The sequence below is a fragment of the Chromobacterium haemolyticum genome, assembly GCF_009936155.1.
Taxonomy (GTDB): domain Bacteria; phylum Pseudomonadota; class Gammaproteobacteria; order Burkholderiales; family Chromobacteriaceae; genus Chromobacterium; species Chromobacterium haemolyticum.
Window position 1 is genome coordinate 2,095,088 of the sequence record NZ_AP019312.1, and the last position, 108,649, is coordinate 2,203,736.

The 108,649-nt window shown below is 64.0% G+C and carries 113 protein-coding genes, 1 tRNA gene and 2 pseudogenes (2 of these 116 cut by a window edge); 59 read left to right on the forward strand and 57 right to left on the reverse strand.

From position 1 onward, the window contains the following. The 5 genes in view from ureC to GYH29_RS09460 are tightly spaced (at most 30 nt apart) and all read left to right on the forward strand, a layout consistent with a single transcriptional unit that may run on beyond the window. Positions 1–734 carry the 3' end of an urease subunit alpha gene (gene ureC / locus GYH29_RS09440; protein WP_161523595.1) on the forward strand. It extends 967 nt beyond the left edge of the window, so 734 of the gene's 1,701 nt are visible here — the last part of the coding sequence; the start codon falls outside the window, past its left edge; it ends in the stop codon at positions 732–734. A 9-nt stretch (positions 735–743) separates the two neighbouring features. Continuing rightward, positions 744–1,238: an urease accessory protein UreE gene (gene ureE, locus GYH29_RS09445; RefSeq protein ID WP_161523596.1), complete on the forward strand. Its 495-nt coding sequence runs from the start codon at positions 744–746 to the stop codon at positions 1,236–1,238. Beyond that, positions 1,235–1,915, forward strand: a complete 681-nt coding sequence (locus GYH29_RS09450; protein WP_019101198.1) for an urease accessory protein UreF — start codon at positions 1,235–1,237, stop codon at positions 1,913–1,915. The genes ureE and GYH29_RS09450 overlap by 4 nt, the downstream gene beginning before the upstream one ends. Before the next feature lie 30 nt (positions 1,916–1,945). Beyond that, on the forward strand, positions 1,946–2,611 hold the full coding sequence (ureG, locus tag GYH29_RS09455; RefSeq protein ID WP_019101197.1) for an urease accessory protein UreG: 666 nt from the start codon (positions 1,946–1,948) through the stop codon (positions 2,609–2,611). After that, positions 2,595–3,185, forward strand: coding sequence for a HupE/UreJ family protein (locus GYH29_RS09460; protein WP_019101196.1), 591 nt, complete (start codon positions 2,595–2,597; stop codon positions 3,183–3,185). The genes ureG and GYH29_RS09460 overlap by 17 nt, the downstream gene beginning before the upstream one ends. A gap of 99 nt (positions 3,186–3,284) precedes the next feature. Here the strand turns inward: GYH29_RS09460 and GYH29_RS09465 are convergent, their stop codons facing one another. Continuing rightward, on the reverse strand, positions 3,285–3,806 hold the full coding sequence (locus tag GYH29_RS09465; RefSeq protein ID WP_019101195.1) for an AAA family ATPase: 522 nt from the start codon (positions 3,804–3,806) through the stop codon (positions 3,285–3,287). A 223-nt stretch (positions 3,807–4,029) separates the two neighbouring features. Between GYH29_RS09465 and GYH29_RS09470 the strand changes: the two genes are divergently transcribed. Then, positions 4,030–4,719 (forward strand): SOS response-associated peptidase, encoded by a 690-nt coding sequence (locus GYH29_RS09470; protein WP_019101194.1) that lies wholly within the window; start codon positions 4,030–4,032, stop codon positions 4,717–4,719. A gap of 162 nt (positions 4,720–4,881) precedes the next feature. Here the strand turns inward: GYH29_RS09470 and dapA are convergent, their stop codons facing one another. Together dapA and GYH29_RS09480 are read right to left on the reverse strand one after the other, a co-directional pair. Beyond that, positions 4,882–5,784 carry a 4-hydroxy-tetrahydrodipicolinate synthase gene (gene dapA / locus GYH29_RS09475; RefSeq protein ID WP_019101193.1) on the reverse strand — a complete coding sequence of 301 codons (903 nt, stop codon included), beginning with the start codon at positions 5,782–5,784 and terminating at the stop codon, positions 4,882–4,884. 82 nt (positions 5,785–5,866) lie between these two features. Then, on the reverse strand, positions 5,867–6,511 hold the full coding sequence (locus tag GYH29_RS09480) for a TetR family transcriptional regulator (protein WP_019101192.1): 645 nt from the start codon (positions 6,509–6,511) through the stop codon (positions 5,867–5,869). A gap of 57 nt (positions 6,512–6,568) precedes the next feature. Here GYH29_RS09480 and GYH29_RS09485 point away from each other — a divergent pair, with 57 nt between their 5' ends. After that, on the forward strand, positions 6,569–8,206 hold the full coding sequence (locus GYH29_RS09485; RefSeq protein WP_161523597.1) for an acyl-CoA dehydrogenase family protein: 1,638 nt from the start codon (positions 6,569–6,571) through the stop codon (positions 8,204–8,206). Positions 8,207–8,254: 48 nt separating this feature from the next. Here the strand turns inward: GYH29_RS09485 and prpF are convergent, their stop codons facing one another. From prpF to prpB, 6 genes are all read right to left on the reverse strand, one after another. Beyond that, entirely contained in the window at positions 8,255–9,445 is a 1,191-nt protein-coding gene (gene prpF / locus GYH29_RS09490; protein ID WP_081574040.1) for a 2-methylaconitate cis-trans isomerase PrpF, read from the reverse strand. 30 nt (positions 9,446–9,475) lie between these two features. Continuing rightward, entirely contained in the window at positions 9,476–9,769 is a 294-nt protein-coding gene (locus tag GYH29_RS09495; protein ID WP_373454758.1) for a DUF559 domain-containing protein, read from the reverse strand. 227 nt (positions 9,770–9,996) lie between these two features. Next, on the reverse strand, positions 9,997–12,603 hold the full coding sequence (gene acnD / locus GYH29_RS09500; RefSeq protein WP_161524575.1) for a Fe/S-dependent 2-methylisocitrate dehydratase AcnD: 2,607 nt from the start codon (positions 12,601–12,603) through the stop codon (positions 9,997–9,999). A 55-nt stretch (positions 12,604–12,658) separates the two neighbouring features. Then, complete coding sequence (gene prpC, locus GYH29_RS09505; protein WP_107732358.1) at positions 12,659–13,807, reverse strand: bifunctional 2-methylcitrate synthase/citrate synthase; 1,149 nt, start codon at positions 13,805–13,807, stop codon at positions 12,659–12,661. A 32-nt stretch (positions 13,808–13,839) separates the two neighbouring features. Next, positions 13,840–14,166, reverse strand: a complete 327-nt coding sequence (locus GYH29_RS09510; RefSeq protein ID WP_161523598.1) for a cupin domain-containing protein — start codon at positions 14,164–14,166, stop codon at positions 13,840–13,842. Beyond that, positions 14,156–15,040: a methylisocitrate lyase gene (prpB, locus tag GYH29_RS09515; protein ID WP_161523599.1), complete on the reverse strand. Its 885-nt coding sequence runs from the start codon at positions 15,038–15,040 to the stop codon at positions 14,156–14,158. The genes GYH29_RS09510 and prpB overlap by 11 nt, the downstream gene beginning before the upstream one ends. 314 nt (positions 15,041–15,354) lie before the next feature. On the opposite strand from prpB, the gene rpoE reads away from it, so the two are divergent. From rpoE to nagZ, 16 genes are all read left to right on the forward strand, one after another. After that, positions 15,355–15,954 (forward strand): RNA polymerase sigma factor RpoE, encoded by a 600-nt coding sequence (rpoE, locus tag GYH29_RS09520; protein ID WP_043592241.1) that lies wholly within the window; start codon positions 15,355–15,357, stop codon positions 15,952–15,954. A 2-nt stretch (positions 15,955–15,956) separates the two neighbouring features. Next, entirely contained in the window at positions 15,957–16,445 is a 489-nt protein-coding gene (locus GYH29_RS09525) for a sigma-E factor negative regulatory protein (RefSeq protein WP_019103365.1), read from the forward strand. After that, positions 16,446–17,405 carry a MucB/RseB C-terminal domain-containing protein gene (locus tag GYH29_RS09530; RefSeq protein ID WP_043592242.1) on the forward strand — a complete coding sequence of 320 codons (960 nt, stop codon included), beginning with the start codon at positions 16,446–16,448 and terminating at the stop codon, positions 17,403–17,405. 235 nt (positions 17,406–17,640) lie between these two features. Then, entirely contained in the window at positions 17,641–19,059 is a 1,419-nt protein-coding gene (locus tag GYH29_RS09535; RefSeq protein ID WP_043592245.1) for a DegQ family serine endoprotease, read from the forward strand. After that, a complete protein-coding gene (locus GYH29_RS09540; RefSeq protein ID WP_019103640.1) occupies positions 19,056–19,295 on the forward strand; it encodes a glutaredoxin family protein in 240 nt (79 codons plus the stop codon). The genes GYH29_RS09535 and GYH29_RS09540 overlap by 4 nt, the downstream gene beginning before the upstream one ends. 173 nt (positions 19,296–19,468) lie before the next feature. After that, complete coding sequence (lepA, locus tag GYH29_RS09545; protein WP_019103641.1) at positions 19,469–21,262, forward strand: translation elongation factor 4; 1,794 nt, start codon at positions 19,469–19,471, stop codon at positions 21,260–21,262. After that, entirely contained in the window at positions 21,263–22,231 is a 969-nt protein-coding gene (gene lepB, locus GYH29_RS09550) for a signal peptidase I (protein ID WP_043641598.1), read from the forward strand. Positions 22,232–22,262: 31 nt separating this feature from the next. Beyond that, positions 22,263–22,625: a DUF4845 domain-containing protein gene (locus GYH29_RS09555; protein WP_019103643.1), complete on the forward strand. Its 363-nt coding sequence runs from the start codon at positions 22,263–22,265 to the stop codon at positions 22,623–22,625. Beyond that, complete coding sequence (rnc, locus tag GYH29_RS09560; RefSeq protein WP_370551764.1) at positions 22,622–23,341, forward strand: ribonuclease III; 720 nt, start codon at positions 22,622–22,624, stop codon at positions 23,339–23,341. Before GYH29_RS09555 ends, rnc begins: the two co-directional genes overlap by 4 nt. After that, a complete protein-coding gene (gene era, locus GYH29_RS09565) occupies positions 23,338–24,228 on the forward strand; it encodes a GTPase Era (RefSeq protein ID WP_019103645.1) in 891 nt (296 codons plus the stop codon). The genes rnc and era overlap by 4 nt, the downstream gene beginning before the upstream one ends. A gap of 7 nt (positions 24,229–24,235) precedes the next feature. Next, on the forward strand, positions 24,236–24,556 hold the full coding sequence (locus GYH29_RS09570) for an antibiotic biosynthesis monooxygenase family protein (protein WP_019103646.1): 321 nt from the start codon (positions 24,236–24,238) through the stop codon (positions 24,554–24,556). Beyond that, the gene (gene recO / locus GYH29_RS09575) at positions 24,556–25,284 is read left to right on the forward strand and encodes a DNA repair protein RecO (protein ID WP_043592270.1); all 729 of its coding nucleotides are present in this window, start codon (positions 24,556–24,558) and stop codon (positions 25,282–25,284) included. Before GYH29_RS09570 ends, recO begins: the two co-directional genes overlap by 1 nt. A 23-nt stretch (positions 25,285–25,307) precedes the next feature. Further along, complete coding sequence (pdxJ, locus tag GYH29_RS09580) at positions 25,308–26,033, forward strand: pyridoxine 5'-phosphate synthase (RefSeq protein ID WP_019103648.1); 726 nt, start codon at positions 25,308–25,310, stop codon at positions 26,031–26,033. 5 nt (positions 26,034–26,038) lie between these two features. Further along, positions 26,039–26,602, forward strand: a complete 564-nt coding sequence (locus GYH29_RS09585; RefSeq protein ID WP_174243636.1) for a metal-dependent hydrolase — start codon at positions 26,039–26,041, stop codon at positions 26,600–26,602. After that, positions 26,599–26,988 (forward strand): holo-ACP synthase, encoded by a 390-nt coding sequence (gene acpS / locus GYH29_RS09590; protein WP_043592248.1) that lies wholly within the window; start codon positions 26,599–26,601, stop codon positions 26,986–26,988. Before GYH29_RS09585 ends, acpS begins: the two co-directional genes overlap by 4 nt. 15 nt (positions 26,989–27,003) lie before the next feature. Next, complete coding sequence (nagZ, locus tag GYH29_RS09595; RefSeq protein ID WP_043592249.1) at positions 27,004–28,092, forward strand: beta-N-acetylhexosaminidase; 1,089 nt, start codon at positions 27,004–27,006, stop codon at positions 28,090–28,092. Between the two features lie 75 nt (positions 28,093–28,167). On the opposite strand, the gene GYH29_RS24600 is transcribed toward nagZ, so the two are convergent. From GYH29_RS24600 to GYH29_RS09615, 5 genes are all read right to left on the reverse strand, one after another. Next, the gene (locus tag GYH29_RS24600; protein WP_019102595.1) at positions 28,168–28,323 is read right to left on the reverse strand and encodes a hypothetical protein; all 156 of its coding nucleotides are present in this window, start codon (positions 28,321–28,323) and stop codon (positions 28,168–28,170) included. Positions 28,324–28,340: 17 nt separating this feature from the next. After that, entirely contained in the window at positions 28,341–28,919 is a 579-nt protein-coding gene (locus GYH29_RS09600; RefSeq protein WP_019102594.1) for a LexA family protein, read from the reverse strand. A 137-nt stretch (positions 28,920–29,056) separates the two neighbouring features. Beyond that, entirely contained in the window at positions 29,057–29,611 is a 555-nt protein-coding gene (locus GYH29_RS09605) for a thymidine kinase (protein ID WP_043592251.1), read from the reverse strand. 20 nt (positions 29,612–29,631) lie between these two features. Beyond that, positions 29,632–30,480 (reverse strand): 23S rRNA (adenine(2030)-N(6))-methyltransferase RlmJ, encoded by an 849-nt coding sequence (locus tag GYH29_RS09610; protein WP_019102592.1) that lies wholly within the window; start codon positions 30,478–30,480, stop codon positions 29,632–29,634. 21 nt (positions 30,481–30,501) lie between these two features. Further along, positions 30,502–31,269, reverse strand: a complete 768-nt coding sequence (locus tag GYH29_RS09615; protein WP_019102591.1) for a tRNA pseudouridine(65) synthase TruC — start codon at positions 31,267–31,269, stop codon at positions 30,502–30,504. A gap of 459 nt (positions 31,270–31,728) precedes the next feature. Here GYH29_RS09615 and GYH29_RS09620 point away from each other — a divergent pair, with 459 nt between their 5' ends. From GYH29_RS09620 to GYH29_RS09650, 7 genes are all read left to right on the forward strand, one after another. Continuing rightward, positions 31,729–32,733 carry a BMP family lipoprotein gene (locus GYH29_RS09620; protein ID WP_107732355.1) on the forward strand — a complete coding sequence of 335 codons (1,005 nt, stop codon included), beginning with the start codon at positions 31,729–31,731 and terminating at the stop codon, positions 32,731–32,733. Positions 32,734–32,851: 118 nt separating this feature from the next. Continuing rightward, positions 32,852–34,381, forward strand: coding sequence for an ABC transporter ATP-binding protein (locus GYH29_RS09625; RefSeq protein ID WP_019102589.1), 1,530 nt, complete (start codon positions 32,852–32,854; stop codon positions 34,379–34,381). Further along, on the forward strand, positions 34,378–35,484 hold the full coding sequence (locus GYH29_RS09630; RefSeq protein WP_043592253.1) for an ABC transporter permease: 1,107 nt from the start codon (positions 34,378–34,380) through the stop codon (positions 35,482–35,484). The genes GYH29_RS09625 and GYH29_RS09630 overlap by 4 nt, the downstream gene beginning before the upstream one ends. Beyond that, positions 35,484–36,449, forward strand: a complete 966-nt coding sequence (locus GYH29_RS09635) for an ABC transporter permease (protein WP_019102587.1) — start codon at positions 35,484–35,486, stop codon at positions 36,447–36,449. Before GYH29_RS09630 ends, GYH29_RS09635 begins: the two co-directional genes overlap by 1 nt. A 260-nt stretch (positions 36,450–36,709) precedes the next feature. Continuing rightward, a complete protein-coding gene (locus GYH29_RS09640) occupies positions 36,710–37,273 on the forward strand; it encodes a cytochrome b (RefSeq protein WP_019102586.1) in 564 nt (187 codons plus the stop codon). Beyond that, a complete protein-coding gene (locus tag GYH29_RS09645; protein ID WP_019102585.1) occupies positions 37,270–37,827 on the forward strand; it encodes a YceI family protein in 558 nt (185 codons plus the stop codon). Before GYH29_RS09640 ends, GYH29_RS09645 begins: the two co-directional genes overlap by 4 nt. Before the next feature lie 44 nt (positions 37,828–37,871). Further along, on the forward strand, positions 37,872–38,441 hold the full coding sequence (locus GYH29_RS09650; RefSeq protein ID WP_043592255.1) for a YceI family protein: 570 nt from the start codon (positions 37,872–37,874) through the stop codon (positions 38,439–38,441). A 90-nt stretch (positions 38,442–38,531) separates the two neighbouring features. On the opposite strand, the gene GYH29_RS09655 is transcribed toward GYH29_RS09650, so the two are convergent. The 5 genes from GYH29_RS09655 to GYH29_RS09675 all read right to left on the reverse strand — a co-directional run bounded on the left by GYH29_RS09655 (position 38,532) and on the right by GYH29_RS09675 (position 41,938). Further along, positions 38,532–39,101, reverse strand: a complete 570-nt coding sequence (locus tag GYH29_RS09655) for a hypothetical protein (RefSeq protein WP_043592257.1) — start codon at positions 39,099–39,101, stop codon at positions 38,532–38,534. Beyond that, on the reverse strand, positions 39,098–39,751 hold the full coding sequence (locus tag GYH29_RS09660) for a DUF484 family protein (protein WP_019102582.1): 654 nt from the start codon (positions 39,749–39,751) through the stop codon (positions 39,098–39,100). The genes GYH29_RS09655 and GYH29_RS09660 overlap by 4 nt, the downstream gene beginning before the upstream one ends. A 69-nt stretch (positions 39,752–39,820) precedes the next feature. Continuing rightward, positions 39,821–40,651 (reverse strand): diaminopimelate epimerase, encoded by an 831-nt coding sequence (gene dapF / locus GYH29_RS09665; protein ID WP_161523600.1) that lies wholly within the window; start codon positions 40,649–40,651, stop codon positions 39,821–39,823. A gap of 145 nt (positions 40,652–40,796) precedes the next feature. Beyond that, positions 40,797–41,231, reverse strand: a complete 435-nt coding sequence (locus tag GYH29_RS09670) for a hypothetical protein (RefSeq protein ID WP_161523601.1) — start codon at positions 41,229–41,231, stop codon at positions 40,797–40,799. Between the two features lie 65 nt (positions 41,232–41,296). Further along, positions 41,297–41,938: a hypothetical protein gene (locus tag GYH29_RS09675; protein WP_081574044.1), complete on the reverse strand. Its 642-nt coding sequence runs from the start codon at positions 41,936–41,938 to the stop codon at positions 41,297–41,299. Between the two features lie 312 nt (positions 41,939–42,250). Here GYH29_RS09675 and GYH29_RS09680 point away from each other — a divergent pair, with 312 nt between their 5' ends. Further along, positions 42,251–43,111 (forward strand): methionyl-tRNA formyltransferase, encoded by an 861-nt coding sequence (locus GYH29_RS09680; protein ID WP_043592264.1) that lies wholly within the window; start codon positions 42,251–42,253, stop codon positions 43,109–43,111. A gap of 32 nt (positions 43,112–43,143) precedes the next feature. On the opposite strand, the gene GYH29_RS09685 is transcribed toward GYH29_RS09680, so the two are convergent. Continuing rightward, on the reverse strand, positions 43,144–44,016 hold the full coding sequence (locus tag GYH29_RS09685; protein WP_043592266.1) for a carbapenem-hydrolyzing class A beta-lactamase CRH-1: 873 nt from the start codon (positions 44,014–44,016) through the stop codon (positions 43,144–43,146). 273 nt (positions 44,017–44,289) lie between these two features. Here GYH29_RS09685 and GYH29_RS09690 point away from each other — a divergent pair, with 273 nt between their 5' ends. Further along, entirely contained in the window at positions 44,290–44,700 is a 411-nt protein-coding gene (locus GYH29_RS09690) for a CesT family type III secretion system chaperone (RefSeq protein ID WP_161523602.1), read from the forward strand. Between the two features lie 247 nt (positions 44,701–44,947). Next, positions 44,948–45,067: pseudogene (locus GYH29_RS09695) on the forward strand (IS5/IS1182 family transposase); the annotation flags it as partial. Between the two features lie 8 nt (positions 45,068–45,075). Here GYH29_RS09695 and fumC read toward each other — a convergent pair. After that, on the reverse strand, positions 45,076–46,455 hold the full coding sequence (gene fumC / locus GYH29_RS09700; RefSeq protein WP_019100390.1) for a class II fumarate hydratase: 1,380 nt from the start codon (positions 46,453–46,455) through the stop codon (positions 45,076–45,078). Between the two features lie 327 nt (positions 46,456–46,782). Here fumC and acnA point away from each other — a divergent pair, with 327 nt between their 5' ends. Next, positions 46,783–49,455 carry an aconitate hydratase AcnA gene (gene acnA / locus GYH29_RS09705; protein WP_161523603.1) on the forward strand — a complete coding sequence of 891 codons (2,673 nt, stop codon included), beginning with the start codon at positions 46,783–46,785 and terminating at the stop codon, positions 49,453–49,455. Between the two features lie 77 nt (positions 49,456–49,532). Here acnA and GYH29_RS09710 read toward each other — a convergent pair whose 3' ends face one another. Further along, complete coding sequence (locus GYH29_RS09710) at positions 49,533–50,621, reverse strand: polyamine ABC transporter substrate-binding protein (protein WP_019100388.1); 1,089 nt, start codon at positions 50,619–50,621, stop codon at positions 49,533–49,535. A gap of 483 nt (positions 50,622–51,104) precedes the next feature. Between GYH29_RS09710 and GYH29_RS09715 the strand changes: the two genes are divergently transcribed. Further along, entirely contained in the window at positions 51,105–52,655 is a 1,551-nt protein-coding gene (locus GYH29_RS09715) for an APC family permease (protein WP_052052228.1), read from the forward strand. A 175-nt stretch (positions 52,656–52,830) separates the two neighbouring features. On the opposite strand, the gene GYH29_RS09720 is transcribed toward GYH29_RS09715, so the two are convergent. The 9 genes from GYH29_RS09720 to GYH29_RS25025 all read right to left on the reverse strand — a co-directional run bounded on the left by GYH29_RS09720 (position 52,831) and on the right by GYH29_RS25025 (position 59,222). Further along, positions 52,831–54,462 carry a methyl-accepting chemotaxis protein gene (locus tag GYH29_RS09720; protein ID WP_052370947.1) on the reverse strand — a complete coding sequence of 544 codons (1,632 nt, stop codon included), beginning with the start codon at positions 54,460–54,462 and terminating at the stop codon, positions 52,831–52,833. Between the two features lie 254 nt (positions 54,463–54,716). Further along, on the reverse strand, positions 54,717–55,499 hold the full coding sequence (locus GYH29_RS09725) for a peptidylprolyl isomerase (RefSeq protein ID WP_114153528.1): 783 nt from the start codon (positions 55,497–55,499) through the stop codon (positions 54,717–54,719). Positions 55,500–55,525: 26 nt separating this feature from the next. After that, on the reverse strand, positions 55,526–56,314 hold the full coding sequence (locus tag GYH29_RS09730; protein ID WP_019100384.1) for a peptidylprolyl isomerase: 789 nt from the start codon (positions 56,312–56,314) through the stop codon (positions 55,526–55,528). A 25-nt stretch (positions 56,315–56,339) separates the two neighbouring features. Next, positions 56,340–56,606, reverse strand: a complete 267-nt coding sequence (locus tag GYH29_RS09735) for a BolA family protein (protein ID WP_043641717.1) — start codon at positions 56,604–56,606, stop codon at positions 56,340–56,342. Then, complete coding sequence (locus GYH29_RS09740; RefSeq protein ID WP_161523604.1) at positions 56,603–56,905, reverse strand: YciI family protein; 303 nt, start codon at positions 56,903–56,905, stop codon at positions 56,603–56,605. The genes GYH29_RS09735 and GYH29_RS09740 overlap by 4 nt, the downstream gene beginning before the upstream one ends. Continuing rightward, the gene (locus tag GYH29_RS09745) at positions 56,905–57,438 is read right to left on the reverse strand and encodes a septation protein A (RefSeq protein ID WP_114153524.1); all 534 of its coding nucleotides are present in this window, start codon (positions 57,436–57,438) and stop codon (positions 56,905–56,907) included. The genes GYH29_RS09740 and GYH29_RS09745 overlap by 1 nt, the downstream gene beginning before the upstream one ends. Positions 57,439–57,557: 119 nt before the next feature. Next, on the reverse strand, positions 57,558–58,502 hold the full coding sequence (locus GYH29_RS09750) for an SPFH domain-containing protein (RefSeq protein ID WP_043641720.1): 945 nt from the start codon (positions 58,500–58,502) through the stop codon (positions 57,558–57,560). Between the two features lie 5 nt (positions 58,503–58,507). Beyond that, positions 58,508–58,942, reverse strand: coding sequence for an NfeD family protein (locus tag GYH29_RS09755; RefSeq protein WP_161523605.1), 435 nt, complete (start codon positions 58,940–58,942; stop codon positions 58,508–58,510). Between the two features lie 151 nt (positions 58,943–59,093). Further along, complete coding sequence (locus tag GYH29_RS25025; RefSeq protein ID WP_019100378.1) at positions 59,094–59,222, reverse strand: hypothetical protein; 129 nt, start codon at positions 59,220–59,222, stop codon at positions 59,094–59,096. Between the two features lie 117 nt (positions 59,223–59,339). Between GYH29_RS25025 and GYH29_RS09760 the strand changes: the two genes are divergently transcribed. Both GYH29_RS09760 and GYH29_RS09765 read left to right on the forward strand, forming a co-directional pair. Continuing rightward, positions 59,340–59,927 carry an IMPACT family protein gene (locus tag GYH29_RS09760; RefSeq protein WP_043641726.1) on the forward strand — a complete coding sequence of 196 codons (588 nt, stop codon included), beginning with the start codon at positions 59,340–59,342 and terminating at the stop codon, positions 59,925–59,927. A gap of 58 nt (positions 59,928–59,985) precedes the next feature. After that, positions 59,986–60,915 carry a DHH family phosphoesterase gene (locus tag GYH29_RS09765; protein ID WP_019100376.1) on the forward strand — a complete coding sequence of 310 codons (930 nt, stop codon included), beginning with the start codon at positions 59,986–59,988 and terminating at the stop codon, positions 60,913–60,915. A gap of 80 nt (positions 60,916–60,995) precedes the next feature. Here the strand turns inward: GYH29_RS09765 and GYH29_RS09770 are convergent, their stop codons facing one another. Beyond that, a complete protein-coding gene (locus tag GYH29_RS09770) occupies positions 60,996–61,658 on the reverse strand; it encodes an HAD family hydrolase (protein WP_161523606.1) in 663 nt (220 codons plus the stop codon). A 103-nt stretch (positions 61,659–61,761) separates the two neighbouring features. Here GYH29_RS09770 and GYH29_RS09775 point away from each other — a divergent pair, with 103 nt between their 5' ends. Then, positions 61,762–62,409, forward strand: a complete 648-nt coding sequence (locus GYH29_RS09775; RefSeq protein ID WP_232060562.1) for a ParA family protein — start codon at positions 61,762–61,764, stop codon at positions 62,407–62,409. 188 nt (positions 62,410–62,597) lie between these two features. Then, the gene (locus GYH29_RS09780; RefSeq protein WP_043641733.1) at positions 62,598–63,548 is read left to right on the forward strand and encodes a GMP reductase; all 951 of its coding nucleotides are present in this window, start codon (positions 62,598–62,600) and stop codon (positions 63,546–63,548) included. A 15-nt stretch (positions 63,549–63,563) separates the two neighbouring features. Here the strand turns inward: GYH29_RS09780 and GYH29_RS09785 are convergent, their stop codons facing one another. Then, positions 63,564–64,049: a MaoC family dehydratase gene (locus tag GYH29_RS09785; RefSeq protein WP_019100372.1), complete on the reverse strand. Its 486-nt coding sequence runs from the start codon at positions 64,047–64,049 to the stop codon at positions 63,564–63,566. Positions 64,050–64,146: 97 nt separating this feature from the next. Between GYH29_RS09785 and GYH29_RS09790 the strand changes: the two genes are divergently transcribed. From GYH29_RS09790 to GYH29_RS09810, 5 genes are all read left to right on the forward strand, one after another. Next, the gene (locus GYH29_RS09790) at positions 64,147–64,899 is read left to right on the forward strand and encodes a copper homeostasis protein CutC (RefSeq protein WP_161523608.1); all 753 of its coding nucleotides are present in this window, start codon (positions 64,147–64,149) and stop codon (positions 64,897–64,899) included. Between the two features lie 326 nt (positions 64,900–65,225). Next, positions 65,226–65,747, forward strand: a complete 522-nt coding sequence (locus tag GYH29_RS09795) for a cupin domain-containing protein (protein ID WP_052052229.1) — start codon at positions 65,226–65,228, stop codon at positions 65,745–65,747. A gap of 64 nt (positions 65,748–65,811) precedes the next feature. After that, positions 65,812–66,618, forward strand: a complete 807-nt coding sequence (locus GYH29_RS09800; protein WP_161523609.1) for a type 2 periplasmic-binding domain-containing protein — start codon at positions 65,812–65,814, stop codon at positions 66,616–66,618. An 86-nt stretch (positions 66,619–66,704) separates the two neighbouring features. After that, on the forward strand, positions 66,705–67,382 hold the full coding sequence (locus GYH29_RS09805; RefSeq protein ID WP_043593544.1) for a hypothetical protein: 678 nt from the start codon (positions 66,705–66,707) through the stop codon (positions 67,380–67,382). Between the two features lie 91 nt (positions 67,383–67,473). Continuing rightward, on the forward strand, positions 67,474–68,250 hold the full coding sequence (locus GYH29_RS09810; protein WP_161523610.1) for a transporter substrate-binding domain-containing protein: 777 nt from the start codon (positions 67,474–67,476) through the stop codon (positions 68,248–68,250). A gap of 153 nt (positions 68,251–68,403) precedes the next feature. On the opposite strand, the gene GYH29_RS09815 is transcribed toward GYH29_RS09810, so the two are convergent. Continuing rightward, positions 68,404–69,195, reverse strand: a complete 792-nt coding sequence (locus tag GYH29_RS09815) for a helix-turn-helix transcriptional regulator (RefSeq protein WP_081554687.1) — start codon at positions 69,193–69,195, stop codon at positions 68,404–68,406. 114 nt (positions 69,196–69,309) lie between these two features. On the opposite strand from GYH29_RS09815, the gene GYH29_RS09820 reads away from it, so the two are divergent. The 3 genes and pseudogenes from GYH29_RS09820 to GYH29_RS09830 all read left to right on the forward strand — a co-directional run bounded on the left by GYH29_RS09820 (position 69,310) and on the right by GYH29_RS09830 (position 72,979). Continuing rightward, the gene (locus GYH29_RS09820; protein ID WP_161523611.1) at positions 69,310–70,680 is read left to right on the forward strand and encodes an APC family permease; all 1,371 of its coding nucleotides are present in this window, start codon (positions 69,310–69,312) and stop codon (positions 70,678–70,680) included. Positions 70,681–70,682: 2 nt separating this feature from the next. Next, a complete protein-coding gene (locus tag GYH29_RS09825; RefSeq protein ID WP_161523612.1) occupies positions 70,683–71,804 on the forward strand; it encodes a DmpA family aminopeptidase in 1,122 nt (373 codons plus the stop codon). Between the two features lie 215 nt (positions 71,805–72,019). After that, positions 72,020–72,979 (forward strand): annotated as a pseudogene (locus GYH29_RS09830) (diguanylate cyclase domain-containing protein). A 579-nt stretch (positions 72,980–73,558) separates the two neighbouring features. Here GYH29_RS09830 and GYH29_RS09835 read toward each other — a convergent pair. The 10 genes from GYH29_RS09835 to GYH29_RS09880 form a co-directional block, all read right to left on the reverse strand. Next, positions 73,559–73,646 (reverse strand) — tRNA-Ser (locus tag GYH29_RS09835). A gap of 114 nt (positions 73,647–73,760) precedes the next feature. Next, on the reverse strand, positions 73,761–75,431 hold the full coding sequence (recN, locus tag GYH29_RS09840; protein WP_161523613.1) for a DNA repair protein RecN: 1,671 nt from the start codon (positions 75,429–75,431) through the stop codon (positions 73,761–73,763). 18 nt (positions 75,432–75,449) lie between these two features. After that, the gene (locus tag GYH29_RS09845) at positions 75,450–76,325 is read right to left on the reverse strand and encodes an NAD kinase (protein ID WP_019103054.1); all 876 of its coding nucleotides are present in this window, start codon (positions 76,323–76,325) and stop codon (positions 75,450–75,452) included. A 9-nt stretch (positions 76,326–76,334) separates the two neighbouring features. Beyond that, positions 76,335–77,003: a response regulator transcription factor gene (locus GYH29_RS09850; RefSeq protein WP_019103053.1), complete on the reverse strand. Its 669-nt coding sequence runs from the start codon at positions 77,001–77,003 to the stop codon at positions 76,335–76,337. 21 nt (positions 77,004–77,024) lie between these two features. After that, entirely contained in the window at positions 77,025–79,301 is a 2,277-nt protein-coding gene (locus tag GYH29_RS09855) for an ATP-binding protein (RefSeq protein ID WP_161523614.1), read from the reverse strand. Positions 79,302–79,428: 127 nt separating this feature from the next. Then, a complete protein-coding gene (gene msrA / locus GYH29_RS09860; RefSeq protein WP_019103052.1) occupies positions 79,429–79,953 on the reverse strand; it encodes a peptide-methionine (S)-S-oxide reductase MsrA in 525 nt (174 codons plus the stop codon). After that, the gene (locus tag GYH29_RS09865; protein WP_161523615.1) at positions 79,950–80,903 is read right to left on the reverse strand and encodes a histone deacetylase family protein; all 954 of its coding nucleotides are present in this window, start codon (positions 80,901–80,903) and stop codon (positions 79,950–79,952) included. Before GYH29_RS09865 ends, msrA begins: the two co-directional genes overlap by 4 nt. An 8-nt stretch (positions 80,904–80,911) precedes the next feature. After that, positions 80,912–81,127: a DUF1653 domain-containing protein gene (locus GYH29_RS09870; RefSeq protein WP_019103050.1), complete on the reverse strand. Its 216-nt coding sequence runs from the start codon at positions 81,125–81,127 to the stop codon at positions 80,912–80,914. A gap of 15 nt (positions 81,128–81,142) precedes the next feature. Further along, positions 81,143–82,087 carry a nucleoside hydrolase gene (locus GYH29_RS09875; RefSeq protein WP_107732241.1) on the reverse strand — a complete coding sequence of 315 codons (945 nt, stop codon included), beginning with the start codon at positions 82,085–82,087 and terminating at the stop codon, positions 81,143–81,145. Between the two features lie 61 nt (positions 82,088–82,148). Beyond that, positions 82,149–82,619: a GNAT family N-acetyltransferase gene (locus GYH29_RS09880; RefSeq protein WP_107732242.1), complete on the reverse strand. Its 471-nt coding sequence runs from the start codon at positions 82,617–82,619 to the stop codon at positions 82,149–82,151. A gap of 58 nt (positions 82,620–82,677) precedes the next feature. On the opposite strand from GYH29_RS09880, the gene GYH29_RS09885 reads away from it, so the two are divergent. Both GYH29_RS09885 and GYH29_RS09890 read left to right on the forward strand, forming a co-directional pair. Then, positions 82,678–83,625: a tRNA dihydrouridine synthase gene (locus GYH29_RS09885; protein ID WP_114152797.1), complete on the forward strand. Its 948-nt coding sequence runs from the start codon at positions 82,678–82,680 to the stop codon at positions 83,623–83,625. A 271-nt stretch (positions 83,626–83,896) separates the two neighbouring features. Beyond that, positions 83,897–85,432, forward strand: coding sequence for a mechanosensitive ion channel family protein (locus GYH29_RS09890; protein WP_043593571.1), 1,536 nt, complete (start codon positions 83,897–83,899; stop codon positions 85,430–85,432). A 44-nt stretch (positions 85,433–85,476) separates the two neighbouring features. Here the strand turns inward: GYH29_RS09890 and mmsB are convergent, their stop codons facing one another. The 6 genes from mmsB to GYH29_RS09920 are packed head-to-tail and all read right to left on the reverse strand — an operon-like array spanning position 85,477 to position 91,917. Next, entirely contained in the window at positions 85,477–86,367 is an 891-nt protein-coding gene (gene mmsB, locus GYH29_RS09895) for a 3-hydroxyisobutyrate dehydrogenase (protein ID WP_043593573.1), read from the reverse strand. 18 nt (positions 86,368–86,385) lie between these two features. Beyond that, on the reverse strand, positions 86,386–87,504 hold the full coding sequence (locus GYH29_RS09900) for an enoyl-CoA hydratase/isomerase family protein (RefSeq protein WP_161523616.1): 1,119 nt from the start codon (positions 87,502–87,504) through the stop codon (positions 86,386–86,388). A gap of 24 nt (positions 87,505–87,528) precedes the next feature. Beyond that, positions 87,529–88,311, reverse strand: a complete 783-nt coding sequence (locus GYH29_RS09905) for an enoyl-CoA hydratase (RefSeq protein ID WP_019101371.1) — start codon at positions 88,309–88,311, stop codon at positions 87,529–87,531. Between the two features lie 29 nt (positions 88,312–88,340). Continuing rightward, positions 88,341–89,501, reverse strand: coding sequence for an acyl-CoA dehydrogenase family protein (locus tag GYH29_RS09910; RefSeq protein WP_161523617.1), 1,161 nt, complete (start codon positions 89,499–89,501; stop codon positions 88,341–88,343). A gap of 13 nt (positions 89,502–89,514) precedes the next feature. Continuing rightward, the gene (locus GYH29_RS09915; RefSeq protein ID WP_019101373.1) at positions 89,515–91,017 is read right to left on the reverse strand and encodes a CoA-acylating methylmalonate-semialdehyde dehydrogenase; all 1,503 of its coding nucleotides are present in this window, start codon (positions 91,015–91,017) and stop codon (positions 89,515–89,517) included. Between the two features lie 51 nt (positions 91,018–91,068). Then, the gene (locus tag GYH29_RS09920) at positions 91,069–91,917 is read right to left on the reverse strand and encodes a 3-hydroxybutyryl-CoA dehydrogenase (protein WP_043593583.1); all 849 of its coding nucleotides are present in this window, start codon (positions 91,915–91,917) and stop codon (positions 91,069–91,071) included. A gap of 137 nt (positions 91,918–92,054) precedes the next feature. Here GYH29_RS09920 and GYH29_RS09925 point away from each other — a divergent pair, with 137 nt between their 5' ends. Further along, entirely contained in the window at positions 92,055–92,456 is a 402-nt protein-coding gene (locus GYH29_RS09925) for a MerR family transcriptional regulator (protein WP_019101375.1), read from the forward strand. 10 nt (positions 92,457–92,466) lie between these two features. After that, a complete protein-coding gene (locus GYH29_RS09930) occupies positions 92,467–93,651 on the forward strand; it encodes an acetyl-CoA C-acyltransferase (protein ID WP_019101376.1) in 1,185 nt (394 codons plus the stop codon). Positions 93,652–93,682: 31 nt separating this feature from the next. Here the strand turns inward: GYH29_RS09930 and GYH29_RS09935 are convergent, their stop codons facing one another. Next, positions 93,683–94,912 carry an amidohydrolase family protein gene (locus tag GYH29_RS09935; protein ID WP_161523618.1) on the reverse strand — a complete coding sequence of 410 codons (1,230 nt, stop codon included), beginning with the start codon at positions 94,910–94,912 and terminating at the stop codon, positions 93,683–93,685. A gap of 152 nt (positions 94,913–95,064) precedes the next feature. Between GYH29_RS09935 and GYH29_RS09940 the strand changes: the two genes are divergently transcribed. Next, a complete protein-coding gene (locus tag GYH29_RS09940) occupies positions 95,065–96,600 on the forward strand; it encodes a thioredoxin family protein (RefSeq protein WP_161523619.1) in 1,536 nt (511 codons plus the stop codon). A gap of 1 nt (position 96,601) precedes the next feature. Here GYH29_RS09940 and GYH29_RS09945 read toward each other — a convergent pair whose 3' ends face one another. Then, positions 96,602–97,786, reverse strand: coding sequence for a GGDEF domain-containing protein (locus GYH29_RS09945; protein WP_161523620.1), 1,185 nt, complete (start codon positions 97,784–97,786; stop codon positions 96,602–96,604). A gap of 167 nt (positions 97,787–97,953) precedes the next feature. On the opposite strand from GYH29_RS09945, the gene arfB reads away from it, so the two are divergent. The 4 genes from arfB (at position 97,954) to GYH29_RS09965 (ending at position 100,957) form a co-directional block, all read left to right on the forward strand. Next, positions 97,954–98,361: an alternative ribosome rescue aminoacyl-tRNA hydrolase ArfB gene (gene arfB, locus GYH29_RS09950; protein WP_019101379.1), complete on the forward strand. Its 408-nt coding sequence runs from the start codon at positions 97,954–97,956 to the stop codon at positions 98,359–98,361. 83 nt (positions 98,362–98,444) lie between these two features. Beyond that, positions 98,445–100,067 carry a methyl-accepting chemotaxis protein gene (locus GYH29_RS09955; RefSeq protein WP_019101380.1) on the forward strand — a complete coding sequence of 541 codons (1,623 nt, stop codon included), beginning with the start codon at positions 98,445–98,447 and terminating at the stop codon, positions 100,065–100,067. Between the two features lie 75 nt (positions 100,068–100,142). Continuing rightward, positions 100,143–100,349 carry a hypothetical protein gene (locus tag GYH29_RS09960; protein WP_019101381.1) on the forward strand — a complete coding sequence of 69 codons (207 nt, stop codon included), beginning with the start codon at positions 100,143–100,145 and terminating at the stop codon, positions 100,347–100,349. Continuing rightward, positions 100,346–100,957, forward strand: coding sequence for a 3'-5' exonuclease (locus GYH29_RS09965; protein WP_081574081.1), 612 nt, complete (start codon positions 100,346–100,348; stop codon positions 100,955–100,957). Before GYH29_RS09960 ends, GYH29_RS09965 begins: the two co-directional genes overlap by 4 nt. A gap of 213 nt (positions 100,958–101,170) precedes the next feature. On the opposite strand, the gene GYH29_RS09970 is transcribed toward GYH29_RS09965, so the two are convergent. After that, positions 101,171–102,103: a LysR family transcriptional regulator gene (locus tag GYH29_RS09970; protein ID WP_161523621.1), complete on the reverse strand. Its 933-nt coding sequence runs from the start codon at positions 102,101–102,103 to the stop codon at positions 101,171–101,173. A 230-nt stretch (positions 102,104–102,333) separates the two neighbouring features. On the opposite strand from GYH29_RS09970, the gene GYH29_RS09975 reads away from it, so the two are divergent. Continuing rightward, the gene (locus GYH29_RS09975) at positions 102,334–103,143 is read left to right on the forward strand and encodes a phytanoyl-CoA dioxygenase family protein (RefSeq protein ID WP_161523622.1); all 810 of its coding nucleotides are present in this window, start codon (positions 102,334–102,336) and stop codon (positions 103,141–103,143) included. Between the two features lie 53 nt (positions 103,144–103,196). Here GYH29_RS09975 and trpE read toward each other — a convergent pair whose 3' ends face one another. The 4 genes from trpE to rpe all read right to left on the reverse strand — a co-directional run bounded on the left by trpE (position 103,197) and on the right by rpe (position 107,014). Continuing rightward, complete coding sequence (gene trpE / locus GYH29_RS09980; protein ID WP_161523623.1) at positions 103,197–104,660, reverse strand: anthranilate synthase component I; 1,464 nt, start codon at positions 104,658–104,660, stop codon at positions 103,197–103,199. Between the two features lie 138 nt (positions 104,661–104,798). Further along, complete coding sequence (locus tag GYH29_RS09985) at positions 104,799–105,467, reverse strand: phosphoglycolate phosphatase (RefSeq protein WP_161523624.1); 669 nt, start codon at positions 105,465–105,467, stop codon at positions 104,799–104,801. A gap of 81 nt (positions 105,468–105,548) precedes the next feature. Continuing rightward, positions 105,549–106,304, reverse strand: coding sequence for an SDR family oxidoreductase (locus tag GYH29_RS09990; protein ID WP_019101387.1), 756 nt, complete (start codon positions 106,302–106,304; stop codon positions 105,549–105,551). 29 nt (positions 106,305–106,333) lie between these two features. Beyond that, positions 106,334–107,014, reverse strand: a complete 681-nt coding sequence (gene rpe / locus GYH29_RS09995; RefSeq protein ID WP_019101388.1) for a ribulose-phosphate 3-epimerase — start codon at positions 107,012–107,014, stop codon at positions 106,334–106,336. Positions 107,015–107,121: 107 nt separating this feature from the next. On the opposite strand from rpe, the gene apaG reads away from it, so the two are divergent. After that, positions 107,122–107,502 (forward strand): Co2+/Mg2+ efflux protein ApaG, encoded by a 381-nt coding sequence (apaG, locus tag GYH29_RS10000; RefSeq protein WP_019101389.1) that lies wholly within the window; start codon positions 107,122–107,124, stop codon positions 107,500–107,502. A gap of 337 nt (positions 107,503–107,839) precedes the next feature. Next, positions 107,840–108,649: the 5' portion of an ABCB family ABC transporter ATP-binding protein/permease gene (locus tag GYH29_RS10005; RefSeq protein ID WP_019101390.1), read on the forward strand. The gene runs 984 nt beyond the window's last position; the window shows 810 of its 1,794 coding nt (coding positions 1–810); the start codon lies at positions 107,840–107,842; the stop codon falls past the right edge of the window.

Consider the following 108,649-nt stretch of genomic DNA (forward strand, 5'->3'; position numbering starts at 1 on the left):
CGGGCATCGCGGAGGACGTGGCCTTCGCCGAAAGCCGCATCCGGCGCGAGACCATCGCCGCCGAGGACATCCTGCACGACCTGGGCGCCTTCGCGATGATGTCCTCGGACAGCCAGGCGATGGGGCGGGTGGGGGAAACCATACTGCGCTGCTGGCAGACCGCGGACAAGATGCTGCGCCAGCGCGGCCCCTTGCCGGGCGACGGCCCCGGCCACAGCAACTTCCGGGTCAAGCGCTATCTGGCCAAGTACACCATCAACCCGGCGTTGACCCACGGCATCGCCCATGAGGTGGGCAGCGTCGAGCCCGGCAAGCTGGCGGATTTGGTGCTGTGGCGGCCTGCCTTCTTCGCGGTCAAGCCCAGTCTGATCCTCAAGGGCGGCGTGATCGCCGCCGCCGCGATGGGAGACCCCAACGCCAGCATTCCAACGCCGCAGCCGGTGCACTACCGGCCGATGTTCGGCAGCTGCGGCGCGGCGGTGGCGCGCGGCAGCGTCACCTTTGTATCGCAGGCGGCGCTGCAGGCCGGCATCGGCGCGGAACTGGGCCTGCGCAAGCGCTTGGTGGCGGTGCGCGGCTGCCGCCATCTGCGCAAGACGGACCTGATCCACAACGATTATCTGCCGCATATCGAGGTGGACCCGCAAAACTATCAGGTGCGCGCCGACGGCCAACTGCTGTGGTGCGAACCGGCCGAGCGCCTGCCGCTGGCGCAGCGCTATTTCTTGTTTTGAGAGGATGCCATGTTGCTGCTGACACGCCGCGCCGACGATGCGAGCGCCTGGGATGATGAGCTGCTGATGAGTTGCGAACTGCGCGGCAAGCGCCGGCTCCGCACCCGCAGCGCCGCCGGAGAAGACTGCGGGCTGTTTCTGGAGCCGGGGTCGCCGCTGGCCGACGGCGAAGTGCTGCAGGCAGAGGATGGCCGCCGGGTGCGGGTAGTGGCCGCGCCGGAAGCCTTGCTGCATGTCAGTTGCGCCGACGCCATGGCCTTGACCCGCGCTGCTTACCACCTGGGCAACCGCCATGTGCATCTGCAAGTGGGCGATGGGTGGCTGCGGCTGCTGGACGACGAGGTGCTGGCGCGGATGCTGGAGCAGATGGGCGCGCAGGTGCGAAAAATCGACGCGCCGTTTCAGCCGGAGGCCGGCGCTTACGGTGGCGGCCATCATCACTCCCACGGCAAAGAGGCGGCCTTCCAATATCCGCCGCGGCTGCATCAGTACGGCGCGGCATGAGCGCGCTTTCGCGGCTGCAACTGCTGCGGCTGGCCAGTCCGGGCCTGCCTATCGGCGCGTATAGCTACTCGCAAGGGCTGGAGAGCGCGCTGGAGCTGGGCCTGGTGCATGACGCCGCCAGCGCCGCCGCCTGGCTGGGCGATGTGTTGCAAGGACCGCTGGCCCGTTTTGAAGCCGCTCTGCTGGCTCAGGCCTGGCGCGCGCTGGCCGCCGACGATCAACCGGCGCTGGCGCGGATCAATCAGCAATTGCTGGCCAGCCGAGACAGCCGCGAATTGAGGCAGGAAACCGTGCAGATGGGGTATTCGCTGCGCCGCTTGCTGCAAGCGCTGCCGGAGTGCGCCGCTTTGCCGTGGCCGGCCGGCCTGGAGCAGCCGGAGTTGGCGCTGCCGGCGGTATGGGCGCAGGCGGCGCGCGCCTTGGGCGTGGACGAGGCCGGCGCGGTGGACGCGTATCTATGGGGCTGGCTGGAAAACCAGGTCACGGTTCTGCTCAAGGCGATGCCGATGGGGCAGACGGCCGGCCAGCAATTGTTGTCGGCGCTGTTGCCGGCCGTGGCCGCGGCCGGCGCGGAGGCGAGACGGATGCCGGCGGAACAACTGAGCAATTTCGCCCCTGGCCTCGCCTGGGCGGCGATGAAGCATGAAACCCAGTACAGCAGGCTGTTCCGGTCTTGAGCCGGCGGCCGCGATCTCAAGGAGAAAGCGATGAACACAACAGGACTCGCCAAGGGCCGCGGGCCGTTGCGGGTGGGCATAGGCGGGCCGGTGGGCTCCGGCAAGACCCACCTGACCTGGGCGCTGTGCGCGGCGCTGCGCGATAAATACAATGTCGCCGCCGTGACCAACGACATCTACACCCAAGAAGACGCGCAATTCCTAGTCCAGCATCAAGCGCTGGAGGCGGACCGCATCATCGGCGTGGAAACCGGCGGCTGCCCGCACACCGCCATCCGTGAGGACGCGTCGATCAACCTGGAGGCGGTGGCGCGGCTGAACGCCCGTCATCCCGGCCTGGATATCATCTTCATCGAAAGCGGCGGCGACAACCTGGCCGCCACTTTCAGCCCGGAGTTATCCGATCTGACGCTGTACGTGATCGACGTGTCCGCCGGCGACAAGATTCCGCGCAAGGGGGGGCCGGGCATCTGCAAGTCGGACCTGCTGGTGATCAACAAGATCGATCTGGCGCCGTTGGTGGGGGCCTCGCTGGACGTGATGGCGCGCGACGCCGGCCGCATGCGCGGCGAGCGGCCCTTCGTTTTTTCCAATCTCAAGCTTGGTCAGGGTTTGGCCGACATCATCGCCTTTGTCGAAACCCAGGGCATGCTGCAACTCAACGTCTCAGGAGCCGAAAATGACTCTCTTGCGTAAACCTCTGTCGGCCGCGCTGGCCATATTGCTGGTCAGCGGGCTGGCCCAGGCTCACCCCGGTCACGCCGTCGCCGGTTTCTCCAGCGGCCTGGCGCATCCGCTTGGCGGGCTGGACCACCTCTTGGCCATGCTGGCGGTGGGCTTGTGGTCGTGGCGGCTGGGCGGCGCGGTCCGATGGCAAGGACCGCTGACCTTCATGGCTTTGCTGGCCGTTGGCGGCGTCCTGGGTTGGCTGGGCGTGAGCACGGCGGCGCTGGAAAGCGGCATCGCCGCCAGCGTGATCGCGCTGGGCTTGCTGCTGGCCTTCGCCTTGCAGCCGCGACGGGGGCTGGCCTTGACGGCGATTGCCGGTTTCGCCTTGCTGCATGGCATCGCCCATGGTCAGGAGATGCCGCACGACGCCTCCGGCTTGGCTTACGCCGCCGGTTTCGTGCTGGCTTCCGGCCTGTTGCACGCGGCCGGCTTGTTGTTGGGACAAACGGAAGCGCGCTTTGCGCTGGGCGAACGGCTGGGCCGCGTTGTCGGCGGCGGCATCGCCCTGTGCGGAGCGCTGATGCTGGGCGGCTGGGTCTAATAGCGCGGCAAGGCAGGGCGCCGGCGGGTAAGCGGCCATCTTGTCAATGAAAAAACGCCGGCAAGCCGGCGTTTTCCGCTGAGACGGCCAGGGGCCGGTTCAGGCCTCCGCGTTGCTGTGGGCGACTACGTTGAAGCCTTCCTGCGGGCTGGGCGGCACGAAGTAGCGAGTGATGTGGTCGAACTCCGCTTCGCTGACGCTGAACGGGTGGGCGCCCTTGGCGTTGCGCTGACGCAGCCGCGCTTTGCAGGCTTCGTCGCTGACGTCCAGCAGGTGCAGCTGGTGCGCCGCGCCGCTGGCGTCGATCAGCTCGCGCATCCAGCGGCGGCTGTCCAGTGTATTGGCCGGCATGTCCAGCACCACGGACAGGCCTTGACGCAGCAGGGCGGCGATGTGGGCGGTCAGCGCCTGTTTGAGCGACTGCGAGCGGCGCACGTAGTCGGTCATGGTACGGATCTCGCCAGGGTAAAGCTGGGCCAGCCATTCGTCCTCGCTGATCAGTACGGTGCGAGCTTGTTTGGCCAGGTTGCGGGTCAAGGTGGACTTGCCCGCGGCGATCTTGCCGCAAACCAGATGCAGCGTCGCCGCGGCCGTGTCTTTGGATTGTTCATTGCTTGGCATGGCAGTCTCCTGGTGGTGGCTCATATGAAAAAAACCCGCCGTGTGGGCGGGTTGCCGGGCTTCGTCTGGCCGCGCGCTAACCCGCCCCGAAACGGGCGTTAATCCAATCTTGGCTGGCATAGGGGACGAAACGGCGCATAGTGGGCTTATGGTCGCCGCTTGAGGCTTGCTTGTCAAACCGCGGCGGCGGGCCAGCCGCCGCAATATCCGGTAAACTGCGCCGATGTGCGTCAACTATCTATGTCCCCATCCCGATCAACTGCCGCTGTTCGGCGTGGAGCCTGGCGGGCTGGTTTGGCAGGAAGAGGCCTGGCAGGACTACGCCGCTCCCTTCATCGTGGCCGGCCGCCAGGGTCTGGAGTTGCGGCTGGGCAATTACGGGCTGGTGCCCAAACGCCATCAACCGGACGGCCTGCGGTTGTCCACCACCAACGCGCGCTCGGAAACCGTGGCCGAGCTGAAAAACTTCCGCTACCCGTGGCGGGCCGGTCAGCGTTGCCTGGTGCCGATGCGGGCCTTCTTCGAACCTTCGTATGAAACCGGCCGCGCGGTGCGCTGGCGAATCGGCCTGGCCGACGATGCTCCGTTCGCGGTGGCCGGGTTGTGGCGGGCGTGGTCGGAGCCGGATGGCTCAATCAGCCACGCTTTCACTCAGTTGACGGTAAACGCCGAGGCGCACGCGCTGATGCGCCGCACGCATAAGCCGGAGGACGAAAAGCGTTCGCTGGTGATTGTGCGGCCGGAGGATTACCTGGTCTGGCTGACGGCGCGCCGCCCGGACAACGCGCATCGCTTGCTGCGGCTGTTTCCGGCGGAGGAGATGCGCGCCGAGGACGCGCCGCTGGCGCCGCGCCAGGGCGGGCCTAAGCCGGCGCCTCAGCCGCTGCCGCGTACATTGGGTTTGTTCGACTGAGCGTCGGCGGTCTGTTCTTCGGTGAACTTCGATTTTTTCATGACAAACCTCCCGCCCGGATGCGCTTAAATTCGCCAGAAATCTCTACTTTTCGCCGCTACGTTTTTGCGGGAGGGGGTCATGAAAAAGGAGCCCGTCGGCTCCTTTTTTCATGGCCAGCGCTTAATAGGCGGCGGCGCGACGCAATTGCAGCCGCTCCCATACCAGCCGCGCCTGTTCCTCCTCGGCGGCGCCGGTGGGCGGCAACGGCAGCCGGCATTGCCCTACCGGCAGGCCCTGCACCCGCAGCATGGCTTTCACCGACATCGAAAACACCGAGGCTTCGGTGTTGGAGAAGGCGAAGGACTCCTGCAAGCCGGCGTTGACGCGCCGTGCCAGCGCCGTGTCGCCCTGTTCAAAAGCGGCGATCATGCGCGCGAACTCTGGCCCGGTCCAGTGAGTGGAGGTGCCGACCACACCGACAGCGCCCACGGCTAGCAAAGGCAGGGTCAGGGCGTCGTCGCCGGAATAGAGCGCGAAATGCTCGCCGGCCGCGGCTATTAGCGCGGCGGCCGCGGCCGGGTCGCCGGTGGCGTCCTTGAAGGCGACGATATTGTCCACTTCGCGGAACAGCCGCAGCAGCACGTCGGCGGCGATGCGGCGGCCGGTGCGGCCCGGCACGTCGTAGACCATCAGCGGCAGCCGGGTGGCCGCGGCCACCGCGCGGAAATGAGCTTCGATGCCGGCTTGCGGCGGGCGGTTGTAATAGGGGCCTACCACGAAGACGCCGGCGGCGCCCAGGTCGGAGGCTTCGCGCGTCAGCGCGATCGCGTGTTCGGTGTGGCTGCTGCCGGTGCCGGCCAGCACGGGGATGGTCACGGCTTCGCTGACCGCGCGAACCAAGTCGCGCCGTTCCTGATCGCTCAGCGTCGGCGCTTCGCCGGTAGTGGCCGCCACCACCAGGCCGTCGCAGCCGTTGGCCGCCAGATGTCTGGCCAGTTGCCGCGCCGCGTCCAGGTTTAGCCGGCCGGCCTCGTCGAAGGGCGTGACCATGGCGGTCAGCACCTTGCCCCAATGTTCTGTCATTTTGCTTCCTTTGTTCTTCTTGGCCGCCTTGACGGCGGCTGAGGCCGATTCTACTCCTTATCGCGCAGCCTTTCCCGCGGTTTCAGCCCAGACAGGCGCTGAGCGCCGCCTCCAGCTCCGGGCGTAGCGCCGCGAGATCCGCGGTTGGCCCTTGGGTCAGCAAGGCCTGAGAAATGCTTCCGTAGCAAAGACAGTGGACCATGCGCGCCGCAGCGTCCAGCCGCGGCGGCGGCTCGGCGGCGCTGGCCAAGGCGGCGCGCCAGATGTCCACGTATTGCTGGTAGTGGCGTCGGTAGGCCTCCAGCGGGGACACTCTCCGCTCCAACTGGAACAAGGCGCTCCAGGCCGCAGCCTGGCGCTGCACCGTGTCCAGTTGCAAGGCCAGCAGCGCGACGGCGATATCGCGGCGATCCGCGCCGCGGCGGGCGGCGGCGCATTGGCGCAGCGCGCCGGCTAGCGCGTGCACATGCTGGTGGATGCTCAGCGCGGCCAGGCCGTCCATATTACGCACGTATTGATAAAAGGTGCCGACCGCCACGCCGGCGACGGCGGCCACCTCGCGCACCGTGGTCTTGGCGTAGCCGCGTTCCAGCAAAACCTGAACAAAGGCCTGCTGCAGCGCGATCAGGCTGGCGCGCGAACGCGACTGGCGCGGACGCCTGCGCGTGGCCGGCGCGGCCTGCTCGGCTTGCTGCGCCGCGGTAAGGGAAACCCGAACATGTCGCATCGCCGCTTTCCTTATACTTTCGTCATGGCCGCTGAGCGGCGCGAGGGAGACGGAACGATGATCTGGCAAACCCATGAAGTGAGCAACCAGTACGAAGAACTGGCGGACTACTCGCTGTACGACAGCGATCCGGCCTTGCGCGAGGTTCTGCTGCGCGCCGACGCGGACTGGGCCGAGGCCGGGCTGCGCGCTTACGGCGAGCGCCTGGGGAAGGCGGATAGTTTCGAACTGGCGGAGCAGGCCAACCGCCATGCGCCGGAGTTGCGCGCCTTCGACCGCCGCGTCGACCAAGTGGACTCCCACCCGGCCTGGCACCAGTTGTTGGCGCTGTATCGCGAACAGGGCTTGGTGAGCATGCCTTTCGACAACGAACGGACAGGCCGCTGGAGCGCGACGATGGCCGGAATCTATTTGCATGGCCAAGTGGAGGCCGGCAGTCTATGCCCGGCGACGATGACCCAGGCCGGCATTCCCTTGCTGCGGCGCGAGCCGGCGCTGTGGGCGTTGTTGGGAGACAAGTTGTTCAGCCGTGTTCACGACAGCCGCGATTTGCCGCTGGAACGCAAGGCGTCGGCGTGGATAGGCATGGGCATGACCGAGAAGCAGGGCGGTTCCGACGTGCGCGCCAACACCACGCAGGCGACGCCGCTGGGCGCCGGAGGCCGAGGCGGCGAATACCGGCTGCGCGGCCACAAATGGTTCTGGTCCGCGCCCATGTGCGATGCTCACCTGGTGGTGGCCAAAACCGCCGACGGCGCGCCGTGCTGCTTTTACGTGCCGCGCTGGCGACCGGATGGCGAGCGTAATGCGGTGCGGATCCAGCGCCTGAAGGACAAGGTGGGCAACCGCAGCAACGCCGGCTGCGAGGTGGAATTCCAGGATGCCTGGGGCGTGATGATCGGAGAGGAAGGCCGAGGCATTCCCACCATCATCGAGATGGCCGGCTACACCCGGCTCAACTGCGTGATCGGCAGCGCCGCGCTGTTGCGCCAGGGGGTGGTGCAGTCCTTGGCCTATGCGCGGCGGCGCATGGCCTTCGGCAAGCGCTTGGCCGAGCAGCCGCTGATGCGCGCGGTGCTGGCGGATTTGGCCTTGGAGAGCGAGGCGGCTCTGCAGGTGGCGGCGCGTCTGTCTGAAGCCTTCGAGCGGGATGACGCGCCGGCGCAGCGGGGGTGGAAACGCATCGTCATGCCTGCGGCCAAGTTCTGGGTGTGCAAGCGGGCAGTGGAGTTCAGCGGCGAGGCGATGGAGGTGTTTGGCGGCAACGGCTATGTCGATGGGCCGATGGCGCGCGCGTATCGCGAAGCGCCGCTGAATTCGATCTGGGAGGGCTCGGGCAATGTGATGTGTCTGGATGTGATCCGGGCGCTGCAGCGCGAGCCACAAGCCTGGCAGGCTTTATTGGAGGATTTGGCGGTTCTGTCCGGCGGCGATCCGGCGCTGGCCGCGGCGCTGGCGCAATTGCGAGAGCTGGCCGCCAGGCCGGCCGAGCTGGAGCCCCTGGGCCGGCGCTTTGCACAATTGCTGGCGCTGACCGCGCAGGGCTGCCTGCTGACGCGTCATGCGCCGGCGGCCTTGGCGCAGGGTTTCGTCGCCAGCCGTTTGAGCGATGGGCAGTGGGGGCGGGTGGCCGGCGCGCTGGATGCGAATCGCTTGCAGGTCAACGCGATCTTGCAGCGCGCCTTGCCGGCCTGAGCCGGTCTCAGAACGTGTTTGCGATCCGCGAGCAAGGGCGACGCAATCTCAGAGCGCGTCGCCCGGCACCCGCACCCAGCCTTCCATCAACACCCGAGCGCTGCGGCTCATGACTGCCTTGGTTACTGTCCAGGCCCCGTCTTCCTGGCGGGCTTCTGCGCCGACGCGCAAGGTGCCGGACGGGTGGCCAAAGCGCACCATCCGACGTTTGCCGCCGCCGGCGGCCAGATTGACCAGGGTGCCGGGAATCGCCGCCGCGGTGCCGATGGCCACCGCGGCGGTGCCCATCATTGCGTGGTGCAGTTTGCCCATGGACATTGCCCGCGCCAGGAGGTCGATGTCGGCGGCGCGCACCGGTTTGCCGCTGGAGGAGAGGTAGTCGGCCGGAGGCGCGACGAAGGCGATCTTGGGCGTGTGCTGGCGGCTGGCGATGTCGTCCAGCGTCTTGATCAGGCCCATCTTCAGCGCGCCGTGGGCGCGTATGGTTTCGAAGCGCGCCAGCGCCGCCGGATCGGCATTGATCGCGTCCTGTAGTTCAGTGCCGCTGTAGCCGATGTCGGCGGCGTTGACGAAGATGGTGGGGATGCCGGCGTTGATCAGCGTGGCCGGAAACACGCCGACGCCGGGCACGTCCAGCGTGTCCACCAGCTGGCCGGTGGGGAACATCGCGCCGCCATCGCCGTCGCCCTCATCGGCCGGATCCAGGAATTCCAGCGGCACCTCGGCGGCGGGGAAGGTGACGCCGTCCAGTTCGAAGCCGCCGGTCTCCTGCACTTGACCGTTGACGATGGGGACATGGGCTACGATGGTCTTGCCGATATTGGCTTGCCAGATGCGCACCGCGCATACGCCGTCGGCGGGAATGCGCGCCGGATCGATCAGGCCGCCGGCAATGGCGAAGGGGCCGACCGCCGCGGACAGATTGCCGCAGTTGCCGCTCCAGTCAACGAAGGCCTTGTCTATGCCGACCTGGCCGAACAGGTAGTCGACGTCGTGGCCGGGACGCGAGGAGGAGGACACGATCACGGTCTTGCTGGTGCTGGAAGTGGCGCCGCCCATGCCGTCTATCTGCTTGCCGTAAGGGTCCGGACTGCCAATCACCCGCAGCAGCAGCGCGTCGCGCGCCGCGCCCGGCTGGCGCGCGGCCTCCGGCAGGTCCTGCAGCCGGAAGAACACGCCCTTGCTGGTGCCGCCGCGCATATAGGTGGCGGGGATGCGGATCTGGGCTGGGTGGTTCATGTGTTTGTTTTCCTGTGTTTGCCGCTGTGTTCATTTAGCCCGGGCGTTCAGGGCTTGCCATATGCTTTCAAGAACGGTGTCTCGATTTCGCAGAATATCGTGGTTCCAGAAGCGCATGATTCTGAAGCCCTGCGCTTGCAGCCAAGCGTCGCGCGCGGCGTCGCTGCGGCTTTCATGATTTTGGCCGCCGTCCGCCTCTATGATCAGCCGCGCCCCGAAGTGGTCGAAATCGACGATGTAGGGGGCGATTATTTGTTGGCGGCGGAATTTCTCGCCGTTCAGCCGGTGGGCGTGGAGTTGTTTCCAGAGCAGCTTGTTCGGCATCGGTCATATTGCGGCGCAAGGATTTGGCGAAATCGAGCTGGCGCATCTCCCTCTCCCCAACCCCTCTCCCGCGGGGGGCTTGCTGAGTCGTTGACGCTTGGCCTGCCTACCTTGAGTTTCCTTATTGGCAAACTCAAGTAGTGAGATTGCCTGCCAATGTCAGGAATAAAACAAAATTTAACAATCACCCCTCTCCCCTTGAGGGAGAGGGGCTGGGGGAGAGGGGTTCAGCCTCCCGCCCCCTCCAAAAAGTCCTGGGCGAAACGCTGCAACACGCCGCCGGCTTCGTAGATCGACACTTCTTCCGCGGTGTCCAGCCTACAGGTCACCGGTACTTGCGCGGTGTCGCCGTTCCGGCGGTGGATCAGCAGCGTTAGTTCGGCGAGCGGCTGGCGTCGGCCTGCCACGTCGTAGGTCTCGGTGCCGTCCAGCGCGAGCGTCTTGCGGTTGACGCCGGGCTTGAATTCCAGCGGCAGCACGCCCATGCCGATCAGGTTGGTGCGGTGGATGCGCTCGAAGCCCTCTGCGACGATGGCCTCGACGCCGGCCAGCCGCACGCCCTTGGCCGCCCAGTCGCGCGAGCTGCCCTGGCCGTAGTCGGCGCCGGCGACGATGATCAGCGGCTGCTTGCGCTCCATATAGGTTTCTATCGCCTCCCACATCCGCATGGTCTTGCCTTCCGGCTCGACGCGGGCCAGCGAGCCCTGTCTCACCGAGCCGTCTTCGTTCAACACCATTTCATTGAACAGCTTGGGGTTGGCGAAGGTGGCGCGCTGCGCGGTCAGGTGGTCGCCGCGGTGGGTGGCGTAGGAATTGAAGTCTTCCTCCGGCAGGCCCATCTTCGCCAGATATTCGCCGGCGGCCGAGTCCGGCAGAATGGCGTTGGACGGCGACAAGTGGTCGGTGGTGATGTTGTCAGGCAGCAGGGCCAGAGGGCGCATGCCGCGCAGCGTGCGCTCGCCGGCCAGTGCGCCCTCCCAGTAAGGCGGGCGACGGATATAGGTGGACTGCGGCCGCCAGGCGTACAGCGGGCTGGCCTTGGCGGCGGTGTCGCGGCGGATGGCGAACATCGGTTCGTATACCTGTCGGAAATGCTCGGGCTTGACCGCCTGGCGCAGCACCGCGTCTATCTCCGCGTCGTCCGGCCAGATGTCCTTGAGCCGGATCTCCTTGCCGTCGGCGACGCCGAGCACGTCTTTTTCGATGTCGAAGCGCATGGTGCCGGCGATGGCGTAGGCGATCACCAGCGGCGGCGAAGCCAGGAAGGCTTGCTTGGCGTAGGGGTGGATGCGGCCGTCGAAGTTGCGGTTGCCGGACAGTACCGCCGTCGTGTACAGGTCGCGCTCCACGATCTCCTGCTGGATCTTGGGTTCCAGCGCGCCGGACATGCCGTTGCAGGTGGTGCAGGCGAAGGCGACGATGCCGAAGCCCAATTGCTCCAGCTCGGACAGCAGGCCGGCTTCCTTCAAATAGAGTTCGACCGCCTTGGAACCCGGGGCCAGCGAGGACTTCACCCACGGCTTGCGAATCAGGCCCAGGCGGTTGGCATTGCGCGCCAGCAGGCCGGCGGCGATCACATTGCGGGGGTTGGAGGTATTCGTGCAGCTGGTGATGGCGGCGATGATCACCGCGCCGTCCGGCATCAGGCCCTGGGCCTCTTCTGCGCGCGCTTGCGCCAGGTTCACGGCGATGCCGCGTTCGGCGAGAGCCGACACCGGCAGCCGCTTGTGCGGATTGGACGGGCCGGCCAGATTGCGGCTCACGCTGGACAGGTCGAAGCGCAGCACCCGTTCATACGCGACGTTTTGCAGCGTGTCGGCCCACAGGCCGGCGGTCTTGGCGTAGGTTTCCACTAAGCGCACCTGCTCGTCGCTGCGGCCAGTCAGCTTCAGATAGGCGATGGTCTGTTCGTCGATAAAGAATAGCGCCGCGGTGGCGCCGTACTCCGGGGCCATATTGGAAATGGTGGCGCGGTCGCCCAAGGTCAGCGCCGCCGCGCCCGCGCCGTAGAACTCCAGGTATGCGCCCACCACCTTTTGCTGGCGCAGAAATTCGGTCAGCGCCAGCACCACGTCGGTGGCGGTGATGCCGGGGCCGGGTTTGCCGGACAGTTCCACGCCGACGATGTCCGGCAGCCGCATCCACGATGCGCGCCCCAGCATCACGTTTTCGGCTTCCAGACCGCCGACGCCGACGGCGATCACACCCAGCGCATCCACGTGGGGGGTGTGGCTGTCGGTGCCGACGCAAGTGTCCGGGTAGGCCACGCCGTTGTCGGCGTGGATGACTGGCGACATCTTCTCCAGATTGATCTGATGCATGATGCCGTTGCCGGCCGGGATCACGTCGACATTGTCGAATGCGTTCTTGGTCCATTCAATGAAATGGAAGCGGTCCTCGTTGCGCCGGTCTTCGATCGCTCGGTTTTTTCCGAAAGCCTGCGGGTCGAAGCCGCCGCATTCCACCGCCAGCGAGTGGTCGACGATCAATTGCACCGGAACCACCGGGTTGACCTGGGCAGGATCGCCGCCCTGGTCGGCGATGGCGTCGCGCAGGCCGGCAAGATCCACCAGCGCGGTCTGGCCCAGGATGTCGTGGCAGACCACGCGCGCCGGAAACCAGGGAAAGTCGCGCTCGCGCTTGCGATGGGCGATCTGTTCCAGGCATTCGCCCAGCAGCGCCGGTTCGCAGCGGCGCACCAGGTTTTCGGCGTGGATGCGGCCGGTATAGGGCAATTGCTCCCACGCGCCGGGGAGGATGGCGTTAACGGCGGCGCGGGCGTCGAAGTAGTCGAGTCCGGTGCCGGGCAGGGGAATGCGGTAAGCGGTATTCATCATGTCTTGGCCAATTTGAAAATCAGGGGCGGGGGCGCGGTGGCCCCCGGTCCGGTCAGCGCTGTTCCAGCGGCACGAAGACTTGGTCTTCCGGGCCGATGTAATTGGCGCTGGGGCGGATGATCTTGCCGTCCTGACGTTGCTCGATCACGTGTGCGCTCCAGCCGCTGGTGCGGGCGATCACGAACAAGGGGGTGAACATGGCGGTGGGCACGCCCATCATGTGGTAGCTGACCGCGGAAAACCAGTCCAGATTGGGGAACATTTTCTTAATGTCCCACATCACGGTTTCCAGGCGTTCGGCGATGTCGAACATCTTGCTGTTGCCGGCGGACTTGGACAACTCGCGCGCCACTTCCTTGATCACCTTGTTGCGCGGGTCGGAAATGGTGTAGACCGGGTGGCCGAAGCCGATCACCACTTCCTTGCGTTCCACGCGCTCGCGGATGTCGGCCTCGGCCTCGGCCGGGCTTTCGTAGCGCTGCTGGATGTCGAAGGCCACTTCATTGGCGCCGCCGTGCTTGGGGCCGCGCAGCGCGCCGATGGCGCCGGTGACGGCGCTGTACAGGTCCGAGCCGGTGCCGGCGATGACGCGGGCGGCGAAAGTGGAGGCGTTGAACTCATGCTCGGCGTACAGATTGAGCGAGGTGTGCATCGCGCGCACCCATTCCGGCGACGGTTTTTCGCCATGCAGCAGATGCAGGAAATGGCCGCCTATGCTGTCGTCGTCGGTTTCCACCTCGATGCGCTTGCCGTTGTGGCTGAAATGATGCCAGTACAGCAGCATCGAACCCAGGCTGGCCATCAGCCGGTCGGCGATGTCTCGGGCGCCGGCCAGGTTGTGATCGTCCTTCTCCGGCAAGGCGCAGCCCAGCGCGGACACGCCGCTGCGCATCACGTCCATCGGGTGGGCGCTGGCCGGCAGCGCTTCCAGCGCGGCCTTCACTGCGGCGGGCAGACCGCGCAGCGATTTCAGCTTTTTCTTGTAGCCAACCAGCTCGGCCTTGTTCGGCAGCTTGCCGTGCACCAGCAAATAGGCTACTTCCTCGAACTCGCAGCGGCCGGCGAGGTCGAGGATATCGTAGCCGCGATAGTGCAGGTCGTTGCCGCTGCGGCCTACGGTGCACAGCGCGGTGTTGCCGGCGGCGACGCCGGACAGGGCTACGGATTTCTTGGGTTTGATGCCAACAACGGTTTCGCTCATGGTTTTCTCCTGATCGCAGACCTGCGGAATGATTATTTTTCGTAGAAAACAGCCAGCCAGACGCTGTCCTGCCCCGGCGCGCTCCAGGCCACGCGGTGGCGGCGGCGCGCCGCGATGGCCACGCAATCGCCTGGCGTCAGCCTGAGACGCTGGGGCGGGTCCTGGCATTCCAGTTCGGCCGCGCCGGACAGCAACAGCACCCATTCTTCTTCATCCTGTTCATACCAGAAGCCGTCCGGCGAAGAATGGCCGCGCGACACGATGCGTTCGACGCGGAAGCCTTTCTCGCCGCTGAACAAGGTCTGCAGCAACTCTTCCGGCAGTTGCGCCGGGATGTCGCCGAACAGATTATTCGGCACCGCCCTCCTGGCGGAACAAGGCGTCCAGTTTTTGTTCGTAGGCGTGGTAGTCCAGATGCTCGTACAGCTCGGCGCGCGTCTGCATGGCGTCCAGCACCGCCTGCTGGCCGCCGTCGCGGCGGATCGCACCGTAGACGCCGAGCGCGGCCTGGCTCATCGCGCGGAAGGCGGACAAGGGATAGAGCACCAGGCCGACGCCGTGTTCGCCCAGCTCTCGGGTGTTGAACAGCGGCGTGGCGCCGAATTCGGTGATATTGGCCAGCACCGGCACTTTCACCGCCTCGGCGAAGCGGCGGTACATCGCCAGCTCGGTCATCGCTTCCGGAAAGATCATGTCGGCGCCGGCCTCGACGCAGGCGACGGCGCGCTCGATGGCGGCGTCCAGGCCCTCCACCGCCAGCGCGTCGGTGCGTGCCATGATCACAAAGTCGTCGTCGCGGCGCGCATCCACCGCCGCCTTGACGCGGTCCACCATCTCCTCTTGGCTGACGATGGCTTTGTTGGGGCGGTGGCCGCAGCGCTTCTGCTGTACCTGGTCCTCTATGTGCACCGCGGCGGCGCCGGCTTTTTCCAGGCTGCGGACAGCGCGGGCGATGTTGAAGGCGCCGCCCCAGCCGGTGTCGATGTCCACCAAGAGCGGCAGCTCGGTTACATCGGTGATGCGGCGCACGTCGATCAGCACGTCTTCCAGCGTGGTGATGCCAAGGTCTGGAATGCCGCAGGAGCAGGCGGCCACGCCTCCGCCGGACAGATACAGGGCTTTGAAGCCGGAGTGTTCGGCCAGCCGGGCGGCGTAGGCGTTGACCGCGCCCACCACCTGCAAGGGCTGTTCTTGTGCTACCGCCTGACGGAAGCGTTGGCCGGGAGTGCTCATCGCGTTGGATTCCTTAATTGCGGACAAAGCCAAGGCCAGGAAGGACTTGAGCCGGAAGCGAGAAGGCGATTCCGGGAACTCTTGGCTTTGATTGTTATCTCTATGTCATTCAAGCAAGTGCTTGGTAGGAGTGTAAGGGCTGGTTTGCGCGCTGGCAATACGGTTAAAACAAATGTTCAAGTTTTGTCCGAGGTCTGTTATGTTTCGCAGCTGAATCGCGTGGGGGAACTCATCGCAAGCGCGGTGGTCTAGTCACAGTCCACATAAACGACCACAAACACGACAGTGGGCAAATCAGGGAGCATAACAACGACATGAGTGATCGGGATCTCGATCAACAGTTGGTGGAGCGTGCCCAGCGAGGTGAAAAAAGAGCTTTCGATCTGCTTGTTGCCAAGTATCAGCGACGTCTCGCCAGGTTGTTGTCGCGGTTTATCCGCGACGGCGCTGACATCGAGGATGTGACGCAAGAAGCGTTTATCAAAGCGTATCGTGCCTTGCCGTCGTTTCGTGGCGAGAGCGCGTTTTACACATGGCTGTACAGAATCGGCATCAATACTGCCAAGAATTTCCTTAGCGCCTCCGGACGTCGTCCGGTGGTCAACAGCGAGATAGAGGACGAGGACGGTGAAAGCTTCGACATGGCGTCGCAGCTGCCTGACCTGAACACGCCCGAAACCGAGCTGATGAACAAGGAGATTCTGGCAACGGTCAATGCCGCCGTGGAGGCTTTGCCGGAGGAACTAAGAACCGCAATTTCGCTCAGGGAAATGGACGGTCTATCCTACGATGAAATCGCCAAGGTGATGGATTGCCCGATAGGCACCGTGCGCTCGCGGATTTTCCGGGCGCGCGAGGCGATTGCTGCCGAGCTCAGGCCTTTGCTGGATACGGCCAAGAACAGAAGGTGGTAGGTATGAAAGAAACGATATCCGCGATGATGGATGGCGAACTGGACGACACTGACATAGCCAGAGCCATCGCTTCCATTTCATCTGACAAGCAACTGGATGCCGCCTGGGGCGAGTATCACTTGATTGGCGACGCGATGCGCGCCAACCGCATGGTTGCGCTCAATGTGCGAGAGCAGGTCGCCAGCCGGCTGGCGGACGAGCCCACGGTGCTTGCGCCGCGGCGCTGGTTGCGTCCGGCTCGCGCCCGCACCGCCGGCGCGGTGGCGCTGGCCGCCAGCGTCAGCTTTGCAGCCGTGGTGGGCTGGCAGCAGCTGACGCACCGCGGCGAGCCGGCCTCGTTGGTGGCGGACAAGGGCGTTCCGGTGCAAGTGGTCCAGCCGGCGCAAGCCAGCCAGCCCGAGCGCGACGACCCCTATCTGCTGGCTCATCAGGAAGTGACCTCCGAACAAGGCAATATGAAAGTATCCTACGGAAACGGAGCTCGCCGTTAAATGCGTGTAATTCCTCTGATCAGCTTGATGGTTGTGGCGGCGGCGCCTGCCGCCCATGCAGAGGATGACTGGCAGCTGCTGCGCAATGTGGCGGCTGCCGGACGCCAGCAGGCGCTGAACGGCACCTATCTGCACCAGATGAACGGCACGCTGGAAACCTTCCACATCGTCAGGGAAGGCCAAGGCGACGCCATGCGGGAGAAGCGGACGTCGTTGGACGGGCCTTCTCGCGAAATTGTCCGCAAAGGCAATGAGTTGGCCTGTTTCGCGCCGGACAAGAAGGCCTTGAACGCGGCCAAGATCAGCGCGATGCGTTTGTTTCCCGCCTTGTTGCCGGAAGATATGAGCGAGATCAATCAGTCGTATTCGCTCAAACACGTCGGCAGCGACAGGGTGGCACAACGCGATTGCAATCTGCTGGAACTGCGGCCCAAGGACAGGCAGCGTTATAGCCTGCGCATGTGCGTGGAGCCGCTGACCTCCCTGCCTTTGAAAATGGTCACCTTGTCGCCCAAGGGCGAAGCGGTGGAGCAGTTTACTTTCACCGACATCGACCTGACCGGCCCCAAGGACAAGCGCGCCTATCGGCCCAAGTTCGCGCAGAAATTCCTGCTGCGCTCGGGCGGCGCGTCGATGCCGCCGGCCGGCGCGCAGGTGGACAACGACGTGTCCGGTCTGCCCAACGGCTTCCATCTGCTGCGCTCGGTGCAGCGCAGCCTGCCGGGCCAGGCGGGCAAGTCGGTGCGCCACATGGTGTATTCGGACGGTCTGGTGATGTTGTCGCTGTTCGTCGAGACGCAGCCGGAAGGCGCGCGTCTGGAGCGCAGCAGCAATCTGCACGGCGCTATCAATATGGCCACCGGTCCGCAGGGCAGCTACCAGCTGACCGCGGTGGGCGACATGCCCGAGCCGGCGATGATGGGGCTGTTGAAAGGGTTGAAAGTCAGCCTTAAGCCATGATGGCCAACCCCGTCGACGTTTCCGCGAGCCCGTCCGGAGGCCTGATCTCCGGCGGCGCGCTTGCGCGGAGCGGGCCGGATGGGGCTCGAGCCGGCGTCTTGTCGCTGGCTCGCCTGTTTTTTCTGGCGGCGAATCTTGCGGCTGAGCGCCTGGCGCGCGGCCGCTTCGCCGCCGCAATCCCTCAGCCGGCTCCCGCCGGCGCGTCTTAACCACAACATATCAAGATGGAGCGCTCATGCCGGTTAAAAAACTGATTGTTTCCGCCATGCTGGCGGCCTCTATTATGGCGGGCTCAGCGCCCGCTGCAATGGCCGCGGAACTGCCGGACTTCAGCCAGATCGTCTCTAACGAGGGCAAGGCCGTCGTCAACATCAGCACCAAGTCCACGGTGCGCGAGGTCAGCAATGATCTGCCCGAGGGCATGAGCGGCGACCCCTTCTTTGAATTCTTCCGCCGTTTCGCGCCGCCGCGCGCCCAGGAGCGACAGGAATCGTCGCTGGGTTCCGGCTTCATCATTTCCGCCGACGGTTATATATTGACCAATGCCCACGTGGTGGCCCGCGCCGACGAGATCACCGTCAAGCTGACGGACAAACGCGAGTACAAGGCCAAGGTGATAGGCTCCGACGCTCGCACCGACGTGGCGCTATTGAAGATAGAAGCCGACAAGCTGCCGGTGGTGCGCCGCGGCGACGCCAATGCCTTGAAAGTGGGCGAAGGGGTGTTGGCCATCGGCTCGCCGTTCGGTTTCGAGAACACCGCCACGTCCGGCATCGTCTCCGGCAAGAACCGCATGCTGCCGGATGAAACCTTCGTGCCCTTCATTCAGACCGACGCCGCGATCAACCCCGGCAACTCTGGCGGCCCGCTGTTCAACGCCCGGGGCGAAGTGGTGGGCGTCAACTCCCAGATCTTCAGCCGTTCCGGCGGTTTCATGGGCATTTCCTTCGCCATCCCCATCGACGTGGCGATGGACGTGGTGGCTCAGCTAAAGGCCAAGGGCCATGTCAGCCGCGGCAAGATCGGCGTGGTGATCCAGGAGTTGAGCCAGGATCTGGCCGCCTCCTTCGGTCTGGCCAAGCCGGCCGGCGCGCTGATCAACGCGGTGGAGCCGAACGGCCCTGCGGCCAAGGCCGGTGTCAAGCCCGGCGACATCATCCAGCAGGTGGACGGCAAGCCGGTAGAGTCCGGTTCTGATCTGCAGCGGCTGATCGGCAGCATTCCGCCCGGCAAGCCGGTGACCTTGGGTCTGTGGCGGACTCGCGCCGCCATCTCCGTCAAGGTGGTGCCGGTGGAGCAGCAGGACCAGGATCCGAGGCTAGCGCAGCGTGAATACCGCGGTTCGCAGCAGGAGCGGCCGGCCGAGCAGAGCTTCTCCCAGATCGGCCTGCGGCTGCAGGTGTTGAACCCGGCTCAGTTGCAGCGCGCCGGCATCAAGTACGGCTTGCTGGTGCGCGGCGCCAATAATGTCGCGATGCGCGCCGGCATTCAACCAGGCGACGTGATCGTGGGCATCGGCAGCGAACCGCTGGCCAATGTCGAGCAGCTGAAGTCCGCGTTGTCCGCGGCCAAGAAGGGGTCGTCGATCGCGTTGCAAGTGCTGCGTCAGGGGGTTACCCAGTTCATCCCGTTGCCGGTGGGCGACGGTAAGTGAAGCTGACGCTGTATTTTCGCGAGTACTGCAGCTTGTGCCATCAGATGCTGGCCGAGCTGCAGCCTTGGCGCGAACATTACGGCTTTGAGCTGGATGTGGTCGATGTCGACGCCGACCCGGAGCTTGAGCGGCGCTTTAACGAGCTGGTGCCTGTGCTGATGGAGGATGAGACCGAAATCTGCCATTGGCGTCTGGATCAAGCCGCATTGGCTGCACATTTGGGTGAAATCGGCTAAAATCCGCGCCAGTGTGAGTTTATGTCGGGGGCACTTGGGTGCCCCCGCTTGCTGGATGGGCTGTTAACGGCTTTAGAGGTCGCAATCCTGATGATGGGCCGCTTTCATCAGGCCCGCGGCTTCCATCGGCAGTTCCGGGCACGCTAGCGTGCCCTTATCTTTTGCTGGATATCATGAAAAACATTCGAAATTTCTCGATCATTGCCCATATCGACCATGGCAAATCGACCCTGGCCGACCGCTTCATTCAATTCTGTGGCGGCCTGGAAATGCGCGAAATGAGCGCCCAGGTGCTGGACTCGATGGACATCGAGAAAGAGCGCGGCATCACCATCAAGGCGCAGACCGCGGCCTTGAGCTATAAGGCTCGCGACGGCCAGATCTATAACCTGAACCTGATCGACACCCCGGGGCACGTGGACTTTTCCTATGAAGTGTCGCGCTCGTTGTCCGCCTGCGAGGGCGCTCTGTTGGTGGTGGACGCCTCGCAAGGCGTGGAGGCCCAAACCGTGGCCAACTGCTACACCGCCATTGATCTGGGCGTGGAAGTGGTGCCGGTGCTGAACAAGATCGACCTGCCGGCGGCTGAGCCGGAGCGCGTCAGCCAGGAAATCGAAGACATTATCGGCATCGAGGCGGCGGACGCGGTGCGCGCTTCGGCCAAGTCCGGCATCGGCATCGAGGACATTCTGGAAACCATCGTGACCAAGGTGCCGCCCCCGGTGGGCAAGGCCGAAGGTCCGCTCAAGGCGCTGATCATCGACTCCTGGTTCGACAACTACGTCGGCGTGGTGATGCTGGTGCGCGTGATCGACGGCTCGCTGAAGCCCAAGGACAAGATCAAGTTCATGGCCACCGGCGCTGAACATTTGTGCGAGCAGGTGGGTGTGTTCACGCCTAAATCCGTCCAGCGTCAGAGTCTGAACGCGGGTGAGGTGGGCTTCGTCATCGCCGGTATCAAGGAATTGAAATCGGCCAAGGTCGGCGACACCATCACCCTGGTGTCCAAGCCGGCCACCGAGGCGCTGCCGGGCTTCAAGGAAGTGCAGTCCCAGGTGTTCGCCGGGCTGTATCCGGTGGAAAGTCATGACTACGAATCGCTGCGCGACGCGCTGGAAAAGCTGCAACTGAACGATGCTTCGTTGAAGTATGAGCCGGAAGTGTCGCAGGCGTTGGGCTTTGGCTTCCGCTGCGGCTTCCTCGGTCTCCTGCATCTGGAGATTGTGCAGGAGCGCCTGGAGCGCGAGTTCGACATGGACCTGATCACCACCGCGCCCACGGTGAACTACGAAGTGGTGATGAAGGACGGCACGGTGGAAGTGGTGTCCAACCCGTCGCGGATGCCGGAAGCCGGCAAGTACGACGAGTTGCGCGAACCCATCATCACCTCCACCATCCTGGTGCCTCAAGATTATGTCGGCGCGGTGATGACGCTGTGCAACCAGAAGCGCGGCGTGCAGCGTAATATGCAGTACATGGGCCGCCAGGTGATGCTCACCTACGATCTGCCGATGAACGAAGTGGTGATGGACTTCTTCGACAAACTGAAGTCCACCAGCCGCGGCTACGCCTCGCTGGATTACGAGTTCAAGGAATTCCAGAGCGCTGATCTGGTCAAGCTGGACGTGCTGGTCAATGGCGAGAAGGTCGACGCGCTGTCGCTGATCGTGCACCGCGCCTCCAGCGTTTACCGCGGCCGCGAACTGGTCTCCAAGATGCGCGAACTGATTCCGCGCCAGATGTTCGACATCGCGGTGCAGGCGGCCATCGGCGGCCACATCATCGCCCGCGAGACGGTCAAGGCCTTGCGCAAGAACGTGTTGGCCAAGTGCTACGGCGGCGACATCACCCGTAAGAAAAAGCTGCTGGAGAAGCAGAAAGCGGGCAAGAAGCGCATGAAGCAGGTGGGCAACGTGGAAATTCCGCAGGAAGCATTCCTGGCAATTCTTCAAGTAGGGGACAAATAAGTGGGCGGAAATCTGTTCTGGGTGTTTGTCGTGGCGGTGGCGATCGGCGGCATGCTGATCGCTTTTGGCGGCAAGAAGCAAGAGGGCGCCAAGGATTGGCCGCAGGCGGTGCAGTGGGGCTACCTGGCGGTGCTGATCGGCGGTTTTGGCTTGCTGTCCAACTACATGAGCTTCACCGCGGTGATGCTGGTCTTTGTGCTGATCACCGGCGCGGTATGGCTGGCGGACAAGCTGGTGTTGGCCAAGCGCCGAGCCGCCGAGACCCCGGCCGGTCATTTCGTCGATTATTCGCGCGGTTTCTTTCCCGTGATTCTGGTGGTGTTCCTGCTGCGCTCTTTCATTGCCGAGCCGTTCCAGATCCCCAGTAGTTCGATGCGTCCGGGCCTGGTGGTGGGCGATTTCATTCTGGTGAACAAATTCACCTACGGTCTGCGCGTGCCGGTGTTGAACACGGTGTTCGCCTCGGTAAACAAGGTGGAGCGCGGCGACGTGGTCGTGTTCAATTTCCCGCCGAATCCCAAGGTCAACTACATCAAGCGCGCCATCGGCCTGCCCGGCGACGTGGTCGAGTATCGCGACAAGCGTCTGACCGTCAACGGCAAGCCGCTGCCGGACGCAGACGACGGCAACTACGAGTATCTGGAGCAGGGCCTGATGATGGTCAACGCCAAGCGCTACAAGGAAACCATGGGTCAGCGCACTTACTCGGTGCTGAACAACGAAGGTTCGCCTACAGTAGCCTTGAGCCAAGTGCAGGACTTCCCGTTCCGCGACAACTGCCGCTATGATGACAATGGTTTTGTCTGCAAAGTGCCGGCCGGCCATTACTTCATGCTGGGCGACAACCGCGACAACAGCCTGGACGGCCGCTACTGGGGCTTTGTCGACGACAAGCTGATGGTGGGCAAGGCCTTCATGATCTGGATGAACTTTGGCGACCTGTCGCGCATTGGCAAAACCATTCACTGATAAACGCAAGATCGCAAGCTCGGAGCGCATTATGCATTTCAGCCGTGAGAAGGGCCTGTCGCTGTTTTCCGTGTTGCTGGTGATGATCGTGCTGGGCGCGGTCCTCGTACTGGGCATGAAGGTGATGCCGGTGTACTCGGAGTATGCCGAGGTGCGCCAGGCTATCACCGCCTTGTCCGCACAGAGCAATGTCGGCGAGTCTTCGATTCGCCGGGATTTCAACCAGCGGGCCGGCGTGGCCGGCATCGCCTCGATCAAGGGTGAAAACCTGGTGGTGGTGGCCGGCGGTAATTTTGTGTACATCCGTGCCGCTTATCAGCGCGAAGTGCCTTTGTTCTCCAATATCAGTCTGCTGTTCAAATTCGACACCCAAGCGGGCCAGCCCCCGCAATAAGCCAAGTGATACCAACCGACAATAGATTCCGGCGCCTGTGTCAGGCGCTGGATTACGCATTTCAGAAGCCGGAGTTGCTGCGTCAAGCCTTGACGCACCGCAGCTACGGCGCCGGCAACAACGAGCGTTTTGAATTCGTGGGCGACAGCATCCTCAACTACACGGTCGCCCGCATGCTGTTTGATCAATTTCCCAAACTGACCGAGGGCGAGCTGTCGCGGCTGCGCGCCAATCTGGTCAACCAGAACACCCTGGCCGAGATCGCCCACGAGCTCAAGCTGGGCGATTACCTCTACTTGGGCGAGGGCGAGCTGAAGAGCGGCGGTTTCAACCGGCCATCCATTCTCGCCGACGCGCTGGAAGCCACCTTCGCCGCGGTCAGCTTCGACTCCGATTTCCTGCGCGCGGAGCAGGTTGTGCGCCGGCTCTACGCTGAACGCGTATCGTCCATCGACACCACCCGTCAGGCCAAGGACGCCAAGACCCGCTTGCAGGAAGCGCTGCAGGCGCGCAAGCTGGCCTTGCCCAAATACCGGATACTGTTGCAAAGCGGCGAAGCCCATGAGCAATGGTTTCGCGTGGAGTGCGACTTGGGCGAACTGGCGATAGGCTCCACAGGCGAAGGCGGCAGCCGCCGCGCCGCCGAACAGCAGGCCGCCGAAGCGGCGCTGATCCTGCTGGAACAAAAACTCGCTGCGAGTAAGAAACGTATATGACTGAGATCCAATACCACTGCGGCTTTGTCGCCATCGTCGGCCGTCCCAACGTCGGCAAATCCACGCTGATGAACCATCTGATCGGTCAGAAAGTCAGCATTACCTCGAAAAAGGCGCAAACCACGCGCCACCGCGTCACCGGTATCCACACCGAGAACAATGCTCAGTTCATCTTCGTAGATACCCCTGGCTTCCAGACCTTTCACAAGGGCGCACTCAACGAGACCTTGAACAAGAGCGTCAAGGATTCGTTGGGCAACGTCGATTGCGTGCTGTTTGTGCTGGAGGCGATGCGCTTCACCGGCGCCGACCGCGAAGTGATGGCTTTGCTGCCCAAGCGCAAACCGGTGATCCTGGTGGTGAACAAGCTGGACAAGGCCAAGGACCGCGACGCGTTGCAGGCCTTCATCGCCGAGGTACAGGCGGAATTCGCCTTTGCCGGCGTTGAGGTGGTCAGCGCCAAACACGGCCAGCGTTTGAGCGAGCTGCTGGAACAGGTGCGTCCGCACCTGCCGGAATCGATGCCGCTGTATCCGGAGGACATGGTTACCGACAAGAGCGAACGCTTCTTGGCCGCCGAGATCGTGCGCGAGAAGCTGTTCCGCTATCTGGGTGAAGAGCTGCCCTATGAAATGAACGTGGAAGTGGAGATGTTCGAGATGGACGGCGACTTGCGCCGCATCCATATCGGCGTGCTGGTGGACAAGGAGAACCAGAAGCCCATCGTTATCGGCCGCGGCGGAGAGAAACTGAAGAAGATCTCCACCGAGGCGCGGATGGACATGGAAAAGCTGTTCGACGGCAAGGTTTTCCTGCAAGTCTGGGTCAAGGTCAAGTCCGGCTGGGCCGACGACGTTCGTTTCCTGCGGGAATTCGGCCTGGACTGAAGCTCTCATGCACTATCATTTGGCGCCGTCCTGTTGGACGGTGATTTTTTCTCTGCAGCAAGGCCAGGAGATGCCCGGCAGCCGCGAGCTGCTGGAACGCATCGCCCGACTGGCGGCTTGCCAGGCCGGCTTTCTTGGACTGGAACGCGGCGAGCCGGGGCGGGACACCGTGTCCTACTGGGACAGTGTCGAGGCCATCGCCGCCTGGCGTCAGTGCGCAGAGCGCCTGATTGCGCAGCGTTACGGGCCGGAAGCCTGGTATCGGGTGTTCGCCTTCAACGTGAGTGCGGCTGCCGCATGTCCGCGGCCGTCGACCGGGGGCGCCTGATGAGTCAGCCGGGCAGGGTGGACCGCCAGCCGGCCTATGTGCTGCACGCGCAGCCCTACCGGGAAACCAGCTTGCTGGTGGAGGTCCTCAGCCGCGACCATGGCCGTTTCTCGGTGGTGGCGCGCGGGGCGCGGCGACCTCGGGCTGATCTGCGCGGCCTGCTGCTCCCGTTCCAGCCCCTGACCCTGTCTTGGTTCGGCAAGGGCGAGCTGCGCACCCTGCACAGCGCGGACTGGGACGGCGGCGTGCCGCAGCTCTCCGGCCTGCCGCTGATCTGCGGTTTTTACCTGAACGAATTGATGATGAAGCTGACCGCGCGCGACGACCCCGAACCGCGCGCCTTCGCCGTCTACGACGCCGCGGTGCGCGGCCTGGCGCGCCAAAGCGGCCTGGCGGCGGTGTTGCGCCGTTATGAGCTGAGGCTGACCCAGGTGTTGGGCTACGCGCCCAGCCTGCTGCGCGACGGCGACGGCGCGGAGGTGGACGCGAGCGTCAGCTACTGGTGTCAGGGCAACGCCGCGCCGGAGCGCGACGCCGGCCAGAGCCTGGAGCGCGGGCTGCGGCTCAGCGGCGCCAGCCTGTTGGCGATAGAGGCCGACGACTACGCGGAGGCCTCCACCCGGCTTGAAGCGCGGGCGCTGATGCGGGTATGGTTGACCGCTTTATTGGGCGAGGAGCCGCTGGCTTCGCGCGAGCTATTGCAAGCCGTCAATTCCTTGTCGGATTGAGGCGAACCTAATCGGGAGTGAATATGATTCTGTTGGGCGTAAACATCGATCACGTCGCCACCTTGCGCCAGGCGCGCGGCACCCGTTATCCCAGCCCGGTGGAGGCCGCGCTGGTGGCGGAAACCGCCGGCGCCGACCTGATCACCTTGCATCTGCGCGAAGATCGCCGCCACATCCAGGACGCCGACGTAGTGGCGATGCGCCAGACGGTCAAGACCCGGGTCAACTTGGAAATGGCGATGACCGAGGAAATGCTGGCCAATGCGTTGGCGGTGAAACCGGAGGACGTGTGCCTGGTGCCGGAAAAGCGCGAGGAAGTCACTACTGAGGGCGGCCTGGATGCCATCGGCCACTTTGCCGATGTGAGTCGTTATACCCGCAGCTTGCAGGAAGCCGGCATTCGCGTGTCCATCTTCATCGACCCGGACCGCGCGCAGATTCAACGCGCCTGGGACGCCGGCGCGCGCGTGGTGGAGTTGCACACCGGCGCTTACGCCGACGCCCATGACGCCGCGGCGCGCGACGCCGAACTGGCGCGCATCCGCGATGCCGCCGTTTTCGCCGCCGAGCTGGGCATGGTGGTCAACGCCGGGCACGGTCTCAACTACCATAATGTGCAGCCGATCGCCGCGATTCCGCAGATCGCCGAATTGAACATCGGCCACGCCATCGTCGCCCAGGCGCTGTTTGTCGGCTTCGCCGAGGCGGTGAAGGAGATGAAGGCGCTGATGGCGGCCGCTCGCGGTTAAGCGCTGTGCCCACCGTCGTTACCCACGCCTTGGCCGGCGCCACGCTGGCCGGTCTGTGCGCGCAGCGGCCGCTGAGCGCGCCCGGCATGGCCGGGTGGCTGTTGCTGTGCGGCGCGGCGGCGATGCTGCCGGACCTGGACGTGATCACTTTCAAGCTGGGCATTCCCTACGCCAGCCCCTGGGGGCATCGAGGCATCTCTCATTCGCTGACCCTGGCCTTGATCGCCGGCGGCCTGCTGGCCGTGTTCGGGCGGCGCTGGTGGCGGCGGCTGAGCCTGGGGCCCATGCGCGCCTTCGCGGTGCTCAGCCTGGCGGTGGCTTCACACGCGCTGTTGGACATGTGGACCGACGCCACCCATGGCCCGGCGCTGGCGATGCCCTGGCACCAGGGGCGTTTCTTGTTCGACTGGCGGCCGATCGAGGGCTCGCCGTTGACGCCCAGCCGTTGGCTGGGCGCTAAGGGTCTTCGGGTGTTGAGCTCGGAGTTGCTGTACGTCTGGCTGCCTTGTCTGCTGCTTTGGATGGCCCGCGCGGCTTGGTTGCGCGGACGCGGGGAGGGCGGGCGATGATTTACGGCATTGGCACTGATCTGGTGGAAATCGAACGCATGCACGCGATGTTCCAGCGCTGGGGTTTCAAGCTGGGCCGGCGCATGTTGGCGCCGGCCGAGCAGCAGGCCTTCGTCGACAGCGCCGATCCGGCGCGATTCCTGGCCAAGCGCTTCGCGGTCAAGGAAGCGCTGGCCAAGGCGCTTGGCACCGGCGTGCGCGAGCCGGCGCTGCTGACGGCGATCTGGGTCGAGCATGATGAATGGGGTAAGCCGCTGTTGGCGCTTAGCCCCAAATTGGAAGATTTTTTAAGTCAGCGCGGCGTGGGCGCGCGTCATCTGTCTATCAGCGACGAGCGTGGTCACGCGCTGGCTTTTGTGGTGCTGGAGCGCTCCGCGCCCGGCTAGATAGAAAGCAAACCGATGCAGCAGACTCAACAGAGCGCGGCCTTGCCGCGCGGGCCGGTGATGGCGGGCGTGGCCGGCCTGCGGCTGACGGACGAAGAGAAGCGGCGCTTATCGCATCCGCTGGTGGGCGGGGTGATTCTGTTCCGCCGCAATTTCCAGGACATTGAACAACTGAAGGCGTTGACCGCGGAAATCCGCGCGCTGCGCAGCCCGCACCTGCTGATCGCGGTGGATCACGAAGGTGGCCGGGTGCAGCGCTTCCTCGACGGTTTCACCCGCTTGCCGCCGATGCAAGTCTTGGGCCGGATGTGGGAGCAAGACCGTCCGGCAGCGCTGGCGCAGGCGGAAAATGTCGGCTACGTGCTGGCGGCCGAGTTGTCCGCCTGCGGCGTCGACTTGTCCTTCACTCCGGTGCTAGACCTGGATTGGGGGCGTTGCGCGGTGATTGGCAACCGCAGCTTCCACCGTGATCCGGCCATCGTGGCGGAGCTGGCCGAAGCGCTGCAGCGTGGTCTGGCGCGCGGGGGCATGTCCACCTGCGGCAAGCATTTCCCCGGCCATGGCTTTGTCGAGGGAGACAGCCACCACGTGATGCCGGAAGACGGCCGCAGCCTGGCCGAACTGGAAGCGGACGACTTGGTGCCTTTTGGCCGCTTGGCGGCGGCGGGCATGGGTTCGGTGATGCCCGCCCATGTGTTGTACCCTGCGGTGGATGCGCAGCCAGCCGGTTTCTCGCGGGTCTGGCTGCAGGATGTGCTGCGCGGCCGGCTGGGTTTCGACGGCGTGATCTTCTCCGACGCTTTGGACATGGAGGGGGCGGCCGGCGCCGGCGGCTTCGTGCAGCGCGCCGACGCGGCGCTGGCCGCCGGTTGCGATATGGTGTTGGTTTGCAATGATCCCCGGCAGACCGATCTGATTCTGGCCAATCTGCGGGCGCCGGCGCAGCCGGACTTGGCGCGGCGGCTGGAGCGCATGGCCGGCAAGGCGGCGGATTGGGCGGGGGAACTGGCCGGCCCGGCTTTCGCCGCGGCGCGCGCCCAGGTGGAGCGTTTGAACATGCCGGCGGACGCGATGCGCGGGCCGGATGTGGGCGAGGCGAATTAGAGCCGTCGACAATGATCGGCGGAAAGACGGCCCGGACGCATGGACGCCCGGGCCGTTGTCGTTTGGAAAGGGCGTTTAAACAAACTGCACAGGCACGTAGAAGTCGCGTCCAGGACGGCTGACCAGTACTTGCGGCTGGCCCTGGATCACCGCGCGGAAGGCGCGCGGCAGCCGGCGCCAATCCATGAACTTCATCTTGATGCTGTCGTATTGCGCTTGAGTGTGTCCCATGGTGTTCTCCCGAAGGTTCAGTCCACTTTGTGGATGACGTTGGTGACGACGCCCCAGATATGGAAGGCGGCGTCTTCCGGCACCGGAATCGGCTGAAATTCCGGGTTTTCCGGCAACAGGCGGATGCCCTTGGCGGTTTTTTCCAGCCGCTTCACCGTGAGTTCGCCGTTGAGCGCCGCTACGACAACCTTGCCGTTGCGCGCTTCCGCAGCGCGGTCCACCACCAGCAGGTCGCCGTCGTGAATGCCGGCGCCCAGCATGGACTCCCCCTTGACCGTGACGAGGAAGGTGCTGCCCGGCCGCGGCGCCAGCCGGGCGTTGAGGTCCACGTCGTCTTCCTTGAGGTCGTCCGCCGCCACCGGCGAACCGGCCGGCACGCTGTTGGCGAACAGCGGCAGCGATAGTTCGCTGAGGTGGCGCGCCAGCGTGCGCACGTCGTCGGCTTGGGCGTTGTGGGCGGTGCGCCAGCTGCGGTAATCGTGCAGCCAGTCTTCCAGCACCGGCTTTAGCGGTTCCGGCACGCGGATGGCTACGGTCTTGTCGCCGCCGTAACTGGACTTGCGGCCGGCGCCGCTGCGTTTGCCCCCGTGGCTCATGGCTAATCCTCTGTAATGCAAGCAGATTTGATTGTGTACATTATCAAACGACAGGGCAAGTTTTTTTTGCGAGTGGCGGCGGCGAGCGCAAAAAAAGCCCGCTGACGCGGGCGGGTTTCGGCGAGCGGACGGCGCCTTCAGAGCCGGTAGAAGCAACGGGCGCAAACCGCGCGGTAGCGGGCGTTGCCGCCTATTTCCACCTGAGGGCCTTCCTTGACGCGGCGGCCGTCGGCGTCGATGCGGATGTGCATGGTGGCTTTTTTGCCACATTCGCAAATGGTCTTGATCTCTTCGATTTCGTCGGCCAGGGCCAGCAGCATGCCGGACCCGGGGAAGGGTTCGCCGCGGAAGTCGGTGCGCAGGCCAAAGCAGATCACCGGAATGTTGCGGGTGTGAGCCAGCTCGTGCAGCTGATGCACTTGTTCCGGTGTTATGAACTGGGCTTCGTCTATCAAGATGCAGGCGGTCTGTCCGAAGTCCTCGGCCAGGAAGTTCAGTTCCGGCGAGAAGGTGCGGGCGTCGCGCTGCAGATTAAGGCGCGAGGTGATTTTGCCGAAGCCGTAACGGTCGTCCATGGCGCTGGTGAACAGCGCCACGGTCTTGCCCATGGATTCGTAGTTGTTGGCGATTTGCAGCAACTGGGTGCTTTTGCCGCTGTTCATCGCGGCGTAGCGGAAAAAGAGTTTTGCCATCGATGGATTCTCGGTGGGGCTTAAAGGTCGCCGCCGGTTTCCAGCACATAGCTGGCGCCGGCGTCTTGCGCCAGATGCTGGGCGAGGTAGGGCAGCACTTCGCGCAGCGTCTGCGGCAGCGTCCACGGCGCGTTGAGGATGAACATGCCGCTGCCGTGCATGCCGAAGCCGTCGCTGGACGGCTTTTGCACATGCAATTCGGCGCGCAGCCAGTTCTTGGCGCCCAGCTTCTTCATTTCCTTGGGCAGTTCCTTCATCTCCGCGCGCTGCAGGCAGGGATACCAGACGGCGTAGACCCCGGTGGCGAAGCGCTTGAGGCTTTCTTTCAGAGCGGTGATCACGTGCTGGTAGTCGCGTTTGTCCTCGTAGGGCGGGTCGATCAGCACCAGCGCGCGGCGCGGCGGTGGCGGCAGAATCGCCTTGATCGCCTCGAAGCCGTTGGCCTGCTGGATTTGCACGCGGCGGCCGGCGTCGGCGAAGGTGTCGGCCAGCAACTGGTGGTCGGTGGGGTGCAGCTCGAACAGGCGCAGCTTGTCGCTGGCCGGCATCACTTCCGCCGCGCACCAGGGCGAGCCGGGGTAGAGCTTGAGTTCGCCGTCGGCGTTCAGGCTGCGCACTACCTCGACGTAGTTGGCGACCGCTTCCGGCAGATCGTCGCGCCGCCACAGCCGGGCGATGCCGGATTCGAATTCGGCGTTCTTGGTGGCGTAGCCTTCCACCAGCGAGTAAGCGCCGGCGCCGGCATGGGTGTCGATATACCAATAGGGCTTGGCTTTCTGGCCCAGGTAGTTCAGGAGTTCGATCTGGATCAGATGCTTGAGCACATCGGCGTGGTTGCCGGCGTGAAAGGCGTGGCGGTAACTGAGCATGGCGGCGGGATATGGCGTTTGTCAGCCGCGGATTGTACCGGATTCGGCGTGGCCGCGCAGCGCGTCCTCCAGCGCGGCGCGCCAGCCCAGCTGTTCCGCCAGCTGCATGAAGTCGTCCGCCGGCGGCGCTTGCAGCAAGAGCGGCTGGCCGCTGTCCGGGTGGCTCAGTTGCATGGCGACGCAGGCCAGCAGCAGGCGCCGGCTGCCGAAATGCTCGGCGAACATGCGGTTGTGCCGGCCCTTGCCGTGGGTGGCGTCGCCGATGATGGGGTGGGCGATGTGCTTCAGATGACGGCGCAGCTGGTGGCGGCGGCCGGTGTGAGGCGTCAGCTCCAGCAGGCTGTAGCGGCTGCTGGGGTAGCGTTCCACCTCGATCGGCAGCTCGATGCGCGCCAGCGTGCGGTAGTCGGTGACGGCGGCTTGCGGCGCGGTGTCCACGGTCTCGCCTATCCATTCCAGGTCGTCCGGGCGGCGGCTGAGCGGGTAGTCGATATGGCCGGCGTCGTCGGTGTGGCCGCGGACCACGGCGATATAGCGCTTGTCCACCTGCTGGCGTTCGAATTGCCAGCTCATCTCGCGGCACATGTCCTTGTCCAACGCGAACAGCAGCACGCCGGAAGTCCCCTTGTCCAGCCTGTGCACCGGGTAGACCCGCTGGCCGATCTGGTCGCGCAGCAGCTGTACGGCGAAGCGGGTTTCGTTGCGGTCCAGCGCGGTGCGGTGCACCAGCAGGCCGGAGGGCTTATGGATGGCGATCAGGCGGTCGTCGCGGTAGAGAATGGGCAGCATGGAGCGGGTGGAAACGGGTGGGGAGGCCGGCATTGTAGGCGCTGGCGGGCCGCTTTGGAAGGCGGGCGATGCCGCTGTGCTGTAGTTTTATGTCTTACGCTTCGATTACGCGAAAACAACAAGGTTTTGGCATGCTGTTGGCGTTTTTGTGCGCGGGCTCGGGCTTTGCCGGCTTTCGTTGCGACATGATATTTCAAAGTAGAGAGGAAGTTGTTTACAGTCCATGGGTGCGTCATTACAATTCGGCGCGCTCAAACAAGAATGACAGGGCGGCGTCTGTGCCGATTGCTATCCCGTTTGCCACGGGATTGCGGCAGGACCGCATCCGCGCAACCTGGCGTGTAGTTGCGACGCTACATGACGAGGGGCTGGCGGACGCTTTGCTTCGCTGCACGGCACGGGAACCACAGGGGGTGATCGGCGTGCGGGTTGACCAACAAACTCCATAGAGTCATAGAGATGAAAATCCAGCTGAAACGAATGAGCTTTGCCGTAGCGGCAGCGGTGCTGTCCACCTCCGCCTTCGCCAAAGAGTTCTCGCCCGCCGTGGTTTACGACATGGCAGGCAAGTTTGACAAGAGCTTCAACGAATCCGCGTACAACGGCGCCGAGCGTTTCAAGAAGGAATTCAAGATCAACTACCGCGACGGTCAGATCGCGTCCGAAGCCCAGAAAGAGCAGCTGCTGCGCAATATGGCGCGCCGCGACGCCGACATCGTGGTGGCGATCGGCTTCTCCTTCACCCAGGCGGTGGAAACCGTTGCCAAGGAATTCCCCAAGGTCAAGTTCACTCTGATCGACGCGGTGGCCAAAGGTTCCAACGTGCAGAGCATTGTGTTCAAGGAACAGGAAGGCGCCTTCCTGACCGGCGTGGCCGCGGCGATGGCGTCCAAGAGCGGCAAGGTGGGCTTTGTCGGCGGCATGGACGTGCCGCTGATCCGCGCCTTCGGCTGTGGCTATGTGCAGGGCGTCAAGTTCACCAACAAGAACGCCAGCGTGATCCAGAACATGACCGGCACCACTCCGCAGGCCTTTAACGACCCGGCGCGCGGCACTGAGCTGGCCAAGAGCCAGTTCGACCGCGGCGTGGACGTGGTGTTCGCCGCGGCCGGCGGCACCGGCCTGGGCGTGCTGCAAGCCGCCAAGGCCGCCGGCAAGTACTCCATCGGCGTGGACAGCAACCAGAACCACCTGTACCCGGGTTCGGTGCTGACTTCCATGGTCAAGCGCGTGGATGTGGCGGTGTTCAACACCTTCAAGGACGCCAAGAACGGCTCCTGGAAGCCGGAAGTCAAGATTCTGGGCCTGAAGGAAGCCGGCGTGGATTGGGCGCTGGACGCCAACAACCGCAAAGTGATCACTCCGGCGATGGAGAAGAAGATCAACGCGGCCAAGGCCGACATCATCGGCGGCAAGATCAAGGTGGTGGATTACCGCTCCAACAACAGCTGCCCGGTGCAATAAGCTGAGTTGAGTTTTCCCTGATCCGTTTCGGGGGCGCAGGCACGATGAACTTCATCGTGCCTGTTTGTTCATGCCGGAGCGGAATCAGACTGACCCTAACCAGGGAATATGAATAAGCATGACCGAGTTTGCCATTGAGCTGGCGGGCATCAACAAGAGTTTTGGTGCCGTCAAAGCCAACCGCGACGTCTCGATGAAAATCGCCAAGGGCACTGTCCATGGCGTCATCGGCGAAAACGGGGCCGGTAAATCCACGTTGATGAGCATTCTGTACGGCTATTACCAAGCCGACAGCGGCGCCATCCGGGTGAACGGCAAGGAAGCGCCGATCCGCAACAGCCAGGAAGCCATTGAGCTGGGAATCGGCATGGTGCATCAGCATTTCATGCTGGTGGACACCTTTACCGTGCTGGAGAACATCGTGCTGGGCGCCGAAGGCGGCCTGGTGCTGAAAAAAGGGCTGGACGAGGCCCGCGAGCATCTGAAAGAGCTCAACCGCAATTACTCGCTGGAGGTGGATCCGGACGCGCTGGTGGGCGATCTGGGCGTGGGCCTGCAGCAAAGGGTGGAAATCCTCAAGGCTTTGTACCGCGGCGCCGACGTGCTGATCCTGGACGAGCCCACCGCGGTGCTGACGCCGCAGGAGGCGGACCATCTGTTCCACATCCTGCGTTCGCTGAAGGCGCAGGGCAAGACCGTGATCCTGATCACCCACAAGCTGCGGGAGGTGATGGACATCACCGACGGCGTCAGCGTGATGCGCGCCGGCACCGTGGTGGCCAACGTCGCCACCTGCGACGTGGACAAGGAAAAGCTGGCGGACCTGATGGTGGGCCGCAAGGTCAGCCTGAAAGTGGACAAGGCCGAGCGCGAGCCGGGCGCGGCGGTGCTCAGCGTCAAGAATCTGTGCCTGACCGACGCGCGCGGGGTCAAGCTGCTGGATCAACTGAATTTTGAAGTGCGGGCCGGAGAGATCGTGGGCATTGCCGGCGTGTCCGGCAACGGCCAATCCGAGCTATTGGAAGTGCTGGCCGGCATGCAAGAGCCTAGCGCCGGCGAGATGGCCTACAAGGGCGAGGATTTGCTGCGCCGCCGTTGCGGGGCTCAGCCGCGCGCCGCGCTTTACCGCAGGCTGGGCATTGCCCACGTACCGGAAGACCGCTCGCGCGAAGGCCTGGTCAAGGCTTTCTCCAGCTATGAAAACGCCATCCTCGGCTATCACGGCGAAACCGGCCTGGGCCGCGGGCCGTGGTACTCGCGCAAGCGGCTGTTGGCGCGCACTCGGGACTTCATCCAGCAATTCGATATTCGTCCGGGCAACCCGCTGCTGCGCGTGGGCCTGCTTTCCGGCGGCAACCAGCAGAAAGTGGTGCTGGCGCGTGAAATCCACGCCAACCCCGACCTGCTGCTGATCGGCCAGCCGACGCGCGGCGTGGACATCGGCGCGATTGAATTCATTCACAAGCGGCTGGTGGAACTGCGCGACGAGGGCAAGGCCATTTTGCTGGTCTCGGTTGAACTAGAAGAAATCCTGGCGCTGGCCGACCGCATCCTGGTCATGGCCGGCGGACAGATCACCGGCGAAGTGGCGGCCAAGGACGCCGACACCATTTCGCTGGGCCTGCTGATGGGGGGGCACAAGCATTGAAATTCGGACAACCTTCCACCTTGCCGCGCTGGGCGCAGCTAACGGTGCTGCCGGCGCTTAATCTATTGGCGGCCTTGCTGGTGACGGGCCTGGTCACCTGGTTGATAGGCGAAGACCCTTGGGAATGCCTGAAGCTGCTGATCAACGGCGCTTTCGGCTACGGCGAGGGCATAGGCTACACCCTGTTCTACACCACCGGCTTCATCTTCACCGGCCTGGCGGTGGCCACCGCCTTCCACGCCGGTCTGTTCAACATCGGCGGCGAGGGCCAGACCTACCTGGCCGGCCTGGGCGTCACTCTGGTGGTGCTGGGCTTCGACCACAGCCTGCCGCCGGCGGTGCTGGTGCCGCTGGCCATCCTGGCGGCGATGGGCTTCGGCGCGGCCTGGGCCTTCGTGCCGGGCTGGCTGCAGGCCAAGCGGGGCAGCCACATCGTAGTGACCACCATCATGTTCAACTTCATCGCTTACTCCTTGATGTTGTACCTGATCAGCCATCATTTGATCGAAGCCGGTTCGCAGAACCCGACCACGCGCGAATTCGGCCAGGCGGCATGGATTCCCGCCATCCATGAAATGGCGGCGCGCTTTGGCGTGGAGATTCCCACCTCGCCGCTGAACCTGACTTTCGTGATGTCCTTGCTGGCCGCCGCGCTGTTCTACCTGGTGGTGTGGCATAGCCGCTGGGGCTTCGAACTGCGCACCGTGGGCACCAGCGAACCGGCCGCCCGCTACGCCGGCATGAGCGTCAGCCGCGTCATCATCATCGCCATGTGCGTGTCCGGCGCGCTGTCCGGTCTGGCCGCGGTCAACGAGCTGATGGGCTCCGCCCACCGCATGAACGTGATGTTCACCAACGGCGTCGGTTTCGTCGGCATCGCCGTGGCGCTGATGGGCCGAAACCACCCAGTGGGCATTATCTTGTCCGCGCTGTTGTTTGGCGCCTTGACCCAGGGCGGCTCCGATCTGTCCTTCGAGAAGCCGATGATCACCCGCGAGATGATCATCTTCATTCAGGGCCTGATCATCCTGTTCTGCGGCGCGCTGGAAAACCTGTTCGAGCCGTTCATCGCCGGCCTGTTCAAGCGCAAGGACGACAAATAATGGAAATCTTCTTCAGTCTGCTCGATTCCACGCTGCGCGTGGCCACACCGTTGATCCTGGCCGCGATGGCCGGCATGTTCTCCGAGCGCTCCGGCGTGGTGGATATCAGCCTGGAAGGCAAGATGCTGGTGGCGGCTTTCGCCGCCGCGGCGGCGGCTTTTGCCACCCAGAACCCGTGGATAGGCATGGCCTGCGGCATTGCCGCCTCGGTGGCGATGGCGATGATCCACGCCTTCGTATCCGTCACCTACAACGGCAACCAGCTGATTTCCGGCATGGCGCTCAACACCGTCGCCTCCGGCATCACCCCGGTGTTGGGCCTGGCCTGGTTCCAGCAGGGCGGCAATACCCCGCAGCTGCCGGACGAGGGGCGTTTCCACGAGATCGCGCTGCCGTTCGCCCATGAGCTGCGCGACGTGCCGCTGCTGGGCCAGCTGTACAGCAAGCTGCTGTCCGGCCATAGCATCCTGGTGTATCTGACCTTGTTCTTGATTGTGCCGCTGGTGACCTGGGTGCTGTACAAGAGCCGCTTTGGTCTGCGTCTGCGCGCGGTGGGGGAAAACCCGCACGCGGCGGACACCGCCGGCATCTCCGTGGCCAAGGTGCGCTACACCGCCTTGTTCTGGGGCGGCGTGCTGTGCGGCATCGCCGGCACCTACCTGTCTGTGTACCAGACCGGCAGCTTCATCAAGGAAATGACCGCGGGCAAGGGCTTCCTGGCGCTGGCCGCGCTGATCTTCGGCAAGTGGAAACCGCTGCCGGCGGTGCTGGGCTGCCTGGTGTTCGCTTTTGCCGACGCCATCCAGATCCGCCTGGAAGGCGTGGCGCTGCCAGGCATCGGCCAGATCCCGTCGCAAGCGATCGCGGTCATCCCCTATGTGCTGACTGTGTTGCTGCTGGCGGGGTTCGTTGGCCGGGCGGTGGCGCCCAAAGCGATAGGCATACCTTTCGTCAAGAGCCGTTAACCGGCGTTTGAGACAGGCTAGAAACCGCCGGCGGGCTTTGCCCCTGGCGGTTTTTTGTTTTATATCGCATACGGGAACCTTGCCGTCGTTTGTTATTCATAGTGATTCCCAATATCAACTGCCATTGCGTTGCCTGGCGGTTGTTCAGAAAATTTGAATCTTTTGCGCTAATAATTTCGCTATGACGGCAATGGCCGCGCTTTTATGATTAACAGGCATGACAGGTTTTAATTTGCCGCTCATTTGTAATAAGGAATTCGATGCAACGCTACAGTCCCACACAGATTGCTTTGCACTGGCTGATTGCGCTGTTGATCATTGCCGCCCTGATCATGGGCTGGTACTTCAACAGCATGCAGATCACATCGCCGGCCAGCTTCAAACTGAAAGCCTCTTTGATCGCCTGGCACAAATGGGTGGGCATCAGCGTGCTGGCGCTGGCCGTGCTGCGCCTGATCTGGCGCGCCCGCCGCGGCGCGCCGGCGCCTTTGCCGGGGCAGCCGGCCTGGCAGCTTAAAGCCGCCGGGCTGATTCATTTGTTGTTGTACGCCTTGATGCTGGCGATGCCGCTGGTGGGCTGGCTGATGAGCTCCGCCAAAGGCTACCCGGTCGTGTGGTTCAACCTGGTGCAATTGCCGGACCTGGTGGAAAAGAACGAGGCGCTGGGCCATGTGCTGGGCTGGAGCCACGCGCTGATGGCGTACGCCATCGTCGCCATCGTCGGCCTGCACGCGCTGGCGGCCTTGAAACATCACTTTATCGATCGCGACGCCACGCTGGCGCGGATGCTGCCGTCCTGTCGCAAAGGAGATCCTCAAGCATGAAATTTCTGACTTCTCTCGCCCTGAGCGCCGCCGTGGCGCTGGCCATGGCGCCGGCTCAGGCCGCGCAAACCCTGAACGCGGCCAAGAGCACGTTGGGCTTTACCTTCAAGCAAATGAACGTGCCGACCGAAGGCCGCTTCAAGAGTTTCGCCGCCAACGTCAGCTTTGACGCGGCCAAGCCGGAAGCCACCAAGGCGGTGTTCACCGTGGACCTGGGCAGCGTGGACGTGGGCAGCGCCGACGGCAATACCACTGTGCGCGGCGCGTCCTTCTTCAATATCGCCAGCCTGCCCAAGGCGACTTTCACCGCAAAATCAGTCAAGGCCTTGGGCGGCGGCAAGTTCGAAACCCGAGGCACCTTGAACCTGAAGGGCATTAGCCGCGAGGTGGTGTCCACCTTCACCGCCGCCAGCGCAGGGAATGAGACCACGCTGCAAGGCAGCTTCCCGCTGAACCGTCTGCAATTCAAAGTGGGCGACGGCGCTTGGGACGACACCGAAGCGATCGCCGACCTGGTGACCGTCAAATACAAATTCGTTCTGACCGGCAAGTGATCTTGCCTTTCCTTACCCTGGAGAAAACCGACGTGACGACCAAAATGAAAACTCTGTTTGCCGCCGTGATGACGTTGGGTGTGCTGGGCAGCGCGCAAGCCGCCCCGGTCACTTACGAAGTGGACAGCTCGCACACCCATGCCGGCTACTCGCTGAGCCACCTGGGCTTTTCTACGCTGAGCGGCCGCTTCAACGACACCAAGGGCACCGTGGTGCTGGACCAGGCCAAGAAAACCGGCTCGGTGGACATCGTGATCAAGACCGCCAGCCACGACAGCGGCTGGGCGGCGCGCGACAAGCACATCGCCAGCCCGGATTTCCTGGACGTTGAAAAGTACCCCACCATCACGTTCAAATCCGACAAGTTCACCTTCAACGGCGACAAGCTGGCGGCGGTGGACGGCCAACTGAGCCTGCACGGCGTGACCAAGCCGGTGACGCTGACCGTGACCAACTTCAAGTGCGTGGATTCCCATCCGATGGCCAAGAAGCCGTGGTGCGGCGCTGACGCTACCGCCACCATCAAGCGCAGCGAGTTCGGCGTTGGCGCTTACGCGCCGGCGGTGGGCGACGATCTGCAATTGACCATTGCCATCGAAGCCGGCAAGAAGTAAGCGGATTCGATAAAGCGCCGGAACCCGTGTCCGGCGTCAAAAAAAAACCCGAGTCGAAGGACTCGGGTTTTTTCATGCCGGCGGCACCGTTCAGGTCAGGCCCAGGACGATGGGGGCCAGCCAGTCGGACAGCCACATCACCAACAAGGGGCTGATCACGGTCATGCCGCCGAACACCGTCCAGGGCAGGCGCGCTTCCGGCTGACGGCGCATCACGAACAACAGCGCGCGGTAACCGGCGTAGCTGACGACCATGATCAGCGGCGGGGCCATCAGGTAGGACAGCAGCGGCCGCCAATCCAGTAGCCGCGAAAACGCGACGATGCCAAGATGCAGGCTGAGCTGGCTGGCCATCAGCGCCGCCAGCTGCGGCTGGCGTTCGGGGAAGGCCAGGCCAAGCCGGCTGACTTTCAGGCTGCTGGCGGACCATAGCACGGCCGCGATGCCCAGCCAGGCGTAGGCGTAACAGAAGGGGAGCAGCACCGGCGACAGCGCGGTGAGGAAAGGGTCCGCGCGGAAGATCAGCGCCAGGATGAAGAAAGACGACGCGAAGCACAGCTGAGCGATGCCGTCGCGGCTGGCGATCAACCGCCACAGAATGTGCAGATAGAACAGCGCGACCAAGGCGAGCAGGAACCAACCAGTGGGCGTCGCCGTCATTGAGCCTCCAGCACGCGAGTCAGCGCGGCGGACACTTGCTCGCCTATCTGGGCCAGGTAGTGGGTGTGCATGTCGAAGGTGAAGCGTTGCGGATCGTCCGACGCCAGGGCCAGCAGGCCAAAGGCCTGGCCCTTGCCATCGCGCAGCGCCAGTTGGGCGAAGGACTGCAGCACCGGGGCGGCGGGGAACCAGGCCAGCACATCGTCGTTGACGTAGGGGCCGCAATAGGGCGCGGAGAGATTGCGCGCCAACGCGGCCACCTCGCTGCGGGCGTCGTAGGCCGGGCCGGCGGATTCCGCCGCCGGATGCCACAGCCGCAAGGCTACGCGCTTCAGCTTGAAATGCTCGGCGAAGCAGGCGGGCAGCGCGTTCAGCACGTCTTGCAGACTCAGGCAGGCCTGCAGCGTCAGCCCCAGTTGATGAGCGCTGGCGATGATGCGGTCGTTGGCTTCGCTGTGGCGGATCAATTGCTGCAAGCGGGACTCCAACTGCCGGTTGCGGTCCTTCAAGTCCAGCATTTGGCGTTCCGCCAACGAAACCACCACGCGGTCCTGCGGCGCGCCGCTCGGCTTCAGGCCAAGCCTTTCGGCGTGATGAGCGAGAAAGTCCGGGTGTTGGTCCAAAAACGCCAGCACATCATCTGTCTGCATAATTCATAACCCCCTTACGGCTGTGTTGTTGTTGCGCGCCCGCTGCCGTCTTGCGCCGACGGCGGGCCGTTAAATCTCGATTTCGCCCTGGAATACGGTGACGGCGGGGCCGGTCATGGTCACCGCGGCGTCGTCGGCCGGCCATTCCACCGTCAGTTCACCGCCGCGGGTGTGTACCCGCACACGTCGGTCCAGCAGCCCGCGGCGGATGCCGGCCACCACCGCCGCGCAGGCGCCGGTGCCGCAGGCCAGCGTTTCGCCGGCGCCGCGTTCGAACACGCGCAGGCGGATTTCATCGCGTGCCACCACCTGCATGAAGCCGGCGTTGACCCGTTCCGGAAAGCGGGGATGGTTTTCGATGGCCGCGCCGAGGCGCGTCACGGGAGCCAAGGCTACATCTGCGACTACTTGCACCGCGTGGGGGTTCCCCATCGACACCACGCTGACCGACAAGGTCGCATCCTCGACTTGCAAATCATGGCACACCGCCTCGCGCTCGGCCTGAAACGGAATCTCGTCCGGAGCGAATCGCGGCCGGCCCATGTCCACCCGCGCCTGACCGTCTCCCAGGTATTCCGGCGCGATCACGCCCTTGGCGGTTTCCACCCGGATTCGTGATTTGGCGGTCAGGCCGCGGTCGGACACGAACTTGGCGAAGCAGCGCGCGCCGTTGCCGCATTGCTCCACCTCGCCGCCGTCGTTATTGAAGATGCGGTAGCGAAAATCGTTGTCCGGAGAGTGAGGAGGCTCCACCAGCAATAACTGATCGAAGCCGATGCCGAAGTGGCGATCGCCCAACTGACGGATACGTTCCGCGTTCAAGGGGACGGTTTGACTCACGCCGTCGACAACCATGAAGTCGTTGCCGAGGCCGTGCATTTTGGTGAAGTGCAATTTCATTGGCGCGCCAGATTCTGCGTGAACAATCGGCCCGTTGCCGGGCCGGCGGTCGGGCGGGGAGCCGTGCGCGCCAAAGCGCGGACGGGGCTCCGCCGCCAATAAGGCAGGTTAGCACAGTGGCGTAGATAGAGGTACAGGCGCGCGCTCAGGCGCTGGCCAGCGGCTTGCCGGGCGCGGCTTCGGTACCGGCGTAGGCCTGCAGGGCCGCGCTGGACGCGGCGGTTTGCGGCATGGCCTCGTCGCCGGTCTGGACGGCGGCGGCTTGCGCGTCGGCGGCGGCGGTCTGGCTGATATCGTCGATCAGCGAGCCGGACGAGGACGCTAGCGCATCTTGTCCGGTGGCCAGCTTGAGGGTGTCTTCGGCGGCGTCGCCGGGCTGGCTGAGCTTGAGCTGCATTTGCATCAGCAGCAGCCGTACCAGCGTGGCCATGTCCAGGCGGGGGCGGTCAGCCTGCGCCGGCTGTTGAGCCGGCTCAGGAGTGGCCGGCGCGGTCGCGGAGGGGGCGAAGGCGGCATCTGCTGACGCGGTCGTCGCTTGAGCGGGGATGGACGGCTGGAAGGAAGTGGAGTGAACTTTCATATCAGTGTGCGCAAGAGTCAATGAAACAGGCCCGGCGCAGGGCCGGGCCTGGGACGATGGCGGGCTCAGCAAGCGCTGCTATTAGCCTGGTAGGCATTCAGCGCAGCCTGAACCTGGCCGCCGCCATGATGATGATGGTGGCGATGATGAGCGGGCTGGCTCTGTTGCGAGTTGGCCTGCAAGTCCTGCTGCAATTGCTGGTAACCCTGTCGCGCCTGGCTGAGGTTGCTGCTGCTCAGGTCCTGCCCCAGATTGCTGAACAGCGCGCTGGGCAAAGTGGCCGCCGAGGCGCCGGTCAGCGCGCTCAGCGCGTCGTCGGTATCGCCGTCGCTGGCGCCGCCGAGGCTGCTCATCTGCAACTGGCTCAGCATCTGGTTGAACAGCAGGGTCATATCGTTGCCGGCGCTGGCGGAGCTAGTGCTGGAACTGCTGCCGGCGCTGGCGACGCTGCCGTCGGTCTGCATGGAATTGATCAGGCTGGCGAAATCCTGGGCGCTGCCGCTCTTCGCGCCGGTGCCGCTGGCTGCGCTCGCGTTGGGCAAGTTGGACTGCAGGCTGGCGAGCGCCTGCTGCGCGCCGCTGAGATTGCCTTGCCGCACATCGTTGATCATGGCCAGGAAATCTTGGTGGCGCTGCTGGTGAACGGCCCGCCGTTGTTGCCAGGCGTTGCCGCTGGCGTCGATGCCGCTTGTGTTGCTGACTGACATGGATAATCTCCCGCAAAGTCTATGGTGGAGTGTCGGTCGTGAGCTTCACGGAGCAGCTCGACTCCCATTCGTCGCCCCGGTTTCGATGTTTGCCGGCACGGCCGGCAATCCATGCCGCTGTGGCGGACAGGATTGCCGCAAGGCGGCGGGTTTAGCCTGTTATCGCGTCAAAACAAGGGTTTGGCTAGCGGGTAGATGCAAGCGGCGTGCCAGCGGGCAGGCGAGATTCTGTTAATTTCCATTAGGTGTCCTGCTGGGTATGGATGGTCTTGATATAAACAAATCAGCCCTCTAAATCGCCGGGATACCGCCATGCGTTTTGCCATTACCTTGTCCGATCGCTTCAAGCCGGTGCTGGACGTCTTCCTGCATGCCGGCTGGCAGCCGTTGAAGCTGTTCTGCACCCCGGTGGACCATCGCATGCATCACCACAAAGAGTCATTGGAGGCGGCGGAGCGCTTGGGCGTGCCGGTGCAATTGTCGCGGATGCGCGAACGCGATTTGCTGGAGCTGGCCGAGCAGGACTGCGAAGCCTTGCTGGTGGCCAGTTACAACTGGCGGGTGCCGGACTGGGAGCCTTATCTGAATTACGCGGTCAACTTCCATCCGTCGCCGCTGCCCATCGGCCGCGGGCCTTACCCCATGGTGAGGGCGATTTTGGACGGTCATCGGCAATGGGGCTGCAGCTGTCACCAATTGACTCGGGAAATGGACGCCGGCGATGTGCTGGCGCAGGAGCAGTTCGCGCTGAGGCCGGACGAAACCCATGAATCGCTGGACGCGAAACTGCAACTGGCGCTGTACCGGCTGGCCGGGCGGGTGGCCGGCGACTTCGCTTCTTTGTGGGAGCAGGCGCAGCCGCAAGGAGAGGGCAGCAGCTACTGGCCGCTGTGGAGGGACGAAGAGAGGATGCTGGATTTCAATCTGTCGGTGGAAGACATCATGCGCCGCGTCCGGGCCTTTGGCGATTTCGAATGCATGGCCACGGTCAACGGCGTCACCGTGCACGTGCACCGCGCGCAAGCCTGGCGCGAGAGCCACGCCTACCCGCCGGGGGCCTTGATTTTGTCCAATGCGCTGAGCCTCTTGGTGGCCGCCGCCGACGGCATGGTGCTGATCAGCGAATGGAGCTTGAACCCGCCCGGCGGCGTTAGCGGCCGTTTGCGCGGGTGAGGCGCGGCCCTGCGGCCGCGCCTGTTCCCATCTTATTTCTTCACGTTAAAGGCTTCCAGCGCCGCCCGCGCCGCGGCGGCGATCACTTCGTCGCTGTGCTTGGCTTCTTTCTTGGCGTGCTTGGTGTAGACCGCCAGCACGATGGGCGCGCGCTTGGGCGGCCAGATCACCGCGAAGTCGTTGGCGGTGCCGTAGACGCCGCAAGTGCCGGTTTTGTCTCCCACTTCCCAGCCGGCCGGCACCGCGGCGCGGATTCTGGCGTTGCCGGTGGTGTTGCCCTTCAGCCAGTCCGCCAGCTGTTGGCGTTGCGGTTCCGGCAGCGCCTTGCCCAGCGCCAGTTTTTGCGCGCTTTCCGCCACCGCTTTGGGGGTGGAGGTGTCGCGCGGGTCGCCGGGGATGGCGGAGTTCAGTTCCGGCTCCCGACGATCCAGGCGGAAGCTGGCGTCGCCGATGGAGCGCATGAAGGCGGTCAGCGCGGCGGGGCCGTTGATTTCCTTGAGCAGCAGGTTGGCCGCGCCGTTGTCGCTGTATTGCACGGAGGCGGCGTTGAGCTCGGCCACGGTCATGCCGCTTGCTTGGTGTTTGGTGGTAATCGGGGACCAATTAGGCAGAGCCGCCTTGCTGTAGCGGATGCGTTTGTCCAGCAGGCCGGGTTTGTCTTGACTTTGCGCCAGCACTCCCGCCGCCAGAAAGCCTTTGAAAGAGCTGCACATGGGAAAGCGTTCGTTGGGGCGGTTGGCCACGGTGGCGCCGGAGCCGGTGTCGATGGCGTAGACGCCGATGCTGCCGCCAAAGTCGCGTTCCAGTTTGGCCAGCTTGTCGGCGGCGACGGCGAGCGGATCGGCGGCGACGGCCTGGGTTAGCGGCGCGGCCAGCGATGCGAATAAAATCAGATGCTTGAACATGGTTTGGGTCCTTCAGCCTGGTTGGAAAGTATGGCGCTATCCTGATGGCGAAGGCTTGGGCTGTAAATCGCGCAAACTGTAACGTCTGTAACTTTTTGTGCTGACGGCGGCGGTGGAGCGGGGTGTCGACGCCGGGTGTAATCAGGCGCGGGGCCGTCTGAGGAGGGGCTGCGTCATGCCGGCGCAGGCGGCGCGCTTGGGCGAATTCTGGAAGTGCGCGGCGGATGGGCGAGGGTATAAAGCGGCATTCGCCATTTCGCTTGCAGGATTTTCATGCCGGGCCTGATCGCCTTTCATCGCTGCGTCGCGGGGCTGTTGCAACACCTGGGTTTTGACGCGCCGGAGCTGGCCGCGGATCAGGAGGTGCTCAGTCTGCAGCTGGAGCAGCGCTTCTCCCTTCATTTTGTCTGTCTCGATCAGGATAGCTGGTTCATGCAGGCGGACCTTGGCGACGCCTTGCCGTCGCCCGGTCCCGCCGTGCTGGCACAGGCCTTGCGCCGCAATCAGCTGGCGCTTCAAGCCTGGCAGCCGGTGGTGAGCCTGGATCAGGACGAGCGGCTGGGTTGCTGGTTGCGTCTGCCGTGCCAGGGCTGCGATTTGCCGTCGATGGCGTCCGCCCTGGACGCCGTGATTGTCTGCGCCGAAGAGTTGTTGTCGGCGGAGGACGGGCTTGTCGCCCGTTAAGAGCCGGTATACGACCTTTCCGGTGAGTCCGCCGCCCTGTGGGTTGAGTCCGCTGAGTGGATGATGATTTTCATTGCCAGAGCGCTGCCCTGACCGAGCGAGGCAAGCGTAGCGTCGCAAGGGAAAAGGCAGGAAGGGGAACAACGCGGCCAAATTTCCCTATCACTGAGCGAATCAACGATTCGCACGTAGAAACCCCAAAGGCGGTCCTGCAAGCCTGGCCTATGGCTTCTCGCCGGTTCCCGTCAGGTCTGAGGCGCGGCTTGAGAAATGCTGGCGGTTATGGAAGAACTGCGAGCGGAAACTCAATACTAGCTTGCAGTTCATCCATCTGGCTTTCTTGGGGCTCTTACTCAAAAGATTTTAAACACGCTCTTAGATCATCGCCTTCGGATCCACCCACTGGTCAAACTGCTCCGCCGTCACATAACCCAGTTCCAGTGCCGCTTGCTTGAGGGTGCCTCCGTTGGTGTGGGCCAGCTTGGCGATGGCGGCGGCCTTGTCGTAGCCGATGTGCGGATTGAGCGCGGTGACCAGCATGAGCGATTGCTCCAGCAATTGCTCGATGCGAGGGCGGTTTGCCTGCATGCCGCGCACGCAATGATGGTTGAGGCTGTCCATGCCGTCGGCGAGCAGGCGCACGCTTTGCTGGAAGTTGTGCGCGATCAGCGGCTTGAACACGTTCAATTCGAAGTTGCCGGAAGCGGCGCCGATGGATAGCGCCACGTCATTGCCCAGCACTTGGCAGCACAGCATGGTCACCGCCTCGCACTGGGTGGGGTTGACCTTGCCCGGCATGATGGAGCTGCCTGGTTCGTTTTCCGGAATCAGCAGTTCGCCCAGGCCGCTGCGCGGGCCGGACGCCAGCCAGCGGATGTCGTTGGCGATCTTGATCAAGGCGGTGGCCAGTTGCTTGAGCGCGCCGTGCGAGTGCACCAGCGCGTCGTGCCCGGCCAGCGCGGCGAATTTATTGCCGGCGCTGACAAAGGGCAGGCCGCAAGCGCGGTTGAGTTCGGCCGCAACGCGCGGGCCGAACTCCGTGTGGGTATTGAGGCCGGTGCCCACGGCGGTCCCCCCCACGGCCAGTTGGTAGAGGCCGGGCAACGCGGCGCGGACGGCGTGTTCCGCTTGCTCCAGTTGATCCACCCAGCCTGACAGCTCCTGGCCCAAAGTCAGCGGAGTGGCGTCCTGCAAATGGGTGCGGCCGATCTTGACGATGTCGGCGAAAGCGGCCGCTTTGTCCACCAGCGCGGCGCGCAGCCGGCTCAGCGCCGGCAGCAGCCGGTCATGCACCGCGCGTGCGGCGGCCACGTGCATGGCGGTGGGATAAATGTCGTTGGAGGATTGGCCGCGGTTGACGTCGTCGTTGGGGTGGACGAGCCGACCGGGGCCGCGCTCGCCGCCCAGCAGTTCCGAGGCGCGGTTGGCCAGCACCTCGTTCATGTTCATATTGGTTTGAGTGCCGGAGCCGGTTTGCCATACCGACAGAGGGAAGGCGTCCGGGTGTTTGCCGGCCAGCACTTCGTCGGCGGCGGCGACGACGGCGTCGGCCTTGTTCGCAGGCAGCTTGCCCAGCTCGCGGTTGGTCAACGCGGCGGCGCGCTTGACTTGGGCCAGCGCCAGGATCAGTTCCTGCGGCATGGTTTCGTTGGATATGGCGAAGTGGCCGAGCGAGCGCTGGGTTTGCGCGCCCCACAGCGCATTGGCTGGGACTTCGATGTCGCCGAAGGAATCGTGTTCTATTCTGTGTGTCATGGCATGCCTTTCGCACGGGAATGAGGTTTCGATTGTATGCCAAATGCAAGGCAAGGGCTGAACCATTGACCTGTTTCAGGGTCTGAATACGAGGCGGAGCACCTCGGACTGGCCGCTTTTCGAGGTGCTCCCATCGTTTTGGCCTTTGAGAGCGTGTTGACGATCTCGCGAGAAAAAGCGAGACAAGACGAAAACAGCGGAGAAAGCGGCACGTACATGGGGTACATGAGCATTTCGACACTGTACTCACCGTGTCGCGTCTGACGAATCGCAGCAGATCGTAAACAGGTTCTTGGCTTGCATCTTGGCTTTCAACAGGAGTCCACCATGTCGCTTCGTTCCGAATCCACTTTGCGTTCCTTTACCCTGGCCTCGGGCCAGTCCTGTCAATTTCATTCGCTGCCGGCCCTGGCGGAGCTGGGTATCGGCGATGTCAGCCGGCTGCCGGTGTCGCTGCGCATCGTGCTGGAGTCCTTGCTGCGCCATCTGGACGGCCAGCACGTCGGCGAGGAACATGTGCGCCAATTGGCGGGCTGGCGGCCGCAGGCGCCGCGCAGCGAGGAGATCCCCTTTGTGGTGGCGCGCATCGTGTTGCAGGATTTCACCGGAGTGCCGCTGCTGTGCGATCTGGCGGCGATGCGCTCGGTGGCCGAGCGCTTCGGCAAGCCGCCCAAGCGCATCGAGCCGCTGGTGCCGGTGGATCTGGTGGTGGACCACTCGGTGCAAGTCGACCACTTCCGCGAGAACAACGCTTTGGACCTTAACATGAAACTGGAATTCCGCCGCAACGCGGAGCGCTACCGTTTCATCAAATGGGGAATGCAGGCCTTCGACACCTTCAAGGTGGTGCCGCCGGGCATCGGCATTGTGCACCAGGTGAACCTGGAATATCTGGCGCGCGGGGTATTGAGCAAGGACGGCGTGTATTACCCGGACAGCCTGGTGGGCACGGATTCGCACACCACCATGATCAACGGCCTGGGCGTGGTGGGCTGGGGCGTGGGCGGCATCGAGGCGGAAGCCGGCATGTTGGGTCAGCCGGTGTATTTCCTGACGCCGGACGTGGTGGGCGTGCATTTGAAGGGCAGGCTGCGCGAGGGCGTGACCGCCACCGACTTGGTGCTGACCGTCACCGAGCTGCTGCGCAAGGCGCAGGTGGTGGGCAAGTTCGTGGAGTTCTACGGCGCAGGCGCGGCCTCGTTGACCTTGCAGGACCGGGCTACGCTGGCGAATATGGCGCCGGAGTACGGCGCCACCATGGGTTTCTTCCCGCCGGACGAGCAGACCGCCGCCTATCTGACCGCCACCGGACGCAGCGAAGCGGAGGTGGACGCGTTCCGCCGCTATTTCGAGGCGCAGCAGATGTTCGGCATGCCGCAAGAGGGCGAGATCGATTACAGCAGCGTGTTGGAACTGGACCTGGCCATGGTGGTGCCCAGCGTGGCCGGGCCGCGCCGTCCGCAGGACCGCATCGCCTTGCCGGAGCTGAAGCCGCGTTTCACCGAGCTCTTGCATCAGCCGGCCAAGGCCGGCGGCTACGGCAAGAACGAGGCTGGCGGTTTCAGCGGCAAGCTGCGGCACGGCTCGGTGCTGATCGCGGCTATCACCTCCTGCACCAACACCTCCAACCCGGGGGTGATGCTGGCCGCCGGCTTGCTGGCGCAAAAGGCGGTGGCGCGAGGGCTGAGCGTGGCCAGCCATATCAAGACCTCGCTGGCTCCCGGCTCGCGGGTGGTGACGGACTACCTGGGCAAGGCGCATTTGCTGGCGCCGCTGGAGCAACTGGGTTTCCGCGTGGCCGCCTACGGCTGCACCACTTGCATCGGCAACGCCGGCCCGCTGGATCCGGAATTGGAGAACGAGGTCAGCGGTCAGGATTTGATCTGCGCTTCGGTCTTGTCCGGCAACCGCAACTTCGAGGCGCGCATCCATCCGGCAATCAAAGCCAACTTCCTGATGAGTCCGCCGCTGGTGGTGGCCTTCGCCATCGCCGGCCGGGTGGACATCGATCTAGAACATGAGCCGCTGGGCGTTGGCGTGGATGGCAAGCCGGTGTACCTGCGCGATATCTGGCCCAGCCAGCAGGAAGTGGGAGAGGCTTTGCTGCAAGCTACGGACGCGGCGACTTACCGCCGGCTGTACCAGGATTTTGCCAGCGGCAACCCCTTGTGGAACGACATTGCCGCCAGCGTGGGCGAGGTCTACGGTTGGGAGCCGTCCAGCTATATCGCGGAGCCCCCGTTCTTCCAGGATTTCGCGATGCAGCCCACGGCGCAGCCGCCTATCCGCGGCGCGCGCGCCTTGGCGATCTTCGGCGATTCGGTGACCACAGACCACATCAGCCCGGCCGGCTCGATCAAGCCCAGCTCGCCGGCCGGCCTGTATCTGCAGGCGCAGGGCATCACGCCCGGCGATTTCAACAGTTACGGCTCGCGCCGAGGCCATCACGAGGTGATGATGCGCGGCACATTCGCCAACGTGCGCATCCGCAACCTGATGCTTGCGCCGGATGCGGACGGCAAGCCGGTGGAAGGCGGCCTGACCCTGTCGCAGCCGGACGGCGAGCAGATGTCGATTTACGATGCGGCGATGACCTATGTGCGCGCCGGCACGCCGACGCTGATCTTCGCCGGCGAGGAGTACGGCACCGGCTCCAGCCGCGATTGGGCGGCCAAGGGCACGCGGCTGCTGGGCGTGCGCGCGGTGGTGGCCAAGAGCTTCGAGCGCATCCACCGCTCCAATCTGGTGGGCATGGGGGTGTTGCCGCTGCAGTTCCTGGACGGCGACAGCGCCGCCGGCCTCAAGGGCGACGAAACCTTCGAGCTGCGCGGGCTGGAGGACGGTATCGAGCCGCGGCAGCGGGTGCGCCTGCTGATCCGCGACGCAGCCGGGGGCGAACGTGAACTGCCCTTGCTGCTGCGCATCGACACGCCGGTGGAGGTGGATTACTACCAACACGGCGGCATCCTGCCTTATGTGTTGAGGCAGTTGCTGGCCTGAGCGCCGTATTTTGAACGGCGCTTAATGAACAACAGCCGCTCAAAGCGGCTGTTGTTCATTGGTGGCGCAGCGCGGATTCAGCTGCGGCCCAGCTTGAAGTTTTGCCACAAGCGGCCGTAGATGCGCAGGGTTTCCTGACCCACGCTCTTTTGGATGAAACTATTTTTCAAGTCTTCGGCGTTGGGGAAGATGGAGCGGTCGTTCAAGTACTGCTTGTTGACGAACTGCCGCGCCGGCAGGCTGCCGGGGGCGAAGGTCACGGTGTTGGCGTTGTCCGCGGCGATCTTGGGATCCAGGCTGTAGTTGATGAAGGACAGCGCATTGGCCACGTTCTTGGCGTCTTTGGGGATGGCCATGCTGTCCACCCAGATGGCCACGCCCTGTTTGGGCATCAGCGGCACCACTTTGACGCCGTTCTTGGCGTCCACGGCGCGGCGCTTGGCGATGTTGAGGTCGCCGCCGTATCCCATGGCCAGACAGACTTCGCCGCTGGCCATATCGTTGATGTAGCCCGAAGAGGAAATGCGGGTCACGCTGGCGCGAATGGCGTTGAGCTGCGGCATGATGGCGCGATAATCGGCTTCCTTGGTGCTACCCGGATCCTTGCCGAAGTAGTGCAGCGCCATCGGGAAGAATTCGGACGGGGAATCCAGGATGCTGACACCGCAGGATTTGAGCTTGGATACGTATTCCGGTTTGAACAGCAGGTCCCATTCATTGGCCGGCAGCTTGCCGCCCAGCGCTTTTTTCACCTTTTCCTCATTGATGCCCAGAGTGATCACGCCCCAGAAATACGGCACCGCGTATTTGTTGCCGGGGTCCGACACTTCCATCATTTTCAGCAGCGCGGGGTCTATGTTCTTGTAGTTGGGGATCTTGGTCTTATCCAGAGGCTGGAACAGCCCGGCCTTGATGCCCAGGCCCAGCACATTGTTGGACGGCACCACTAGGTCGAAGCCGGAGCGGCCGGTCATCAGCTTGGCGTTTAGGGTTTCCATGCTGTCGTAGACGTTGTAATTGACCTTGACGCCGGTTTGCTTGCTAAAGCCTGGCACGGTGGTGGGGGCGATGTAGTCGGACCAGTTGTAGACGTTGACGGTATTGGCTTGGGCATGAACGGCCGCGGCGAGGCCGAGCGCGAGCAGGCAGTGCTTCCAAGTATTCATATTCTCTTCCTTCTCTCTCTCTTTGCGTGGTTCTTTTTGAGCCTGTTCAAAGTCTCGCGAGCAATGGCGAGACAAGGCGAAAACGAGCGAAAAAGCGGAGTGCACAAGGGATGCATGAGCATTTTGAGCTTGTACCCACCATGCAACGCTTCACGAAGCGCCGCAGATTTTGAACGGGTTCTTATTGCGGTGGCCGGTGAGCCCGACTCTAGCGCAAGGCGCCGGCGCGGGCCGGATCTTGCCGAGCCAGCATATCGCCCCATGCGAGTTGCGTCTATTATTTTTGCCATTTGATGTTTTTGTGTTAATTATCTGCATACTCCATGCAACCACGCCTGACGCGCGCGGTCCTGCCATAAGCGGGGCCGGCCGGCGGACACGGCGGGACGCGCGCATTCGCGCCGGTGCTTGTGTGCCGGCGCGGAGAAAGATAACAAGGCGAGGGCCGACGTTGCGACGCGGTCCCGACAAAGGAGATGCACCATGCGTAATGTTGACAACGCGCTGCCGGCCCCGGATGGGGGAGGCTTGAGCGCAAAGGGCTTGCCCGCCGGCTCCATCGGCATTCTCGGGCTGGTGGTGATCGGGATCTCCGTATGCGCGCCGGCGTACACGCTGACCGCTTCCCTGGGGCCGGCTGCCACTCAGGTGGGCAAGCAGATGCCGGCGGTGTTTTTCGTCAGCTTCATTCCCATGCTGTTGGTGGCCATAGGCTACCGCGAACTGAACCGCGAGATGCCGGACGCCGGGACGTCCTTCACCTGGGCCACGAGGGCCTTTGGGCCATGGATTGGCTGGATCGCCGGCTGGGGGCTGGTGGTGTCCACGGTGCTGGTTCTGTCCAACACCGCCGCGGTGGCGGTGGACTTCATGTATCTGGCGCTGGGCCAGGCCTTGGAGCGGCCGGATATCGCGGCGTTGCCTGACGACGCGGTGGTGAACATCGCCTCCTGCCTCGGCTTCATGGCGGTGGCCACCTGGATTTCTTGTCGCGGTCTGCAATCCACCAAGCGGGTGCAATATGTGTTGGTGTCGTTTCAGGTGTTGGTGCTGGCCTGGTTCGCTTGGGCGGCGTTCAGCGCCGCCGCCGACGGCGGCCATCCGTATTCGATACCGGTGGAGTGGAGCTGGTTCAATCCCTTCGCGGTGGAGAGCTTTTCCCAATTCGCCGCCGGGGTGGCAGTGTCCATCTTCGCCTATTGGGGCTGGGACACGGTGGTGACTATCAGCGAGGAAACCACGGGCGACAAACGCGCCAATCTGTCTGGCAAGGCCGCCACGCTGGTGATGGTGCTGCTGGTGGGTTCTTACGTGTTGATCAGCGCGGCAGTGGTGTCTTTCGCCGGCGTGGGCAGCGACGCCACCGGCCTCGCCAACCCGGCCATCGCGGCCAATGTGTTCACCGCGCTGGCCGGGCCGGTGATGGGGCCGGCGGCCATCTTGCTGTCGCTGGCGGTGATGTCCAGCTCCGCCGCATCCTTACAGTCCACTTTTATGTCGCCCGCGCGCACCATGCTGGCGATGGGCCATTACCAGGCCTTGCCGGCCAAGTACGCGGTGGTGGAGTCCCGCTTCAAGGCGCCTGCTTACGCCACCGTGGTGTCTGCGCTGGTGGCCTCTGTGTTTTACGCGGTGATGCGGGTGGTCAGCGAGAATGTGCTCTCCGACACCATTACCGCGCTGGGCATGATGGTGTGCTTCTATTACGGCCTGACGGCCTTTGCCTGCGTCTGGTATTTCCGCAAACAGGCGCTGACTTCGGCACGCCATTTCCTGTTACGCGGCTTATGCCCGGGCTTGGGCGGCATCCTGCTGTTCGTCGCGCTGATCCGCACCACGCTGGACAGCATGGACCCGGCTTTCGGCAGCGGCTCTCATATCGGCGGCCTGGGCCTGGTGTTCATTTTGGGCGTGACGGTGGCGCTGGCGGGCTTGCTGGTCATGCTGTACATGTATCGTGAATACCCGGCCTTCTTCCGTGGCGAGGTGTTGAAGAAGGGCACGCCGGTATTCAGCTTAGACGAAAAGATCTGAGAACCTGTTCACGATCTGCTGCGCGTCGGCGATACCGCGTTGAAAACCAGCTCAAAATGCTCATGTACCACGTGTACATTACGCTTTTTCGCTCGTTTTCGCCTTGTCGCACTTTAGCTCGCGCAAATGAAAAAGCCGCCCGGAAGGGCGGCTTCGACATGGAGGGTGAGGCGGTTCAGATGCGGAAGAAACGCACCGCTTGATGCAGGCGCTGGGCAATGTCCGACATGGAGTGGGAGCTGTCCGCCACATTGCTGACGATGGCGGTATTTTCCTCTGCCATCTGCGCCACTTTTTCCATGTTCTGCGCGATTTCGGTGCTGGCCAGCTTCTGCTCCTGCACGGCGCTGACGATGGTGCCGGTGCTGTCGGTGGACTTGGCCACCGCTTGTTCGCCCTCCTGCAAGGCGTTCTCCACGGTGGAGACAAAGGCCTGGCTGCTGCTGAGCGAAGCAAGGCTGCTGGTGATGGCGTCTTCCAGTTCCACCGACTGGGTGCCCAGCACATGAGTGACCTGGTCGATTTCCTTGGCGGATTCAGCCGAGCGTTCGGCCAGTACGCGCACTTCGTCGGCCACCACCGCGAAGCCGCGGCCCAGTTCGCCAGCGCGCGCGGCTTCGATGGCGGCGTTGAGCGCAAGCAAGTTGGTTTGGTCGGCGATGTCGCGCACCTGGCTGGTCATGCTGGTGATCTTGCGGGTGTTGGCGACGAAGTTCTTCACCGCTTCGGCAATGCCGTTGACGGCTTTTTCGACATTGTTGACCTCCTTGACCAGCAAGCTGAGTTGGGCGGTGCCGTTCTTGGCGGTGACCAGGCTGGTTTGCGCGTGTTCACGCACTTCCTGGGCCGCTTCTGCCACATGGCTGATGCTGACGGTCAGTTCTTCCACCGCGGCGGCGGAACTGGCGGCGGCCTGGCTTTGCTGGTGAGAAGCGGTCAACACTTGCTCGGCGGATTCGGACAATTGGCTGGCCACGCTATTGGCCTCTTCCGCGCCTTGCTGGACGTTGCCGATGGCTTGCACCAACTGCTCGCGCATATCGGCCAGCGCGGCGATCACCTGGGCGGGTTCGTCCTTGCCGTCCGGCTTCAACTCGATGCGCAGATTGCCGGCGGCCACTTCGCGCGCGGCCTCTACGGCGCTGTTCAGCGGGCGGGTGATGGAGCGGGTCAGCAGCCAGCCTATCAGCGCGGCCGCGACCAGGCAGATGGCGGTGATGGTCAGCGAGGTGGCGCGCACGGCGGTGGCGCTGGCCTCCGCGTCCTTGCGGCTGTCTTGAGCCCGGTCCGCCAGCGCCTTGCTCAGCGCTTCCACCTTTTGTTCCAATTGGTGGATCAGCGGACGGTGCTGGTTGACCATGAAGGCTTCGGCCTCCTTGTTCTGGTTGGCCATGGCCAACGCCATCAGCTTTTTAGTGGGCGCGTCCAGCGCTTCCTGTGCCTGGCCCACGTCTTTGAGCAGGGCGGCGGTAGCGGGCATGGGCGGAAACTTGGTGAAGTGGTCTTCCAGCGCTTTTTCGGCGTTGTTGAAGGCCTTGATGGTTTGGTCGGTCTGCGCCTTGATCTCGGCCATCTTGGCTGGATCGGTTTCAATGATCAGATCGCGCGCGCCGATGCGCTGCTGCTGCAGGTGGTGGTCCAGCTGAGCGACTATCAGCAGGGATTCCAGCCGGTTGTCGGTAATGTCCTCCATGCCGTCGCTGATGGAGGAGAGTCCGTTTAGCATGACCACACTCATGATCAGCACCAGGGCGATCAGCGCGCCGAAGGCGAGGGCGAGTCTTTGTCCAATGCGCAGGTTTTTCATCAGTTTGTCCCGTAGTGTCTTTATTGTGGTACTTCCAATTTAATATATTTATGAAGTGATCAAAAAGTGAATAATTACTTATAGGACAGCGGATAAAATTTTTGGAGACGTTTTTGCTACCTTGCGGAAAACCATGGGCATGAAGCAGGCGAAGGCAAGGCGGGTGGGAGAGCGGCCTGGCGGCGCGGATTATGCGAAAGATATGAAAAAAGCGGACCGGGGTCCGCTTGATCTGCTTTGCCGCGGCGCGCGGCTTACTTCTGGATTTGCGCCTTGGCTTTGAGCTCGGCGATCAGCTTTTCCACGCGGCCGCCCATGATGCGCTGGGTCAGTTGCGGGCGGATGTCGTCCAGCGCCGGCACATTGCGTTGCACGCGGGCGTCGTCCAGCTTGATCACGTGCCAGCCGAACTCGGTTTTCACCGGTTTGGCGGTCACTTCGCCCTTGGACAGCTTGGTCATGGCTTCGGAGAACGGCGCTACGAAGGTGCCGGCTTCCTGCCAGTCCAGATCGCCGCCCTTGTCCTTGCTGCCCGGATCCTGGGATTTCTCCTTGGCCAGCTTGTCGAAGGCCTTGCCTTTCTTCAGCGCGTCGATCACCGCCTTGGCTTCGGCTTCGGTTTTCACCAGGATGTGGCGAGCGTGGTATTGCTTGGTTTCCGGCACGCTGGCCACCAGCTTGTCGTATTCGGCTTTCAGGTCGGCGTCGCTGACCGGGTTGGACTTTTCATAGTCCTTGATCAGGCGGTTGGCCAGCGCCATTGCCTGCATATTGGCTAGTTCGGCGGCGAATTCCGGCGATTTGTCCAGACCCTTCTTCACGGCTTCCTGGCGCAGCACTTCGGCAGTGACCAGTTGATCCTTGACCATGTCACGCGCTTGCGGGTTGGCCGGCTGGCCCTGGGCTTCCATCATCTTGACCACGGCGTCGATGCGGGCGTCGGAAATGGCCTGGCCGTTGACGACCGGGCCGGCAACCACGATGGCGCTGCCGGCGAAGGCGGCGACGAGGGCGCTGGTCAGCAGGAGTTTACGCATATTCTTAGGTGTCCTGAAGGTTTGGTTTATTGGATCTTGGCCTTGGCGCGCAGGTCTTCCACTGCCTTGGCGATGGCTTCTTCTTGCAGTTGGCGGCCGATTTGCGGCTTGGCCTCATCCAGCGACGGAAGCTTGGCGTCACGAATGTCTTCCACCTTGAACACGTGCCAGCCCAGCGGGGACTGGTACGGTTTGCTGCTGGTCTGGCCTTTGCGGATGTCTTTCAGCGCGGCGGCCAGCGGCGGGTCCATGCGGTTGAGATTGCCCCAGCCCATTTCGCCGTTGCTTTGCTTGGCGTTGGGGTCGATAGAGCGGGTTTTCACCAGTTCGTCGAACTTGGCGCCTTTTTTCAGATCGGCGATCACTTTCTGCGCGTCGGCCTCGCTCTTCAGCGTGATCTGGCGCGCGTGGATCTCCTTGCTGCCGGTCTGTTGGGCGGCGAGCTTGTCGTAGACGCTCTTGATCTGGGCGTCGCTCACCGGCGCTTGTTTGGCGATGTCGGCAAACAGCGCTTCTCGCAGCATTTCATTGCGGATGTCATCCAGGCGCTGGGTGAACAGCGGCTGCTTGTCCAACTGGCGCTTGCGCGCTTCCTGCAGGATGACTTCGCGGGTGATCAGCGAGGTTTTCAACTGCTCGCGCAATTCCGGATTGTCCTGAGCCTTGCCGCCGCTGCTTTGCACGATGTTGGCGACTGCGGCGTCCAGTTCTTTCTTGTCGATGGCTACGCCGTTGACCACGGCGATGGATTCCGCGGCGGCGGGCAGGGCGATGGTGGCGGCCAGCACGACGGCGGCGATGCGGGAAAGCTTCATGGGGTACCCCTTGGATGGAATCAATTCAGATTTCTTCAGGCGTGAACGCTCTGATGGCCAGAGCGTGCACCTTGGTTTGCATCAAGTCGCCCAGCGTTTCGTAGATCAGCCGGTGGCGATGCACGCGGCTCAGCCCCTGAAAGCGGGCGCTGACAATGGTAAGCGTGTAATGCCCGCCGCCGTCGCGCGCGCCGGCGTGGCCGGCGTGCAGCGCGCTGTCGTCCTGGATGTCCAGGTGTTCCGGCGTTAAGGCTTGCAAGGCGGCGCGGAGGAGTTCAACCGTGGCGCTCATTGAGGCAATACCTTGAGGAAGGGCTTGACGCTGACGCCGGCGTAGACGCCGGACGCCACATAGGGATCCGCGTCGGCCCAGGCCTGGGCGGCATCCAGTGATTCGAACTCCGCGACGATCAGGCTGCCGCTGAAACCGGCGGGGCCGGGGCTGGCGCTGTCGATGGCGGGACAGGGGCCGGCCAGCACCAGGCGGCCGGCGTCCTGCAGCGCCTGCAAGCGCGCCAGATGGGCCGGACGGGCTTCCAGCCGGCGCGGCAGCGAGTCTTCGTGATCTTGGCCGATGATGGCGTAAAGCATTATTTCTTTTCCTCAATGTATTTGGAGAGGAACAGGCTTTGGGCGATGACGAAGGCCAGCATCAGGCCCAGGCCGCCAAACAGTTTGAAATTGACCCATACGTCTTCGCTGAAGCGATAGGCGACGAACAGATTGAGCGCGCCCATGAAGGCGAAGAAGCCCACCCAGGCCCAAGTCAGTTTGCGCCATACCGGCGCCGGGAGCTGCAACTGTTGGCCCATCATCAGCTTGAGGCCGTTTTTGCCCAGGAAGTCGCTGATCAGCAAGCCGGCGCCCATCACCCAGTACAGCACGGTGGGCTTCCACATGATGAAGTGCTTGTCGTGCAGCAGCAGGGTGGCTCCGCCCAGCACCACGATCAGGCCCAGGCTGACCCACTGCATGGTATCGACCTTGCGGTGACGCAGCCAGGTCCAGCCCACCAGCAAGGTGGTGGCGGCGATGGCGACGCCGGTGGCGATGAACATGTCGCGGCTCAGCCAGTAAGTGGCGAAGAACAGGACGACGGGAAATAGGTCAGTGAAGAATTTCATGCGCACGATTATGGGGGCGGCCCGGCGGATATTCAAGCCGGGCAAGGGTTGAAGAGTTCAATGCGAAACGGTGGCTCGCCCGGCGTCCGCGCGTTGGGCGAGCCTGTTGCAAGGCAGCGTCAGCGCTGGGTTTGCTTGACCACGCTCATTGCGCTGGCCACCAGCGAGCTTACGTCGGCCACGTTGGCAGGCAGGATGATGGTGTTGTTTTCCTTGGCCAGTTTGCCGAAGGCCGCGACATATTGCTCCGCCACTTTCAGGTTGACCGCTTCCAGACCGCCCTCGGTATGGATGGAGCTGGCCACGCGCTTGATCGCGTCGGCGGTGGCGTCCGCCACTAGGCGCAGCGCCTCGGCCTCGCCCTGCGCTTTATTGATGGCGGCCTGTTTGTCCCCCTCGGAATTGTTGATGGTGGCTTGCATCTCGCCCTGGGATTTCTGGATCGCCGCTTCGCGCGAGCCGTTGGCCAGGTTGATCTGTTCCATCTTCAAGCCTTCGGACTGGGCGATGCGCGCGCGCTTTTCCCGCTCCGCGGTGATCTGCGCCTGCATCGCGTGCAGGATGTCCTGTGGGGGCACTAGGTCCTTGATCTCGTAGCGCAGCACTTTCACGCCCCAGTTGACGGCGGCTTCGTCCAGCGCGGCCACCACGGTCTGGTTGATCTCGTCGCGTTCCTCAAAGGTCTTGTCCAGCTCCATCTTGCCGATCACCGAGCGCAGCGTGGTTTGCGACAGCTGGGTGATGGCGATGATGAAGTTGCTGGTGCCGTAAGAGGCGCGCTGGGCGTCGGTTACCTGAAAGTAGAGGATGCCGTCCACTTTCAGCTGAGTGTTGTCGCGGGTGATGCAGACCTGGCTGGGCACGTCCAGCGGCACTTCCTTCAGGCTATGCTTGTAGGCGATGCGGTCGATGAAGGGAATGATGATGTTGAGGCCGGGAGCCAGCGTGCCGTGGTAGCGGCCGAGGCGCTCGACGATGTAAGCGTTCTGCTGCGGCACCACGGCCAGTGATTTGAACACGAAGACGATGACGGCGGCGAGCAGGATCAGGGGCAGGAGTTCCATGGGTCTTATTGTTCCGGTTGGGTTGAACTGATTTTGAGTAGGTTGCCGTCGCGGCCGACGATGTAGGCGGTGGCGCCGGTTTCCAGCGGCGCGCCGTCGATCGGGGCGGCGTCCCAGGCCGCGCCGCGGTATTGCACGCGGGCGTGGCCGGAGGCGGGGGCGTGGAGAATTTGCACCGGCTGGCCCAGGTCCGGGTCGTCGGCCCGCGGCTGGGCGGGGAGGGGCGGATGTCGGCGTTTGTAGCCGTAGACCAGCGCCACGCCGGCCACGCCGGCGATGCTGGCGATCACGTATTGGCTGGCTTCGGGCGCGCCCAGCCAGGCGGACACGCCGCCGCACAACATGGCGACGGCGACGACCAGCAGGTAAAAGGTGCCGGAGTAGAACTCGGCGATCAGCGCGATCAGCGCGCTGGCAATCCAGATGGCGGTTAGCGGCAAGACGATGCCCTTGTCAAATTAATGCGCTCATTTTCATGCCATCGCCGCGGAATGACAAGCGAGCGGGAGCGTGTCCCTCAAAAACGAACGCGCTCTCAAGAGTCGGTTCAATGCCGCTTTGCCGAAGCGCGGCGGACATCAAACCGGTTCTTTAGACATGATCTTTGTCCGGCAGATAATGGGACAGGCGAGCCTCTTCCTCGTCATCCAGCCAGAATTTGTCCAGCATGACCCAGACTACGGCAAGCAGCGAAGCGAGCACGACGAGCAGGATGATCATGGCTTTGGCTCCTTTAAGGTGAACAAGGCGCATTCCCGTTTTCATTGTAGTGCTTGCCCCGGTGCTTTGCCGGCGATAGAGGTACAATCCACCCCTTCAGACACCCAGAGGGACGGAATGTTCCATTTGCAAGCGTTGGCGCAGGCCGAGGTTGAAATCAAGAAGAGCCGTTTCATCGGCATTGTGCAAGCGGTGAGCAGCCGGGAAGAGGCGCAGGCGCGGCTGGCGGAGATCCGCGCCCAATGGCCGGATGCGCGTCATTACTGCGCGGTCTTGCTATGCGGCGCGGACTCCATGCTGGACGACGACGGCGAACCTTCCGGCACTGCTGCGCGGCCAATGTACAACGTGCTTAGGCACAAGGGCGTCTGCGATGTGCTGGCGGTGGTGGTGCGGTATTTCGGAGGAATAAAATTGGGTGCGGGCGGCTTGGTCAGAGCCTACACTCAAGCTGTTAACGCCGCGATGGACGCGGCCAGCCTGGTGGCGGTGGTGCCGCGCGGAGATTACGAGGCGACGGTGGATTTCGCCGGCGAGGCGCGTCTGCGCCATTTATGCCAAGAGCTGGGGGTGCCGGTGTCGGCCCCCAGTTACGGCGAGCGGGTGAGCTTGAGGCTGAGCTTGCCTCTCGCCGAGGCGGAGGCCCTGCTGGCGGCGTTGACGGACGGGATGGCCGGCGCGCTGGAGGTGTCGCCGGTCGACTGAGGCGCCGTACGGCGCGGGCGGGGCCGCGCCGGCCCTTCAAGCTGGAGAGAGGGAACTCATGTCGCAACAGCAATATCGCCTGGTGACGCGCAGCGATTTCGACGGACTGGTGTGCGCGGTGCTGCTCAACGAGCTGAATCTGATCAACGAGATCAAGTTCGCCCACCCCAAGGACATGCAGGACGGCAAGGTGGAGATCACCGAGAACGACATCACCACCAACCTGCCGTACGTGGCGGCGGCGCATCTGGTCATCGACCATCATCTTTCCGAAACCCTGCGCAACTCCAGCGCGGACAATTATGTGATAGACCCCAAGGCGCCGTCGGCGGCGCGGGTGGTGTACAACCACTTTGGCGGCAAGCAGGCGTTTCCCAATATCAGCGACGAGATGATGGAGGCGGTGGACAAGGCCGATTCCGCGCAGTACACGCTGCAGGAAGTGCTGCACCCGTCCGGCTGGGTGCTGCTCAATTACCTGATGGACGCGCGCACGGGTCTGGGGCGCTTCAAGGAGTTCCGCATCAGCAATTATCAGCTGATGCTGGACTTGATCCGGTATTGCCGAGATCACAGCATCGATCAGATCCTGGCCCTGCCGGATGTGCAGGAGCGCGTGGAGTTATACGCCAAACACGAGGCGCTGGCCAAGGAGCAGATCCGGCGCTGTTCCCGCGTCTATGGCAACCTGGTGGTGTTGAATCTGCTGCATGAAGATGTGATTCACCCGACCAACCGTTTCATGATTTACGCGCTGTTCCCGGACTGCAATATCTCCATCCATCAGCTGTGGGGCGTCAATCGCCAGAACACGGTGTTCGCGGTGGGCAAGTCCATCATTAACCGCACTTCGCGCACCAATGTCGGCGCGCTGATGCTGCAGTACGGCGGCGGGGGACACGAGGCGGCCGGCACTTGCCAGGTGGGCAACGACCAGGCCGAGGACGTGCGGGACGAGTTGATCGCGCGCATCCGCGGCCACGGCTGAGAAAACGGGCGCCGGCCCCCATCAACGACTTTGCGAGCAAGCGCGAGCCAGCGCAACAGATCTTGAACAGGCGCTAAACGTCAGGCCAGCTGGCGCAGTACGTCCAGGGCCTGATGCAGGTCTTGGCACACTGCCAGCGCGTGATGGGTCTGGTCCGCTGGCGGAGCCACCAGGTCCGGCACCAGAATCACGCGCATGCCGGCGGCAACGCCGGCGTGCAGGCCGTAAATCGAGTCCTCAAGCACTACGCAGCGCTGAGGGTCGACGCCTAGCTTGCGCGCGGCGGCCAGGTAGACGTCCGGCGCCGGCTTGGTGTGGGCCACTTCGTCGCCGGCCACCACAGTGTCGAAATAACGCGAGAGCCCGGTGCGGCCCAGCTTGATGTCCGCCAGTTGACGCTGGGTGGATGTAGCCACCGCGCGGGGCAGGCTCTGCGCGAGCGCCCAGTCCAACAGCGCCTCGATGCCGCGCTTCAGCGGAATCTCTTCATGTTCCAGCATCTGCCAGTAATGCCTGCGGCCCACGTTCTGCAGCGCGACGGCGTCGTCTTGATTTCCCAGCTTTTCGCTGAGGAATTCGGTGCAGCGGCGCATGGACAGGCCCACCATGTCCAGTAGCAGCTGATCGCTGAGCGTCATGTCCAGCTCGTCGGCGGCTCGGCGCCAGGACTCCATGGAAATTCTCTCGGTATCTATCATCAAGCCATCCATGTCGAGTAGAATGGCGTCATAATTTTGCGGCATGGGGACTCCTTTTCCGGGCTTCGACCATACGCCTATAGCCCGGCTGCGGCAAGCGCTCGCCCTCTGGTATAGTGTCCCATCGCAAACGGCAGAGGAGGCGGATGTGCAATCGGTATTGGTAGCCAATCCCAAGGGCGGCAGCGGCAAATCGACCTTGGCGACCAATCTGGCCGGCTATTACGCTGCGCGCGGCAAACGCGTGATGCTGGGCGATGTGGACCGGCAGCAATCCTCGCTGGGCTGGCTGGCGCAACGCGACGCTGCACTGCCCTCCATCGCGGGTTGGGAGGTCAAGGCCGGCGAGGCCGCGCGGCCGCCCAAGGGCACCGAGGTGGTGGTGCTGGACAGCGCGGCGGGCCTGCACGGCAAGAAGCTGGCGGCGCTGGTGTCCCGGGTAAGCCGCATCCTGGTGCCCATTCAGCCGTCGCCGTTCGATATGTGGGCGAGCGAAGCTTTTTTCGAGCAACTGCTGGAAGAGAAGGCCATTCGGAAGAACAAGGCTTTTATGGCGGTGGTGGGCATGCGGGTGGACCCCCGCACTCGCTCCGCGCGCGAGCTGGAGAAATTTCTGGCGGACCACGAAGTGCCGGTGTTGACCTGGTTGCGCGACACCCAACTTTACGTGCAGGCGGCTTCCAGCGGGCTGTCCCTGTTCGATCTGCCGCCGTCGCGCACCCAGCGCGACCGAGAAGCCTGGCAGCCGCTGCTCAACTGGCTGGGCGAGGGAGACGAAAGCTGGTGCGATAAGTGAAAAATTTTGTCTTGATCTGAAATAAAATGGCTTGACGTGAAGAAACCGGCGGCGTAAGGTGTGCCGGTAAGTGCGTGCGAGCCAAACGAGGCGTCGCAGGGGACACTGTAAACGGGAGCCGTCGGGGCTCCCGTTTATATTTGGGGCCCCTCGTTTTTTGACTCTATTTCCGCTTTGGGAGCACACGCATGATCAAGACAGAACTCAATTACGGCGACGTTTATCTGGTGCCGAAAAAAACCGTAGTGGACAGCCGCAAGGAATGCGACACCTCGGTGCAGTTCGGCCCGCGCCGTTTCGACATGCCGGTCTACGCGTCGAATATGAAGTCGGTGGTCAGCGCCGAGACCAGCGAGCTCTTCGCCGCTCAGAACTGGTTCTACACCATGCACCGCTTCAATGTGGACGCGGTGGCTTTCACCCGCGCCATGCAGGAAAAAGGTCTGTTCGCCTCCATCAGCGTAGGCGTCAACGAAGACACCCTCGAACAACTGGACGCGCTCAAGCAAGCGGGGCTCACCCCTGAGTACATGACGCTCGACATCGCCAACGCCTGGTGCGTGAAGGCGGAGCGCATGATCAAGCACATCAAGCAGCTCTTCCCCGGTACTTTCCTGATCGGCGGCAACATTGCCACCGCCGAGGCCGCGCGCGACCTGGAAAGCTGGGGCTGCGATGCGATCAAGGCCGGCATCGCCGGCGGCCGCGTCTGCATCACCAAGAACAAGACTGGCTTCCATCGTCCGATGATTTCCACGGTGCAGGACTGCGTTGCCGCGGTCAAAGTGCCGGTGATCGCGGATGGCGGCATCGTCGAGCACGGTGATATCGCCAAGGCGCTGGCCTGCGGCGCCAGCATGGTCATGGCGGGCTCGCTGTTCGCCGGTTACGACGAATCCGCCGGCGAGATCGTCGAGATCAACGGCAAACACTACAAGGAATACTTCGGCAGCGCCTCTCAGTTCAACAAGGGCGCCTACGTCAACGTCGAAGGCAAGAAAATCCTGGTGGAGTACAAGGGCAGCATCGGCAAGCTGTTGCGCGAACTGAAGGAAGACCTGCAGTCGTCGATCAGCTACGCCGGCGGCAACACCTTGCAGGCCTTGCGCAACGCCGAGCTGATCCAGGTTCGCCGCTGATCCGGGCTGCTCGGCTCAGGCGTGCTGCGTCGTCGGACGGGGCGCGTCTTCTTGAGGCTGGGCGCGGCATTGCGCCCAGATCGAGCACTCCAGTTGCATGGCCACCTCGTCGCGTTGATTGAGGGTGGTCCAGCGCACTTTCACCACGCCGAAGCCAGGCTGGCTGTTGGAGCGGCGCTTGTCCAGCACCTCCACGGCGACGCGCAAGGCGTCGCCGGCGCGGGTGGGCTGCGGCCAGCGCATCTTGTCGATCTGCATGCCGATCAGGCCGTTGGCCATCTTCCCAAGCTCGGTCTGGGTCACTAGCCGCATGCTCAGGCTGCTGGTCTGCCAGCCGCTGGCGGCCAGGCCGCCGAACAGGCTGTCCGCGGCGCTTTGCGGGTTGGTATGGAAATGCTGCGGATCATACTGCCGTGCGAAGCCGATCAGCTCTTCCTCGCTCAGTACGTGGGTGGGGCTGTGGAACAATTGTCCCGCTTTCAAATCTTCAAAATAGAGCATATCGACTTACGTTCGCGTCACCTCGAGCGCGCAGCTTAACGCGGCCGGCGAAACGGGTCAAAATCCGCAAGGCATTCAGCCTGGCAAGGGGGATATTTTGTCGCAAGATAGACAGTTGGAAGTGTGCGCCGGCTCGCTGGCGTCCTGCCTGGCCGCCGCGCGGGGCGGGGCGGCCAGGGTGGAATTATGCGCCAGCCTGGAAACCGGAGGGGTCACGCCGTCGCCGGGCATGATTGCACTGGCGCGGCAGAGGCTGGACATCGGCCTGCATGTGATCGTGCGTCCGCGCGGCGGTGATTTTCTGTATTCCGACGACGAATTCGAAGTCATGCGCCGCGACGTGCTGGCCTGCCGCGAACTGGGCGCGGACGGGGTGGTGCTGGGCTTGTTGACCGCGGACGGCGACGTGGATGTGGAGCGCACGCGCGAGCTAGTGCGGCTGGCGGGGCCGATGAAAACCACTTTCCACCGCGCCTTCGACATGGCGCGAGATCCGGAACTGGCGCTGGAGCAGGTCATCGCCAGCGGCTGCCGGCGCGTGTTGACCTCCGGTCAGGCGCCGGACGCGCTGCGAGGGGCGGCTTTGATCCGCCGCTTGCGTCGTCAGGCCGGAGAGCGCTTGATCCTGATGCCGGGCAGCGGCGTGCGGCCAGGCACGTTGGCCGAGCTGGCGCGGGCCACTGGTTGTCGTGAATTCCACGCCTCTGCTCGGAGCAGGGTGAGCAGCGCGATGCGCTATCGCCAAGCCGGGGTGAGCATGGGGGCGGCGGGCATGGACGAGTATGACAGGATGGAAACTTGTGTCGAAACCGTCCGAGCCATGACGGATTTGCTGCGCGGATTGGATTGACGCTTGTCTGGCGGAACGGATTTGCAGGATGATGATGACATTTACCGGAGGCGGGCCATTTTAAGAGCCTGTTCAAAGCCTTGCGAGCAAGAGCGAGACAAGGCGAAAGCGGCTGAGAAAGCGGCATGTACGCGTGGTGCATGAGCATTTCGAGGACGGTTTCAACGCCGTATCGCCGACGCGCAGCAGATCGTGAACAGGTTCTAAGAGCCGCTAAGCAAACCTCGCGGAGACCTGCACCAAGGCGCGCCGACTCAGGCCTTGAGCGCGACAAGAAGGCTCAACGCAGGGTCAGGGGTTTTGTGAGCGGTTTTAAGGAGCGCAAGATGAGCAAGCCGTCGCATGTGGTCAATATCGACCAGGTGGAAGCCGTGGACTATCGGGAAGGGGATGGGTGGGGCGGCAGCTATCAGCCGTTGACGCCGGCGCTGGACGCCTTGCCCGGCCGGCTGGGCGCCAATCTGACCCGCCTGCCGCCCGGGCGCGCGGGCTGTCCCTTTCATTCCCATGCCCGCGAGGATGAAATCTTCTATGTGTTGTCCGGGCGCGGAGTGCTGCGCCTGGGCGATAGCCTGCAGGAAATCGGTCCAGGAGACTGTATTTCCTGCCCTGCGGGCACCGGCGTCGCGCATCAGATCGCTAATCCCTTCGATCAAGACCTGGTCTACCTCGGCATCGGCGTCAACGACCCGCACGAGGTTTGCGTGTATCCGGATAGCGGCAAGGTGCTGGTGCGCCATCTGAAACAAGTGGGGCGATTGGAAAGCGCGCCGTATTACGATGGCGAGCCGGCGCGCCCAGGCATCTTCGACTTGCTGGAGCGCCAGCAGGTCTTGCCCCGGAAATAGGCGGTTTGGCATGCGGCGGCGGCATGAGCGATAAAGGAACCATCGCTCATTAATGGACAAGGCAATGAAGAGGCGGGGATTAAGTCTTGCGGGAGCGGTGTTGGCGCTGGCCTGGCCGCTGAGCGCGGCGGCGGCGGAGCCCTTGCTGCTCTGCTATGAGGACCAGGCCTCCTATCCCTGGCTGGACGGCCGCGGCGGCGGGCTGGACATTCAACTGATCAAACACCTGCAGAGCGGGTTGAAACGGGAGCTGTCCCTGCATCCAATGCCGTGGCGGCGCTGCATCAATATGCTGCGCCAAGGCAAGATGGACGGCGCTTTCGCCGCCAGCTTTCTGCCCGAGCGCTTGCAATGGGGCGTGTACCCCATGTTGTCGGATGGCGAGCCGGACGCCAGCCAGCGGCTGCATAGCGCCACTTACTCCCTGTACCGGCTCAAGGGCACCACGGTGGACTGGGACGGCGCGCGTCTGTCCAGCGGGATGGCGCCGATAGGCATGCAGACCGATTTTTCCATCGGTGTTTTCCTGCGCAAGCAGCAGGTGGCGATAGACGACAGCAACCGCGATCCGCTGGCCATCCTGCAAATGTTGCGCTTGCGGCGCTTAAGCGGCGCGGCGCTGCAAACGCCGCGCGCGGAGCAGATTCTGCACGACCATCCCGAGCTGGCGGAGGCGATAGAGCGCTGCCGGCTGCCTTTGGAGGAGAAGCCTTATTTTCTGATACTGTCTCGCCAATTGGCGTACCGGGAGCCGGGCCTGCCGGGCAGAATCTGGGCGGAACTGGAACGGCAACGGGAAGCGCCGGCTTTTCTCGCCCAGTTGCGGGCGGCGGGAGCGCACCGGGAAGCAGGCGGGGCGGCGCGCAAATGAAGACAGAATGCTCAGCGACCGCTTGCTATCAAACTTAAAGTTTTTGCTTTATTATTTTCCGCTCCATGATTGACTTGGGAATCCCAATGCATAAAAAAACGCTTCTGGCCGCAGGCTGTTTGTGGCTGACCGCCGGACCGGTCTTGGCGGAGGCCTGGTCCTATCCCGGCTGGCAGGACGGCCGCGACACCCGCGTCAAGGCGCTGGCTCTGTTGCAAACCTTGAACGCCACCTTGCTGAGCAATAGCAGCGCCACCCGCACTTTGCAGCAGTGGTGCGCCGATCACCGGATGGCGTCGCCGGCCCAGATTCGCGCCTTGCGCAATCCGGCGGACCACAAGGACGCCAGCGCGGAAGTGCGAGCCCAGTTGCAGGCGCGGCCGGGCGAACGCATCGCCTACCGCCGCGTGCAATTGGCCTGCGGCGAACACGTGCTGTCCGAGGCCGATAACTGGTATCTGCCCTCCAAGCTGAGCGCGGAAATGAACCGCCTGCTGGACAGCAGCGATGTGCCGTTTGGCCGCGCGGTAGCCGCGCTGAATTTCCGCAGGCAGACCGAGGAGGTCAAACTGCTGTGGTCGCCGTTGCCGGCTGGCTGGGAAATGAAAGCCGCTGCTTCGGAGACCGCCGCCGCCGGGCTGGATATCGCCCAGCAAGTGCTGCAACACCGCGCCGTGCTGTATCGCGGCAGCGACAACGCGCCGTTCAGCGTGGTGGTGGAAACCTATCAGCGCGAAGTCTTCGCCTTCCCGCTGGCTTATTGAGAATCTGTTCATGATCTGCTGCGGGTCAGCAGATAGCTCGAGCCGGGTGCTGGCAGCGCCCGCCGAGTAAACATCACAAGAAAAAACGACCATGATGAAGCAAAAACAAATGCTGGGCGGCCTGTTGGTGGGCAGCCTGATGGCGGCGGGCCAGCCGGCGCTGGCGGACCGCTTGGACGACATCCTGCAACGCGGCAGCGTGCGGGTGGGCACCACCGGCGACTACCGCCCGTTCAGCGAACGCGACTCCGGCGGCGACTACCGCGGCCTGGATATCGAAATGGCCCAGAGCCTGGCGCGGGCGCTGGGCGTCAAGTTGGAACTGGTGGCCACCAGCTGGCCGACGCTGATGCGCGACCACGCTGCCGGCAAGTTCGATATCGCGATGAGCGGGGTGTCGATCAATCTGGAGCGGCAGAAGCGGGCGCTGTACTCCTTGCCTTATCTGAACGACGGCAAGACGCCGATCACCCGCTGCGAAAACGTCCAGCGTTTCCAGACCATCGCCCAGATCAACCAGCCTCAGGTCAAACTGATCGTCAACCCGGGCGGCACTAATGAAAAGTTCGCTCGCGCCCGCCTGCCGGCGGCCGCGTTGACCGTGCATCCGGACAACGTGACCATTTTCAAGCAGATCATGGACGGCAAGGCGGATCTGATGGTGACCGATGCGGTGGAAACCCGTTACCAGCAAAAGCTGCACCCGGAGCTGTGTGCGGTACACCCGGACAAGCCGTTCGACTTTTCGCAAAAAGCCTATCTGCTGCCCAATGACTGGCGCTGGAAAGCCTGGGTGGACCAGTGGCTGAGCCAGACACTGCAAAACGGCGAGTTCGCCGGCTTGTCGGCCAAGTGGCTGGGAAACTAAGCGGGATCTAAGAATGTGTTTACGATCTCGCGAGTTAGGGCGAGACAAGGCGAAAACCGCTGAGAAAGCGGAATGTGCAAGCGCTACATGAACATTTCGAAGGGGTACTCACCGTGTCACGTCTCACAACGCGCGGCAGATCGTGAACAGGTCCTAAGTTTCACTGCCGCGTAGTTGCTCGATATAGCAATTGAACAGCTCGGCGTGGCTGGCCACGCCGAGCTTCAGATACAGATTGCGGCGGTGCACCTTGACCGTTTCCGGCGAAATGGCCAATTGCTGGGCGATGGCCTTGCTGGACAGGCCGCACAGCGTCAGCCGCGCCACCTCGGCTTCGCGCTCTGACAGCTTGCCGTGGCCAAAATGACTCAGCGTTTGAGTCAGTTGGTCGGACAGGCGGGCAGAAGGCGGGGCGGGCGCGGAGCACAACTGCCAGTGGCGCCGCATTGCGGACAGCAGCCATGGCTGCATCACGCGCAGCTTGCCGATGTCGGCGGGCTCGAACTCGCTGGCCTTGCCCAGCGACAATGACAAGACCTGTCCCGCATCGACGCGCAGCAGCACCTGAACCTCGTCCACGCCGACTTCGCCGCTCATGTAACGTTGAAAATATTCGCTTTGACGGAAGTGGTCCGGCGCGATGTCGGGCAAGTGGTGGATGCCGTCGACAAAGGGATGCTGGGTGTATTGATAGAAGGGGTCCAGCAGGTACAGCCCCTGGCAGTAAAGCGCCATCGGCGACGCCGCGGCTTGATGTTGAAAATCGCACTCTTCCAGGATCCGCGGCGGCGCATCCGTGTGGTAACAGGCGGCCAGCGCATTGTCCAGCGGCACGCCGCCGCGCAACAGCAAAACCATCTGACGCCAAAACCCGGGCAGGCCGATTTGCGCCATCAGCTGAGCCAGATGATGGTGCAGCGGCAGTTCCTTCAACAAAGCTTCCATCCGGCAATCCCCGCTTGGGGTAACCCATCACGGTGATTGGGCACCTTCTCGCGTCAAAATACACTGTCTTCCGCAAGTCTGACTACAAGACCATAGCGACAAGAGGAGAACAGCATGAGCCAAGAAGCAAGCAGTCCGGGATTGCGCCGCTCGTTGAGCGTGACGGATGTCGTGTTGATTACCGTATCCGGCGTGACGCCGGCCAGTTCCATTTTCGTGATTGCGCCGTTTGCGCTGCAAGGCGCCGGCAGCGGGGCTTTTTTGGCCTTCGCGCTGGCGGCGGCGCTGGCCGTCGCGTTCGCGCTTTGCTACGCCGAGCTGGGCGCGGCCCACCCCAACGCCGGCGGAGAATACGTGATCATCGAGCGGGTGTTCGGCCGAGCGCTCAGCCTGCAGATGTATCTGCTGATTCTGTGTCTGCTGCTGTTCATTCCCGCGGTGCTGGCCACCGGCGCCGCGCCCTATCTGAATTCCGCGCTGGGCACCCGGCTGGACGGCGCTGAAGTGGCGCTGGCCATGATTGTGCTGTGCTTCGGCATCGCGGTGCTGGACATCAAGCTGAACGCCTGGCTGACCGGCTCCTTCCTGCTGCTGGAGCTGGCCGCCTTGGCCTTGATCGCCCGGCTGGGTTTCAGCGAAGCGCAACAGCCGGCGACGGTGTTGTGGCAGCCGGTAAAGGCGGCGGCCGACGGCGGCCCGAGCGCGGTGTCCGCCGCGACAATCTTCGCCATGGTGGGGACGGCCGTGTTCGCTTACAACGGTTTTGGCGGGGCGGTGTACTTTGCCGAGGACATGCGAGAAAGCGGCCGGCCGGTGGCGCGGGCTGTGCTGGCTGCGCTGTCCATCGTGGTACTGGTGGAGCTGATACCGGTGACCGCCTTGATCCTGGGGGCGCCGTCGCTGGCGGAGATGAGCCGGCAGGCTGACCCCATCAACTACGTGCTGAGTCATTTGAGCAGCCCGACGCTGGCGCGGGTGATCAGCGGCGGCATCTTTTTATCGGTATTCAACGCCATCATCGCCATCGTGGTGCAAAGCGGCCGCTTTTTGTACTCCAGCGGCAGGGACGGCTTGTGGCCGGCGCCGGCGAGCCGGGCGCTGCAGCGCATCCATCCGCGCTTTGGCACGCCCTGGGTGGCCACGCTGGCATTGGCCATCCCGTCCGCCTTGTTGACCTTTCATTCCAGCTTGGGCGATCTGGCTTCCTTCACCGTAATCATCCTGATGCTGAACTACTTATTGCTGGCGCTGGCGGCCTTGCGCAGCCGCCTGGGCCTGCACCCTCACCCTTACCGCATGCCGGGCTGGCCGTGGCCGCCCTTGCTGGCGGCGGTTGGCAGCCTGGCCCTGTTGTGGGCGGTGCTGCGGGACGCGCCGGCGCGCGACTGGTGGATTATCGGCGGCATCGCGCTGACCGGGCTCTTGCTGGCGGGCCGTAAGCAGCCCGCCGCGGTATTGATCGTTGAAGAACAGAAAGAGAGGTGATTATGTTGAAACGAGCCAGGGCATTGGGCATTCGCATCGGCCAGGGCGAGCCCGGCCCCTTGAACGCGATTACGGACGTGCCCGGCGTGCGGGTGGGGCATGCCGCCGCCTGGGCGGATTTCGACGACGGCCGCCGCGCACGCACGGGGGTCACGGTGATTGAGCCGCGGCCGGGTTTGGCGCGGCGCAGGCCGTGCTTTGCCGGCGTGCATGTCTTGAACGGCAACGGCGACGCCACCGGGCTGGAGTGGCTGCGCGAGGCCGGCGTGCTGAGCACGCCGATCGCGCTGACCAATACCCACAGCGTGGGCGTGGTGCGAGACGCATTGATCGCCAGCGAGCGCGAAGCGGTGGCCGGAGAGCCTCAGCTGTATTGGACCATGCCGGTGGTGCTGGAAACCTTTGACGGCCTGCTCAACGACATCAACGGCTTCCACGTGACGGCGGAGCACGCGCGCGCCGCGCAAAAGGCGGCCAGCGGCGGCTTGCCTGCCGAGGGCAGCGTGGGCGGCGGCAGCGGCATGATCTGCCACGAATTCAAAGGCGGCATCGGCACCGCCTCGCGGCGGCTGCCGGCGGAGGCGGGCGGTTGGACCGTGGGGGCGTTGGTGCAGGCCAATCATGGCAAGCGAAGCTCGCTATTGGTGGAGGGCTACCCGGTAGGCCGCCAGCTGAGTTGCATGGAGATTCCCTCGCCGTTTGAAACTGGACGGCTGCCGCAGCCCGGCATGGGTTCCATCGTGGCGGTGCTGGCCACCGACGCACCCTTGTTGCCGGATCAATGCCGGCGGCTGGCGCAGCGCGCCGGCATCGGCATCGCCCGCACTGGCGGCGGCACCGAGGACTCCAGCGGCGACATCTTCGTGGCCTTCGCCACTGGCAATCAGGGCTTGCCGATGACCGATTACGCCGGCAAGGGCGAGTTGACCTGCGCGGTGGAAATGGTGAACGCGGACCATCTGTCGCCCTTGTTCGAGGCGGCGGCGGAAGCGGTGGAAGAGGCCATCGTCAACGCCTTGCTGGCGGCGGGAGATCTGACGGGCAACCACGGTCACGCGGCGCATGGACTTAAGGCCGAGCGCTTGCTGAGCGCGCTGAGGGAAAGCGGCTGGCGTCCGCGTTAAGACCCGCTAACCAAACCCCTGATCCTGCGTTGCGCCTCCTTGTCGTACTACTTGTACTGCCTGCGTCGGCGCGCCTTGGCTCAGGTTCTCTGCGAGGTTTTGTTAGCGGCTCTAAGCCGCAGGTCCGTCAGGCTCCGGCATTGGGTTTGCGCCATGTGATGCTATTATCATTGTGTGGCCGCCCCAGGCGGCGAATCGACGTGCAGGAGGCGGGCATGAAGACACCGGACATTCCGGCGGACGAGCCGCAGCGTTTGGCAACCCTACGCGCGTTGGGCGTGCTTGACACGGCGGCGGAGGAGCGTTTCGACCGGCTAACCCGCATGGCCAAGCGCTTGTTCCGGGTGCCTATCGCCTTGGTCAGCCTAGTGGACGAAAACCGCCAGTGGCTCAAGTCCTGCGTCGGCATGTCGACGGTGGAAACAGAGCGCGATATTTCCTTTTGCGGCCACGCCATTCTGGGCGATGACATCTTCTACATCCCGGACGCCTTGGCGGATGAACGTTTCGCCGACAATCCGCTGGTGACGGGCGCGCCGCATATCCGTTTCTACGCCGGTTGTCCGCTGCATGCCGCCAACGGCGCCAAGGTGGGCACTCTGTGTGTGATCGATGTCCAGCCGCGGGAGTTCGATCACGACGACGCACAGGCGCTGCACGATCTGGCGCGCATGGTGGAGGCGGAACTGATTGCCTTCCAGGCCGCCACTACGGATGAACTGACAGGCCTTTCCAATCGGCGAGGTTTCCGGCTGCTGGCGCAGTACAGCCTCAATTTCTGCGCGCGGCAAAACCTGCCGGTCAGCCTGGCTTTTATGGACCTGGACAAGTTCAAGGCGATCAACGATTGCTTCGGTCACGCCGCCGGCGACCAGGCGCTGGCGGCCTTTGCTGAGCTGATGCATGGCTCTTTTTGATCCGCGGACCTGCTGGCGCGGCTAGGTGGAGACGAGTTCGTGGTGTTGCTGTCCGATGTCGGGCAGGAGCGGGCGCAGGCGGCGATGGCCAAATTCGCACGCCATCTGGACGCTTACAACGCCAGCTCCGGGCAGCCGTATCCGCTGGCGTTTTCCGTCGGCATCGTGGAGCTGGACGCGGAGCGCCATTTCTCCATCGAGGCCTTACTGGCGGAGGGCGATGAACTGATGTATTCGATCAAAGCCGCTAAAAGGTAGCCGCAACCAAGTTTTTCGTGGCTGTCCGTGTGGTTTTTGCGCCGGAACTTTCACTTTTCATGCCCCTTTGTCTGAAAACAGACTGCGCATTGCATGCGTTCCGAATAATATTCAAGAGTCCGTTCAAAGCCTCGCTCTTGCTCGCACGAGCGTAAACACGTTTTCAGAGTGGGCGCGCCGCCTAGAGCGCCGTCCCGACCTCTATGAGTACCGAGCGCACATATCTGGCGGGCAGCATAGGCCGGCACGTGCTGCACTGCTTCACCTCCGAAGCGGCGCGGGCGGCGCACTGAACGCGGCCGCTCAGTCCCGCTCCAGCCAGCCGTCCGCGCCGGCCAGCAATTGCCCGAGGCGCTGCGCCGGGAGATATTCCGCCAGCCATCGCGTCAAACGCCGTTGGTCGTCGAGCTGTCTCCACAAGCTTTGTGGAGTTTGCTGGAGGCGATGTACAGCGTTGAATGCGAGAGAGAGAGGTTGCAGTTGTTGATTGCTTAGCGGTGGGATGGTTTAGACAAGTAGACTGCCTGGAGACAAGGCGAAAAAGACAAAAGCCCGGACATATGTCCGGGCTTTTGATATTGGCGGAGGCTGTGGGATTCGAACCCACGGACGGTCGCCCGTCGGCAGTTTTCAAGACTGCTGGTTTAAACCACTCACCCAAACCTCCAGCGTCTGGTCATTACCGATACGAGCAGAGTGCAAGATCACGGCATGAGCCCGACCTGCCGCACTCCCCGAATCGGTAAGAGGGCGCAATTCTAGCGGGTCTTAGCCGCTTTGACTAGAGGGCCGGCGCATTTGACGCCAGCATTTCCGCCGCGTGCTCGCGCGTGGTCTGGGTCAGCTCCACGCCGCCCAGCATGCGGGCGATTTCCAGCACCCGCTGTTCGCTGTCCAGCGGTTCGATGTGGCTCTTGACCCGGCCTTTGTGCTCGCTCTTGCTGACCTGCCAGTGGTGGCTGCCGCAGGAGGCCACTTGCGGCAGGTGGGTGATGCACAGCACTTGGTAGCGCTGGCCCAACTGGCGCAGCATGTGGCCGATGACTTCGGCGACGCGGCCGCCGATGCCGACGTCCACTTCGTCGAAGATCAGCGTGGGCACGCTGGCCACTTGGCTGATCACCACTTGCATGGCCAGGCTGATGCGGGACAGTTCGCCGCCGGAGGCCACTTTGGCTAGCGGGCGCAGGCTGGTGCCGGCGTTGGCCGCCACCAGGTATTCGATGGATTCCAGGCCGTGGGCGCTGGGCTCGGACAGGGGCGCCAGTTCGATGGCGAAGCGCGCGCCGCTCATCGCCAGGTGCTGCATTTCCGCGCCGATGCGCGCGGACAACTCGCTGGCGGCCTGGCGGCGTTTGCCGGACAGCGCTTCGGCCTGCGTGCGGTAGCGCGCTAGCGCGGAGGTTTCCGCCAGGGACAGCGCTTCGATGTCGGCGGAGGCTTCCAGCGCTTGCAGCTGTTGCTGCCAGTCGTCCAGTTTTTCCTGCAGGTCTTGCGGCTGCACCCGGTATTTGCGCGCGGTGCTCATCAGCGCGTCTAGCCGGCCTTCCACTTCGGCCAGCTGGCCGGGGTTTTCGTCGATGTCGCTGGCGTAGTCGCGCAGGCTGTAGACCACTTCGCGCAGTTCGGCGTCCACGGAGTCCAACAGCGACAGGGTGTCCGCCAGCCGCGGGTCCAGGTTGGCCAGCTTGCTGAGCCGGGTTTGCACCTGGGACAGCATGGTCAGGCAGCTGTTGTCCATCTCGGACAGGGTCTCCACCGCCAGCTGGGCGCTTTGCGCCAGTTCGGCGGCGTTGGCCAGCCGGGAATGGCTTTGGTTCAACGCGCTCCATTCATCCGGCTGTAGATTGAGTTCGCTCAGTTCGTTGATCTGCCAGTTCAGCCGTTCGCGCTCGACTTCGGATTCGCGCGACAGCCGTTCGGCGTCGGCGCGGGCGCGGCGGGCGGCTTGCCAGTCCTGCCAGGCTTTGTGCACGTCGCGGGCCAGCGCGGAGGAGCCGGCGTAGGCATCCAGCAGCTGGCGCTGGGCGTCGGCTTTCATCAGCGACTGGTGGGCATGCTGGCCGTGGATGTCGACCAAAAATTCGCCCAGCTGCTTGAGCTGGCTGAGGGTGGCGGCCTGGCCGTTGACGAAGCTGCGCGAACGGCCGGATTTGTCCAGCAGCCGGCGCAGCAGGAGTACGCCGTCGTCGCCGTTGAGGCCGTTTTCTTCCAGCCATGCGTCGATTTCCGGGCGGCCGCGGGTGTCGAATTCGGCGGTGATCTCGGCGCGTTCGGCGCCTTCGCGCACTTGGGCGCCTTCTGCGCGGTCGCCCAGCAGCAGGCTCAAGGCGTCCAGCAGTATGGACTTGCCGGCGCCGGTTTCTCCGGTGAGCACGGTGAAACCAGCTTGGAAGTCCAGCGAGATGTTGTCGACGATGACGAAGTCTTTAACGGTCAGCGATAGGAGCATGGGTGTTCGCGTCAGGTGTCAGAGTAGGCGCTCGCCCCAGTGGAGCTTGTGGCGCAGCATGTCGTAGTAGTTGTAACCCACCGGGTGCAGGATGCGCAGCGGGTTGCGGTAGCGGCGGATCAGCACGCGGTCCATTTCCATCAGGTCGCAATGGGATTGGCCGTCGAAGTGCACGCGGGCGTCGAGGCCGCGGGTGAGCATGAATTCCACTTCGCAGGAGTCATTGACCGCGATCGGGCGGTTGCTCAGCGATTGGGGGCAGATGGGCACCAAGGCGATGGCCTGCAGCGTGGGGTGCAGGATGGGGCCGCCGGAGGCCAGCGAGTAGGCGGTGGATCCGGTGGGGGTGGAGACGATGAGGCCGTCCGAGCGTTGGCTGTAGACGAACTGGTTATCGATGAAGACTTCGAACTCTATCATCGAGCCCATCGCGCCGCGGCTGAACACCACGTCGTTGAAGGCCAGCGCGTTGGCCACTTCGGCATCTTCGCGTATCACCGCGGCCTGTAGCAGGATGCGGTCTTCCGGCACGAAGTCGCCGCGCAGGATGGCGTCCACCGAGTCCAGCATCTCGTGCAGCGGGATATCGGTCATGAAGCCAAGCCGGCCCTGGTTGATGCCGATCAGCGGCACCCGGTAGGGAGCCAGCAGCCGGGCGATGGACAGCATGGTGCCGTCGCCGCCCAGCACAATGACGATGTCGGCCAGCTTGCCCATGTCATTGCGGTCTATCAGCGCGTGCGGGCCGGCTTCTTGCTGGGTGGCGCTGTCTTTATCGATCAGCACGGTGGCGCCGGAGGCGGACAGGTGGTCGGCCAGCCGGCGCAGGGATTCGACGATGGCGGGCTTGCTGTGCCGCGCCACCAGGCAGACGTGTTTGAACAGTCGTTCCATGGCGTTGTTTCAGTAAGGGGTGGGCGTATCGTTCAAAAAACTGTCGTCGTTGGGTTTCTTGCCGGTGGCTTCCAGCGCTTTCAGGTAGAAGCGCACCAGGTCCGCCAGAGAGTCTACACCGAGTTTGTTGAACAGGTTGGCCCTATGTACTTCTATGGTGCGCGGTGACAGGTCCAGCACCCGGGCGATTTCCTTGCTGGACATGCCGTCCGCCACCAGTTCCAGCACTTCGCGCTCGCGGCCGCTTATGCGGGCGAGCAGGCCCATCACTTCCTGGGTTTCTTCTTCCTTGCGGTGTTGCAGGATGCTCAGGCGTATGCCCTTGCGCAGGCTTTCGATCAGCCGCGCCTGGTCTATCGGCTTGGTCAGGAAGTCGATGGCGCCGGTCTGGAAGGCGCGGCGGCATTGTTCGATGTCGCCGTGGCCGGTGATGAAGACGATGGGCAGGGTCACGTTTTTGTCGATCAGCTGCTCCTGCAGCGCCAGGCCGGTGATTTGCGGCATGCGGATGTCCAGCACCAGGCAGGCGATGTCGTTGCCGCCGTAGTGGGCGAGAAACTCCATCGCGTTGGGAAAGGTGACGGTGCGCATGCCTTGCGCGGCGATCAGCATGGCCAGCGAATCCAGTACGGCCGGATCGTCGTCGACGATGTAGACGGTTGGCGTGGTGTTTTGCATTGTGTTTTTGACTCCTGCCGGTTACCCCGTTGACGGCGGCGCGTCCCTTTGCGGCAGTTCAATGATGAATTCCGCGCCTCCGGTTGATTTGTTGCGCGCGCTCAGCTTGCCGCCAAACGCTTCTATGGCGGTCTGGCAGATGGCCAGGCCCAATCCCATGCCGCTGGCTTTGGTGCTGAAGAAGGGCGCGAAGATGCGATCCAGCAATTCCGGCGCGATGCCGGCGCCGTTGTCGCCTATGCTGAGCCGGATCCAGCGGCCGTTCAGGCTAGTGGCGATGCTGAGCCGCCCCCAGGGGGCGACGGTTTCCATGGCGTCCAGCGCGTTGCGCATCAGGTTCAGCACCACTTGTTCCAGTTGTATGTTGTCAGCGTAGACCAAGGGCAGATCATGGCAAATATTCTGCTCAATATGAATATCGTGGGTTTTTAGTTCGTATTCCAGCAGGTTGAGCGCATTGTCCACCACCTGGTTCAGATCCATGGGGGTGAATTGCTGGGTTTTTTTGATCACGAATTCGCGCAGGCGCTGGATGATTTGACCGGCGCGGCTGGCCTGGGTGACGGAGGAATCCAGCGCGCGGCGCAGCATGGCCATGTCCGGCTCTTCGTCTTCCAGCAGGCTGAGGCCGGCCTGGCAGTAGCTCATGATGGCGGACAGCGGTTGGTTGATCTCGTGTGCGATGCCGGAGGCCATCTCGCCCATGGTGTTGATGCGGGCGACGCGGGCCAGCTCCATTTCGTGCTGGCGCAGGCGGGTTTCGCTGGCTTCCAGTGCGGCCAGCATGCGGCGGCGGATCGGCGCGGTATCGCGGAAGGTCAGCACCGCGCCCATCAGCCGGCCGTCGCGGCCGGGCAGCGGGGAAACCGAGCCTTCGATCAGCAGTTTTTCGCCGTCGCTGCGCATCAGATAGCAGTTTTGCGCCAGCAGCACGGTTTCGCGGCGCTGGATGGCCTTGTGCACCGGATCCTCCTCTACCTGGCGCGCAAACTCGTAGTTGAGCCTCACCACTTGATGCAGCTTGCGTTGCGCGGCGTCCCGGGCTTTGAGGCCAAGCAGGGTTTCCGCCGCCGGGTTGAGGTAGCGGATGCTCAGGTCGATGTCGATGCTGATCACAGCGTCGCTGATGCCGCTGAGCGCCACCATCGCGTATTCGCGCTCGCGGTGGAGCTTGTCTTGCGCCTGTTCCTGCGCCTGGCGGTTTTGCGCCCGCAGCGCCAGGATGACCAGCAACAGGTAGGCCGGCACCATGGAGAAGACGGCGCTGAGCAGGAGCTCCAGCGGAGCGGTGCGGTCGAAACTGAGCTGGCGGCGCACCGTCAGTTCATAGGGCAGGTAGGGCGTGTCCAGGCTCTTGCGGATTTCCAGGGCCGGCAGCAGCCATTGCGCCAGCCAGCCGGGCTGGTCCTGTTGCTGATGGCGGTAGATGAGCGGGTCGTAGCCGCTGGGCGCGCTGTCCTTGCGCTGTAAGGCCACGCTGTAGCGCGTCGCCATATTGGGGGTCAGGCTGACCAGCTTGTCCAGCGCCAGCACCTGCACCACCATGCCCGCGGTCTGCTCGCTGCGCACCAGCGGCACTGGCGAGGGCGCTTCGGTATTGTAGATGGCGGAGAAGAAGGCCAGGGCCTGCTTGCCGTTGTTGAGGCGCAGCACCGGGGATACCGCCTCGCCCTGACCCATCGCGCGGTGGACGGTGGGCGCCAGCACGGTGTCGGCCAGCAGGTCCAGGCCCATTTCGCGCCAATCGTCGGAGGCCAGGCCGGGCTCGGCCATGCTAAGCGGCAGGTAGCGCGGCCGTTTAGCCGCCAGCCGCCAGGCTTGTTGCTGGTCCCAGGCGTTGTCCTGCTGGTGCTGGTAGTCGCGGATGCGGTAGGGCTGGCCTTGCAGCTGGCTGCGCATGCGTTCAAATTCGCGGCGGTAAGCGTGGCTGACCAGCGGCTGGTAACCGATGAAGTAGAGCTGAGGCTGTTCGCGCGCCAGAGACTCCACCAATAGGCGGATGCGCGCTTCACGCAAGCTGTTTTCCTGATCGACGATGTCGACCACGCTTTGTTGCAGCATCTCGCTTTCCTGCAGGCGGGTCTGTAGGCCGGAGAGAATCAGGCTGTGCACCTGTTGGTGTTCCTGATGCTGCTGATTGAGGTCCAACGCCACCGATTGGCCCAGCAACAGGGCGAAGGTGAGCAGCCACAACACGGCGCAGGCCAGGCGTCCGCGGGGGGAGGCGGTGCGCAACAGGTCCAGGTGGCGGGTGAAGGCGGTGCGGAATGCAGTGATGATACTGTGCTTGTCTGCCATGGGGAGGTTGGGTTCGTCCGGCGCGCAGCCAATCTGGGCATCGCCGCTACTGTGCCGGATTATAGCGGCGATGCCCGGGGCGCGCGAACCAAGCCGGGAGCTGGGTTCGCCCCTGGCAGGGTGTGGCTTATTTCTTCAAGTAAACAGAAAAATGTTGCTGAAACTTGGCCAATTTTGGCGCTACAACCATCTGGCAATAGGGCTCGTGGCCATGTTGATCGAAGTATTTCTGGTGATAGTCTTCCGCCGGATAAAAAGGCGCCGCGGCCTCCAGCCGGGTGACGATGGGCGCAGGGTAGTCGCCGGCCAGGTCCGCCAGCATGCGTTCCGCCGCCTGACGCTGTTCTTCGTCGTGGTAAAACAGCACCGACGCGTATTGCGGGCCGACGTCGTTGCCCTGGCGGTTGAGGGTGGTGGGGTCGTGCAATGCGAAGAAGGCGCGCAGCAGGGTGTCGTAATCGATCTGGGCCGGGTCGTAGCGGATCTGCACCGCTTCCACGTGGCCGCTGCGGCCGCCGCAGACTTCTTTGTAACTGGGGTTGGCGCCGGGGCCGCCGGTATAGCCGGAAATGGCGCTGTGGACGCCGGCCAAGCGGTTGTAGGCGCTTTCGATGCACCAGAAGCAGCCGCCTGCGAAGGTTGCGGTTTTCATGTTTGGCTCCATTGACGGGTGGGATGAGTATGAGTCGTGTCGGGGCGAGGGATCTGTCCCTCGGCGCCGAAAATGTGCCAAGCCAGGCGCACGGTTTCGGTCTGGATCGCCACGGTGTCCTCAATTGGCACCGCGTAGCCGCCGCCCATGACAACGGCGACAGCGGCCTTGGCCTGGCGACAGGCTTCCAGCACCATGCGGTCTCGTGCGGCCAGGCCGTTGAAGCTTAGCGCCAGCTTGCCCAGGCGGTCGCCGGCGTAGGGGTCGGCGCCGGCCAGGTAGAACACCAGGTCCGGGTCCGCGGCGAACAGGCGCGGCAGTTGCTCGGCCAGAATGGCGAGGTAGGTTTCGTCGCCGGCGCCGTCCGGCAGTTCTATGTCCAGGTTGCTGGCTTCGCGGAGGAAGGGAAAGTTGCCGGCGCCGTGCATGGAGAAGGTGAAGATGCGGTCGTCGCCGCGCGTGATGGCGGCGGTGCCGTCGCCCTGGTGCACGTCTAGGTCTATTACCAGCGCGCGCCGAGCCAGGCCTTCGTCCAGCATCAGCCGCGCGGCCACGGCGATGTCGTTGAACACGCAAAATCCGCTGCCCATCGCGCGGCCGGCGTGGTGGGTGCCGCCGGCCAGGTTGACGCCGCAGCCGCGCGCCAGCGCCCAGCGGGCGGCGGCGATGGTGGCGCCTACCGAGCGGCGGCTGCGTTCCAGCAGTTGCGGGCTCCAGGGCAAGCCGATCTCGCACTGTTCGACGGCGCTGAGCGCGCCGTTGAACACCTTGTCCAGATAGGCGTCGTCGTGGGCCTGCGCCAACTCGTAGCGGCTGGCAGCCGGCGCGGCGTCCATTGCCTCGGCGGCGAACCTCGCCACCGCCTGCGCCAGCAGCGCGTATTTTTGCGCGGGGAAGCGATGGCCGGGCGGCAGCGGCAGCGGAAATTGATCGGTGCGGAAAATGCGCATCGCGGCGCTCAGAAGGCTTTGACCAAGGCGAAACGCGGCAGGGTCTGGCCCTCGTGAGCGACGCTTTCCTCGAACATGCCGGCCGGGCGCGCCCACAGGCCGAACTCGCCGTAAAGCGCGCGGTACATCACCAGCAGTTCACCGGTTTCGGAGTGGGTGGCGGTACCCACTACTTCGTAGAGCGGTCCTTTGTAATGGCGATAAATGCCGGGAGCGATTTTCATGGGGCCTCCTTGGGTTTACGGCAGATGGGCGAGGGCCTCGGCCATCAGTTGGAACAGGCCGTCGGCGTCCACCTCGGTCAGGTAGAGCGCGTTGGGCTCGCGGCCGGATTCGCCGTGCCAGTCCACCACGGTGGCTCCGGTGGTGTAGTGGCCGGCTAGTTCCACTACCACGTTGACGGTGCGGCCGCGGAACAGATCGGGGCGCAGCAGGTAGGCGATCACGCAGGGGTCGTGCACCGGCGCGCCGTCCTGGCCCAGCTTTTGCACGTCGTAGCGCTCCAGAGACGTCAGCAGCGAGGCCGCCAGCGGCCCGCAGCGGTTGGGGAGGTCGCGCAGCAGCGCCACGCGCGCCGGAGTGGTGGTTGCCTGGTGGGTGACATCCAGCGGCAACATGACGATGGGCGCGCCGCTGCGCAACACAATGTCCGCCGCGTGCGGATCGGTATGAATGTTGAACTCCGCCGCTGGAGTCATGTTGCCGCCGGCGAAATAGCCGCCGCCCATCAGCACGATGCGGCCAATGCGCGCGGCGATGTCCGGCGCCCGGCGCAGGGCCAGAGCAATATTGCTCAATGGCCCCACCGGGCAAAGGGTGACGCTGCCCGGAGGTTCGCGGCGCAGCGTGTCGATGATGAAGTCCACCGCATGCTCTGAGCGCACCGGCATCACGGGTTCGTGCAACGGCGCGCCGTCCAGGCCGCTGGCACCATGCACATGTTCGGCGCCCTGGTAGGGCTGGACCAGCGGCCGGTCTGCGCCGGCGTAAACGGGCACGTCGCTGCGTCCGGCCCATTCGCAGACGATGCGGGCGTTGCGGGTGGTTAGTTCCACGCCGACGTTGCCGGCCACCGTGGTCATCCCCAATAGCTCGATGTCAGCGCGCGCGCCCAGCAGGAACAGTATGGCGACCGCATCGTCCAGGCCGGGGTCCGTATCGAAAATGACGCGGTGCTGTTTCATGTCGGCTTCATTGGGCAATGTCATCAAGGGGGCGAAGGATGCCGCAGCGCTTGGCGGCGCGTCAAGGCGCGGCCGGTGCTGACGACGAGGACTCGCTCCATTCATAGACCCGGAATTCGGTATCCAGTTTAAACCCTGATCGTTCATACAGCCGCTGTGCGTTCAGGTTGTCGTGCGCGGTTTGCAGTGTGACGCCGCCGCCCAGCGCGGCGACATGGCGCTGGCAATGTTCCAGTAATAATTGGCCGACGCCGCCTCCGCGAGAGGCCGGCGATACGAACAAGTCGTGCAGCAACCAGTGCGGACGCAAGCCTAGCGAGGAGAAACCAGGATAGAGCAGGGCGAAGCCTTGGACGCCGGCCGCGTCTTCGGCCAGGAAAACCACCGCTTCGCCCTTGCGCAGCCGCTGTTCCAGAAAGGCGGCGCAGGCCTCAGCCGGCTGCGTTGTCCGATAAAAATCGAGATAGGCCAGAAATAAGGGCAGCCATGAGCCGACGGACTCCGCGTCGGCCTGGCGAATAGCGATTTGCATTGAATGCCTTTCCCCGCTTTGCGGTACAATATTCGCCTTTTTTCCGGCGATGTTTGCAATGAAATTGGTTCTTGCCCCGATGGAGGGCCTGGTGGACGAGGCGATGCGCGATGTGCTGACCCGGGTGGGCGGCATTGATCTGTGCGTGACCGAGTTTGTCCGCGTCACCTCGGCGCTTTTGCCCACCCGCACCTTCATGCGGCTGGCGCCGGAGCTGGCGCGCGGCGGCAAGACCCGCGCCGGCGTTACGGTACGAGTGCAGTTGCTGGGTTCGGACCCGGTTTGCCTGGCCGAGAACGCCGCCAAGGCCGCCAGCCTGGGCGCGCCGGGCATAGATCTGAATTTCGGCTGTCCGGCTCCCACTGTCAACCGCCATCGCGGCGGCGCCGTTTTGCTTAACGACCCTGAACTGCTGTTCCAGATCGTGCAGGCGGTGCGCGCGGCGGTGCCAGCCGAAATACCGGTTACCGCCAAGATGCGGCTGGGCTATGAAGACAAAAGCCGGGCGCTGGAGTGCGCGCGGGCGTTGGAGGCCGGCGGCGCGCAGGAACTGGCGGTGCATGGCCGCACCAAGGTGGAGGGCTACCGCCCACCGGCGCACTGGGACTGGATTGCCCGCATCCGCGAGAGCGTGGCGGTGCCTGTGGTGGCCAACGGCGAAGTGTGGACGCTGGACGATTACCGCGCTATCCGCGAGCAAAGCGGCTGCGACACGGTGATGATAGGGCGAGGCCTGGTGGCCTGCCCGGACCTGGCTTTGCGCATCAAGCGCCAGGACGGCGCCGAACCCATGCCCTGGAACGAGATGCAGCCCTGGGTGCTGGACTTGTTTCTGCAGTGCCGCGTCCAGTCCGAGGATGGACGCTACCCGGTGGCGCGCACCAAGCAATGGCTGGGGCAACTGAAGCGAACCTGGCCGGAGGCCGGCGCCTTGTTTGAGCGCATCCGCAGGCTGACCACGCCGGACGAAGTGGAACCTGTACTGCGAGACATGCTTGCTAAGTAAATGTACTCATATCTAAATGCTATGGGAATGTGTAGCATTCAATTGCGCGCTGCACTGGTATAGCAGGGCGCTGTGATTCCGGCGGCTCCCCAGCTCCGGCGATTACACTTCCCCGATACCTTGCAGCCCTCCCTATACGGGAGGGATTTTTTTTATCCGCCGCGATGGACTATCAATGAAAAGCGGCCGGACTGTTGTTTCCTCTTTAGTTCCCTGCCGCAGCGGCGCCGCCATCGGCGGTTTCCCATCAAGACTTCATCGCGGAGGCGGCATGGATACGGCCCCGACGGTTAGCTGGCTGGAAAAGCTGATCCCTCAGGCGTGGCACGACAGCCTGACGTTGTTCGTGGCGCTGACCGCCGCCTGCGCCGCCTTGCTCTATCTACTGCGGCCGGAAACCCGAAAATCGACGCTGCGCTCCTTGCTGGCCGCCGCCATTGCGCTGGTGGTGATCAATCTGGGGCCTCAGGACGGGCAGGCGGTAGCGGAGTGGGTCAAGCAGGTGGCCATCATCGTGCTGGGCCTGGCGCTGATCCGGCTGTGGGCGATGATGCTGATGCGGCTGTTCCTGCCCTTGCTGCGCCTGCATCCGCCGCGCATCCTGGAAGACATTCTGCTGGTGCTGGGCTGCGTGGGCTGGGGGCTGGTACTGCTGCGCCTGGCCGGCCTGGACCTGAGCCACATCGTCACCACCTCGGCGGTGATCACTGGTGTGCTGGCGTTCTCGATGCAGGACACGCTGGGCAATATCCTGGCCGGCCTGTCGCTGCAGCTGGACAATTCGGTGGAGGTGGGCGACTGGATCAAGTCCGGCGAGCTATCCGGCCGGGTGGTGGAAATCAATTGGCGGGCCACGCTGGTGGAAACCCGCAACTGGGAAACCGTGGTGATTCCCAACAGCCAGCTGATGAAGGGGCAGTTCGCCATCCTGGGCAAGCACCAGGGCGCGCCGCTGCAATGGCGGCGCTGGGTGTGGTTCAACATCAATTGGGACACGCTGCCCAACCAGATCATCTCCGTGGTGGAGCGTTCCCTGCGCGAGGCGCAATTGCCCGGCGTGGCGCTGTCGCCGGAGCCCAACTGCATTCTGATGGGCTTCGAAAACGGCTACAGCAAGTACGCGGTGCGTTACTGGCTGACCGATCTCGCCGCCGACGACCTGACTGACTCCGTGGTGCGCACCCATATCGATGCCGCCTTGCGCCGCCACAATCTGAAGATGTCCTCGCCGCACTACAATGTGCTGACCATCAAGGACAATGAAAAGTACATGGAAGCGCGGATGAAGAAGCATCTGGAAGAGCGGGTGCAGGCGCTGCGCAAGGTGGAACTGCTGTCCAGCCTCAACGACGAGGAGTTGGTGGTGCTGGCCGATCAACTCAAGTTCACCCCCTTCGTTACTGGCGACATCATCATGCACCAGGGCGCAGTGGCGCACTGGCTCTACATCATGCTCAACGGGGAGGTGGAAGTGTGGGTGAATCTGCCGGACGGCAGCCGCAAGCTGGTGGACGTGCTGGAGGGCGGCAACTTCTTCGGCGAAATGGGCTTGATGACCGGCGAGGCGCGCAGTGGCACTGTGATCGCGCGTTCCAATGTGGAGTGCCTACGGCTGGACAAGGAGTCCTTCCAGTCCATTCTGAGTTCGCGCAAGGAGTTGGCGGAGGCGATCTCGTCGATTCTGGCCGAACGGCTGGCCGAGCGCACCCGCAAGCTGCCGCAGGATTGGCAGGAAGGTCACGGTTCGCCGCAGCGGGCGGAGCTGGTGGACAAGATCCGCCGTTTCTTCGGCCTGGCCAAGCACTGAGCGGAGGCGGTAGGCGGCCCCAAGGCGGGGCCGCGCGACGGCGCTCAATCCAGCGGGTGGAAGTGCTTGAGGATGCTGGAGAAATCCAGCTTGCCGAAGCCGGCTTGCGCGTGCTCCTCGTACAGATTGCGCGCCAAGGAGCCCAGCGGATTGGCCGCGTGGCTGTGTAGCGCGGTTTCCTCGGCCAGACCCAGGTCTTTCAGCATCAGTTCGGTCATGAAGCCGCCGCTGTAGCCTCTGCTGGCCGGCGCGTTTTCCATCACGCCGGGCCAGGGGTTGTACAGCTCGGTGGCCCAATTGCGGCCGGAGCTCTGACTGATGATGTCGGACAGCACCTTGGGGTCCAGCCCGTTCTTCACGCCCAGCGCCAGCGCCTCGGCGGTGCCGGCCATCAGGATGCCCAGCAGCATATTGTTGCAGATCTTGGCGGTCTGGCCGGCGCCGGCGGCGCCGGCATGGAAGATGTTCTTGCCCATGGCTTGCAGCAAGGGCCGCGCCCGCTCCAGCTCGGCGGCGGCGCCGCCGACGATGAAGGTGAGCGTGCCGGCGGCGGCGCCGGCGGTGCCGCCGGACACCGGCGCGTCCAGCATCTTGAGGCCGGCGGCGTCGGCCGCGGCGGCCACCTTGCGCGCGGTGGCGGCGTCTATGGTGCTGCAGTCCACCACCAGGGTGCCGGCCGGCAGTTGCGCGAACAGGCCGGACTCGCCCAAGTACAAGCCTTCCACGTGGCGGCCGGCCGGGAGCATGGAAATCACCGCGTCGGCGCCGCGAACGGCGTCGGCGGCGGAGGAGGCCGAGCGCGCGCCGGCGGCGGCCAGCTTGGCCAGCGCGTCGGCGGACAGGTCGAACACGTTCAGCTTATAACCGTGTTTCAGCAGATTGGCGGCCATCGGTCCGCCCATATTACCCAGGCCGATGAAGGCGATGGTTTGCATATTCTGTCTCCTCTATTGTTATTGGAGCGAGGCAAGCGGGTGTTCGGCCGCCGTCCACGGGGAATCGAAATGGCTGTCCACCCAGCCCGGCGGAATGTCGGCCAGCTCGCGGCAATGCCATTGCGGCGCGCGGTCCTTGTCCACCAGTAGCGCGCGCACGCCTTCGCGGAAGTCCGGCTTGGCGCAGAAGTTGACCGACAGCGCCAGCTCCATGCGCAGGACCTCGGCCAGCGACAGGTGTTTGGCGCGCTGGAAGATTTCCCAACACACCGCGGCGGAGCTGGGGCAGCCGTGGGCAAAGCTCTTGGCGGCCGCGGCCAGCCACGGGTCTTCGAAGGCGGTGTCGCGCAGCGAGGCGGCCACCGCGTCCAGGCTGCCGCGGTTCATCAACTGGTGTACCGCCAGCAGGTTGCGGCCGGCGTTGGCTTCCGGCTGCGCCACGCCGCGCTCCATCTCGTTGAGTAAGGCGCTGACCAGGCCGTGGTGGCGTTCCGCCGGCTGTTCCCAGGCCAGTTCGCGCAGCGCCGTCAGCAAGGCTGGTTGGCCGTCGGCTGGCAGCACGTGGTCGGCCAGATTGCACAGCAGCGCATCGCCGGCGTTCAGCGGCGCGCCGGTCAGGCCGAGGAACAGGCCGAGCTTGGCCGGCATCCGTTGCAGGAACCAGCTGCCGGCCACGTCCGGGTATAGGCCGATGGTGATTTCCGGCATCGCGATGCGGGTGGCCGGGGTGGCCACGCGGTGGCTGGCGCCGGCCATCAGGCCGAGGCCGCCGCCCATCACGATGCCGCCGCCCCAGACGATCAGCGGCTTGCGGTAGCGGTGGATGTGGTAATCGAGCCGATATTCCTCGCTGAAGAAGGCGACGGCGTGCGGGTTGGGATAGACGTCGTCGTCTTCCAGCAGCGCGGCGCGCAGCGAGCGCACGTCGCCGCCGGCGCAGAAGGCTTTGTCGCCGGCGCCGCGCAACAGCACGGCCACCACGGCGTCGTCGTTCTCCCAGGCGTTCAAGCGCGCGTCCAGCAGCCGTATCATCTCCAGCGTCAGCGCGTTCAGCGATTTTTCCGCGTTCAGCGTGGCGATGGCGATGCGCTGGCCGCCGCGGACCGGCAGTTCTTCAAACAGTACCAGGTGGGACATGGCGGATTCGTCCTTGGGTGAAGATCAGGCGTTCTTCCACTGAGGCGCGCGTTTTTCCAGGAAGGCGCGGGTGCCTTCGCCCTGATCCTGCGTGTCGAACAGCTTGATGAAGCCTTCGCGTTCGTGGATCAGATTGTGAGCCGGCGGCTGCAGCCGCGCGCGTTGCACTAGCTGCTTGCACACAGCCACCGACGACGGCGATTGGCGGTCGACTTTTGCCGCCAGCGTGAGCGCGGCGTCCAGCGCCTGACCTTTGGCCACCACTTCTTCCACCAGGCCGATGCGCTCGGCGGTGCGCGCGTCGATGCGCTCGCCGCACAGAATCATGCGTTTGGCCCAGCCTTCGCCGACCAGCCAGGGCAGATTCTGGGTGCCGCCGGCGCAGGGCAGCAGGCCGACGCCGGCTTCAGGCAGCGCCATTTGCGCCTGCTCCTCGGCGATGCGGATGTCGCAGGCCAGCGCGCATTCCAGGCCGCCGCCCATCGCATAGCCGTTGACGGCGGCGATGCTGACGCCGCGGAAGGCGGACAGCGCCTCGAAGGCCTCGCCGAACAGCATGGTCATTTCCGTGGCCACCTTTTTGTCGCCGTCCGCGAATAGATTGAGATCGGCGCCGGCGGAGAAGAATTTTTCTCCCTGGCCGGTGATCACCAGCGCGTAGATGTCGCGGTCGGCGTTCAGGTCCGCCACCAGTCGTTTCAGCGCGCTCAGGCTATCTCGGTTCCAGGTGTTGGCCGGCGGATTGTCTATGGTGACCACGACGGTGTGGCCGCGTTTTTCCACGTTCAGGTGGGCGTAGTTGTTCATGGCGTTTGCCTTTATTGATTCGGTTTCGCTCAGCGCAGCGTTTCCAGCGCGCCGTCTTGCAATAGTTTGCGCGCCACGATCATCCGCATCACTTCATTGGTGCCTTCCAGGATCTGGTGCACGCGCAGATCGCGCACGTGGCGTTCCAGCGGGAAGTCCTTCAGATAGCCGTAGCCGCCGAACAGTTGCAGCGCGTTGTTGGCCACATTGAAACTCAAATCGGTGGCCAGCCGCTTTGCCATGGCGCAATAAGCGCTGGCGTCCGGGCTGGCCTGGTCCAGTTTCCACGCCGCCAGCCGCACCATCTGCCGCGCGGCCACCAGTTCGGTCAGCATGTCCGCCAGCCGGAACTGCACGCTTTGCAGCTCGGCCAGCGGCTGGCCGAATTGCTGGCGCTCCTGCACATAGCGCTGGGCGGCGGCCAGCGCGGCTTGAGCGGTGCCCACCGCGCAGGTGGCGATGTTGATGCGGCCGCCGTCCAGTCCCTTCATCGCGAAAGCGAAGCCGTGGCCTTCCTCGCCCAGCCGGTTGGATGCGGGGATTTCCACATTGTCGAAGGTGATGGCGCGGGTGGGCTGGCTGTTCCAGCCCATTTTTTTCTCTTTCTTGCCGTATTGCACCCCGGCCGCGTCCGCCGGCACCACGAAGGCGGACACGCCTTTGGGTCCGGGGCCGCCGGTGCGCGCCATCACCACCAGCACCTGGGTGCTGCCGGCGCCGGAGATGAACATCTTGGAGCCGTTGAGCACGTAATGGTCGCCCTTGCGCTCGGCGCGGGTCTTCAGCGAGGCGGCGTCGGAGCCGGCGCCGGGCTCGGTCAGACAGTAGCTGCCCAGCAGTTCGCCGCTGACCATGCGCGGCACCCAGCGCTGAGCCAGCTCCGGGCTGCCGAAGCTGGCTATCATCCAGGCCACCATATTGTGGATGGTCAGATAGGCGGCGGTGGAAGTGCAGCCGGCGGCCAGCTCTTCAAAGATGATGGCGGAGTCCAGCCGCGGCAGGCCCAGACCGCCGTAGGCTTCGGGGGTGTACAGGCCGAGAAAGCCCATCTCGCCGCTGCGGCGGATCACCTCCAGCGGAAAGATTTCCTCTTCGTCCCATTCGGCGGCGCGCGGCGCGAGTTCGCTGGCGGCGAAGTCGCGGGCGCTGTCCTGAAAAGCGATCTGTTCTTCAGTCAGTGCGAAATCCATGGCGGGCTCCCTGTCAGCGCAGCGAAATGGTGGTGTTGACCTTGCCGCCGCTGGCGGCGTCGTCGAACCAGCGGCTGGTGACGGTTTTGGTCTGGGTGTAGAACAGCACGACTTGCTTGCCGTAAGGGCCGAGGTCGCCCAGCTTGGAGCCGCGCGAACCGGTGAAGCTGAACAGCGGCACCGGAACGGGGATGGGCACGTTGATGCCCACCTGGCCGACGTCGATCTCCTCCTGGAATTTGCGCGCCGCCGCGCCGCTCTGAGTGAACACCGCGGTGCCGTTGCCGTTGGGGTTGGCGTTGACGATGGCGATGGCGTCGTCCAGCGAGTCCGCCGCCATCAGGCACAGCACCGGGCCGAAGATTTCCTGGTGGTAGATGCTCATTTCCGGTTTGACGCCGGAGAAGATGGTGGGGCCGACGAAGTTGCCGCGCTCGTAGCCGGCCACCTGGATATCGCGGCCGTCCAGCTCCAGACGCGCGCCTTCTTCCACGCCGCGGGCGATCAGGCCGGCCACGCGCTCGCGGGCGGCGCAGGAGATCAGCGGGCCCAGGTCCGGGTTGTCCTTACCGGCGCCCACTCTCAGGCCGCGCGCCTTGGCCACCAGTTCCGGAATCCACTGTTGGGCCTCGCCCACCAGCACCGCCACCGACAGCGCCATGCAGCGCTGGCCGGCGGCGCCGAAAGCGGCCCCGGCCAACTGGTTCAGCGCCTGTTCCTTATTGGCGTCCGGCAACACGATGGCGTGGTTCTTGGCGCCCATCATGCATTGGGTGCGCTTGCCGTTGAGGCTGGCGCGATGGTGCACATGGGTGCCCACCTTGGTGGAGCCGACGAAGGACACCGCCTTGATGTCGCGGTGGTCGCACAGGGCGTTGACCACATGTTCGCCGCCGTGCACCACATTTAGCACGCCGGGCGGGATGCCGGCTTCCAGCGCCAGCTCCACCAGGCGCATGGTCACCATCGGGTCTTGTTCCGAGGGTTTGAGCACAAAGGTGTTGCCGGTGGCGATGGCCATCGGGAACATCCACAACGGAATCATCGCCGGGAAGTTGAACGGGGTGATGCCTGCGCAGACGCCCAGCGGTTGCAGCACGGTGTAGGTGTCCACGCCGCCGGCGACGTTCTCCGCGTATTCGCCCAGTTGCAGATTGCCGATGGAGGACGCGTGCTCCACCACTTCCAGGCCGCGGAAGATGTCGCCCTCGGCGTCGGCCAGGGTCTTGCCTTGCTCGGCGGTCAGCAGCGCCGCCAGTTCCTTCATGTGCTCGCGGATCAACTGTTGATACTTCAGGAAAATGCGCGCGCGCGCGCCGATGGCGGTTTTCTTCCAACTGGCGAAGGCCGTCTTGGCGGCGCTGACGGCGGCGTCGACTTCGTCTTGGGTGGCCATCGGCACCCGCGCCAGCACCTCCTGGGTGGCCGGGTTGACGACGTTCCGCCATTCGGCGCTATGGGATTCGACGAATTCGCCGCCTATCAGCAATTTGATGGTGGGGACTGCCTGGGTCATGGTGCTGCCTCCGTCTAATCTTGATGAAAGCCCGTTGCCGGCGGCGCCGGCTCAGGCGTAGCTGTAAAAACCCTTGCCGCTCTTGCGGCCGAGGTGGCCGGCCTGCACCAGCTGGGCCAGCAGCGGGCAGGCGCGGTATTTGCTGTCGCGGAATTCGGTGTAGAGGATGTCCATGATGGACAAGCAGGTATCCAGGCCGATCAGGTCCGCCAGCGCCAGCGGGCCGATGGGGTGGTTCATGCCCAACTTCATCACGGTATCGATGTCCTCGGCGCTGGCCAGGTTTTCGTATAGCGTGAAAGCAGCCTCGTTGATCATTGGCATCAGCACCCGGTTGGAGACGAAGCCGGCGGCGTCCTTGACCGTAACCGGGGTTTTGCCCAAGGCCTGGCTCAATTCATAGACCAGCCGGTAAGCGGCGTCGCTGGTTTGCAGCGCGCGGATGATCTCCACCAGCTGCATCACCGGCACCGGGTTCATGAAGTGCATGCCCACCACGCGTTCCGGCTGGCTGACCCAGCTGGCGATGCGGGTTAGCGAAATCGACGAGGTGTTGGACGCCAGCACCGCGTCCGGGCGCACCACGGCAGCCAGTTCGCGGAAGATGCTTTCCTTGACGGCGGCGTTCTCGGTGGCGGCTTCCACCACCAGATCGCGGTCGGCCAGGTCGGCCAGGCGGGTGGTGGTCTGGATGCGGGCGAGAATGGCGGGGACATCGGCTTCGGCCAACTGGCCTTTCTTCACCAGCCGCGCCAGGCTGGAGGCGACGGCGGCCAGGCCCTTGTCCAGGGCGGCCTGGCTGACGTCGGCCAGGCGCACGTCGTAACCGTGGGCGGCGAAGACCTGGGCGATGCCGTTGCCCATGGTGCCGGCGCCCACCACTGCGATTTTGGCTTGCATGTTGTTTCCTCGACTATTTGCTCTATGCTGTATTCAAGATAGCTTGACGTTTACGTTAACGTCAATCAACAATGACAAGCGCAACGGCGAATGTTGCGCGAATGGTCCGGCGGCGCCGGGGAGGGCGGGAGAGAAAGATGGCGGAGCAGACCTACAGCATTACCGAGTTGGCGCAGGAGTTCGACGTGACCACGCGCACCATCCGCTTTTACGAAGACCAGCAATTACTGGAGCCGCTGCGGGCGGGGCAGCGCCGCATCTACAGCCGACGTGACCGGGTGCGGCTGATGCTGATTCTGCGCGGCAAGCGCATCGGCCTGTCCTTGCAGGAAATCCGTGAGCTGTTCGCGCTGTACGACGCGGCCAGCGACGACGCGCCGCAGCTGCACGAATTCATCCGCATCCTACAACGCAAGGAACAGCAGCTGTTGGAGCAGATGGAAGACATCAAGGTGGTATTGAGCGAAATTTCCCAATTGCGGCATCAGTGCGAGAAAACGCTGGACAAGCGCGGCGCGGATGCCCGGCAATCGACTTGAGGAGTGAGCAATGCAACAGCAAGACATCGTGATCGTGGGCATGGCGCGCACCGCCATGGGCGGCTTCCAGGGCGCTTTGGCGGCCAAGACGGCGGCGGAACTGGGCGCAGCGGCGATCCAGGCCGCGGTGGAGCGCGCCGGCGTGCCGGCGGCGGACATCGACGAAGCCATCATCGGCTGCGTGCTGCCGGCCGGCCAGGGCCAGGCGCCGGCGCGCCAGGCGGCGTTGGGCGCCGGCCTGCCGCTGGCGGTGAACTGCACCACGGTCAACAAGATGTGCGGCTCCGGCATGAAGGCGACGATGCTGGCCCATGATCTCTTGCGCGCCGGCAGCGCGCGGGTGATGGTGGCCGGCGGCATGGAAAGCATGAGCAACGCGCCTTATCTGATGACCAAGGTGCGGGCCGGCCTGCGGCTGGGCCATGGCGAAATCAAGGACCATATGTTCCTGGACGGCCTGGAGGACGCTTACGACAAGGGCAAGCTGATGGGGGTGTTCGCCGAATGGTGCGCGGAGAAGTACGGCTTCAGCCGCGAGGCCCAGGACGCCTTCGCCATCGCCTCGCTGAACCGCGCCCAGGCAGCCATCCGCGACGGCCTGTTCCGCGACGAGATCGCGCCGGTGACGGTTAGCGGCCGCGGCGGCGAGCAGGTGGTGGACACCGACGAGCAGCCCTTGAAGGCCAATGTCGACAAGATTCCGACACTGAAGCCGGCGTTCAAGAAGGACGGCACGGTGACGCCGGCCAACGCCAGCTCCATTTCCGACGGCGCCGCCGCGCTGGTGTTGATGACGGCGGCGGAGGCGGCGCGCCGCGGCCTGCGCCCGCTGGCCCGCATCGTTGGCCACGCTACCCACGCCCAGGAGCCGGGCTGGTTCACCACCGCGCCGGTGGAGGCGATCCGCAAGCTGCTGGCCCAGGCCGGCTGGAGCGCCGGCGACGTCGATCTCTACGAGATCAACGAAGCCTTCGCCGTGGTGACGATGGCGGCGATGCACGACCTGGGCCTGCCGCACGACAAGGTCAACGTGCATGGCGGCGCCTGCGCGCTGGGCCACCCCATCGGCGCCTCCGGCGCGCGCATCATCATCACCCTGTTGTCGGCTCTGCGTCAGCGCGGCGGCAAGCGCGGCGTGGCCAGCTTGTGCATAGGCGGCGGCGAGGCGACGGCGATGGCGCTGGAGTTGCTGTAAAGGCTTTCCCGGCGACGGATCCTGGCTGGGTCTAGCTTTCGGCCCACCAGCCGGGCCGGCCGCCGCGCAGCACGCCGCGAACCGGCTTGCGGCGGGCGATCAGCTCGGCCGAGCAACAGGCGTCCACCAGCGTCAGGTCGGCGGCGTCGCCGACTTGCGGCCACACGCGGCGGCCGGCGTCGTCCAGCGGCGTCAGGCCGCGGCTGATGTGGCGCAAGGCGCGGCTCAGCGCGTATTCGTCGTTCCAGCCGTGGCGCTCGCCCAGACGGCTGGCGCGCTCGACGATGCTGCCGCTGTTGTACGGCGTCCAGTGGTCGTTGATGTTGTCGTTGCCCAGGCTCAGCGGGATGCCGTGCGCGGCCAGGACTTGCGGCGGAGGCATGGGCACGTCGATGGGTGCCGCCGACACGATGGCGATGCCGCTGGCGGCCAGTGCCGCGCACACCTGGTCCAGCCGGGCCGGCTCCAGTTCTCCCAGGCAGTAGGCGTGGCTGACGCAGACCTGGCCGGCCAGGCCGGCGGATTCGCTCAGCCGCGCCAGCCGCTCCAGTGTGTAGGCGCCCAGCTCGCCGCGGTCGTGCAGGTGCAGGTCCACCGGCGCGCCGTACTTGACCGCCAGTTCCAGCGTGGCGTTGAGCGAACGCTCGATATCGCCGTCCACGCTGGCCGGGTCCACTCCGCCAACCACGTCGAAGCCGGCGGCCAGCGCCTGGTCCATCAGTTTGATTGTGTCGCCGGCCAGCAGGCCGTGTTGCGGGAAGGCGACCAGTTCGTAATCCAGCCAATGCCGGCGGCTGTCCAGCGCCAGGCGAACTTGCTCCATGGTGGCGAGGCCGGCCACCGGGTCCACATTACAGTGCACGCGGGCGAAGGCGACGCCACTGGCTGCAATCAGGTCCAGCAGCGCTTCGGCGCGGCGCCGGGTGTCCGGCAGGAAATCGAGCAGAAAGCCCTGTTCCTCGCGGATGCGCTCAGCCACGCTGATGAAGGAGGTCGCGGCGCGCCAGGGGCCGCCGTAATGACCTTTGTCCAGGTGGATGTGCATGTCGGCGAAGGCCGGCAGCGCCAGCCAGCCGCATGCGTCGCGTCGCGGCCGGCCGTCGTCAGGAGGGAAGTCGAAGCGCATTTCGGCGATGCGGCCGTCGGCGATCAGCAGATGGGCGCGGCGGGCGGCGGTGGAGACGACTTGGCCGGCGGCGTCGCGTTCGAAGCCGTTTTCCAGCAATAGAGGGCCAAGCCAGTAAGCGGGGGGAGTCGTCATGCGTGGTGTCCTTGCGGCGAAAGAGGCGGTGTCGCGCAGTGGAAACGCGACATTGGATTTTTTATCGCTAAGCACAGAAGCGATCGCACTTTATTACGTTCGAATAATTGCGTTAGCATGGTTCGACAACCCAACCATAAGAGAATTCTGCGATGAAGCTTACCTTGATCTCGCTGGCCTTTGTCGCCGCCAGCCTGGCGCTGCCGGCAGAAGCCGCCTCCGCCCCTGCGGACGGCCACGCGCTGCCGCCTGGCATTGCCTGGCTGCAAGGCGATGTGCCGGCGGCCTTCGCCAAGGCCAAATCGGAAAACAAGCCGTTGTTCCTGTACTGGGGCGCGGTATGGTGCCCGCCGTGCAACCAGGTCAAGGCCACCATTTTCAACCGCCAGGATTTCATCGCCCGCACCCGCCAGTTCGTGCCGGTTTACCTGGACGGCGACAGCCCGGACGCGCAAAAGTTGGGCAGCGAATTCAAGGTGCGCGGCTATCCAACCATGATTCTGTTCCGCCCGGACGGCGCGGAGATCACCCGCCTGCCGGGCGAGGTGGACCCGGAGCGTTATCTGCGCACGCTGGAACTGGGCCTGGCGGCGGCGCGGCCGGTGAAAGTCTTGCTGCAGTCTGCCCTGGCCGGCGATGCGTTGGCGGATGGGGACTGGCAATTGCTGGCGGACTATTCCTGGGACACGGATCAGGCGCAGATCGTGCCGGAGAAACAAGTGGCGGCGACTTTGGCGCGGCTGGCGGACAAGGCTCCGGCCCAGCCGACGGCCACTGCCTTACGGTTGAAGTTGAAAGCGCTGGCCGCCGCGGCCAGCGAGGAGACACCGGTGACGGACCGCGCGCAAGGGCTGGCAATCGCGCGCGCAGCCTTGGCTCAGCCGCGCGTCAACGCCGACATCTTGATCAACAGCGCCGCCGACATCGTCAAGGCCTTGAGCGCGGAGGGGCCTGAGCGCTTGGCGCTGGCGGCGCAATGGGACGCCGCTTTGGACAAACTGGCCGTGGACGCGGGCTTGTCCACCGCGGATCGCCTGGGCGCATTGTCGTCGCGGTTGGCGTTGGCTCGCTTGGACCAGCCCAAGGGCGAATTGCCGCGCGCCTTGCGCGAGGAGGTCAAACAGCGAGTGGCGGCGGCGGACAAAGCCACCGGAAATCCCTATGAACGCCAAGCGGTCATCACCGCAGGCGCAGATCTGTTGACGCAAGCGGGCTGGCTGGACGAATCCGACGCGCTGCTCAAGGCGGAGCTGGGCCGTTCGCACGCGCCTTATTACCATATGCTGATCCTGGCTTCCAATGCTAAGCAGCGAGGCGACAAGGCCGGGGCGCTGGACTGGTACCGTCAGGCCTACGAAGCCGCCAACGGCCCGGCTACGCGTCTGCAATGGGGCGTCAGCTATTTGAGCGGGGCGATTGAATTGGCGCCTGGGGACGAGAAGCGGATCGAGAGCACTGCCAGCGCGATCTTCAAGGAAGCGGGCAGCACGCCCAGCGCCTTCTACGAACGCAACCGGCGCTCGCTGGAAAAAGCCGTAAACCGGCTCAAGGCCTGGGGCCGGCAGCAACAGCAGGAGGCGGCGCTGGCGCGCTTGGCCGGGCAATTGGAGGAGGTGTGCGGCAAGCTGCCGGTCGGCGATCCTCAAAAGCCGGTGTGCGAGGGACTGGCTCAGTCCGCCCGGTCTTGAATCAAGCCGCGGCGGCCGGCAGCGCAGACAGCATCACTTTGTCGCGGCCGTGGTGCTTGGCTTGATACAGCATGGCGTCGGCCTCGCAGAACAGGCTTTCCAGCGAGGCGTGGCTGCTGTTCAGACAGGCCACGCCCAAGCTGGCGGTAAAACGCAGCCGAGAGCCGGCGTCCGGCAGCGGCAGTTCAATGCGGGCTATGGCGGCGCGCAGCCGCTCCGCCACCTGGCCCGCCTGCTCTCTGCCGGTATCCGGCAGCAGAATGCAGAACTCCTCGCCGCCGTGGCGGCCTATCAGATCCGTTTGACGCGCTTGGCGTCGCAGGCAGTCGGCCAGCGCGGTCAGCGCCTGATCGCCAGCCAAGTGGCCGTGACGGTCGTTGATGCTTTTGAAATGGTCTAGATCCAGCACGATCAACGACAGGGCACGCCGCTCGCGCTGGGCCAGACGGAACGCGGCCACCGCCTCTTCATCGAAGCTGCGCCGGTTCAGCAAGTGGGTCAGGCTGTCGCTGCGTGATTGCTGCAACAACTGATCCATCGCCCGCTCGTACACCAGATAGAGCTGGCACACCACCACGCCATAGCCGGACCACTGTGTCATCAGCAGCAGCAGGTTCTGACGCTGGCCGGCGACTTCGATGTCCGGCTGCATGGCGGACAGCGCCAGCGCCAGCCGCGTCAGCTCCAGCAGCAGGGTCAGCACCGCAAGCGCCGAGGCCAGCGATTTGCCGGCGCGCGGAGAATCCTGTTCCGCTTGCCACAGCCGCCAGGCGATCAAGCCCCATAGCAGACAGGCGCCCAGCGAGAAGATGGCGTGGCGGGCCAGTGCCGAATGCGCGAGGCCGTCGTGGATGAACAGCAGCAAAGGAATGAAGACCAGGGCCAGGCCCAAGGGCAGGCTGTAGTGGCTGGAGTGCTTGTAAAAACGCTCAATGCTGATCAGAACGTGCAGCGCCGCCAACTGGATCAGCAGCTTGGCGCTGATGGAAATCAAGGCGGGATCCAGGTCCAGCGGGGCAAGATAGAGCAGGCCGGCCGCCGCGTCCAGCAACCCGCCGATGGCGAGCGCCAGCACCGCGGGTTGGCGCTGGCTGCGCTGCCAGAACAGGAAAGTGACCAGGGAGATGACCAGGCTGTAGCCGGCGGTGCAAGCCAGTGTTGTCCGAGGGTCGAGAAAAAATGACATCGTGTTCTATGGGCAAAGAGCGTCCGGCAGGGTATCGGCCAGGCAAGCGCACGACAATAGCAGTCTATTGATATTCATACAATTTCACTCTGAAATAAAACGCCGCCCCATGCCAAGGGGTGCGGCGGGTGCGCTACAATTATTTCTTTTGACTGTTGGTCTGCATCATGGACAAGCCGCGGTATCCGATCAGCGAGCGCGAAGTGGAGTTCAGCGCGATGCGCGCGCAAGGCGCGGGTGGGCAAAACGTCAACAAAGTGTCGTCGGCGGTGCATCTGCGCTTCGACGTGCGAGCCTCCTCCCTACCAGAATGGCTGCGGGAGCGGCTGCTGGCCTTGCCGGACCAGCGGCTGAACAAAGACGGGGTGCTGGTGATCAAGGCCCAGCAGTACCGCACTCAGGAATTGAACCGCGCGGACGCGCTGCAGCGCCTGCAAGCCTGGGTCGACGCCGCCAGCCACACCCCCAAGGCGCGCCGCGCCACCAAACCCACTTACGGCTCCAAACAGCGGCGGCTGGCCGGCAAGACGCGGCGCGGCGAAGTCAAGTCTCTGCGCGGCAAGGTGGATCTGTAGTCGGCCGCAATTGCTTCGGCGGAATCTCGGGAATGTATTAGTGTTAATGCTATGGGCATTAATGCTAAGGCAAGGGGACCGCGATGCAAGGCTTGACGATTCGGATGCAGCTGCAGCTGCTGGCTTTCGGGGTAGTGGTATCCTGCCTGCTGATCGGCGCGGTTGGTTACCAAAGTACGGTGCACCTGGTGCGCAGCATCAATGAATTGCTGGACAGCCAGGGCGCGGTGCGGCGACAAATGGATGCCGACATGATGCACGACGCGGTGCATGGCGATGTTCTGGCGCTAATGTTGGCGCAGAAAAACGGCGATCGCGCCGCGCTGACCGAAATCCGCAAGGACGTGGAGGAGCACAGCAAGCGCTTTCTCGGCGCGATGAAGGAAAACCAGGACAAGATCAGCGATCCCGAGGCACGTTCCTTGCTGCAGCAAATTCTGCCGGTGGTGGAACGCTATACCGGAGCGGCGGCCGCCATCGTAGCCGCCGGCTTTGACCAGCCGGAGCAGGCCGCGGCCAAGCTTAAGGACTTCCAGCAGGACTTCGCGCTGCTGGAGGACAAGATGGAAAAACTGGCCGACGCCATCGACAGCGGTTCGCGGCGGCAGAACGACAGCACGGTGGCGCAGGTGGGCGTGGCCGCCGTGATCATCATTGTGGCGGCGCTGGCCGCGGCTTTGCTGATGGCCATGTTGTGCTGGTGGGTGGCGCGATCGGTGCTACCGCCTATTGAGCGTTTCAAGGATACGGCGCAACGTATCGAACGCAGCGGCGATTTGTCCATCCGCGCGCAAGTTGGACGGCGCAATGAACTGGGCGCGGCCATCGGTGAATTCAATACTCTGATGGACACCCTCCAGGGCATTGTGGGCAAAGTGGGCCAGACTTCGGGCGCGCTTGGGGATTCGGTCGACGAGATTGCCCAACTCACCCAAGGCGTGGAACAGGCCAGCCGGTTGCAAACCGATTCGGCGCAGTCCATGGCCGGCGCCATTCAGCAACTGGCCGACCATCTGGCCAGTGTTGCGGAGCACGCCGACAGCACTTTGCGCATCGCCGGCGAAGTGGGGCAATGCTCGAGCGAAGGCAGCAAGGCGGTGCAGCAGACCGTGGGCAATATCGGCAACCTGGCCCAAACCATTCATCACAGCGCCAACAGTGTGCAATTGCTGGAAGGCGATATCCGCAAGATAGGCGGCATGGTGGATGCAATCCGCGGTATCGCCGATCAGACCAATCTTTTGGCTTTGAACGCGGCCATCGAAGCCGCGCGTGCAGGCGAGTCCGGCCGCGGCTTCGCCGTGGTGGCGGACGAGGTGCGCGCGTTGGCGGAGCGCACCGCGCAGGCGACGGCGGATATCGTCAACGTCATTTCCCAGTTGCAGGCCACCTCGGAGCAAGTTGTCAGCGGTATGGAAAACGGCGTGGGTCAGGTGGAGCAGGGCGTGGAACTGGTGAAGCAGCTGGGCGGCATGGTTGACCAGATCGGCCGCCAGGCCGGCGTGGCTGAGGAGCGCATCCGCAATATCTCCAGGCTTCTGGATAACCAAAAGGCGGCCGGGGCGCAGATCCTGGCCAACGTCGACGAAGTAACTCAGCACGCCGGCACCACCAGTCGCTCGGTGGGGCAGGTGCAAGACGAGTTGGTGCAACTGCGCGGTCATTTCGGCGAGCTGAGCGAATCCATACGTCATATGCGGGTGTGAGCGGTTTGGCCGCCGCCGCCTGCGCGGGTAGAATGCGCAGTTTTCGGCACGCGGAAGCGATGTGAGGATACGGCCATGGCCAAGAAGCAAAAACAAGACGAGTTGGACGAGGAAACCCGCGCGCTGCTGGAATGGTGCGCCGAGGTGGAGACTCACCTGGTGGCGGCCGGCGCCACCGTGGCGGAGGCGCAGGAGCATATCGAGGAACAGGCGGAGTGGTACACCGATCAGTACTACGATGGCCTGAGCCCGGAAGAGGCGGCGCGGGCGGCGCTGAAATGAGTAGACGCATCGCCGTCATCGACTTCGAAACCAACGGCGCGTCTCCGGGGCGCGATTGCCGCGCCACCGAAATCGGCGTGGCGCTGCTGGAGGACGGCCGCATCGTCGGCCGCTATCAAAGCCTGATCAACGCCGGCGTGTGGATTCCGCCGATGATCGAGCGCCTGACAGGCATCAGCAACGCGATGTTGCGCGACGCGCCGCCGCCGGCGGTAGCGATGGCCGAAGCGGCGCGCTTCGTCGGCGACACGCCGCTGGCTGCTCACAACGCCAGTTTCGACCGCAAGTTTTGGGATTACGAGCTGGCCCAACTGGGTCTGGCGCGCAAGCAGGACTTCGCCTGCACCCTGTTGTTGTCGCGCCGGGTGCTGCCGCAGGCGCCGGACCACAAGCTGGGCACTTTGGCGCGCTGGCTGAGCTTACCGGACACCGGCCGCGCCCACCGGGCGCTGGCCGACGCGGAAATGGCCGCGCAGCTCTTGTGCCATTTGCAGGGCGAGCTCAGCCGCCGCTACGGCGCGCGTCTGGCCGATCACAGCCAATTGTGCGGCATGCAGAAGGTCAGCGCGGCCAAGATAAGTCAGTACCTGCAGGCCCAGGCTGGCTGAGAACCTGTTTACGATCTGCTGCGCATCGTGGAGCGTTACACGGTGAGTACGGCTTCGAAATGCTCATGTACCGTGTGTACACTCCGCTTTCTCAGCCGTTTTCGCCTTGTCTCACCTTAGCTCGCGAGATCGTAAACACGCTCCGAGAACCTGTTTTTGATCTGCCGCGCTTCGCGGTCACTCGACAGAGAGAACGCCGCCTTTGAATGCTCGTCATGTATCGTTGCCGGCCGCGCCGACCCCAAAAGCGGGCCTGGCCGAGAACCAGTCCAGCGCGCGTTCACGCAGCGCGGCGACAGCCGGCGTCTCCGCCCGCTCGCGCAGGCAGGCCAGCACAATGCGTTGCTCCGGCAGCGGTTCGGCGATGGGACGCAGCGTCAGCGGCCGGCCGTCGTAACTGTGGTCGCCGCTGGGCCGGGTGTAAGCGATGGCCACGCCCAGACCGTGGGCCACCATGCCGCGCTGTAGTTCAAAACTGCGGACCGACTCCAGCCGCGCCGGTCGCAACCCGTGCATGCGCAGCAAGTCCAGAAAGTGCGGGCCGCTGTGCGCCTGTTCGGTCAGCAGCAGCGGCCATTCGCACAGCTCCTTCAACATCACCTTTTCGGTCTGCGCCAGCGGGTGGTCAACCGCCAGCAGCGCGTGGGGCGCCAGCGTGCGCAGTTCGGTCAAGGCCAGCGTGGGCGGCAGCGCCAGATCATAGCTGATGGCGGCGTCCAGCCCGCCCTGAAGCAGCTGTGGACCGATCAGGTCGAACCCGCATTCACGCACCTCTACGCGTAGAGAGGGGTGACGTTCGCGCAGCGCGCGCAACACAGGCGGCAAGCAGTAGGGCGCCAAGTCCTCGAAGCAGCCTAGCGCCAACTCCCCGGCCAGCGCGTCCGCGCCATTGGCCAGCCCCTCCAGCGCCATTGCGGCTTCCACGGTCCGTCGCGCCTGCGCCAAGGCCTGCCTGCCAAACGGCGTCGTCGCCATTCCGGCGCCGCGGGTGCGGACAAACAGCGCTTGTCCCAGGATGTTTTCCAGCTCGCCAACGGCGGCGGACACGGCAGGTTGAGACACGTTCAGCCTCTCGGCCGCCGCGCTGATGCCGCCGTGGCGGGCCACGGCCAGCGCGTAGCGCAATTGGCGCAGGGTCAACTTCATCGCTTTTTCCGAGGAGGATAATCAAAACATATTATTTTATTTTGGCATGGGTTTGCGGCGATAGTGAGGACAAGCGCCCGCAGCGGCGGCGCCCACACGCATTAGAGCCTGTTCAACGTTTCGCGAGCGAGGGCGAGACAAGGCGGGAGCGAGCGAAAATGAGCTTGTACTCGCCGTGCAACGCTTCACGAAGCGCAACAGACTTTGAACCCTGGAAAGAGGAGAACGCCATGCTTGCCTGTCCCGAGATTTCCGCCGCCGACATCGCCGCCTTCCAGCGCGACGGCGCGGTTTGTCTGCGCGGCCTGTTCCGCGATTGGGTCGATGTCATCGCCGCCGGCATCGAGCGCAATTTGCGCGCTCCGGGGCCGTATGCCGGCAATGTGGTGGCCGCCGGCGAGCCGGGTTCCTTCTTTGAGGACTATTGCAACTGGCGGCGGATTCCTGAATTCGAGGCGGTGGTGACGGAATCGCCGGCCGCGACCGGCGCCGCCGAGTTGATGCGTTCGGCCACCGCGCAATTCTTCCATGAACATGTGCTGGTCAAGGAGCCGGGCACGCACAAACCCACGCCTTGGCATCAGGATATCCCGTATTACTTTGTCGACGGCGAACAGACCGTCAGTTTCTGGATTCCGGTGGACCCGGTGGATGAGGCGACGCTGCGCTTGATCGCCGGTTCGCACCGCTGGGAGGAATGGGTCCGGCCGGTACGCTGGAAAGACGATTCCGGCTTCTACGAGGGCGACGCGCGCCGATATCGGGACGCGCCGGACCCGGACCGCGAGCCGGGCATGGAGGTGCTGGAATGGGCTTTGGAGCCCGGCGACGCGGTGCTGTTTGACTTTCGCACTGTGCACGGCGCGCGGGGCAATCCCGGCGGCGGTAGGCGGCGCGCCTTGTCCTTGCGTTGGCTGGGCGACGATGCGCGCTACGTCGAGCGTCCGGGCCGCACCTCGCCGCCTTACCCGGATCACGGCATGCGGCTGGGGCAGCGGCTACGCGAGGATTGGTTTCCGGTGCTATGGCCGGCGGCTTGAGCAAGAAGCTGTTCAATGCCAAACGGCCCGCCAAGGCGGGCCGTTTGTTCGGATCAGGCGTCCAGTCCTTGCTGGGCCAGCGCCGCGGCGCGCAGCACCGCGCGCGCCTTGTTCTGGGTTTCCTGCCACTCCATTTCCGGCGAGGAATCGGCGACGATGCCGGCACCGGCTTGCACGTAGAGCATGCGGTTCTTCAACACCGCGGTGCGTATGGCGATGCACAGGTCCATGTCGCCGTTGAAGCCGAGATAGCCGACCGCGCCGCCGTAGATGCCGCGCTTGCTGGGTTCGAACTGATCGATGATTTCCATCGCCCGTACCTTGGGCGCGCCGGACAGCGTCCCAGCCGGAAAAGTGGCCTTGAGCACGTCGATATTCGACACTTCCGGACCAACCTTGCCTTCCACGCTGGACACGATGTGCATCACGTGGGAATAGCGTTCGATGGCCATATTGTCGGTGACGCGCACGCTGCCGGTGGCGGCGACGCGGCCCACGTCGTTGCGGCCCAGGTCCATCAGCATCACATGCTCGGCGATTTCCTTGGGGTCGGCCAGCAGTTCCGCGGCCAGCGCCTCGTCCTGCTCGCGTGTCTGACCGCGCGGGCGAGTGCCGGCGATAGGACGCACGGTGACGGTGTCTTGCTCGCGGCGTACCAGGATTTCCGGCGAGGCGCCTACCACGTGGAAGTCGTCGAAGTGATAGAGGAACATATAAGGCGACGGGTTCAGGCTGCGCAGCGCGCGGTAGAGGCTGAGCGGGGACTCCGCGAACGGCATCTGCATGCGCTGCGACAAAACCACCTGCATGATGTCGCCGTCCTGAATGTAGCGCTTGCAGGCGGACACCGCGTCCTTGAAGGCCTGTTCGCCGTATTCGGACGCCGATTGCGTGCTTTGGTTAGGCAAGGACAAGGGCGCTTCCAGCGGCTCGCGCAGACGGGCGCGCAGTTGCGCCAGCCGCGCTTCGGCTTTGAGCAGCGCGTTGGGCACTTCCGGATCGGCGTAGACGATCAGATAAAGCTTGCCGGACAAGTTGTCCACCACCGCCAACTCCTCGGACACCATCAGCAGCATGTCCGGCGTGCCTATGGTGTCGGGCTTGCTGGTTTCGGCCAGGCGTTTTTCGATATGGCGGATGGTGTCGTAGCCGAAATAGCCCACCAGGCCGCCGGTGAAGCGCGGCAGGCCGGGTTGAGGCGGGGTGTGGAAGCGCTGTTGGAAAGCTTCGATGAAGGCCAGCGGATCGCCGCTGTGGCGCTCGATGACCTTATCGCCGTATTCCACCTGTACCTGCTGGCCGTTGACCCGCAGCCGGGTGGTGGAGGGCAGGCCGATGAAGGAGTAGCGACCGAAGCGTTCGCCGCCGACGACGGACTCCAGCAGATAGGAATAGGGCTGGTTGGCCAGCTTCAGGTAGACCGACATCGGGGTGTCGAGGTCGGCGAACAACTCCAGGCTGACCGGGATGCGGTTGTAGCCGGCGGCGGCCAGGCGGTTGAATTCTTCATGGGTCATGGCGGGTCCTGCGCTTTTGTGGTCGTGGTGAGGTCGAATGCGGCTTGTTAAACAGGCATTGAGCGACGCCATCGGCATTCAAGCCGGTATCCTTGCTGGTTCATGAAGTTGTCATCCGTAAAAGAAGTTATCAGCTGATCAGCTATTCTTCATCAAATTGTATAGTTCGGCAATATTAGCCACTACCAAGTCGGCGCCCAGGCTCGCAGCGTCGGCGTAGCCGTAGCTGACGGCGATGGCGGCGCAGCCGCCATTGCGAGCGGCTAGCACATCGTTGGCGGAGTCGCCCACCATCGCCATCTGCTCCGGCGAGATGCCCAGTACTTGGCAGACATGTTGCAGCGGCAGCGCCGACGGTTTCTTTTCCGCCAGGGTGTCGCCGCCGATGACCAGGCTGAAGTGGTCGCGCAGGCCAAGCTGCTCCAGCAGCGGCAGCGCCAGCCGCTCGGATTTGTTGGTCACCACCGCCAGCGGCAGTTGCAACGCGCGCAGCAGGCCCAAGCCCTCGCTAACGCCGGGGTAGATAGTGGTGCGGTCGCTCAGGTGTTCGCGGTAGTACTGGATGAAGAAGACATAGCCGCGCTCCCACAGCGCCGGATCGGCCTGGCTGTCGCGTTCATTGGTCAGCGCGCGGTGCACCAGGCTGGCGATGCCGTCGCCGACATGTTCCTGAATGCGCAGAGCCGGCAGCGGCGGCAGGTCCAGGTGTTCGCGCATGGCGTTGGCGGCGGCGGCCAGATCGGGGATGGAATCTACCAGGGTGCCGTCCAGATCGAAGGCGACGGCTTTGATGTGTTTCAGGTTCATATGCGTTTCAGTGCGGCGGCCTTGGCCGCTGGTTGGTGCTTGCCGCGCGCGTTGGCGCGCGCGGCGGATTGTGAACAGGCTTCAGCCCAGGTTGCGGATGTCCACCACGGTTTGCAGGCCAAAGGCCGGCGACAGCAGGTGGTCGACGATGCGGCGCGCGGCGGCGGCCGGGGTGCTGAGTTCGCCGTCCGCTTTCAGCGCGTCGAAACGCGCTTTTTGCGGAAATTGTTTGGCGTCGCTGCCGCGGATATTGGCCTGCATCTCGGTGTCCACCACGCCGGGATAGAGAGCTACGATTTGCGCGGCCTTGTCCTGGCCGGCCTGCTCAGCGGCCACGCTGCGGCTGAAGTGGTCCAGCCCGGCCTTGGTTGTGCAATACACGCTCCAGCCCGGATAGGGCTTGGCGGCGGCGCCGGAGGAAATGTTGAGGATGCGGCGGCGAGCTTTAAGGCTGGCGCTGGCGCGCAGCAGCGCGTCGGTGGCCAGCATCGGCGCCGCCAGGTTGATCGCCAAGGCGCGTACCACGTCCTCGGCCGGGTAATGGCCGGCTTGGGCAATGGGGGTGACCACGCCGGCGTTGTTGATCAGGTTGAGGCTGGCGCAATCGGCCGGTTTCAGTTGTTCCACCGCGGCGGCGATGGCCGGGGCCACCGCGGCGGCGTCGGAGAGGTCGACGTCTAGGGCGATCAGGCGTTCCGGATAGCGGCGCGCCAGCGGGGCCAGCGCGTCCACGGCGCCGCGCGCCAGGCCGGCGACGCGGTAGCCGTCGGCAAGCAGGGCTTCGGTCAACGCCAAGCCTAGGCCGCGGGAGGCGCCGGTCACGATGAAGGCATGCATATTCTGTGCTCCTGGGAAGGGGGCTGGCGTCAGCGGAGCTGGGCCAGCTCGGCGCGCATTGCGTCGATCACGGTTTTATAGTTGTCCTGGCCGTAGATGGCGGAGCCGGCGACGAAGGTGTCGGCGCCGGCCTCGGCCACCGCGCGGATATTGTCGGCCTTGATGCCGCCGTCCACTTCCAGCCAGACTTCGCCGCCGTGCTTGGCGGTGTATTCATCAATGCGGCGGCGCGCCTCGCGCACCTTGTCCAGCGCGTGCGGGATGAATTTCTGCCCGCCGAAGCCCGGGTTCACCGACATGATCAACACCATGTCTATCTTATCCATCACGTGATCCAAATAGGACAGCGAGGTGGCCGGGTTGAATACCAGGCCGGCTTTGCAGCCCGCGTCCTTGATCAGGCCCAGCGTGCGGTCCACGTGCTCGGAGGCTTCCGGGTGGAAGGTGATGATGTCCGCGCCGGCTTTGGCGAAGGCGGCGGCCAGGCTGTCCACCGGCTTCACCATCAGATGGACGTCGATGGGCGCGGCGCTGTGCGGGCGGATGGCTTCGCACACCATAGGCCCTATGGTCAGGTTGGGCACGTAGTGGTTATCCATCACATCGAAATGGATGATGTCTGCGCCGGCGGCGATGACATCGCGAACCTCTTGACCAAGACAGGAAAAATCGGCGGAAAGAATGCTGGGAGCGATACGGAAAGTGCGCATAGGGCGTTGCTTTGGGCAAGGATGAACACGGGATGGCCACATTCTACCGCGCCAAAAGCGTCCCGGCGGGATAAAATGAAGCACAAACAACAAAAGGAGCGCTGAACATGGCGGAAAAAACCTACCGTGTCGAAGTGGAAGCCGAACCGCATTACATCGAAGAACAGTCCAATATGGCCAACGACATCTATGTGTTCGGCTATCGCATCCGCATCACCAACACCGGCAGCGAACCGGCGCAACTGGTCAGCCGCCACTGGATCATCGCCGACGCCAACGAGCAGGTGCAGGAAGTGCGGGGCATGGGCGTGGTGGGAGAGCAGCCGCGCATCGAGCCGGGGCAGTCTTTCGACTATTCCAGCGCCACCCATCTGAAAACGCCCTACGGCTCAATGAAGGGCAGCTATCAGTTCCTGGCCGACGACGGCAAGCGTTTCGAGGCCGAAATCCCCGAGATGAATCTGGTGGCGCCGCGCGTGCTGCATTGATGGCCCGTTCAATGTCCGCTGCGCGTTGGCGACGCGGCGTTGAATCCGGCGCCGGCATGCTCATGCGTTGCTTGACCATGCCGTTTCCGTCAGCCTCAACGCTTTGCCTCGCTCCATCTCGCTAGACTTTGAACAGGCGCCGGGACTTCACAAAGCCGGCGGGGTTATTTTTCCCTTGGCCAGGTCCACCACACGATGAAGGTGGCCAATCCGCCGGCAATCGCCGCTTCCAGCAATAATATCCACATGTCCGCGCCCCCTGGCGAGCGTTGATGATGTTTGCAAAACTGCTCAACTCTCACTTTGGAACAGCTTGACCCAACAGGCAATCCCGAATATGCGTTTTACCCATTCCGGCCCGGCGCCTAGCCGCCGAAACGATGTCGCCACCCTCAAAACGCTTTTGCCCTATTTGTGGGTGTTCAAGTGGCGGGTGCTGCTGGCGCTATCCTGTATGGTGCTGGCCAAGGTGGCCGCGGTCAGCGTGCCCTTGTACCTGAAGGACATCGTTGATCAACTCTCTGTGCCGGCCACCCTCTTGGCGTTGCCGGTGTTGGCTCTGACCGGCTATGGTTGCGCCCGCTTGTTGTCCAGCGTGCTGGGGGAACTGCGCGACGCGGTGTTCGCGAGGGTGATACAGGGCGCGGTGCGCAGCGTGGCCGGCGGTGTGTTTCAGCATCTGCTGCGGCTGTCGTTGAGGTTTCATCTGGAGCGCCAGACCGGCGGCATGAGCCGCGACATCGAGCGCGGCACCAAGGGCATAGGCTTTCTGCTCAATTTCACCGTGTTCAATATTCTGCCCACGCTGCTGGAAATCGGCATGGTTACCGCCATTCTGCTGCATCGCTACGCTTGGCCGTTCGCGTTGGTGACCTTAGGCACCATTGCCGTCTACATCGCGTTCACTCTGGTGGTGACAGAGTGGCGCACCGTTTACCGTCGCAGCATGAACGATCTGGATTCCAAGGCCAACGCCAAGGCGATAGACGCGTTGCTGAATTACGAGACGGTCAAATATTTCAACAACGAGGGCTATGAGGCGGAGCGCTACGATAAGAACCTGGCGGCCTGGGAGGCTTCCGCGATCAAGAATCAGGTGTCTCTGTCCATGCTCAACGCCGGCCAGGGCCTGATCATCGCCAGCGGC

Excerpts from the sequence above, each read along its gene's own strand:
- ureE (WP_161523596.1), top strand. The coding sequence starts at position 744 with ATGTTGCTGCTGACACGCCGCGCCGACGATGCGAGCGCCTGGGATGAT.
- GYH29_RS09450 (WP_019101198.1), top strand. The coding sequence starts at position 1,235 with ATGAGCGCGCTTTCGCGGCTGCAACTGCTGCGGCTGGCCAGTCCGGGC.
- ureG (WP_019101197.1), top strand. The coding sequence starts at position 1,946 with ATGAACACAACAGGACTCGCCAAGGGCCGCGGGCCGTTGCGGGTGGGC.
- GYH29_RS09460 (WP_019101196.1), top strand. The coding sequence starts at position 2,595 with ATGACTCTCTTGCGTAAACCTCTGTCGGCCGCGCTGGCCATATTGCTG.
- GYH29_RS09465 (WP_019101195.1), bottom strand. The coding sequence starts at position 3,806 with ATGCCAAGCAATGAACAATCCAAAGACACGGCCGCGGCGACGCTGCAT.
- GYH29_RS09470 (WP_019101194.1), top strand. The coding sequence starts at position 4,030 with ATGTGCGTCAACTATCTATGTCCCCATCCCGATCAACTGCCGCTGTTC.
- dapA (WP_019101193.1), bottom strand. The coding sequence starts at position 5,784 with ATGACAGAACATTGGGGCAAGGTGCTGACCGCCATGGTCACGCCCTTC.
- GYH29_RS09480 (WP_019101192.1), bottom strand. The coding sequence starts at position 6,511 with ATGCGACATGTTCGGGTTTCCCTTACCGCGGCGCAGCAAGCCGAGCAG.
- GYH29_RS09485 (WP_161523597.1), top strand. The coding sequence starts at position 6,569 with ATGATCTGGCAAACCCATGAAGTGAGCAACCAGTACGAAGAACTGGCG.
- prpF (WP_081574040.1), bottom strand. The coding sequence starts at position 9,445 with ATGAACCACCCAGCCCAGATCCGCATCCCCGCCACCTATATGCGCGGC.
- GYH29_RS09495 (WP_373454758.1), bottom strand. The coding sequence starts at position 9,769 with ATGCCGAACAAGCTGCTCTGGAAACAACTCCACGCCCACCGGCTGAAC.
- acnD (WP_161524575.1), bottom strand. The coding sequence starts at position 12,603 with ATGAATACCGCTTACCGCATTCCCCTGCCCGGCACCGGACTCGACTAC.
- prpC (WP_107732358.1), bottom strand. The coding sequence starts at position 13,807 with ATGAGCGAAACCGTTGTTGGCATCAAACCCAAGAAATCCGTAGCCCTG.
- prpB (WP_161523599.1), bottom strand. The coding sequence starts at position 15,040 with ATGAGCACTCCCGGCCAACGCTTCCGTCAGGCGGTAGCACAAGAACAG.
- rpoE (WP_043592241.1), top strand. The coding sequence starts at position 15,355 with ATGAGTGATCGGGATCTCGATCAACAGTTGGTGGAGCGTGCCCAGCGA.
- GYH29_RS09525 (WP_019103365.1), top strand. The coding sequence starts at position 15,957 with ATGAAAGAAACGATATCCGCGATGATGGATGGCGAACTGGACGACACT.
- GYH29_RS09530 (WP_043592242.1), top strand. The coding sequence starts at position 16,446 with ATGCGTGTAATTCCTCTGATCAGCTTGATGGTTGTGGCGGCGGCGCCT.
- GYH29_RS09535 (WP_043592245.1), top strand. The coding sequence starts at position 17,641 with ATGCCGGTTAAAAAACTGATTGTTTCCGCCATGCTGGCGGCCTCTATT.
- lepA (WP_019103641.1), top strand. The coding sequence starts at position 19,469 with ATGAAAAACATTCGAAATTTCTCGATCATTGCCCATATCGACCATGGC.
- GYH29_RS09555 (WP_019103643.1), top strand. The coding sequence starts at position 22,263 with ATGCATTTCAGCCGTGAGAAGGGCCTGTCGCTGTTTTCCGTGTTGCTG.
- era (WP_019103645.1), top strand. The coding sequence starts at position 23,338 with ATGACTGAGATCCAATACCACTGCGGCTTTGTCGCCATCGTCGGCCGT.
- GYH29_RS09570 (WP_019103646.1), top strand. The coding sequence starts at position 24,236 with ATGCACTATCATTTGGCGCCGTCCTGTTGGACGGTGATTTTTTCTCTG.
- recO (WP_043592270.1), top strand. The coding sequence starts at position 24,556 with ATGAGTCAGCCGGGCAGGGTGGACCGCCAGCCGGCCTATGTGCTGCAC.
- pdxJ (WP_019103648.1), top strand. The coding sequence starts at position 25,308 with ATGATTCTGTTGGGCGTAAACATCGATCACGTCGCCACCTTGCGCCAG.
- acpS (WP_043592248.1), top strand. The coding sequence starts at position 26,599 with ATGATTTACGGCATTGGCACTGATCTGGTGGAAATCGAACGCATGCAC.
- nagZ (WP_043592249.1), top strand. The coding sequence starts at position 27,004 with ATGCAGCAGACTCAACAGAGCGCGGCCTTGCCGCGCGGGCCGGTGATG.
- GYH29_RS24600 (WP_019102595.1), bottom strand. The coding sequence starts at position 28,323 with ATGGGACACACTCAAGCGCAATACGACAGCATCAAGATGAAGTTCATG.
- GYH29_RS09600 (WP_019102594.1), bottom strand. The coding sequence starts at position 28,919 with ATGAGCCACGGGGGCAAACGCAGCGGCGCCGGCCGCAAGTCCAGTTAC.
- GYH29_RS09605 (WP_043592251.1), bottom strand. The coding sequence starts at position 29,611 with ATGGCAAAACTCTTTTTCCGCTACGCCGCGATGAACAGCGGCAAAAGC.
- GYH29_RS09610 (WP_019102592.1), bottom strand. The coding sequence starts at position 30,480 with ATGCTCAGTTACCGCCACGCCTTTCACGCCGGCAACCACGCCGATGTG.
- GYH29_RS09615 (WP_019102591.1), bottom strand. The coding sequence starts at position 31,269 with ATGCTGCCCATTCTCTACCGCGACGACCGCCTGATCGCCATCCATAAG.
- GYH29_RS09620 (WP_107732355.1), top strand. The coding sequence starts at position 31,729 with ATGAAAATCCAGCTGAAACGAATGAGCTTTGCCGTAGCGGCAGCGGTG.
- GYH29_RS09625 (WP_019102589.1), top strand. The coding sequence starts at position 32,852 with ATGACCGAGTTTGCCATTGAGCTGGCGGGCATCAACAAGAGTTTTGGT.
- GYH29_RS09635 (WP_019102587.1), top strand. The coding sequence starts at position 35,484 with ATGGAAATCTTCTTCAGTCTGCTCGATTCCACGCTGCGCGTGGCCACA.
- GYH29_RS09640 (WP_019102586.1), top strand. The coding sequence starts at position 36,710 with ATGCAACGCTACAGTCCCACACAGATTGCTTTGCACTGGCTGATTGCG.
- GYH29_RS09645 (WP_019102585.1), top strand. The coding sequence starts at position 37,270 with ATGAAATTTCTGACTTCTCTCGCCCTGAGCGCCGCCGTGGCGCTGGCC.
- GYH29_RS09650 (WP_043592255.1), top strand. The coding sequence starts at position 37,872 with ATGAAAACTCTGTTTGCCGCCGTGATGACGTTGGGTGTGCTGGGCAGC.
- GYH29_RS09655 (WP_043592257.1), bottom strand. The coding sequence starts at position 39,101 with ATGACGGCGACGCCCACTGGTTGGTTCCTGCTCGCCTTGGTCGCGCTG.
- GYH29_RS09660 (WP_019102582.1), bottom strand. The coding sequence starts at position 39,751 with ATGCAGACAGATGATGTGCTGGCGTTTTTGGACCAACACCCGGACTTT.
- dapF (WP_161523600.1), bottom strand. The coding sequence starts at position 40,651 with ATGAAATTGCACTTCACCAAAATGCACGGCCTCGGCAACGACTTCATG.
- GYH29_RS09670 (WP_161523601.1), bottom strand. The coding sequence starts at position 41,231 with ATGAAAGTTCACTCCACTTCCTTCCAGCCGTCCATCCCCGCTCAAGCG.
- GYH29_RS09675 (WP_081574044.1), bottom strand. The coding sequence starts at position 41,938 with ATGTCAGTCAGCAACACAAGCGGCATCGACGCCAGCGGCAACGCCTGG.
- GYH29_RS09680 (WP_043592264.1), top strand. The coding sequence starts at position 42,251 with ATGCGTTTTGCCATTACCTTGTCCGATCGCTTCAAGCCGGTGCTGGAC.
- GYH29_RS09685 (WP_043592266.1), bottom strand. The coding sequence starts at position 44,016 with ATGTTCAAGCATCTGATTTTATTCGCATCGCTGGCCGCGCCGCTAACC.
- GYH29_RS09690 (WP_161523602.1), top strand. The coding sequence starts at position 44,290 with ATGCCGGGCCTGATCGCCTTTCATCGCTGCGTCGCGGGGCTGTTGCAA.
- fumC (WP_019100390.1), bottom strand. The coding sequence starts at position 46,455 with ATGACACACAGAATAGAACACGATTCCTTCGGCGACATCGAAGTCCCA.
- acnA (WP_161523603.1), top strand. The coding sequence starts at position 46,783 with ATGTCGCTTCGTTCCGAATCCACTTTGCGTTCCTTTACCCTGGCCTCG.
- GYH29_RS09710 (WP_019100388.1), bottom strand. The coding sequence starts at position 50,621 with ATGAATACTTGGAAGCACTGCCTGCTCGCGCTCGGCCTCGCCGCGGCC.
- GYH29_RS09715 (WP_052052228.1), top strand. The coding sequence starts at position 51,105 with ATGCGTAATGTTGACAACGCGCTGCCGGCCCCGGATGGGGGAGGCTTG.
- GYH29_RS09720 (WP_052370947.1), bottom strand. The coding sequence starts at position 54,462 with ATGAAAAACCTGCGCATTGGACAAAGACTCGCCCTCGCCTTCGGCGCG.
- GYH29_RS09725 (WP_114153528.1), bottom strand. The coding sequence starts at position 55,499 with ATGCGTAAACTCCTGCTGACCAGCGCCCTCGTCGCCGCCTTCGCCGGC.
- GYH29_RS09730 (WP_019100384.1), bottom strand. The coding sequence starts at position 56,314 with ATGAAGCTTTCCCGCATCGCCGCCGTCGTGCTGGCCGCCACCATCGCC.
- GYH29_RS09735 (WP_043641717.1), bottom strand. The coding sequence starts at position 56,606 with ATGAGCGCCACGGTTGAACTCCTCCGCGCCGCCTTGCAAGCCTTAACG.
- GYH29_RS09740 (WP_161523604.1), bottom strand. The coding sequence starts at position 56,905 with ATGCTTTACGCCATCATCGGCCAAGATCACGAAGACTCGCTGCCGCGC.
- GYH29_RS09745 (WP_114153524.1), bottom strand. The coding sequence starts at position 57,438 with ATGAAATTCTTCACTGACCTATTTCCCGTCGTCCTGTTCTTCGCCACT.
- GYH29_RS09750 (WP_043641720.1), bottom strand. The coding sequence starts at position 58,502 with ATGGAACTCCTGCCCCTGATCCTGCTCGCCGCCGTCATCGTCTTCGTG.
- GYH29_RS25025 (WP_019100378.1), bottom strand. The coding sequence starts at position 59,222 with ATGATCATCCTGCTCGTCGTGCTCGCTTCGCTGCTTGCCGTAGTCTGG.
- GYH29_RS09760 (WP_043641726.1), top strand. The coding sequence starts at position 59,340 with ATGTTCCATTTGCAAGCGTTGGCGCAGGCCGAGGTTGAAATCAAGAAG.
- GYH29_RS09765 (WP_019100376.1), top strand. The coding sequence starts at position 59,986 with ATGTCGCAACAGCAATATCGCCTGGTGACGCGCAGCGATTTCGACGGA.
- GYH29_RS09770 (WP_161523606.1), bottom strand. The coding sequence starts at position 61,658 with ATGCCGCAAAATTATGACGCCATTCTACTCGACATGGATGGCTTGATG.
- GYH29_RS09780 (WP_043641733.1), top strand. The coding sequence starts at position 62,598 with ATGATCAAGACAGAACTCAATTACGGCGACGTTTATCTGGTGCCGAAA.
- GYH29_RS09785 (WP_019100372.1), bottom strand. The coding sequence starts at position 64,049 with ATGCTCTATTTTGAAGATTTGAAAGCGGGACAATTGTTCCACAGCCCC.
- GYH29_RS09795 (WP_052052229.1), top strand. The coding sequence starts at position 65,226 with ATGAGCAAGCCGTCGCATGTGGTCAATATCGACCAGGTGGAAGCCGTG.
- GYH29_RS09800 (WP_161523609.1), top strand. The coding sequence starts at position 65,812 with ATGAAGAGGCGGGGATTAAGTCTTGCGGGAGCGGTGTTGGCGCTGGCC.
- GYH29_RS09805 (WP_043593544.1), top strand. The coding sequence starts at position 66,705 with ATGCATAAAAAAACGCTTCTGGCCGCAGGCTGTTTGTGGCTGACCGCC.
- GYH29_RS09810 (WP_161523610.1), top strand. The coding sequence starts at position 67,474 with ATGATGAAGCAAAAACAAATGCTGGGCGGCCTGTTGGTGGGCAGCCTG.
- GYH29_RS09815 (WP_081554687.1), bottom strand. The coding sequence starts at position 69,195 with ATGGAAGCTTTGTTGAAGGAACTGCCGCTGCACCATCATCTGGCTCAG.
- GYH29_RS09820 (WP_161523611.1), top strand. The coding sequence starts at position 69,310 with ATGAGCCAAGAAGCAAGCAGTCCGGGATTGCGCCGCTCGTTGAGCGTG.
- GYH29_RS09825 (WP_161523612.1), top strand. The coding sequence starts at position 70,683 with ATGTTGAAACGAGCCAGGGCATTGGGCATTCGCATCGGCCAGGGCGAG.
- recN (WP_161523613.1), bottom strand. The coding sequence starts at position 75,431 with ATGCTCCTATCGCTGACCGTTAAAGACTTCGTCATCGTCGACAACATC.
- GYH29_RS09845 (WP_019103054.1), bottom strand. The coding sequence starts at position 76,325 with ATGGAACGACTGTTCAAACACGTCTGCCTGGTGGCGCGGCACAGCAAG.
- GYH29_RS09850 (WP_019103053.1), bottom strand. The coding sequence starts at position 77,003 with ATGCAAAACACCACGCCAACCGTCTACATCGTCGACGACGATCCGGCC.
- GYH29_RS09855 (WP_161523614.1), bottom strand. The coding sequence starts at position 79,301 with ATGGCAGACAAGCACAGTATCATCACTGCATTCCGCACCGCCTTCACC.
- msrA (WP_019103052.1), bottom strand. The coding sequence starts at position 79,953 with ATGAAAACCGCAACCTTCGCAGGCGGCTGCTTCTGGTGCATCGAAAGC.
- GYH29_RS09865 (WP_161523615.1), bottom strand. The coding sequence starts at position 80,903 with ATGCGCATTTTCCGCACCGATCAATTTCCGCTGCCGCTGCCGCCCGGC.
- GYH29_RS09870 (WP_019103050.1), bottom strand. The coding sequence starts at position 81,127 with ATGAAAATCGCTCCCGGCATTTATCGCCATTACAAAGGACCGCTCTAC.
- GYH29_RS09875 (WP_107732241.1), bottom strand. The coding sequence starts at position 82,087 with ATGAAACAGCACCGCGTCATTTTCGATACGGACCCCGGCCTGGACGAT.
- GYH29_RS09880 (WP_107732242.1), bottom strand. The coding sequence starts at position 82,619 with ATGCAAATCGCTATTCGCCAGGCCGACGCGGAGTCCGTCGGCTCATGG.
- GYH29_RS09885 (WP_114152797.1), top strand. The coding sequence starts at position 82,678 with ATGAAATTGGTTCTTGCCCCGATGGAGGGCCTGGTGGACGAGGCGATG.
- GYH29_RS09890 (WP_043593571.1), top strand. The coding sequence starts at position 83,897 with ATGGATACGGCCCCGACGGTTAGCTGGCTGGAAAAGCTGATCCCTCAG.
- mmsB (WP_043593573.1), bottom strand. The coding sequence starts at position 86,367 with ATGCAAACCATCGCCTTCATCGGCCTGGGTAATATGGGCGGACCGATG.
- GYH29_RS09900 (WP_161523616.1), bottom strand. The coding sequence starts at position 87,504 with ATGTCCCACCTGGTACTGTTTGAAGAACTGCCGGTCCGCGGCGGCCAG.
- GYH29_RS09905 (WP_019101371.1), bottom strand. The coding sequence starts at position 88,311 with ATGAACAACTACGCCCACCTGAACGTGGAAAAACGCGGCCACACCGTC.
- GYH29_RS09910 (WP_161523617.1), bottom strand. The coding sequence starts at position 89,501 with ATGGATTTCGCACTGACTGAAGAACAGATCGCTTTTCAGGACAGCGCC.
- GYH29_RS09915 (WP_019101373.1), bottom strand. The coding sequence starts at position 91,017 with ATGACCCAGGCAGTCCCCACCATCAAATTGCTGATAGGCGGCGAATTC.
- GYH29_RS09920 (WP_043593583.1), bottom strand. The coding sequence starts at position 91,917 with ATGCAAGCCAAAATCGCAGTGGTGGGCGCCGGCACCATGGGCAACGGC.
- GYH29_RS09925 (WP_019101375.1), top strand. The coding sequence starts at position 92,055 with ATGGCGGAGCAGACCTACAGCATTACCGAGTTGGCGCAGGAGTTCGAC.
- GYH29_RS09930 (WP_019101376.1), top strand. The coding sequence starts at position 92,467 with ATGCAACAGCAAGACATCGTGATCGTGGGCATGGCGCGCACCGCCATG.
- GYH29_RS09935 (WP_161523618.1), bottom strand. The coding sequence starts at position 94,912 with ATGACGACTCCCCCCGCTTACTGGCTTGGCCCTCTATTGCTGGAAAAC.
- GYH29_RS09940 (WP_161523619.1), top strand. The coding sequence starts at position 95,065 with ATGAAGCTTACCTTGATCTCGCTGGCCTTTGTCGCCGCCAGCCTGGCG.
- GYH29_RS09945 (WP_161523620.1), bottom strand. The coding sequence starts at position 97,786 with ATGTCATTTTTTCTCGACCCTCGGACAACACTGGCTTGCACCGCCGGC.
- arfB (WP_019101379.1), top strand. The coding sequence starts at position 97,954 with ATGGACAAGCCGCGGTATCCGATCAGCGAGCGCGAAGTGGAGTTCAGC.
- GYH29_RS09955 (WP_019101380.1), top strand. The coding sequence starts at position 98,445 with ATGCAAGGCTTGACGATTCGGATGCAGCTGCAGCTGCTGGCTTTCGGG.
- GYH29_RS09960 (WP_019101381.1), top strand. The coding sequence starts at position 100,143 with ATGGCCAAGAAGCAAAAACAAGACGAGTTGGACGAGGAAACCCGCGCG.
- GYH29_RS09965 (WP_081574081.1), top strand. The coding sequence starts at position 100,346 with ATGAGTAGACGCATCGCCGTCATCGACTTCGAAACCAACGGCGCGTCT.
- GYH29_RS09970 (WP_161523621.1), bottom strand. The coding sequence starts at position 102,103 with ATGAAGTTGACCCTGCGCCAATTGCGCTACGCGCTGGCCGTGGCCCGC.
- GYH29_RS09975 (WP_161523622.1), top strand. The coding sequence starts at position 102,334 with ATGCTTGCCTGTCCCGAGATTTCCGCCGCCGACATCGCCGCCTTCCAG.
- trpE (WP_161523623.1), bottom strand. The coding sequence starts at position 104,660 with ATGACCCATGAAGAATTCAACCGCCTGGCCGCCGCCGGCTACAACCGC.
- GYH29_RS09985 (WP_161523624.1), bottom strand. The coding sequence starts at position 105,467 with ATGAACCTGAAACACATCAAAGCCGTCGCCTTCGATCTGGACGGCACC.
- GYH29_RS09990 (WP_019101387.1), bottom strand. The coding sequence starts at position 106,304 with ATGCATGCCTTCATCGTGACCGGCGCCTCCCGCGGCCTAGGCTTGGCG.
- rpe (WP_019101388.1), bottom strand. The coding sequence starts at position 107,014 with ATGCGCACTTTCCGTATCGCTCCCAGCATTCTTTCCGCCGATTTTTCC.
- apaG (WP_019101389.1), top strand. The coding sequence starts at position 107,122 with ATGGCGGAAAAAACCTACCGTGTCGAAGTGGAAGCCGAACCGCATTAC.